Source organism: Ruegeria sp. BA2, assembly GCF_056539605.1.
Window position 1 is genome coordinate 336,972 of the sequence record NZ_JBQFVE010000004.1, and the last position, 90,617, is coordinate 427,588.

Consider the following 90,617-nt stretch of genomic DNA (forward strand, 5'->3'; position numbering starts at 1 on the left):
CGACCCTGAGTCGGCAAAGCAAGCCCGGCGCATAGTCTGTGATTAAGGGGAGAATTGCATGGCACTGGACAACGCACATGATTTTTCGATGTCCCGGCAGGCAATGAAGGCGGAATTGCTGGATGCCGAGACTGAGTTAAGGCTGGCATATGCGTGGCGCGATGATCGGGATGAGCAAGCGCTGCATCGTTTGATTACCGCCTATATGCGGTTGGCAATCTCTATGGCGGCGAAGTTCAAACGCTATGGAGCGCCGATGAACGACCTGATTCAGGAAGCCGGCCTTGGCTTGATGAAAGCCGCCGACAAGTTTGACCCGGATCGGGGCGTGCGGTTTTCGACCTATGCGGTTTGGTGGATCAAGGCCAGCATACAGGACTATGTCATGCGCAACTGGTCGATGGTTCGTACCGGTTCGACCTCTTCCCAGAAGTCTCTGTTCTTCAATATGCGCCGCGTGCAGGCGCGGCTCGAGCGCGAAGCAGCGACTGAGGGTCTGGATTTGGACCGTCATCAGTTACATCAGATGATCGCCACTGAAATCGGTGTTCCGTTGCGGGATGTGGAAATGATGGAGGGTCGGCTTGCCGGATCGGATTTTTCGCTGAACGCGGTGCAATCGGCGGACGAGGATGGGCGCGAATGGATCGATGCACTGGAAGATGAAAGCGAACAGGCCGCCGAAACCGTCGAGAACAGCCATGACAATCAGCAATTGCGCGAATGGCTGGTGGCCGCGATGAAAGCCTTGAACGATCGTGAGCAATTTATCGTGCGAGAACGCAAGTTGCGTGAACCCGCAAGAACGCTGGAAAGCCTCGGTCAGGAGCTTGGCCTGTCGAAAGAACGCGTGCGTCAGCTTGAGGCGGCGGCGTTCATCAAGATGCGCAAGAACCTTGAAGCGCAATCGCGCGAGGTGCAACACTTCTTCGCATGAGACCAATTGCGATTCTTGCAGCTTTCGTAGTGTTCTTGGCTTTGCCAGGAACAAGCCGCGCGGATGAACTCATTCCTCAGGATGTACTGGACGACATGCGTTTGGCGGATGTCGTTATTCTGGGCGAGATTCATGACAATCCGCAGCATCACCTTGTTCAGGCCGAAGCGGTTGGAGAGATAGAGCCTTCAGCGGTTGTCTGGGAAATGGTGACCGAAGAAGGGGCTCAGCGGTTAGCGCAGAAAGCGGCAACCAATCCAGATGAGCTGTCCAGAATACTGCGTTGGGCCGAATCCGGCTGGCCTCCGCTCAGTATGTATTACCCTGTTTTTCAGGCGGCGAACGTGCCGGTTTACGGCGCGATGGTCCCCAGAGCAGCCGCGCGCGCTGCGATGGAGCGTGGGGCGGCCACCGCATTGGGTGCGGATGCGGCCAGATACGGACTGACCGTGCCGCTGTCGGCTGAAGAGCAATCCGCACGAGAGGCTGAGCAACTGGCGGCGCATTGTGATGCCTTGCCCGCCGAAGCGCTGCCGCAGATGGTCGCGATTCAGCGGCTGCGCGATGCTGTATTGGCCCGTGCCATTTTGAAGGCCGCAGATGAGACTGGCGGGCCGATTGCGGTAATCACCGGCAACGGCCACGCGCGAAAGGATCGCGGGATTCCAACTTTTCTGTCACGTCTGCGCCCGGGTCTTAGGGTCTTTGTGCTGGGCCAATCCGAAGATGGGATAGTGGACGGAGAGTTTGACGCTGTGATCGATAGCCCCGCGGCTGAGCGTGAGGACCCCTGCAAAGCCTTTGAGGTGCAGAATTAACTGCTGGAACTGCCCGGCAGCGTTGCCTAATGTCAGGGCCGACCGGGACGGGAAGGGCGAAACATGCTGTCATCCAAACGCATTCTGCTGATCATCGGCGGCGGGATCGCGGCCTATAAGTCGCTGGACCTGATCCGTCGCTTGCGGGAACGCGGGGCGGCAGTCACGCCGGTTCTGACCCGCGCTGCCGAAGAGTTTGTGACTCCGCTATCCGTGTCTGCCTTGGCTGGAGAGAAGGTCTATCGAGACCTCTTTGACCTGACCGACGAAGCCGAGATGGGGCATATCCAACTGTCCCGTTCGGCTGATCTAATCGTGGTTGCGCCCGCAACCGCCGATCTGATGGGCAAGATGGCAGGCGGATTGGCGAATGATCTGGCCTCAACCCTGCTGATGGCGACCGACACGCCGGTTCTGTGCGCACCCGCGATGAACGTTCGTATGTGGGAGCATCCAGCGACCGGACGCAACCAAGTGCAGCTAGAAGCGGATGGAGTACGGTTTGTCGGCCCGAACGAGGGTGATATGGCCTGCGGTGAATACGGTCCGGGCCGCATGTCTGAACCGCTTGAGATCGTCGCTGCGATCGAAGCACAACTTGCGGCGGGTCCCTTGGCAGGCAAGCGCATTCTGGTGACATCCGGCCCCACGCATGAGCCGATTGACCCGGTACGCTACATCGCCAACCGGTCCTCAGGCGCGCAGGGAACGGCTGTGGCGCGTGCGCTGGCTGCGCTGGGGGCCGAAGTTACCTTTGTTACTGGCCCGGCTGACGTGCCACCCCCTGACGGGGTGAAAATTGTGCGGGTCGAAACAGCACAACAGATGTCGGATGCGGTAGATGCGGCACTCCCCGTAGATGCAGGCATATTCGCGGCCGCCGTGGCCGATTGGCGGGTGTCTCGCGCATCAGACAAAAAGCTGAAGAAAAGCCGCGATGGATTGCCCGCGCTAAACTTTGCCGAGAACCCGGACATTCTCAAGCGCATTGCGCATCTGGAAATGGACCGGCCCGGTTTGGTTGTGGGCTTTGCGGCTGAGACGGACAATGTGATCGAACACGCCACCGCAAAACGCGCCCGTAAGGGGTGTGACTGGATTGTTGCGAACGATGTCAGCCCTGCGACAGGCATCATGGGCGGGTCCGAGAATGCTGTGATCCTGATCTCGGACAAAGGGGTCGAGGAATGGCCGCGCATGGGAAAAGACGATGTGGCAAAGCGGTTGGCGAACAGGATCGCTGAGGCGCTGAGCGAACAAGAACCAAAAGACTAGAGGTGCAGTGATGGTGGCAATTCGTGTGATCCGCGAGGAAGGGGCAGATCCGTCGGTGCCATTGCCGTCTTATGAAACATCGGGCGCTGCTGGGGCAGATGTGCGTGCCAACCTGCCGGATGGCGCATCAATTATCCTAGAGCCGGGCCATCGTGCGCTGGTGCCCACGGGCCTCCGGATCGAAATACCGCAAGGCTATGAAGTTCAGGTGCGACCACGTTCGGGCCTCGCTTTGAAGCACGGGATTACCTTGCCCAACACTCCGGGTACTATAGACAGCGATTATCGTGGCCCGCTGGGTGTGATCGTGATGAATGCAGGTCAGGAACCGTTCGAGATCAAACATGGCGAGCGTATCGCGCAGTTGATTGTTGCGCCTGTTGTGCAGGCCACTTTTGAAGGTGTTGAGGCTCTCAGTGAAACCGACCGCGGCGCGGGCGGGTTCGGGTCAACCGGGCAGGGCTGATGCTGCTGGTTCTGATCTTGGCCGCCGGGCTTTGGGGCGTCGGCTATATGGCTGGCGTGTCGCGCAACGCGCGGATGGTTTCTGTTGGCGCATTGCTGACGGGCGTGATCATTGCTCAACTCGTGTTGCCCGAGGGCAATCCATTGCGCCAAGCGACTGGTGGGTCTGCGGCGATGTGGCTGATCCTCGCTGGCGTGGCCGTTATGGTTCTGCTTTATGGGCGGGGCATCAAGGCGTTGCGCAATCGCGCGGCGTCCAGCCCAACAACGGAGCCCACCATGCCATCCGATCAATTCAGCGAAACCGAACTTGAACGCTATGCCCGCCATATCGTGTTGCGCGAACTTGGCGGCCCGGGTCAAAAGCGGATGAAACAGGCGCGTGTGCTGGTGATCGGGGCCGGGGGCCTTGGCGCGCCCGCGCTGCAATATCTGGCCGCGGCCGGAGTAGGCACCATTGGTGTGATTGATGATGATGAGGTCGAGAATGCCAATCTGCAACGGCAAGTGATCCATCGTGATGCGGATATCGGCATGCCCAAGGTGTTTTCTGCCCAGCAGGCCATGGTGGCGCAAAACCCCAATGTGGTGGTCCTGCCCTATCACCGTCGTCTGACCGAAGAGATTGCCGCAGATTTATTCGCTGACTTTGATCTCATCCTTGATGGCACCGACAATTTCGAGACCCGTTATCTCGCCAATCGAACCGCTGCGGCGCTGGGCAAACCGCTGATCTCGGGCGCGCTGTCGCAATGGGAAGGACAGCTGAGCATGTTCGATCCCGCCACCTCGGGCCCCTGTTATCAATGCATATTCCCCGAAGCGCCAGCCCCCGGTCTTGCGCCCTCATGCGCCGAGGCGGGTGTGGTCGGGCCACTGCCCGGCGTAGTTGGCTCGATGATGGCCGTTGAGGCGATCAAGGTGATCACTGGTGCCGGGCAGGCGTTGCGGGGTGAGATGCTGATCTACGATGCGCTCTATGGTGAAAGCCGCAAGATCACCTTGGCGCGCCGCACAGACTGCCCGGTTTGCGGTTCAGGGGATCAAATTCCGGGCTAGCACTGGATCATTCTGCCACGCGGTCTTAGCTATGAGGTCAAAGGAGACCTCAATGACCAACCCGATCCTGTCCGACTGGAATACGCCCTTCGAAATCGCGCCGTTCGCTGCGATTTCGGACGATGATTTTGCCCCTGCACTGGAACAGGCGATGCAAGCGCATGATGCCGAGATCGCGGCGATTTCAGCAAACTCGGATACGCCCACCTTCGCCAACACGATTGAGGCACTTGAGGCCGCTGGGGAACAGATGGACAAGGTTCTGTCGGTCTTCTTCACAGAAGCGGGTGCCGACAGCAACCCCAAGCGCGAGGAACTGCAGCGCGCGTTTTCCCCGAAACTTGCGTCGCACTACTCGCGGATCTCCTCGAACAAAGCCCTGTTTCAGCGGGTGGCGGATCTGTGGGATCGACGGAGCGATATGGAACTGACGGACGAACAGGCGCGCGTATTGATGCTGTCGCATCGCGGGTTCGTGCGCGCAGGTGCTGCACTGACCGGCGATGACGATGCGCGGATGCAAGAGATCAAGGCGCGCTTGGCATCATTGGGCACGTCCTTCACACAGAACCTGTTGGCGGATGAACGCGATTGGTTCATGGACCTGACCGAAGAAGACCTGGAAGGACTGCCGGGGTTCGTCGTTGATGCAGCCCACGCAGCTGGTCAGGAAAAGGGCGCGGATGGTCCCGTCGTGACATTGTCGCGCTCGTTGATCGTACCGTTCTTGCAATTCTCGCCACGCCGCGATCTTAGGGAAAAAGCCTATCGTGCCTGGGTGGCGCGCGGCGCGAATGGCGGAGAGACTGACAACCGCGATATCGCGGCTGAGATTCTGGCCTTGCGAGAGGAACGGGCCAAGTTGCTCGGCTATGACAGCTTTGCCGACTACAAGTTGGAAACCGAAATGGCGCGGACTCCAGATCGCGTTCGCGAGCTATTGATGCAAGTCTGGGAGCCCGCAAAAGCCCGCGCGGATGCGGATGCCGATCTGCTAACGCAGATGATGCAGGAAGACGGTGTTAATGGCCCGTTGGAGACCTGGGACTGGCGCTACTATGCCGAAAAACGGCGCAAGGCCGAGCATGATCTGGATGAGGCCGCGCTGAAGCCGTACTTGCAACTGGACCGGATGATCGAGGCCTCGTTTGCCTGCGCCAACCGTCTGTTCGGGCTGGAGTTTACGCCGTTGGACGTGCCGCTCTATCATCCGGACTGTCGTGCGTGGGAGGTCACGCGGAACGGCCAGCACATTGCCGTCTTCATCGGAGATTATTTCGCACGCGGATCGAAGCGTTCGGGTGCATGGTGCAGCGCGATGCGTGGGCAGGCGAAGTTCCCGAACATTCAAGCCCCGGTCGTGATCAATGTCTGCAACTTCGCCAAAGGTGACCCAGCGCTGCTGTCATATGACGATGCGAGAACGCTGTTCCATGAATTCGGCCACGCCCTGCACCAAATGCTGTCCAACGTGACCTATGAAAGCATCTCGGGCACATCCGTCGCGCGTGATTTCGTGGAACTGCCTAGCCAACTTTATGAACACTGGCTTGAAGTGCCTGAGGTTTTGGCCGAGTTTGCAACCCACGCCGAAACCGGTGAGCCGATGCCGCAGGAGATGCTTGAGAAAGTGCTGAAGGCCGCTAATTTCGATCAGGGATTTCAGACGGTGGAATATGTCGCCTCGGCACTTGTCGATCTGGCATTCCACAATGGTACGGCACCTGCTGACCCGATGGCGAGACAGGCCGAAGTTTTGGCTGAGATCGGCATGCCCCCGGCGATCGGCATGCGCCATGCAACACCGCATTTCGCGCATGTGTTTGCAGGCGACGGCTATAGCTCTGGCTATTACAGCTACATGTGGTCCGAGGTCATGGATGCCGATGCGTTCGCCGCCTTCGAGGAAGCAGGCGGTGCGTTTGATCCGGAACGGGCCAAAGCGTTGGAGGACAACATCTTATCCACCGGAGGATCGCGCGAGGCCGAAGACCTGTATTTGGCATTCCGCGGTCGCCTGCCTGGCGTCGAAGCCCTGCTGAAAGGTCGCGGCCTGATTGCGACCTAGTAGCCCAGGTCCCGATCTACGAGGTGCAGGTAGGGCTCTCCTGCCTCGCCTCGGCGGATGTTTTCGCAAACCACCTTTGCTGTGGTGATGGGGCGGGTTTCCGAGGCGATATGCGGGGTTACAGTGACGTTGGGATGCGCCCAGTACGGGTGTTCGGACGGCAATGGTTCAGTGCGAAACACGTCCAGCGTGGCATGCCCAACCTGACCGGAATCTAACGCCGCCAGCATGGCATCGTCATCGATTAGCGGCCCGCGCCCCGGATTGATGATCTTGGCCCCTGTCGGCAATAGGGCGAGCGTTTCAGCGTTGAGCGTATTCTCGGTCGCCGGGGTGTCGGGCAACAGCAGTACCACGATCTCGGCTTGCGAAAGTGCATCGCGCAGCCCGTTAGCACCATGCAGGCAGGTCACGCCGGGTATATCTTTTGCGGTGCGGCTCCATCCTGTGACATTGAAATTCAACGCCACTAATGCGCGGGCAGCGGCCTCTCCCAACGCGCCCAACCCCAGGATGCAGACCGTGCGTTGCGACGCCAACGGCGGCGCATTTGGTGCCCATGTGCCATCCTGCTGCGTGATATGTTGGTCCATCTCAAGATGATGGCGCAGCACGTGCCCGACCACCCATTCGGTCATGCCCTGCGTCAGCCCCTCGTCAACCATCCGCGTCAGTGGAACCGTCAGGGTTTTATTGCCCGAGATTTTCTCGACCCCGGCCCAGAGGCACAGCACTGCTTTGAGACGTGTGAAAGGGGTAAAATCCTGCAGCGGTCCGGTTGGGCCGTAGACCACGTAATCAACCTGATCGGCAGGGATGTCCGTGGCAAGGTGGTAGTCCAGTCCCGAATTGGCCAAGTGTTGGCGCATGAAAGGCTCATACTCCGGCCACAATCCGGGGCGCGCAGAAAACAGGATGTTCACGGGCATAAAGAACCTTTCAGCGGGGGCGGTGGATATGGGCGCTTTGCACGATACCGAAAGCAGCCATCAGCACAAGCATTGCCGAACCACCATAGCTGACCATGGGCAGTGGTACTCCGACAACCGGTGCCAGACCCATCACCATCGACATATTGACCGCAAAGAAGAGGAAGAAATTGAGCGCGATGCCCAGTGTCACCAGAGATGAGAACCGATCCTTGGTCGACAATGCCGTGACCATGCAGAAGATCAGGATCATGCCGTATAGGATCAGCAGGGTGATGCCACCAACAAAGCCGAACTCTTCAGCCAGAGTGGTGAAGATGAAATCAGTGTGTTTCTCGGGCAGAAAGTTCAGACGCGATTGCGTGCCTTCCATGAAGCCGCGCCCGTTCCAGCCGCCCGAACCCAGTGCAATCTTGGACTGGGTGATATGATACCCCGCCCCAAGCGGGTCGGTTGAGGGGTCAAGAAAGGTATCGATGCGCCTGAACTGGTAGTCCTTGAGAAGCTGCCATTCCGTTCCACGGCTGTTGAACACGGTTGCGATCAGACCAACCCCAGCCGCGATCACCGCAGCGAAATAGGCCCAGTGAACACCAGCTAGGAACATCAGGCCACCACCCGCCGCAAGCAACAGGATCGACGTGCCAAGATCGGGCTGCCGCAGCACCATGAAGGTGGGGATCAGGATCAGCAGGACAGGGATTATCACCCAAATCGGGCGCGAGGTTTTATGCGCGGGCAACCAATCGTAATAAGCGGCCAGCACCATCACCAGCGCGACTTTCATCACCTCTGAAGGTTGGAGCCGCATGAACCCCAAGTCAATCCAGCGCTGTGCTCCCATGCCAATGGTGCCAAACAACTCGACGACAATCAGTAGACCGATCGAGCCCAGATAGGCCACAACCGACATGTTGCGCCAGAACCAGATCGGTACCAAGGCGATGATGAACATGGCCGCCAGACCCAGCCCGAACCTTTCCATCTGCGGTTCAGCCCATGGCGTCCAGGATCCACCAGCGACCGAGTAGAGCATCAGGAAGCCAGCACTGGCGACGCTGATCAGCAACAGCGTCAGCGGCCAATTCATATACAGGAATTTGCGGAAGCCTGATGGCGTGGATTTGACGGCGTATTCAAGATAGCTCATGCGCGATCCTTTGCGTCGGGCCGCGCTTTGGGGCGGCGGTCGCCCTCAAGCCGTTTTTGTTGTTCCTTGATGCGCTCTCGATCAGCGACAGGGTAGGCCTCAAGCGGCGGGGTGCCGTTGTATAGCGCCTGAAGCATGATGTCCCGCGCGACGGGGGCCGCCGCCTTAGAGCCACCGCCCCCATGCTCGACCACAACCGCGATTGCAAATTTGGGATTGTCATAAGGCGCAAAGCTGACGAACAGAGCATGGTCGCGCCGTTCCCAAGGAAGGTCCTCATTGCGGATCACGCCTGCCGCGCGTTCCGCCTTGGTGATATTGCGCACCTGGCTGGTGCCCGTTTTGCCCGCCATACGGAAATCATCGGCGATGATGCGGCTGCGATAGGCTGTGCCGCGCCGGTCGTTCGACACTGACCACATCGCCTCGCGAATATACCGAAGGTTTGTACGGTTGATCTCTAGCGGATCACCGGCGCCCGTTGGCTGTTCCACGCTGTCGATTGATCGCACCAAACGGGGTGCAACAGCGCGCCCGGTGGCGATCCGCGCAGTCATTACGGCCAATTGCATTGGCGAGGCCAGCATAAAGCCCTGCCCGATCGATGCGTTGGCCGTATCACCGATCAACCAGTCCTCGCCATGGGTCCGTTGTTTCCATTCCTGATTGGGGGCCAAACCCGCGCGCACGGCGGACATGGGGATATCGTGCTTGACACCCAGACCAAGGGTGCGCGCCATCTCAGAGATTTTGTCGATGCCGACCTTTATCGCCACATCGTAGTAATAAACATCGCAGCTCCGCTTGAGCGACGTATTTAGGTCCACCATCCCGTGCCCGCCGCGTTTCCAGCAGTGGAAGCGGCGGCTGCCAACCTTCAGGTGGCCGGGGCAGTAGACTGTGTTGCCGGGGCCAATAACGCCTGCTTCAAGTGCAGCCAAGGCCGTGACCATCTTGAAGGTCGAACCGGGCGGATAAGTTCCTTGAACCGTCTTGTTGGCCAGCGGGCGATATTTATCCTGTGTCAGAAACTGGTAATCCGCAACTGAGATACCACGCACAAACAGGTTCGGGTCGAAACTGGGCGCCGAGGCCATTGCCCGCAGATCGCCGGTTTCGCAGTCAATGACTACGGCAGCCGCACTTTCCCCGGCCAGCCTCGCCTGAGCATATTGCTGCAGATCCGCGTCCACGGAAAGCTGCAGATCTGCGCCCGGCTGGCCCTCTTGACGGTCCAGTTCACGCATGACGCGCCCGGTGGCGTTGACCTCAACCCTTTTTGATCCGGCCCTGCCGCGCAACTCGAATTCCTGCTTGGCTTCCAGACCAACCTTGCCGATTTGGAACCGGGGGATGCGCAGCACAGGTTCCGGGTCTTCGATCTGGCTCAGGTCATAGTCGCTGACCGGGCCGACATACCCGACAATATGCGCGAAATCCTCATATCTGGGGTATTGCCGGGTTTGACCCACCTCGGGCGTGACGCCGGGCAGGGCAGGGGCGTTGACTGCGACCTTTGAGATATCTTCCCACGTCACCTGATCGGCCAGCGTGACGGGCAGGAAAGGGGCTGATCTGCGCATCTCGGTTTTGGCGCGCTCGATCTCATCCTCGGTCAGTGGGATCAGATTAGACAGCTTGGCGAAGACTTCATCGATATCCCCCGCATCTTCGCGCACGATGACGATGCGATAGGATGGTGAGTTCTGGCCGATTATCTGCCCGTTGCGATCATAGATCCGGCCTCGGGTGGGTGGGATCAGGCGAATATTGATCCGGTTTTCTTCGGCCAACAGACGGTATTCGTCCGCCTGATCGACCTGCATGAAACGCATGCGGGCCGCCAGTCCTCCGATAAAGGCGGTCTGTAGCCCGCCAAGGATCAGGGCGCGGCGCGGCAGCCGCTTATATGCAAGACCTTGTGGTTTGGGTTTGCGCTGCTTCATGGCCGCACCCTTGCCGTTCCGTTGTCTGCGACTGATTTACGCCGCACGCCAAATGCTGTCTGGCTAAGCAAAACCATCAGTGGATAAATAGCAATCGTCATGAGCACTTGAATGATCACCGGTCCCAGCGTCGCTTGCTGCACGGACAGGATCGCAAGAATCATACGATCGAGCACGAAGACGGTAGCGATGACCGCTCCGACAGTTGTCCATTCGCTGACAAATCCTGCATCCCGCATGCCTGGCGCTGCGGTGTGCAGGTAAGCCGCGCCGAGCACCACCAGCGCGGCCAACAGGCCCGGCGGGCGTTGTAGCAGCAAATCTGCCATGAACATGACGATGGCGATGATCAGGACCGGGACATATTCGGATCGCCGCAACACCCATGCGTAGGTGAGCGCGATCAATACATCGGGAAACGGCAAGCGATCTGGTTTTGCATCCAGCGGAAGCAGATGCAAGAACACCACGAGTATTGCCAAAGCGACATAGAGACCGCGTTTGGCCCAAAGGTGAGTAACCGCCCTATCCATCGCTGACCTCAGCCGGGGTCAATGATGCCTCGGGTCGGCGCGGGCCGACAATATCCCCTGAATCGGTGATTGGTGGGGCAGATTGGAACCGCAGCACACGCAGAAATTCCAGCCGCTCGAAATCCGCCGACAAACGCACGCGCAACCGGCCGCCTGGATCAACGGCGATTTGTCCAATCAGCAGCCCGCCGGGAAACACGCCGCCATCGCCTGAAGTCACAACACGGTCACCTGGGCGCACAAGCTCTCGGTTCTCAAGAAATTCGACTGTGGGCGCGGCACTGTTGTCGCCGGTTATCAGAGCTGTCTGGCCCGAGGGCTGGATGGTCGCAGGGATCGCGCTTGAGGCATCTGTCATCAGTATGACGCGGGCTGTATCCGCCCCAACGCCCGAAATGCGTCCGACAACGCCAATTCCGTCCATGGTCGCCCAACCATCCTTGATGCCGTCCCGTTCACCCACGTTCAGAAGAACCGATTGCCGGAACGGCGAACCGCTATCTGCCATCACCACACCGGTTACGTAGGTCAGGCGCGGATCAAGTCGCACGTTGTTCAAATCCAGCAGCCGGGCGTTTTCCTGTTCCAACTGCAGCGCGGCCTCTTTCCACGCGCGCATCAGACGCAATTCGCTGCGCAACTCCTGGTTCTGCTCGCTGAGGCGTTGGTAGCTTTGAAAATCACGAGACAGGTTCACCAGCGCCGTAACAGGCACCATTGCCCACTCCATGGAGGGTACAACCGTGTCCAGCACCTGAGCCCGGAAACGTTCGACACGCGGGCTGTCAATGCGCCAGACAAGGAAAATACCAAGCAGGCACAGAACGACGATCCCCAGCAACAACCGGCGCAGGGGTGTCGTGTATTCATCGCGCTGTGATCGGTCCTTTGCCACAGGTTACCTTCCCGTGCTGCTCGTGCCCGAGTTCTCACCCCAATAGGGTGCGCGCCTTAGCTTTCGTAGTCAATCGCGTGGCGCAGTTGTTTTTCGTATTCCAGCGCCTTTCCGGTGCCTAAAGCCACACAATTCAGGCTTTCATCGGCAATCGACACGGCCAGACCGGTCTGTTCCCGCAATGCCAGGTCAAGATCACCCAGCAAAGCGCCACCGCCGGTCAGCATCACGCCCCGGTCCACAATGTCTGCGGCCAGATCCGGTGGCGTAGTTTCCAGCGCGGTCATTACGGCTTCGCAAATTGCCTGAACCGGTTCCGAGAGCGCCTCGGCCACTTGGGCCTGACTGATCTCGATTTCTTTCGGCACACCATTCAGCAGATCACGGCCCCGGATATGCATCGACTGGCCGCGCCCATCGTCGGGCATGCGGGCGGTGCCGATGGTGGTCTTGATGCGTTCGGCGGTGGATTCACCGACCAGCAGGTTCTGCTGGCGACGCAGGTACGAGATGATGGCTTCGTCCATCCGGTCTCCACCAACGCGGACCGAACGGGCATAAACGATGTCACCCAGCGACAGAACAGCCACTTCGGTGGTGCCGCCGCCGATATCGACGACCATGTTACCGGTCGGATCGGTAATCGGCATGCCCGCGCCAATTGCTGCGGCAATCGGTTCAGCAATCAGGCCCGCGCGCCGCGCACCTGCAGACAGAACCGACTGGCGGATCGCGCGTTTTTCTACTGGCGTTGCACCATGAGGGACGCAGACGATGATTTTCGGCTTCGAGAAGGTCGAGCGTTTGTGCACCTTGCGGATAAAATGCTTGATCATCTCTTCGGCGGTGTCAAAATCGGCGATGACACCTTCGCGCATTGGACGGATCGCTTCGATCGAACCCGGGGTCCGCCCCAGCATCAGCTTGGCATCTTCCCCGACGGCCAGAACTTTCTTCACACCATCCTTGACGTGATACGCCACAACCGAAGGTTCCGACAGGATCACGCCGCGCCCTTTGACATAAACCAGCGTGTTCGCCGTCCCGAGGTCAATTGCCATGTCTGCTGAGAACAGGCCGCCCAGATTGCCAAAGATGCCCATATTTTCACTGATCCCGTTTATCAGAATTTCCACTGCCCGCGACTCGACGGTTCCGGGACGGATGCCTTATAGGGTGCCAACTCGCCCGGTTAAAGGGCTGATTCCGCGACAGTCAGCACCTTTCCGCCTTATTGATGGGGACTTTAGAAGGCAAGATGCTCTCATATCAACACATTTACCACGCAGGAAATCTGGCTGATGTACAAAAGCACACATTATTGGCGTGGACGCTGCAGTATCTGACCCAAAAGGACAAACCACTCAGCTATATCGAAACACATTCGGGGCGTGGGTTATATCAGCTTGATGCGGCCGAAGCGGTTCGGACGGGTGAAGCAGCCGCCGGTATCGCGCGGGCGCAGCGAGAGGAGTGGTTTGACCCGGGTCACCCGCTGGCACAGGTGTTGAAGGCCGTGCAGGCTCGCCATGGGGCGCAGGCCTATCCCGGATCACCACTGATCGCGGCCAATTTGCTACGCGTTCAGGATAGCCTGCACTTTGCCGAGTTGCATCCGCAAGAGCATGCGGCGCTGTCGCTGACGCTGTCTCCGTTCGGAGCCAAGGTCTATCAGCAGGATGGCTTTGACTTGGCGCATTCCCTGCTGCCGCCAACGCCAAGGCGGGGGATGTTGCTGATTGATCCCAGCTATGAAGTAAAGGCCGAGTATGATCGCATGCCCGGGCTTATAGCCAAGCTGCATCGCAAGTGGAATGTTGGGGTGATCGCACTTTGGTATCCAATCCTGACGGATGCGCGACACAAGGCGATGATCTCGTCGCTGAAATCCGCTGGATATCCGAAAACGATTTGCCACGACGTTACATTTCCTCCGGCGCGTGAAGGCCATCGCATGGTGGGATCGGGAATGTTTATACTGAATGCGCCCTTTGGGATCGAAGAGGAAACACATCGTCTGTCCCAAATGTTCCCGGAACTCTGAACACTTTGAGCGCAGTGTAAATGCTCCCGCTCCGTTTGCCTGCATCAAAGATGCCGTCAAACGCGTTGAGCCCGGCGGCGCGCCAGAGGCGCGCCGCCGGGCTCAAAACCCAAGAAGGGTCGGCGAAGCCGGGCCGCCGCGGGTGCGGGAGCGTTTCGCCTTTTGATCAGGTCAGGTCTTTATAGCTGATCTCACGTGCGTCGGCCCCGGGGCCTGCCTTTTCGCGCCGCATGATCAGGCGATTCAGCGCGTGAATATAGGCTTTGGCCGAAGCAACAACCGTGTCAGTGTTGGCGGATTGACCAGTCGCGATCATTCCATCCTCTTCCAACCGCACCGAAACCGTCGCCTGAGCGTCCGTGCCTTCGGTGACCGCATGCACCTGATACAGCTGCAGATGCGCCTTGTTCGGATAGATTGCGCGGATCGCTTTGAAGGTCGCGTCAACCGGACCATCGCCGTGCTCGGTCGCGATGACGTCTTTTCCATCGAACTCCAATTCGACCGTCGATTCAGCCTGCCCGCCGGTGCCGCAGGTCACTTTCATCGACACCAGTTGCAGGCGATCATCGTCGTCGTCCAGCGACATCAAGGCGATCAGGTCATCGTCAAAGACCTCTTTCTTGCGGTCGGCAAGGTCCTTGAACCGGACGAAAATGTCCTTAAGCTGGTTGTCTCCGACCTCATAACCCAGCGTTTCCAGCTTGTCCCGCAATGCGGCGCGGCCCGAGTGTTTGCCCAAAGGCAAAGATGTGCCCGACAGCCCGATATCTTCGGGCCGCATAATCTCGAAGTTTTCGCGGTTCTTCAGCATTCCATCCTGATGGATGCCGCTTTCGTGGGCAAAGGCGTTCTTACCGACAATGGCCTTGTTGAACTGGACCGGGAAGCCTGCAACCGTCGCCACCCGCCGCGAGATGTGCATGATCTTGGTCGTATCGATGCCGGTATGCCATGGCATGATGTCATTACGCGTGCGCAGGGCCATCACGACCTCTTCCAGCGCGGTGTTTCCTGCGCGCTCACCCAGGCCGTTGATCGTGCATTCGATCTGCCGTGCGCCCCCTGCGACCGCAGCCAGCGAGTTCGCAGTCGCCATGCCAAGATCGTTGTGGCAATGGGTGGCAAAAACCACCTCATCCGCGCCCGGCACCGTCTCGATCAGGCGTTTGATCAAATCCGCGCTTTCGACCGGGGCGGTGTAGCCAACCGTATCGGGGATGTTGATCGTGGTAGCACCCGCCTTGATCGCAATCTCGATCACGCGGCACAGGTAATCCCACTCAGTCCGGGTCGCATCCATCGGCGACCACTGCACGTTTTCGCACAGGTTGCGCGCATGGCTGACCGTTTCGTGGATTTTGTCGGCCATCTCGTCCATCGTTAGGTTCGGGATGGCGCGGTGCAGCGGGGAAGTTCCGATAAAGGTGTGGATCCGGTTCTTCTCGGTGTGTTTCACCGCCTCCCAACACCGATCGATATCAGCGAAATTCGCCCGCGCAAGGCCGCAGATGCGGCTGTTTTTCGACCGCTCAGCGATCTCGGACACCGCCTTGAAGTCGCCTTCTGATGCGATCGGGAAACCTGCCTCGATGATATCGACCCCCATCTCATCGAGAAGCTCGGCAATTTCCAGCTTTTCGTTATGGGTCATGGTCGCGCCGGGGCTCTGCTCGCCGTCGCGCAAGGTGGTATCGAAGATCAAGACGCGGTCTTGGTCGGTTACATTGGTCATGGGGTACTCTTTCTTCTTCTGTCCTAAGCCTCTTGGCGCGCTGGCGTCCTCCTCTGAGCGGGCGCGCCGGATGGCACGCTCAGAGGCGGATTAGGATCAGTAGACCACGCAGCGACGCACCGCATTGGGCGGCGTCAGCAAAAGCGATATCTGCGCGGTTGATCATGCATCCAGCTTATACAGCGCAGGTCGTGAATGAAAAGCGGGAAAATGAATAGGGGTGGAATTTGAGTAATCAGTTGAAGGTGCCGGGATTTCGTCTAGCTCTGAAACCATGGAAACTGCATTGATTATTGGCGCCTCTGGCGGAATTGGACGCGCGCTGAGTGCGCAATTGCAGGTGCAGGGTGTTGAGGTTGCGCGTCTGTCCCGATCTGTGGATGGGTTTGATCTGAGTGTCCCAGATAAGGCCGAACAGATATTGGAGTCTCTCCCCGGGCCGTTCGACGCAGTTATTGTCGCAACCGGAGCGCTTGAGATTGACGGGGCAACACCTGAAAAGTCGATGCGTGCGGTTTCTGCCCACGCGATGATGGATCAGTTTGCCCTGAATGCGGTTGGTCCGGCGTTGGTTCTTAAACAGGCATACAGACTATTACCGCGAGACCGGCGATCGGCAATCGTCGTCTTATCGGCGCGCGTTGGGTCAATTGCAGATAACCGGTTGGGAGGCTGGGTAAGTTATCGCGCAGCAAAGGCCGCGGTGAACCAGATCGTCCATACGGCGGCAATTGAACTGGCGCGCACCCACAGACAAGCGGCCTGTGTCGCGTTGCATCCCGGCACGGTCAAGACGGCATTCACGCAGAAATATCTTGGACGCCATCCAGCGGTCGAGCCTGAGGCGGCGGCGCAGAATTTGCTTGCTGTGATCGCGGGGCTTTCACCTGCCGATACGGGTGGGTTCTACGATTGGGCTGGGAAACGTGTGCCCTGGTAGGTCGCGCCTAGCCGTCGCTTGTATCCGTGGTATCCGCGTTGGATTCGGGATCTGACGGCGCAGGCGCAGGCGCAGGCTCTGGTTCTGGCGTTTCGATTGCAGTCTCGGCTTCACGCGCGAGTGTATCGTTCTCCCAGGTGCCCGTTTCGACCTCACCACCGGCGAAGCGCATTGTGCCTTCTCCGTGGCGTTTGTTGTCCAGGAAATTGCCCTCATAAACGTCGCCGGTTTCATAGGTGGCCGTCCCTGCGCCGTTGATTTTCCCTCCGGACCATTCGCCCGAATAGCTGAAGCCACCGGGGCGAGTCAGCGTGCCTACGCCGTGGCGTTGACCATCCAGAAAATCGCCATCGTAGATGGTTCCATCAGGAAATGTGGCTTTGCCTTTGCCTTGTCGGACGCCATCTACCCAATCCCCATCATAGCGATAGCCGTTGGCGAAGGTCAGAACGCCTTTGCCATGGCTGCGCGCATTTTTGAATTGGCCCGTGTAGACCGTGCCATTGGGATATGTCGCGGTTCCTGTGCCTTCAAACACGCCAGCGACCCAATCACCATCATAGACAGTGCCGTTTGGATAGGTCGTGCGGCCTTTGCCGTGCTGCAGATCGTCCAAAAAATCGCCTACATACACGGACCCATCCGCATAGGTTACTTCGCCCAGACCGGCGATCTGACCATCTGACCATTCGCCGGAATAGCGAAAGCCATCAGGGCCGGTAAAGGTCCCTTGCCCGTCGCGTAGGTCATCCGCGAAATTGCCCACGTACACCGCACCGCTGGCATAGGTAACCTTGCCTTCGCCCTGACGCCGCCCGCTGACCAAAGCACCCTCATAGACATCCCCATTAGGCAGGGCCAACCGCCCGTTACCGGTCATTTGATCGTCGACCCATTCGCCGGAATAGGACATCCCGCCAGCGAGGTTCAGATTGCCGGTGCCATTGCGCTTGCCTGCCTTGACGTCGCCCTCATAAGTACTGCCATCGGCATAGGTGATCTTGGCCTTGCCTTCCTTGCGGCCATCGACCCAGTCGCCATCATAGACGTATCCGTCAGGGCCGGTTAGGACACCTTGACCGTGGCGCTGAGCCTCTTTGAACGTGCCTTCATACCGCATGCCATTGATGTATTCTGCAATGCCCGCGCCATTGATCGCGCCATTGGACCATTCGCCTTCATAGGTTTGCCCATCGGCATATGTAATCTTGCCGCGACCCTCTGGTTGGCCCTTGACGAACTCGCCTTCGTAGATTGAGCCATTGGTGTAGCGCGCAACGCCTTGCCCCTGGATTTCACCTTCGATCCATTGCCCGGAGTATTCGAACCCGCTTGGCAACCGATAAGTCCCGGTGCCGTGCCTCAGGCCGTTTTCGAATGTGCCTTCATAGACACCTCCGACGTCGTCGTCAGCTATTCTGACCTGATCGTTTTGTTGCGCTGACGCAAATTGTACCAGCATGGCAAATGTAGCAGCGGTAATGGATGTGCGGATCGCTTTCATATTTGTACCTGCCTGCGGCTCTTATGACGTGTTGGCGCAAAACTAGGATACCGTCGGGGGCAGAGCAACGGGTTTTGCCGCATTTGCCTTTCACTCGCGCTGTGATCTGTTAAATCCCTGAAGGACTGACGAGGGCAAGAGGGCAAAATGGCCGACCGTTTCCGCATCACTCTGGCGCAATTGAACCCAACTGTTGGGGATATCGAAGGCAATGCCGCAAAGGCTACAGCAGCTTGGCAGAAGGGGCGCGAAGCACAGGCCGATCTGGTAGCACTGCCTGAAATGTTCATCACCGGCTATAACACTCAGGATCTGGTGATGAAGCCGGTATTTCACCGGGCTGCCATGCGGGCCGTGCAGGCACTGGCGGAAGACTGCGCCGATGGCCCTGCTCTGGCAATCGGTGGCCCTTGGGTCGAAGACGAAAAGCTTTATAACGCCTATCTCATCCTTCGGGGCGGGAAGATTGTCAGCAAGGTCCTCAAGCACCACTTGCCGAACGAAACCGTCTTTGACGAAGTGCGCTTGTATGACGCCGGTCCGATGGGTGGGCCTTATGCTGTGGGCAATGTCCGCATCGGGAGCCCGATTTGCGAGGATGGCTGGCACGAGGATGTCGCCGAAACGCTTGAGGAAACCGGGGCCGAGTTTCTGCTGATCCCCAACGGCTCGCCCTATTTCCGAAACAAATACGATATCCGGCTGAACCATATGGTGGCCCGCACGGTCGAGACCGGTCTGCCGGTGATCTATCTGAACATGGTCGGCGGTCAGGATGATCAGGTTTTTGACGGTGCCACCTTTGGTCTGAACCCCGGCGGAGAGCTTGCGTTTCGCATGCCCGTCTTTGATGAGGCGGTGCAAAATATCGACCTGTTGCGCACAAAAGACGGCTGGCAGATCGATCTTGCAGAGGTGGTTCCGCAGCCGGATGAGTGGGAGCAGGACTATCGCGCGATGGTCCAGTCCCTGCGTGACTACATGGATAAAACCGGCTTCAAAAAGGCGGTGCTTGGCCTGTCAGGGGGCGTCGACTCGGCACTGGTTGCAACGATTGCAGTTGATGCCATCGGCGCGGACAATGTGCGCTGCGTGATGTTGCCTTCGGAATATACCAGCCAAAGCTCTTTGGATGATGCCGAAGCCGTCGCCAAGGCGCTGGGTGTTCACTATGATTTCGTGCCGATTTCCGAAGGCCGGACCGCGGTGACCAACTCGCTTGCGCCGCTGTTTGCCGGGCGCGATGAGGATTTGACCGAAGAAAACGTTCAGTCGCGCCTGCGTGGCTTATTGCTGATGGCGATCTCGAACAAGTTTGGCGAGATGCTGCTGACCACTGGCAATAAATCCGAGGTCGCGGTGGGGTATGCCACCATCTATGGAGATATGAACGGTGGCTATAACCCGATCAAAGACCTGTACAAGACCCGTGTGTTTGAAACCTGCCGTTGGCGCAACGCCAATCACCGCGATTGGATGATGGGCCCGCAAGGAGAGGTCATTCGTCCTTCGGTCATCGACAAGCCGCCGAGTGCCGAACTGCGTGAGGATCAGAAAGATAGCGACAGCCTGCCGGATTACCCGGTTCTCGACGCAATTCTTGATATTTTGGTGGATCAGGACGGCTCGATAGCCGATTGCGTCGCCGCTGGCTTCGATGAGGCTGAAGCGCGGCGCGTTGAGCATCTAATTTATATCAGTGAATACAAGCGCTTCCAATCTGCGCCGGGTACTCGACTGACGCCAAGGGCCTTCTGGCTGGATCGTCGATACCCCATCGTGAATCGCTGGCGAGATCGGAACTAAGCGCTGTTCTCGGTGCCAGCGTCGATATTGTTGCGATTTGCGAACCAATGGTACGATCAGAATTCCATTGTAACTGCTATGCCGTTGTTTGTGCGATGAAAACTCAGGTTTGACTTGTACGCGGGTCCCTTTTTTGCCACATTTGTGACAGGGGTTCGCCTCATATGGGGCGGGTGTGACGCAATCCGGTAGGTTGGCCTGCCATTTTCAGACCCAACGATCTGGATTGTTAAGCTGGAAAGGGCATCCGTGTTTGGGATGTCAGTAAAGGTATTGGTGGTAAAATGACGAATGGGTACGATAAACCTCTTCATTCTCCGTCGCTGTTGAAGCCGATGGAATCTCGTCCTCGCGAACTTGATGAAGCAGCCGTTGATGCAGCGATTGCGGATATCTTGAGCCAAGAGGCGCCTGCGTCGCAGACGGCATCCGGCACATCGCTTTTGCGACCGGAATTCCCGGTTCTGCAGTCGCAGGAATCGATCGCGACGAAAACTGAACACGGGCTAAGCTCGGTGCTGCGTCAAAAGTGGGCGCAATTGTCCGGGGCGGCCTGATCAGAAGGTTATGTGCGGCGGGAATCGCCGCGCGTTGGCCGATTGGCCACAGGTTCCTGCAATTGGCGGGAATAACGGCGTTTGCACATTGCCAGTGCAATCGTCTTCAGGCTGGATGACGCTCTGACGAATTAGCACCGAGCGGTTGATGCCTGGCCCTACTCCGACACCCGTCGAATCTGATCTTTTACTCCCTAAACACGTAGATGTTGTCGTAATTGGCGGCGGAATCATTGGAACCTCGACAGCCCTTGAACTGGCTGAGCGTGGTGTTTCCGTTCTGTTGTGCGAGAAAGGCCGAATAGCGGGCGAACAAAGTTCACGCAATTGGGGCTGGGTTCGGTTGGGCACACGTGATCCGCGCGAAATTCCCCTGATGCAAGAGGCGATCGGGGCTTGGAAAGGGCTGGATGCACGGCTTGGTCGGGCGACGGGGTACACCCAATCGGGGATCGTGTTCGGAGCATCGGGTTCAAGGGATGAGGCAAATCTGGCGCGATGGTTGCAGCATGTTGAAGGGCTGCAAACTGGTGCACGCATGGTGTCCGGGCCTGAACTGGAAATGCTATTACCAAACAGCGCTATGAAGCTGCGTGCGGGTCTCTACATGCCGCAGGATGGTCGGGCCGAGCCGCAGTGGGCGGCACCCGCCATCACTGAGGCGGCCCGTGAACGCGGCGCCGCAATCATGACGCAATGTGCAGTCCGGAGTGTTGATCTTGAGGCCGGTCGGATCTCTGGCGTTTTCACTGAGCGTGGGCGCGTAAGTTGCAGCCAAGTCGTGCTTGCAGGCGGGGCATGGTCGCGTCTGTTTGCAGGCAACGCAGGGATCGATTTGCCCCAGCTCAAGGTGCTGAACACCGTCATGCGCACCTCACCGGTAGAGGCAGGGCCCGACGTGTCGCTGTGGAGCGATGCGTTTGCCATCCGGAAACGCGCGGACGGGGGATATACCATCGCTTCGGGGCACGAAAACACTGTGGATATCGTCCCTGATAGCTTTCGCCTTGCGAAACAGTTTCTGCCCGCCTTTCGGCAAGAATGGCGCTCGCTGAGGTTTCGATTGTCCGGTCGCTGGGTGACCGAGGCTAAACAGGACAAGGCCTGGGTACCAACCGATGTGACTCCGTTCGAGCATTGCCGTGTTCTGGACCCCGAACCGTCGCAAAGAGTGTTGCGGCGGGCTTGGGCCAGCGCCCGAAGGGCGCTACCTGCGTTGGACGGGGCAGAAATCGTCCAAAGCTGGGCCGGAATGATCGATGTGACCCCGGATGCAATCCCAGTCATCTCACAGGTTGATGAAATCCCCGGCCTGCATTTTGCGACCGGATTTTCCGGCCATGGGTTTGGCATTGGCCCCGGTGCTGGACGCCTGACGGCTGATCTGGTTACCGGAGCTGCACCTTGTGTTGATCCGGCCGCCTTTCGCCTGTCCCGTTTCACGGATGGCTCAAAAGTGCGGCCGGACCCTGGATATTAGAGCTTAGCCCATCATCTGATAGCTGACCGGAACGAACCGGAACCCGTCGCCTCGGGTTTCAACATATCCGGCTGCCGGGAAGGGCATGTGATAGCCGATCATCGGCACTTTGTCCGCAGCCAGCATTCCCAGCACATTTCGGCGAGATGCGGTTGCGGCGGCGGCATCCATGTCAAAGCTGAACGGCCATTCAGGGTGTGCAAAAGACCAGACATAGTGGTTTGCCAGATCCGCCGTCAGCACCAGTCGTTGGCCGTTGCTTTCAAGATGGTAGACCGTGTGGCCGGGCGTATGCCCGTAGGCAGCGACGGCCGTGATCCCCGACGCCACCTCTCCGCCATCTTCCAGGAAAGTCATCTTCTCGACCTGAGGTGTGACCTTCGCAGCTACCATATCTCCGACGCGGTTCCCTGCTTCCAGGGCCGACCAGAAATCATATTCCGGAGCGGCGGTCACAAATCGCGCGTTGGCGAATGTCGGCGCGTCATTTGTCGTCATGCCGCCGATATGGTCGGGATGCATGTGGGTAATCACCACCACATCAACTTGATCGGGTGTTACGCCTGCATCAGCCAGCGCGGCCTGTATTCCACCTTGCCCCAGACCTGTGTCGAACAATACCAGTTCCGAACCGGTATGGACCAGCGTGGGGGTAAAGAAGAATTGTGCGACGTTAGTGGGGATGAAGTTTTCGGCCGAGACAGCCGCAAATTCATCATCGGCCACTTCGGCGGCAAAAAGCGCCTTTGGATCGTCGCGGGGGACGCTGCCGTCCAGCAAAGTTGTAACGGTGAAATCACCCAGCTTGAAGGATTTGGCGATGGTCGAATTTGCCTTGGCCGCCTCACCTGCCGCCAGAACCGGGGCTGCTGCTGATGCAAAAGGCAATGCCGCTGCTGCACCCAGAGTAGCTCTGCGTGTCAATTTGATGGTCATGTCGATGTCTCCCTGTCAGAACGCCAGTATTGGAATTAGCTCGGCGTGGGTCGCTTGCCAGTTATAGACGCATTACATGGGCTGCGTGGATGAACATTACGTGTTAATTTTTGTTCATGCCGCAAACTCAGAACAAAACGGTTCCCACTGGGCAGAACGTCGCCGATTTTCTGGCGGCAGTACAGCCTGCGCGCAAAGCGGAAGAGGCGCAGGTGCTGGACAGGCTGTTTCGAGAAATCACCGGATATGCTCCAACGATGTGGGGGCCGTCGATTATCGGCTATGGCCGATATCACTATCGCTATACGTCAGGGCGCGAGGGGGATTTTCTGGCAACCGGGTTTTCTCCGCGCAAGGCTGCGCATTCCATTTACATCATGCCGGGATATGCTGATTTCAGCGACATCTTGTCGAGGCTGGGCAAGCACAAGCTGGGTAAATCCTGCCTTTATGTGAACAAGCTGCCGGATATCGATCTCGACGTGCTGCGTGAACTGATCAAAGCCGGGCTTGAACGTCTGGATGCAATGTGGCCGGTCGAGCCTACCTGAAAGCCCCTGCTGGACAAAAACGCGCCCATGTGAGATGAGCCGCGCCAACAGGAGAACTCCATGACCACGACCCGTTTTGCCCCGTCGCCCACCGGTTACATCCATGTGGGCAACCTGCGCACCGCCCTGATGAACTATCTGATCGCTCGCAAGGCTGGCGGTACATTCATTCTGCGTATCGATGACACCGATCCTGAGCGGTCGAAGGAAGAATATGTCGATGCGATCAAACAGGATCTGGAATGGCTGGGCCTGCATTGGGATCGGGTCGAGCGTCAGTCAGAGCGGCTGGACCGCTATGCCGAGGCTGCGGACAAGCTGCGCGAGATGGGCCGGTTTTATGAGGCGTTCGAAACGCCGACCGAGCTGGACCTGAAGCGCAAGAAACAGCTGAACATGGGCAAGCCGCCGGTCTATGACCGTGCGGCGTTGAATCTGTCGGATGCCGAGAAAGAAGCCCTGCGTGCCGAACGCGGCAATGGCGTCTGGCGGTTCAAACTGAACCACGAGCGGATCGAATGGAACGATGGCATTCTGGGCGACATCTCGATTGATGCGGCCTCGGTCTCTGATCCGGTGCTGATCCGGGGAGATGGTCAGGTTCTGTATACGATTGCTTCTGTGGTCGATGACACCGAAATGGGCGTAACCGATGTCGTGCGCGGCTCGGATCATGTCACCAATACTGCAACGCAGATTCAGATCATCGAAGCCCTGGGCGGCACCTGTCCGCGTTTCGCGCACCATTCACTGCTGACCGGCCCACAGGGCGAGGCGCTGTCGAAACGTCTGGGTACTCTGGCCCTGCGCGATCTGCGCGAACAGGGTGTACAGCCGATGGCCCTGCTGAGCCTGATGGCGCGGTTGGGGTCGTCTGACCCGGTCGAACTGCGCTCGGATATGTCCGAGCTGATCGACGGGTTTGACATCAATCGTTTTGGCGCGGCGCCGACCAAGTTTGACGTGCAGGACCTGTTCCCGCTAACCGCGAAGCACTTGCAATCGCTGCCGCTGGCCGATGTGGCTGATGCCGTGGCCGACGCAGGCGTTCCGGCAGAACTGGCCGAACCGTTCTGGGCAATGGCGCGCGAGAACATCACCACCTTGAGCGATCTCAAAGGATGGTGGGACCTGTGCCGCGAAGGGGCTGAGCCATTGATCGCGGATGAAGACCGTGAATTCATTGCCGAGGCGATTGCCCTGTTGCCCGAAGGTCCGTTCGATGCGGAGACATGGGGGACATGGACCAAAGCCGTGAAAGAGGCAACGGGCCGCAAAGGCAAAGGCCTGTTCATGCCACTGCGCAAAGCGCTGACCGGGATGGAGCGAGGGCCAGAGATGGCTTCCTTGCTGCCGCTTCTGCAGGTTATCCGCGCGCGCGGCTAGCCTACCGGGTTGACCTTAAAAAACGAAGGAGGCAGGCAAATCGCCTGCCTTTCTTTGTTCTTCGGGCTGCAAGACCCGGGCTGAAACGCGTTGCAACCGGTCATTCACGAATTCAGTTTCAACGGGCTTTAACTGTTGATGTCGGGGATAACGCGGCTCGGCCCGATCGTTCAAAATCGGTGCGTCCCAGCCATCAGTTGTGGCAAAGAAACGATCCGCGCCATCTGGTCCAAATGCCCGCAGGTAACCCTGTACGACCACATCGATATAGCTCAGCAGCAGCGGATGGCGATTGTTGGGCGCGGTGTGGCGGTCATGGGGAACCGCATAGACTGCGATTTCTGCTTCTTGCGTCAGGGTATGGGTTACGGAATGCGTGGCCAATACCCGGTCATAGGCCCATTCCCGTTCATCCAGCGCAGCCCAGTCGTTTTTTGGCACATGGGCGATCATGCCCTCGATTTCTGAATCCGGGTCGGGAATTGCTGTCAGAAAGGCCACCGGGCGCAGATCGGTGTGCCGCCACGCCCGCCGCCACCCCTTCAGCCGCGCAGGGCGCGGATCGGGAAAGTCGTGTGTCGACAGGTTCACGAGGCTGCCATAACCGAAAAAATAGGGGTCTGCCATGTGCGTCGCGTCCTTCTTTGACGATTGATGTATGTCAAACAGTCTTTTCACGGGACATGCAATAAGGCTTCATCGTGAGATTCGGGAGGTCCTCATGCGGATTACCAAACGGACAAACATTGCAGTGCGGGTTTTGATGTATTGCGCCGCACATCAGGATCGACTGGTCACCAAGGCTGAGATCGCTGAAGTCTGCAACATCTCGGAAAACCATCTGGCGCAGGTGATCAACCAGCTCAGCCAGTTGGACTATCTCAGCACCCAACGGGGCCGCAATGGCGGTATGACGTTGGCGCGCCCGGCGGATCAGATCCGTGTCGGATCGGTGTTCCGCCATGTTGAAGGCGGTTTGCCGATTGCCGAGTGTTTTGCGGATGCTGACAACACCTGCCCGCTGACGGATGCCTGCCGGTTGCGGTTGGCGCTGCAGGATGCAGCTGAGGTGTTCTATGCCTCGCTCGATGAAATCACGCTGGACGCGCTGGTGTGTGACAATGATCAATTACTGAAGATATTACAGCCGGTCGCCTGTATGCGCTGACCTCAGTCGCTGGCGCGCAGAATGCGCGCCGGTCGTACAGACAGCGGCCTGAGGGCGAAAACCATCCCCGCGCCCAGCGTGACGCCGACCCCGGCGAAGACGATCCCCAGCGCGGACGACCAGATAACCGCGAAATCCGTGTCGAATATATACGTGGCCACGGCCCAGCCGCCCAAGATACCGGTTAATAGGGCAACGCAACCAGCGGCTGCCCCCAACAGGATCGCGCGCAGCGCAAAGCTGCGCAGTATGCGTCCCCGGTTTGCACCCAGAGTTTTGAGGATCGCGGCCTCATATCTGCGCGCCGGTTCTCCTGCGGCAGCAGCGCCGATCAGCACCAGAAAACCGGTCAACAGGGATACGCCCGCGCCGTATGAGGTGGCTGCCGCCAGCCCCGCCAGAAGGCCCGAAACCCGGTCGATGGCGTCCCTGACTCTCACCGCGGTGATGTTGGGAAATTGCCCGGCCAGATCGCGCAGGATGGCAGCCTCGGCCTCTTCTTCTGCATAAACTGTCGCGATAAAGCTATGCGGTGCACCCGCCAATGCTGAGGGGTTAATCGACATGATAAACCCAATCCCCGCGGTCGAGAAATCAACCTCGCGTAGTGATGTGATCTCGGCGGTGATGTCGCGCCCCAGAATATTTACGGTCAGCTCATCGCCCAGTTTCAGCCCCATCTCGGCGGCCTCTTCTGCGGCAAAGCTGACCTGAGGCGGGCCGCTGTAGTCCTCGGGCCACCACTCACCGTCGGTGACACGGGCGTTCTGTGGCGGTTGAGCCGAATAGGTCACGCCCCGATCGCCGTCCAGCACCCAGTGATCACCTGCGACTTCGCGTGCGGATTGCCCGTTGATCTTGGTGATAATCCCGCGCAGCATCGGTGCGCTTTCAACGCGGCTGACGGCGGGGTCATTATTCAGACGTTCGCTGAACCCGGGCATCTGATCCTTTTGGATATCGACGAAGAAATACGAGGGTGCAACTTCTGGCAGGTTCCCTGAGATCGCGTTGCGCAAGGTACCGTCGATCTGCCCCACGGCTGCAAGGACTGAAAGGCCGAGGCCTAATGACAGAACTACCGAAGCGGCCCCTTCGCGTGGGTCAGAGATAGCCGACAATGCCCACCTCACGGCCGGGTGACCTCGCACCCATGGTGTCCCGGTGCGCGCCAGTTTTCGAATGGCGAACGCGGCAAGCGCCAACAGGGCCAGCGCCCCCGCAAGTCCTGCGCTGGTCCACAAGGTCAAACGGGTTGAACCGCTGAACCAAGCGGCGGATCCGATCAACACAGCAAGGCCAAGGGCTGTTGCGCCGACGTAGATCAAGCGCGGAAAGCTGCGGGCTGAAGACAGCGCATCGCGGAACAAGGTGGCGGCGCGCACTTCTTCCGTTCTGGCCAACGGCCAGAGTGTAAACAGGAACGCCGTCAGCACGCCATAAAGTGCAGCCTCCGCCAATGGTTGTGGATAGATCGAAAACACTGCCGGAATCGGGAGTTGAGATTCGATAACCGGGGCCAGAAGCATGGGCAGCGCTCCGCCGAGGAACAAGCCCAGGACAATACCAACGCCGGACAGAACAGCGATCTGAATCATATAGGTTTGAAAAATCGTCGCCCGGTCCGCGCCCAAGGTGCGCAGGGTCGCGATGGTCTCGGTCTTCTGGGAAAGATAAGCGCGCACGGCAGCCGATACACCAATCCCGCCGACCGCCAACCCGGACAGGCCCACCAGCACCAGAAATGCGCTCAGGCGGCCGACGAATTCGGATATGCCCGGCGCGCCATTGCGAGCATCAGTCCAGCGCATGCCGGTGCCTTCAAAGGCCTGTCTTGCCTCTGACGACAGCGCATCCAATTGGGCTGCTGCTGGCAAATCCATTCTGTATTTCGTTGAGAACAAAGTGCCCGGCGCCAGCAGGCCCGAGGATTGCAAGTCCTCGGTTCGAACCAAGGTGCGTGGTCCCAGCGAAAAGCCATCTGCTGCACCGTCCGGCTCGTGCTCCAGCGCAGCCATCAGAACAAAGGTCTGCGTGCCAAGGTCGAACTGGTCGCCCACCGAAAGGTTCAAACGGTCAATCAAAGACGGAGCCATCACCGCACCGGGTAGCCCACCGGTGCCAGCCAAGGCGTCAGCCAAAGATAGCTCGGGTTCCAAAACGGCCGATCCTAATAGTGGATAGGCTTCGTCCACCGATTTGACTTGGGTTAACCCTCGCTGCACTTCAGCGCCATCACGCGTCACGGCCATGGACCTGAAATCAACGACCTCAGAGACCGCTTGCGCGGTTTCGGCCATCCACGCGCGTTCCTGATGATTGGCAAAGCGATAGGTGAATTCCAGCTGGGCATCCCCGCCCAGAAGCGACGCGCCCTCTTGCTGCAAACCGGTCTGGATGGCCTGACGCACCATGCCGACCGCTGCAATTGCCGCAACGCCCAAAGCCAAACAGGCCAGAAAAACACGAAACCCGCGCAATCCTCCGCGCAGTTCGCGTCGCGCCAGACGACCGGCCAGACGCAGGCTCATTCGGCGGCCTCGCGCTGGGATTCTTCGGCGATACGTCCATCCCGCAAGCGTACGACGCGGTCGCATTTTTGTGCCAAAGTATGGCTGTGCGTTACCAGAACCAGGGTCGCGCCGTGGCGATCACGCAGTCCGAACAACAGGTCAATGATTGCCGATCCATTGGCTTCGTCCAGATTGCCGGTCGGCTCATCCGCCAGCAAAATCTGTGGACGCGGGGCCGAGGCGCGGGCCAGTGCCACGCGCTGCTGCTCACCACCTGACATTTGCGCGGAGTAGTGATCGCGTCGGTGCGACAGGCCCACGGCATCCAATTCAGCCTCAGCGCGCTGAAAAGCATCCTTGTGCCCTGCCAGCTCAAGCGGAGTTGCCACGTTTTCAAGCGCCGTCATCGTCGGGATCAGGTGGAAGTTCTGAAACACAACTCCCATCGCATCGCGCCGGAACCGCGCCAGCGCATCTTCGCCCATGTCGTTCAAATCTTGACCTAATGCGCTAACGCGACCAGCGGTGGCCTGCTCCAGCCCGCCCATCAGCATCAGCAGGGAAGACTTGCCCGAACCGGAGGGGCCGACCAGCCCCAGTGTCTCGCCCTTGTTCACTGTCAGTGAGATGTCGTGCAGGATATCCACTCTTCCGGCATTGCCATCCAGCGATAATGCGGCATCTTGGAGGGTGAGAACAGGTGTCGTCATCTATCAGGCCATCAAGAGGGGTACAGTCCATTGGGATATGGCGCGAAACAGAAACTGCGCAAGGGTTTGATGTCGTGTGTGTTCATCTGTTGCGGATTTGCAGCGACGGCAGAGCCGGTGGTGATCGCAGCGCTCGGGGATTCCCTGACGCAAGGCTACGGGCTGCCGGAACGGGACGGTTTTGTGCCACAATTGCAGCGCTGGTTGCAGGCGGAAGGGGCGGATGTTCAATTGATCAACGCAGGTGTTTCCGGAGACACCACTGCGGGCGGTGCGGCCCGCGTTGACTGGACCCTGACACCTGATGTCGATGGCATGATCGTGGCCCTTGGAGGCAATGATTTGTTGCGTGGGATCGATCCGGACGTGTCACGCGGAAATCTTGAGACGATCCTGAACGCTGCAGCGGCATCGGATGTTCAAGTGCTGCTGATCGGGATGCAGGCGCCTGGAAACTACGGCGCTGACTACAAGCAGAGTTTTGATGCCATGTATCCCGAGCTGGCCCAGCAATTTGGCGCGCTCTATGCGGAAAGCTTCTTTGATGGGCTCACAACCGAGGGCGACCCAGAAGCTGCGCGTCAGTTCATGCAGCCAGATGGCATCCATCCGAACGCTGAAGGTGTAACGAGGATTGTCGAGTCTCTGGGCCCCTCTGTCTTGGCGCTTACAGAACGCGCAGTTGAATAGGAGGGGGCGATGCCGGGCCGGTTCTTCCTGACGCGATCAATGGCAGAAATCGCGAGTTTTCTGAACGTTGAAAACAACCTTGGGCCGCAGCCCCCACGCAGAAATATTCAACCGGGTCAGGAGGTTGTTGTTCTCGCCCGCGATGGGCTGACGACCATGCGTTGGGGCATGATCCCCGTTGGCAGGGTCAATGCGCGCGGACGTCCCGTTATGGAGACCATCATCAATGCCCGTTCCGAGACGGTTTTTGACAAAAGCGCATTTGAGGGTGTCGGGCGCGCGGTCATTCCGGTGGATGGCTGGTACGAATGGACAGGAGAAAAGCGGCGCAAAACAGCGTGGCGCATCGCGGCCAAAGACGGATCACCGCTGCTGTTTGCAGCGATCACCGATACTTGGGAGGCGCCGGGCGGGTTGCGCGTGGATCAGGTTGCCGCAGTGACCTGCGCGCCCAATGCCGATGTTAAGCCGATCCATCATCGGATGGGCGTGCTGCTGAAGGCGCAGGACGTGCAGCGCTGGTTGCATGGGGCTGAAGAAGAAGCGCAGAGTTTGGCTCGCCCTTGGCCCGAAGGTCGATTGACGATTGAAGAGGCTGACGACGTCGATTGGTCGGCGGCCTAGACCACGGTAACGACCGTTCCGATTGGCACTCTGTTATACAGATCGATCACATGCTCGTTCAGCATTCGGATGCAGCCGTTTGAGGCCGCCCGGCCGATCGTCTGCGGTTGCGTTGTGCCGTGGATGCGGAAATAGGTGTCGATCCCGTTCTGGAACAGATACAAAGCCCGAGCACCCAAGGGGTTATCGCCGCCGCCGGGCTGAACATAGTCGTTGTCCTTGAACCGGCCATAAGCCACTGGGTCGCGCTCGATCATCTCATCGGTTGGCCGCCAAGTGGGCCATTCCTTTTTAACATCGATCGTTGCTGTCCCGGTGAACTCCAGACCGGCCTTGCCGACACCGCAGCCATAGCGGACCGCCTTGCGGGGTTCGGTTATATAATAAAGGTAGAATGACCGCGGAACGACCAGTAGCTGCCCCGGTTGGAACTGCTTTTTAACGCGCACGAATTGCGGCGTCGGATCATACTCGACCGCCTTCTTGGCGCTGGCGACACCCGGCAGCAGGCTTGCAGCGGTACCGGCCAGAAAGACACGGCGTGTGAACATGGTGACACCCCTCAAATGAGCAAAGAAATCATACTTACGGATCAGTATGATAACCGATTTGGGCAAACTTGGGGCGTCTACACCGATTTGTGAAGCTATGCCCTGTCACATGAGGCAGTTTGATCACAGTATGTAAGGGCAGGAGAAAAACCCTGCCCTTTCAGCGGCTTAGGCCAGCTGGATGTCGTCCGCACTTTCGCGGCCGTCACGACCAGCGCGCAGCTCGTACGTGACTTTCTGGTTGTCGGCCAGACCGGTAAGGCCCGAACGCTCGACCGCCGAGATGTGTACGAAGATGTCTTTGCCGCCATCTTCGGGTGCAATAAAGCCGTAGCCTTTGGTGGTGTTGAACCATTTTACGGTGCCTGCTGGCATATCCGTTGTCTCCTGTTTGGTGCTGCCCACGGAGTTGCGGCAGCCCGGCGTCGTTGTCTGGATCGAGTGACTGAACGCCGTAGAAGGAGACAGTAGGTCGAAATAGAAAAACGTAAGCCTCTTGGATATGGCATCGGTCAGACGGTGTGGCAAGGGCGGATTGTATGGATTGTACAAGGGTTTGAGGGGGAATCGTCCGTCTTGTACAAAAATCCGCCGATGAGTTTGGTTATTGAATGGCGGGACATTGATAAGCTTAAGTTATCTTGTGGGCGCGTACGCCGGCCCTTTAGAGCCCGTTAACCAAGCCCATGATCCTCTCACGGCATGAGCGATTATCGACGGATACGCATTCCCGGAGCCAAATACTTTTTTACCGTGTCTCTGGCCGACCGGTCGTCAGATTTGCTGGTGCGTGAGGTGGCGCATTTGCGGGCGGCCTTTGCGGCAACGCAGAGAGAGCGGCCGTTCTGGTGCGATGTATTTGTGGTGTTGCCGGATCACCTGCACGCGGTTTGGACCTTGCCGCCGGGGGATACGGATTATTCGACGCGATGGGGTGCCGCGCTGAAGCCTGGCCTACAAGATGGAGTGATAGGTTCGTGCGCCCATCCTGCTCTCGCTAATCAATAAATACGACGCGAACAAATTTTCTTAAACGTAAGACCCAAAACGACACAAAGGCGAACCACGCGATCGCAAAAATTACTGTGTTTGACGCCTTCCAATCAAATTTTCGAGTGAGCCCCTCAGGATCGATTTTATAAACGTAATCAGAGAGATACATCGTGTCTTGTGTCGCGCAATTATTGTCAAATGCCTCTGTTAGTGGGAAATCCAAATTTTCGAAGTCGACTGGCCACAACCCTTCGCTCTCGAATTTCTCAATGTTTTCATTGTTGTCGATATCTAACAGGTATCTTTGCGAGCAATTAATAAGGACGGAATGATCATTCTTTTTGATCTGATCATATGACAATGAAGTCCCAAGCAGGCTGATACCCGTGATGAATCCAATCTGGAAAACCGCAAATTTGTTTATACTTTCTTCGCGTAGTGATCGAAAAAGAAGATAGCCCATGAACAACGCAATATGAAAAACAATCGCTAGGTATAGAATGATGAACAGCTCAATAATCGCCCTGCTGTCTGACTTAAAAAGAATATAAAGCGAAGCAATTCCACAAATAAGGCAAAAAGACCGCGAAAACTTTAGCTGGTGATCCATCTCTATTGTGGTTTCCTCGGAGATATCTTGCCCGGCATCTGAAAGCCCAGAAGCTGAAGGTCCAAGTTTTCCGATTTCAGGTGGTCGGTATAAAAATGACAAGACCACTGTGCAGGCAATCACCAAATAGATAGGCACATGGTACATCCATCCAAATGGGTTTTCGAACAAGGCGTTATCGGGCAGCAGCAAGCATGCCAGAATTGCAACAGATACTAGGACATAGGGCGATTTGTTTGGCCTCAGATAGTCCAGAAAAGGCATCAGTGGAGCCGCGAGAGCTGTAATCGGATCAGCCATAACATTCTCAAACAAAGAAACTTCTGTGAAGTTATCAGAATTCTGAGAATTTTGAAAATGACGCGTGAAAAAAGGCCATCCCGGTATCCCAGGATTGGCCTCGTTCATTTTTTGATTTTTCAGTTGTGGTCTGTGTTCACCGCGCAAACTTCTTATGCTTCAACCGCTTGGGCTCCAGCGCGTCTGGGCCCAAACGGCGCTTTTTGTCCTCTTCGTAATCCTCGAAGTTGCCCTCGAACCACTCCACATGGGCATCACCCTCGAACGCCAGAATATGCGTGCAAATCCGGTCGAGGAAGAAGCGGTCGTGCGAGATGACGACGGCGCAGCCGGCGAAATCGACCAGCGCGTCTTCCAGTGCGCGCAGGGTTTCGACGTCCAGATCGTTGGTCGGTTCGTCGAGCAGCAGGACGTTGCCACCCTCTTTCAGCAGGCGGGCCATGTGGACGCGGTTGCGTTCACCGCCTGACAGCAGCGAGACCTTTTTCTGCTGATCTCCGCCCTTGAAATTGAACGACGAGCAATAGGCGCGGGAATTGACCTGTGCGTCGCCCAACTGAATGATCTCGGCGCCGCCGGTGATCGCCTCCCACACGGTGTCATTGTCTTTGAGGTCGTCGCGGGACTGGTCGACATAGGACAGTTCGACCGTGTCGCCCAGCGTGATGGTGCCGCTGTCGGGCTGTTCCTGACCGGTGAGCATCTTGAACAGGGTTGATTTACCGGCGCCATTGGGGCCGATGACGCCGACGATGCCGCCGGGGGGCAGGGCAAAGTCCAGCCCTTCGATCAGTTGCTTGTCGCCCATGTGCTTCGACAGGCCCTCAACCTCGATCACCTTGCCGCCAAGGCGCTGGCCGTTGGGGATGACGATCTGGGCACGGGTCAGCTTTTCACGCTCGGACTGTTCGGCCAGTTCGTTATAGGCGTTGATCCGGGCCTTGGATTTGGCCTGACGGGCCTTTTGGCCCTGACGCATCCACTCCAACTCGCGTTGCAGGGTCTTCTGCTTGGACTTGTCCTCGCGGGCTTCCTGCTCCAGCCGTTTGGCTTTTTGTTCCAGCCATGCGGAATAGTTGCCCTCGTAAGGAATGCCGCGGCCCCGGTCGAGTTCGAGGATCCAGCCGGTGATGTCATCCAGGAAGTAACGGTCGTGAGTGACGATCAGGATGGTGCCTTTGTAGTCGATCAGGTGCTGTTGCAGCCAGGCGATGGTCTCGGCGTCCAGGTGGTTGGTCGGTTCGTCGAGCAGAAGCATGTCGGGCGCTTCCAGCAGCAGCTTGCACAGCGCCACGCGGCGTTTCTCACCACCAGAGAGGTTGGCGATGTTGGCGTCATCCGGCGGGCAGCGCAGCGCCTCCATCGAGACGTCGATCTGGCTGTCGAGGTCCCACAGGTTTTCGGCGTCGATCGCGTCCTGCAGGGTGGTCATTTCCTCCATCAGCTCGTCCGAGTAGTTCTCGGCGATTTCCATGGCGATTTCGTTGAAGCGGTCGACCTTGGCCTTTTTCGCGGCCACGCCCAGCATGACGTTTTCGCGGACGGTGAGCGATTCATCTAGCTGCGGTTCCTGCGGCAGATAGCCGACCTTGGCGCCCTCGGCGGCCCATGCCTCACCGGTGAAATCGGTGTCGAGGCCCGCCATGATCTTCATCAGCGTCGACTTACCCGCGCCGTTGACGCCGACGACACCGATTTTCACACCGGGCAGAAAGCTCAGGTGGATGTTTTCAAAGCACTTCTTGCCACCGGGATAGGTCTTGGAGACACCCTGCATGTGGTAGACATATTGATAGGCGGCCATGTCGCGTCCTCTGGGTCGGAGAAATTTGGTTGAAACGCTGGATATCCGAGGCGAGCGGGCGGGGCAAGCTGATGGTTTTGTGAATTTTCCATGGTCGATTGATGCGCTAGAACCGACACGACAAGGAGTGGTGGGGTTTTGGCAGAACTTGCAGAACTGATTGCCGGTTGGGCGCAGCCGGGACGGGTTGATTGGATCGGTCTTCGACCAGACCGACGCGCAGAGATGATTGCGGTGGATAAGGTCATGATCTCAGCCGACGGCCTCGACGGAGACCGCAGCCGTGCAGGCAAGCGGGCGGTGACTTTGATCCAGCAAGAACATCTGGCGGTAATTGGGTCTTATCTGGGGCAGGGGGCGGTTGCGCCGGAAATCCTGCGGCGCAATCTGGTGGTTTCGGGGATCAATCTGGCGGCGCTCAAGGGGCGTGAAGTACAGGTGGGCGAAGCGATTTTGCGTTTTACTGTGATCTGTGCGCCGTGCAGCCGGATGGAGGAAGCGCTGGGCGAGGGGGGCTATTCCGCTGTGCGGGGGCATGGGGGATGGTGCGCCGAGCTTGTGCGGCCCGGACGGGTCAAGGTAGGCGATGCGGTGCAGCCGATTGATTGACAAGCCGCCTCAGTTCTGAACATCAGCGGGGGATGGAGCGATATGCCATTCCATATGCGCGGCCCGGGCAGGTCGTGGGTTTGTTCGGGGGGTCGTTTGACCCTCCGCATCAAGGCCATGTGCATGTGACGCGAGAGGCGATGAAAGCCTTTGGGCTGGATCGGGTGTGGTGGCTGGCGTCACCGGGCAATCCGTTGAAAGAACGCGGACCTGCACCCTTGGCACAACGGGTCGCGGCGGCGCGCGATGTGATGCGGCATCCGCGGGTCGAGGTCACGGATATCGAAGCACTGACCGGGACGCGGGCGACGGCGGATACGTTGGCGGCGCTCAGACGGCTTTATCCAGGCGTCCGATTCGTCTGGCTGATGGGCGCGGATAATCTGGCGCAGTTTCATCGCTGGAAAGACTGGCGGCTGATCATGGACAGTATCCCGGTGGGCGTGGTGGCGCGGCCCGGCGATCGGATTTCGGCCCGGATGTCCCCGGCGGCGCGGCTTTATGCCAGGTACCGCATTGATGGGCAGGCGCGGCATTTGCTGGGGCGAGCGGACGCTCCGGCCTGGTGTTTCGTGAACGTGCCGATGGTTGATCTGAGTTCAACTGATCTTCGCAATCGCGGCATCTGGGGCGATGGGGTGTTGCCCGAATGACTCCTATCGGCGCATAATCTTAATCAAGTGATTGTCTGCATTAAAGCTCTGGGATTCTAATAGACCCATGGTTGATCGTATTTCGCGTCGTTTATTTCTGGGTGGATTGGGGGCGTCTCTGGTTCCGGGCACGGGTCTGGCCGAGGCGCCTTTGGTGTCTCTGCGCCCTGTTCTACGTGGGCCGCAACCCAGCGGGGCTGAGCGGCTGGTTAAGGCGGCGGGGCTGAGGGGCGAGGTTGTTTTTGCCGTGGCCGACGTGGAAACCGGAACGCCGCTGGAGGTGTTCGGCGAGGGCCAAAGCCTACCACCAGCCAGCGTCGCCAAGGCGCTGACGGCGCTTTATGCGCTGGATGTTTTGGGGTCAGAGCATCGGTTCGAAACGCGCCTGATCGCGGATGGGCCCATTGAGAACGGCATTCTGAAAGGTGACCTGATCCTTGCGGGTGGCGGTGACCCGCTGCTGGACACTGATGCGCTGGCGAGCATGGCAGCCAATTTGCGCAAGGCCGGGATTGTCGAGGTGCAGGGTGCGTTCAAAGTCTATGACGGTGCCTTGCCGTATGTGTTCAGTATCGACCCCGGGCAGCCGGATCATCTGGGCTATAGCCCGTCGATCAGCGGGATTTCCCTGAATTTCAACCGCGTGCATTTCGAGTGGAAACGCGAAGGATCTGGCTATGGCGTGACCATGGATGCGCGCAGTTCGAACTATAAACCGTCGGTCGAGATGGCCCGGATGCAGGTCGAGAACCGCAGCCTGCCGATCTATACCTATCAGCCAAGCGCGCGGCAGGATCGCTGGACCGTTGCCAAAGGCGCGCTGGGCAATGAAGGGGCGCGGTGGTTGCCGGTGCGCAAGCCCGCGCTTTATGCCGGGGATGTGTTCCGCACTCTGGCGCGGGTGAACGGCATCGTCCTGGGCCGGGTGCAGGTGACGCGGCAGGTGCCGCAAGGGACCGCTCTGGTCGTGCATCAGAGCGACCCGTTAGAGAGCATTCTGAAGGGGATGCTGAGATATTCGACCAATCTGACCGCTGAAATGGTTGGTCTGGCGGCCACGAAGGCGCGCGGGGTTGAACCGCAGAACCTCGAGGACTCGGCCGCCGAGATGAACCTTTGGGCGGCAGAGCGTTTTGGCGCGGAGGGGATCGCGATGCTTGACCATTCCGGTCTCAATGGCGCGTCGCGCATGGCCCCTGCGGGACTGGTCAAGGCGCTGGTTGCGGCGGGGCAGTCCAAGGAATTGCGGCCCCTTTTGCGCTCGTTCACTTTGGCTGACAAAAACGGGCGGCCGGTCAAGGATCATCCCATCAAGGTGGATGCGAAGACCGGGACGCTTAACTTTGTGTCTGGTCTGGGGGGCTATCTGACCACGCCTGACGGGATTGATTTGGCCTTTGCGATCTTCACGGCGGATACGGCGCATCGGGCCACCATCCCGCGCGCGTTGCGCGAACGTCCGGATGGCGCCCGCGCCTGGAACCGGCGATCACGCAGCTTGCAGCGCACTCTGATCGAGCGGTGGGGAACGATCTACGGCAGTTAAGTGGTGTGGCGCGCCCGTGCACCGCGTTCGATTGCGGCGGCGTGCAGTCGGTCAATGCTGAGTTCGTACCGGATTTCTTCCAGCAGGCGCAGTTCGGTTTCAGCCAGCGAACCGTCAGCGGCTGCGACGTCGCAGGCCAGTGCATAGGCCGTTTCATTCAAACGCTCGGGTAGGTTCTCGCGGATCAGGCCAAACAGGGCATCCAACCCATCCTCTTGTTCAAACAGGTCAAACACGATCTGCGAGACACGGCGCATGCGGTCGATATCGTAACCGGCAAAAACCGGCAGCATGTTGACCGCGCCTTCGATCTTGACCAGCTCGGCAGTGCGAATGGTCTCATCCGAGGCGGAGATCGCCACCATGATCGCCACAAGGCAATCCTGCGGGGACATGGGATGAGGGGTTTGCTCGGTCATGGGATCGTCCTGATTGATACGTCGGTTGCTGCACGATAGGAGCGGGGGCGGGGAGGTTCAACTGGTAGTTTATGGCGGGTGAAGCATGTGACCGAGGCGTGGTGTTATTCCGGGGACGATGTGAAGGTCCGCAGGGAGCCCGAAGATGACAATGTTATCCTTTCGGTCTAGCTTGCAGGTCATGCAATAGTCGGAGAGATTATTATGTCCACGCCAGAAAGCAGGCTTGAAGAATTGGGCTTGAAATTGCCTGCGCCTACCAAGTTACCGGATGGCCTGCACATACCCTTCGAATTTGTTAATGTCAGAGGTGACCGAGCACTTTTCTCAGGTCACCCAAAAAACGCAATGGATGGTAGTCTGGCCGGGCCCTTTGGAGTTGTCGGAGCCGAAATTACTACGGATCAAGCGTATGCTGAGGCCCGCGAAGTGGCACTAACGGTACTGGCTAACCTGAAAGCAGAAATAGGCGAGCTATCAAGAATTGTTGGATGGGTCCGCGTCTTTGGTATGGTCACATCTGCGCCCGGATACTCGGATCAACATATTGTGGTAAATGGCTTTAGCGATTTGATCATTGAGGTGTTTGGCCCAGACATCGGTCGCCATGCGCGTTCTGCTATCGGTGTGTCTGGACTACCGCTCGGTTTCGCAATGGAAATTGAGGGCGAAGTCATGATCTCTGCCTGATAGGCCTGCGAAGGCTTAGTCCGCAAAGCGGACATTCGCAATCCAAAGCAAACATCGATTGGATGGCGTGCAGGCGACTGAAGGCATGAAAATCCTCACCCTTTATTGACTCATACTGCACCTGCACAATAACAGGGGCCGGTCCGGGCGCATGGGGTGTCTGGCACGTTTCCCGATGGAGTATCCAAATGTCTGACCTGCGTGAAACCGCGATGACGTCCAAGGCGTGGCCGTTTGAAGAGGCGCGGCGGTTGCTCAAACGGTATAAGCAGGGTGCTCCGGAGAAGGGATATGTGCTGTTTGAGACGGGCTATGGCCCCTCGGGTCTGCCGCATATTGGCACCTTTGGCGAGGTTGCGCGGACCACAATGGTCAAGCGCGCGTTTGAGGCGCTGTCGGATATTCCGACCAAGCTGATCTGTTTCTCGGACGACCTGGATGGGATGCGGAAGGTGCCGAGCAATGTGCCGAATCCTGAGGCGCTGCAGGATTATCTGCAATGCCCGCTGACCTCGGTGCCCGATCCGTTTGGCACGCATGACAGCTTTGGTGAACATAACAACGCCATGCTGCGCCGGTTCCTCGATACCTTCGGGTTCGAGTACGAATTCTATTCGGCGCGTGAGTTTTATCGCTCGGGCCAGTTTGACGAGATCCTCAAGCGCGCCGTTGAGAAATATGACGACGTGATGGCGATCATGCTGAAAAGCCTGCGCGAAGAGCGTCAGCAGACCTATTCGATCTTCCTGCCGATCCACCCCGAGACCGGGCGGGTTCTGTATGTGCCGATGAAGAAGGTTTGTGCCGAGACCTACACTGTCACTTTCGATGACGAGGATGGCAAGGAATGGACGCTGCCCGTGACCGGTGGAAACGTCAAGCTGCAGTGGAAGCCGGATTTCGGCGCGCGCTGGGCCGCGTTGGGCGTTGATTTCGAGATGTATGGCAAGGAACATGCCACCAACGAAAAGATCTATGACGCGATCTGCCGGGCCTTGGGCGGTCGTGCGCCAGAGCATTTCAGCTATGAGCTGTTTCTGGACGAAAACGGTCAGAAGATTTCCAAGTCGTCGGGCAATGGCGTGTCGATTGACGAATGGCTGACCTATGCGCCGACCGAGTCGCTGGCCTATTTCATGTACCAGAAGCCCAAGACGGCAAAGCGGATGCATTTCGATGTGATCCCGAAAGCTTATGATGAGTATCATCAGCAGTTGCGGGCCTACCCGGGGCAGGACCTGAAGGCGCAGTTGAACAATCCTGTGTGGCATATCCACGGTGGGAATGTACCTGAATCCACGCTGATGGTGCCCTTTGCGATGCTTCTTAACCTGGCGTCGGTTTCGGGAGCCGAGGATAAAGAGGCGCTGTGGGGTTTCATTCGCCGGTATGCGCCTGAGGCGACCGCCGAGACCCATCCCGATCTGGATGAGGCGGCGGGCTTTGCGGTGCGTTACTTCAACGATTTTGTCAAACCGACGCGCAAGCACCGCGCGCCGACGGATCAGGAACGCGAAGCGCTGGAGGCGTTGAAGGCGGCGTTGGAGGCCTATGACGGGCCGATGGAAGACGAGGCACTGCAATCGGTGGTCTATTCCATCGGGCGCGAGCGGTTTGATCCGATGCGCGGCTGGTTCACGGCGCTTTATGAGGTGCTGCTGGGGGCATCGCAGGGCCCGCGCTTCGGTGGGTTCATCGCACTTTATGGCGTGCCGGAGACGACAGCCCTGATCGACAAGGCGCTGGCCGGAGAACTGGCCTGATTTGACCTGACCTCGCGTGGGGCTACTCTTGATTCAGGAGGTGGCCCCATGCGTCGATTATTGCTTGCCCTATCCCTGAGTGCCGGACTGGCATCCGGAGCTTTTGCTCAGAGTGACGAGATCGAGGCCAATATCTCGGCCCAGATACAGGCGTTCAAGGCGGATGACTTTGCCACCGCTTTCACTTTTGCCAGCCCCAATATCCAGCGCATGTTTGGCGACCCGGATAATTTCGGGGTCATGGTTCGGCGCGGTTATCCGATGGTCTGGCGGCCAGCGGAGGTGCGGTTTCTGGAACTGCGCGAGGTCGCCGGGAACCTGTGGCAGAAGGTCATGATCACCGATGGCGAGGGTCGCGTGCATTTGCTGGATTACCAGATGATCCAGCAAGAGGGCCGTTGGAAGATCAATGGCGTGCAGTTGCTGGGTAATTCTGACCCGGCGGCGTGAGGCAACACCACCGTCACGGTGGTAAGAGCCGCGATTAATCCCTTTTCGATACTCAGACCCATGCGCTTGGGCTCAGGGCCCGGGCGGTATCGGGTTTTGGCGCGCGTGCTTGGCGCGATTGGGAAAGGGATTTTACATGAACAAGGCAATCACCGACGGCATCGTGTTCATGCCGCCCGCCTATGCGGCTGGTCTTGGGGTCTGGTCCAGCGGCGACGGCACGCCGGGCTCTCCGACCTATGAGGGGTCGGGTACGGGGGTGTTCGTTCCAGCGGACGCGGATTTTGCGGGCTGTCTGGAGATTTACAAGACGGCAGAGCCTCAGCGGCTGCGCTATATGGGGCAAACGCCTTTGTTGCCCGGCTGCTATCTGCAGATCAAGGCGCGGGTGAAGGCGATCAGTGGGCCGCTGCCCGAGGTGCGGATCGCGGGCTGGGTCGGTGGTGCAGGAGATGCGCATGTGGACGGGTTGGTCGAGCAGGGCCCCGCGGTGCAACTGACCGGCTATGGCACAGTGCATGAGGTGACGGCCATCGTGGGCACAGGGCTGCGCCCCGGTGTGGATATGCCGTGGGGCAATGCGGCGCTTTACGGTCACTTTGGTCTGGATATCGAAGGCATGAACGGTGCGGTGGTGCGGGTCGATGATATCGAGATCTCAGATGTGACCTCGGTCTTCCTGCGGGACATGATCGGTTTGGTCGACGTGCGCGATTTTGGGGCGGTGGGCGACGGCGTTACCGATGACTCGGCGGCGTTTGAGGCGGCGGATCAGGCGGCGAACGGGCGCAAGGTTTATATTCCGCAAGGTGAGTTCCGGCTGGAAGAGAACACTAATATGGCATCCGAGGTCTCATTCGACGGCACCGTTACTATGCCGGTCGACAAGATGCTGCTGCTGACCAAGAATTTCGATCTGCCGACCTATATCACCGCCTTTGGTGACGAGATGCTGGCGTTTAAAAAGGCGTTTCAGGCGCTGTTAAATAGCTCGGACCATGAATCGCTGGATCTGGGCGGGCGCAAGATTGCGGTGACCGAACCCATCGATATGGCGGCGGCTGTGCCGAACCGGACGGGGTATGCCACCCGTCGGGTGGTGCGCAACGGACAGTTTGACGTCAAAAGCAGTTCGAACTGGGATACCGAGACCTTCACCTCAATCGCGACATACAGCCCGTCTGATCCCGATACGCTGACCAATGTGGCCAATGTGGCCAATATCCCGGTGGGGTCGCTGGTCACCGGCAGTGGCGTCGGGCGCGAGGTTTATGTGCAGTCGAAAAACGAAAGCACGGGTGAGATCACGCTGAGCGCGCCGACCTATGATGCGGCGGGTACGCAGACTTTTACCTTTACCTCGTTCAAATACCTGCTGGATTTCAGCGGATTCAGCGCGCTGCAGAAATTCAACATGGAAGGGATCGAGTTCCAGTGTAACGGTCGATGCAGCGCGATCCGGCTGTCTCCGGGCGGGAACACCTTTGTGCTGAAGGACTGTTTCATCAGTCGCCCGAAGGATCGCGGTGTCACCTCTATCGGGCGCGGATGCCAGGGAATGTTGATCGATGGCTGTCAGTTCCTGTCGACCGAGGAAAGTCTGGATGTGCCGGATCGAAGCTCAATCGCGTTGAACGCGAATGCCAACGACGTCAAGCTGCGCCACAACCGGGCCACCCGGTTCCATCATTTTGCGGTGCTGAGCGGCGACAACAATCTGGTGCTGGGCAACCACTTCTTTCAGGGCGACAATGTTGCCAATGGGGTGCGCAATGCTGGCTTGGTGATCATCGGTGGCTATAACAGTTCGTCCATCGCCGAGAACTATGTCGATAACTGTTTTATCGAGTGGACCAACGAGCACGATGCGAACCCGGATTACTTTACCAGCTTCTCGTTCAGCGCGCTGAGCATCACGGATAACATCTTCTACGCCAGCGATGTCGCGCCCTGGTTCAGCTATCTGGTGATCCGGCCCCATGGCACGGGTCATTTCCTGAACGGGCTGACCGTGACCGGCAACAAATTCCGCGTCAACAATGTGCGGATCGACCGGGTGGATCGGGTCGATACCAGTTTTGCCGATCTAGATCCGGAACGGCACAAGAGGGTTTGTTTCGAGAATAACACGTTCCACGGCATTGACACCCCTTGCGCCAACCCGTTGCGGGTGCAGCACACGCAAAGCTCTCCATCCTCGGCCTGGACTGTCAGCTCGCAAGGGCAATTGCCTTTTGGGGGCAGGGCGCGCGGGTGCGACTCGGTCGTGGCGCTGGGAAGCCTCAGGACTGCGCTGAACGCGATACGCTATGTCGCGCCATATGTCGAACTGCGTCAGGGGGCGAGCCAAAGTGATATTCGCCTGCGCTGGTCTGAAGGGTTGCGCGGGGCAGTCTCGACAATCCTGCGGATCGATACCTGATTGAGATGTGGGCCGCCTTCCCTTGGGCGGCCCATTCTTAATAGCTGCGCCAAAGGGCAAATTTGATCCCGATATTCTTATCATTCGAATTGCGTTCTGCGCCCAGAATCCAGGTGAGTTTTCCTGTCTTCGGACGATACATCAGCGAGGGTCGCACCCGCCAATACCAGGGGCGATCTGAAATATATGAAGTTTCGACCTGCAAAAGCGGATCAATACGCCGACCCGAGGATAGGCCAGCCGTGAAGTCCAGCTTGTGGATCAGCGCCTCATGCGTGCGATTTTCAACCGCGGCGTCCACATTGATCCAACCTCCGCCAATCCCGGTTTGAATGCCTTTGCCATATGAAAGCGTTGCCTTGTACATGGCCCAGGCGCCGTATTGGCGGTGGTGCGCACCGATGCCGAATTCGGCGGCAAATCGGCCTGCTTGCCCGAAATCCGCAACCGGAATACGGGCGAAGACCATCGCATGCCCATAGAGATCCTGATGTTCCTCGACATCAAGGCCAATGGTCAGTTTTGGTCTCAGCCCCCATTCAGCATAAAGCGCGGATTTGTATTTGTAGATCCCGTCTTCTTTTTTGAAGGCGGTTACTGAGAGCGCGGTGAAGCTTGAGCCTTTTTCGCGCAGCCAAGCCCCAGCGAAGGCCGGAGTGCTCAACAAAGCGAGCAGCAGATAGATAAGAACCAGACGCGCCATGGCTGCAGCATCGGTAGACTTGGTTAACGGATGGTTAGTTTCTTGTTCATCTTCGAGAAAGTTTTTTGACCCTTGCCGCCTTGTATGTGCAGGAAAAGGGTGGCGTTTTCAAAAGCTGTGATAGGCTTGGGGGAGCTAGTTAAGGAGAAGCCAGATGCCGCAGATTTCCAAGACCAACAGTTATCAGACCGTCATCACCACATTCGAGATGACCCCCGGAACCTGCCAGGATCTTCTTGAAGCGCTGACGGCCGCCTATGCCGAGTTCATTTCAAAACAGCCGGGGTTCATTTCCGCCGGGCTGCATGTGAATGACGCCCAGACCCGGATCGCCAACTATTCGCAATGGGAGCGGCGCGAGGACTTTCTGGCGATGTTGCGGACGCCGGAAATGCGAGAACGCAATCGCAGGCTCAACGAGCTGTGTAAAAGTTTTGAGCCTGTGATGTATGACGTGGCCGAGACATTCGGCGATAGCTGATCTGTATCAAGGCGCAGCCTTGATGCACGGCGCAGGATAACGGCGCAACAACGGAGGCGCGTGCCATGTATCACAATATCCTTGTTCCGATTTCCTTTGACGCTGAACGGGACAGCTCGGGCGCATTGAAGCTGGCACAGTTGCTGGCGACGCCTGAGGCCGAGGTCACCCTGCTGCATGTGGTTGAACACATCCCGGATTACGCGATCTCTTACATGCCCGCCGAGTATCTTTCGGAAGCGCGCAAGGCGATCCAGGCCGAGTTGGACACATTGGCCGCGGGTGTGCCGAATGCCAAAGGTTTGGTGATCGAAGGGCATTCCGGGCGCACAATTCTGGATTGGGCCGAAGCGAACAAGCCTGATCTGATCATCATGGCCTCACATCGCCCCGGTATGCAGGATCTGCTGCTGGGCTCGACGGCGACCCATGTGGTGCGCCACGCCAAATGTGCAGTGCATGTGGTGCGGTAATACCCGTCTTTTTCTTATAAGGGCGCTCGTATGGCCATGGCTTTGCCACATAGGTCATGTAACAGCTTGGTCATGACGAGCGGGAAAGTGGCGAAAGAGGCTGAACCAAGCCCACGTTTGACACGGCGACAGCGGAAGGCAGATGCACTGCGCAGGCAGGCTCTGTCACCGTTGCGTATTCTTCTTATGGTTCTGGCTCTGCCGATAACAACCGGAATGATCGCCATCGGTGTTTACCTGCGTGTCTCCGATTATGAGCGGCATGAAGCGGTGGTTCATCTGGTGGCGCTGGCCGGTTGCGATGCTGTTGGGATGTTGGGCTTTGGGCCATTCCGCGAAGGTGGCCCCGGGTATCACAAGCGCAATGATCCCGATGGCGATGGTGTCGCCTGTGGGTCATTTGCCTTGCAACAGCAGCGCAACGTTGCGATGCCGGGAAGAAACACCGAGTCCACGTCTCAGAGTATCGAGCCCCCCAAACAGCGGACCGTTGGCACTGCTAAGTTTCTGAAGCCATGAAATGTGGGTTTCGAAATCTTTGAAAGATTTCGGGGCGCTTTCTTTATAAGAAAGCGGTGCGCAGCTCAGGTGAGCCAGCGCACCGGCGCGCGATTGCAAAAGATTACGATCTGGCCCGAGTTTTCCACCACTTGATACCCGCGGCGGTGAATTTCGGCCATAAAGCGCTCCATCCCGGCAAAGCGTTCGATATCACGCGCCTTGCGTCGGATCACGCCACCCTGCTGAACGGCCTTGGACCTGAAAAGATCGCTGAGCCAAACTTCGGGCGAGAGGGGAGCGTTTTGGCTATTCATCACTGATGATTTGACGCAACAAGGTTAATGCGGGGTAAAGGGTTTGTAGACCCATTCAGGACTTGCCTTGCTTTGGTCAGAGCGCCACAGTCCCGGCGATGACACGTGATGAATTCAACTCTTTTTGTTCCGACCTCAAAGCGACAAGCCATGTGGTGCAATGGGGCAATGCCGATGTCTGGAAAGTGGGGGGCAAGGTGTTCGCAATCTGCGGCTGGAATGAGGGCAAGGATGCGTTCACCTTCAAGGCCACCGACCTTGCCTTTGAGGTTTTGGGTGATGAACCCGGCATCCGCCCAGCGCCCTATCTGGCATCACGCGGCATGAAGTGGCTACAGGTTTATGAGGAACGCGGCATGAGCGATGCCTCGCTTCGCGATCATATCGTTATCTCGTATGATCTGGTTGTCGCCAAGCTGACCAAGAAGCAGCGCGCTGAACTGGGCCTCTAGGCCTTCATGGCGTGCAGCAATTCCAGCAGTTGTTTCCGGTCATCGTCGTCGGCATAGTCACCGGTCGCCAAACGTTCCGCGATGCGCAGGCGCAGGCGGTCTTGTTGCGTGCGCACCTCTTCGCCGGCGGTTTCGGCCAGCGTTTTCATGATCGTGGCGACCGCCTGCTGCCGTTTGGTGGTCGGGTTGGCGATGTAGTCGACAAGGCTCTGCTGCCCGGAATCGAGGATGTTTTCGGCCAGATCGCGCAACTGATCTCCGTTCGGGAGCAACGCAGGCTCGGCACCTTTCGCGGGTAGGACTTCCGGCGGGTTGCGCGGGGTTTCGGCCAGTGCGTTGGCGCCATCGACGAAGGCTTCGGTGATCATCCGCGTGATCCTGATCGCGCGCGGGTCTTTGAACAGGGCCGAGGCGATGGCCACACCGTAATCGGTATAGACCCACGGATTGACCCGCCGCCCGCCGCGGCCTTTGGGTTTTGAAATCACATTCTGTGATTGCAAATCTGCGACTTCGGCATCGGTCAGCTGAAAGCGGTAGCCTTCAAACAGGTCTGCATTGCGCGAGACGGCCTGATTGAAGGCGCTGACTGATTTGCCGTAGAATTGCGCCAGGTCTTCGGCCAAAACCACGCGCTGCCCGCGCACCCTGTGAATGGCGCCTTGGACCTCATGCGGGCTGGGCAGGTTTTCCGGGTTTGTCATCGCATCCGTTTGGAATCACAATCTGTGATTTCAAACGTGACGCAGCACGCGCTGGGCTGCAAGTTTGAACTGCGGGCGGGTTCGTTGACTTTTTCCAAAAGGTCTGACCAGCCCTGCCAATGCTCTGATACTAATACAATTTTCAGATGACCGCTTTGACCCTCTATCAAGTTGACAATCCTTATGGATTGACTGATACAAACGGAACAAGACCGGGCCGTTAGCTCAGCTGGATTAGAGCAGGGAACTTCTAATTCTCAGGTCGGGGGTTCGAGTCCTCCACGGCTCGCCACTTCTTCAGATTTTCTCCGAGTTTGGGCATGGATGCGGCCTGCGCATCTGGGTGCAGGCCATAGGGTCAAACTGCGCCAAGTGGCTTTTAGGTTGCCCTAATTTCCTACGCGTCGGGCCCTAGGTCCAATCGCATGAACGCGCTGTTGGGATCGGGCGCGTAGCCATAGATCGGCCCGCAATAGGAATAACCCAGCGCCTCATAGAGCTTGCGCGCAGCCTCATATTCCGAAAGATGTTCGGCACCGGTTTCGAGGACCAGCGCGGAAATGCCCTCGGCTTGGGCCAGATCGGCCAGATGGGCCATGATCACCCGCGCCAAACCCCGCCCGCGCGCCGCCGCAATCACATGTACCGATTTTACCTCAGCCGTGCCATCAGGCAGAGCCTTCAAGGCGCCACAGCCCAGAGGTTGGCCATCCTCGTAAAGCGCCCAGAAACGAATGTCCGGTCCCTGCAGGGCGTCAACATCCATTGTATGGTTCGAGGTCTGAGGCGTCGCCTCCCAGCTATGAGCGAGATGCGCTTGAATGATCGGGCGCAGATCCTTTGCGCCGGGGTCCGCTGGGCGAATCTCGATCATTCAAAGAGCCGTTTCAGTGGGTCCAGGGGCCGCGCCGGTCGGTGGCGAAGTTCTCACCATAGCCGCGCGCGCGCAGGTTCGGTTTACGCTTATGCGGTTCGCTCACCTGTGCGTCGATACCGTTGTCCTTGGCGTAATCCAGCGCCTCTTCCTTGGTGTCGAATTTCAGGCGCACCTGAGTCTGAGTGTCATTGGATGAGGTCCAGCCCATCAGCGGATCGACCTCGCGCGCAGAAGCGGGGGCATATTCCAAAACCCACTTGCGGGTCTTGGCCATCCCCGAGGTCATCGCATTTCGCGAAGGCTGGTAAATCCGTGCGCGCATGTCGCCTCTCCGTACTCACTTGGCTGAGGCTGTTTATGCGTCAGAGCGCGCGCCGGGACAAGATGACAAATGTCGCGGATGCGTCGAACGCCTGATGTCGGAAACTGTCATCAGTGGCGCATATACCAGTGAATGCGATGGCCGACCGCGCGCGGCCTCAGAACCATGAGGTCAAATTGCGGAGGGATTCGCAATTGCAGCCCGCCAAACATCGATCAGCCCTTGCAGCTGGACAAAATAAGAACAAATGTAAGGGCCTGATCCGGAGCCTGCCTATGCCATACGCCCATTCCGACAAGACCCAATTGACCGCCGATGACGTGCGCGCGCGCCTGAAACTGGAAGGCGGCAAGCAGTTTGTCATGCACACCGAATTTGCCCCAGCGGGCGACCAGCCCACGGCGATCAAAGAGCTGGCTGGCGGTGTGAATGATGGGGAACGCGATCAGGTTCTGTTGGGCGCGACGGGCACAGGCAAAACATTCACCATGGCCAAGGTGATTGAGGAAACTCAGCGCCCCGCCATCATCCTTGCGCCGAATAAGACGCTGGCCGCGCAGCTTTATGGTGAGTTCAAGGGGTTCTTTCCCGAGAACTCGGTCGAGTATTTCGTATCCTATTACGACTACTATCAGCCCGAGGCCTATGTGCCGCGCTCGGATACGTATATCGAGAAGGAATCGCAGATCAACGAACAGATCGACCGGATGCGCCACTCGGCCACGCGGGCGCTGTTGGAGCGAGACGATGTGATCATCGTGGCCTCGGTTTCGTGCATCTACGGTATCGGCTCGGTTGAGACATACGGGGCGATGACGCAGGACTTGAAAGTCGGTAATGAATATGACCAGCGCCAAGTGATGGCCGATCTGGTAGCCCAGCAATACCGCCGCAACGATCAGGCGTTTCAGCGTGGGTCCTTCCGCGTGCGTGGTGATTCACTGGAGATCTGGCCTGCCCACCTTGAGGACCGCGCCTGGAAGTTCTCGTTCTTCGGCGAAGAGCTGGAGCAGATCACGGAATTCGATCCTCTGACCGGCGAACGTGCCGCCACGATGGAGCAAGTACGGGTCTATGCGAATTCGCACTACGTCACGCCGAAGCCGACGATGAATCAGGCGATCATCGGGATCAAAAAGGAACTGCGCATCCGGCTGGACCAACTGGTAGGCGAGGGCAAGCTGCTGGAAGCGCAACGTCTGGAACAGCGTACGAACTTCGATCTGGAAATGCTTGAGGCCACGGGTGTCTGCAATGGGATCGAGAACTATTCGCGCTATCTGACCGGACGCGCGCCGGGTGAACCACCCCCGACCCTGTTCGAATTCATCCCGGACAACGCCATCGTCTTCGCTGACGAATCCCATGTCAGCGTCCCGCAGATCGGCGGCATGTACCGGGGCGACTATCGCCGTAAGTTCACGCTGGCCGAACACGGCTTCCGCCTGCCGTCCTGCATGGACAACCGCCCGCTGAAGTTCGAGGAATGGGACGCCATGCGCCCGCAATCCGTCTTTGTCTCGGCCACGCCGGCGAAGTGGGAAATCGAACAGACTGGAGGCGTCTTCACCGAACAGGTCATCCGCCCCACCGGCCTCTTGGACCCCGAGGTCGAAATCCGCCCGGTGTCGATGCAGGTGGACGACCTGCTGGACGAGGTGCGCAAGGTCGCCGCCAACGGCTTCCGCACGCTGGTCACGACACTGACCAAACGTATGGCCGAGGACCTGACCGAATACCTGCACGAACAGGGAATAAAAGTCCGCTACATGCACTCCGATATCGACACGCTGGAACGGATCGAAATCCTGCGTGATTTGCGGTTGGGGGCCTTCGACGTTCTGGTCGGCATCAACCTTCTGCGCGAAGGGCTCGACATCCCAGAATGCGGGTTGGTCGCCATTTTGGACGCGGATAAGGAAGGCTTCCTGCGCTCGGAAACCTCGCTGATCCAGACCATCGGTCGCGCCGCGCGGAACGCAGATGGCCGGGTGATCATGTATGCCGACAAGATCACCGGCTCGATGGAGCGCGCTTTGGGCGAAACCAACCGCCGCCGCGCCAAGCAGATCGCCTATAACGAGGAACACGGCATCACGCCGGAAACGGTGAAAAAGAATGTCGAGGACGTTCTGGCCGGTCTTTACGAAGGCGACGTCGACATGAACCGCGTCACCGCCACCATCGACAAACCGATGCACGGCGCAAATCTCGAAGCGCACTTGGACGGCCTGCGCGAGCAAATGCGCAAAGCTGCCGAGAACCTGGAATTCGAAGAGGCCGCCAACATCCGGGATGAGATCAAACGTCTGGAAGCGGTCGATCTGGCCGTCGCCGACGATCCGATGGCGCGCCAATGGGCGGTCGAGAAAGCGTCCGAGGATGCGGTGAAATCGCGTGGACGCTCAACGGCTGGGAGGCCGGGGCAGCGGGGTGGGAATGTTAAGCGGAGGAAGCGGTAGAAAAGGACTCCCGGTCACGGATGCTTCCGAGAGTCCCGTTTTCTTAGCCGTTGCAGCTAGGATTCCATTTGGCGACTAAATCCCTTTCCTCCGCCAATCGGGCCTGCTCTCCACTTTCGTTTGTATGAGCATGAATGTGGGTTGCACCGTTCCTGCGGATACAATCCATCTTATGGTGGTTGTCGAACCTTTCGCTCAAATCCGACGTTTGACCAGTGTAGATAGGCTTGTATCTGCCAGGAGATACTTCCTTGGCAAATATATAATTGCCTGGCTTGGCGACAAAGTTCGGAGGCAGTTCATAAATCCAATACTTATAGGATTTGCCTGATTGGCCTTGCCACGTGATTGTGTTTTGTTTGGTTAGCGTCATTACACGCCCTTTCTCAAAAAATGAGAACGGTCGCTTGACCTCGTCGTTTTGAGTTGCATAACTCAAATTGCACTCGACTTACCGCTGCGACCGTCCAAGGTACGCGGACCGGAGTGAAGCGCCGCCAAAGCCCGCCAGCTTTGGCGGCGTACTGATTCCAGTGGTGCTACAAGCGTGTCGCTGAATCGGATTAGCGTCAACTACAAAATGACAAATCTCCCCCGGATCCCGCTACAGATCTGGAAGGTACACAATCTATCGTAGTTTTTCCAAGTGTTACCCCCATATATTGGGGCAGTCAATGTGCTTTCCTGTGGATAACCAGTGTTTGGACACAACATATCGACAAAGTTATCCACAGCCACACAATCTACAGCAAGCGTAGGATGGGTGCTCGTACCCATCTCCCACCGTGACCATACAACAACCGATAAAACCCTCTCAGATCACGGTGCCAACGCCTCAGAAATCAAACAGCTCGTCCAGAAACCCGCCGCGCTTCTTCTTTTTCCGATACCCGTGATCGGACCGATCGTCGTAGCTCCGCTGCGGCGGCGGCGGCGGGGTATGGGCGGCGGATCGTTCGATGATTTTGTCCAGCTCTCCGCGGTCCAGCCACACGCCGCGACATTGCGGACAATAGTCGATCTCGACCCCGCTCCGCTCTGTGATCACCAGCTGAGTTCCATCAATCGGACATTGCATCAGACGCTCTCCCTTTTCTGTCCTGACCAGATGGGATCGCGCGCAGCGATTTTCACCCCAGTGCGACCACAAGTCCCGCAATGGGGTAAAGCCAAAGGGCAGAAAAGCCTCTGCCTCTGAGTTAACCTTTATCCCAATGGGCAATCACATCATAGCCAACCGGCGTCGGCGGACCTTCCAGAAATTCCGCAAACTGACCCCATAGCTCGGCCACTTTGGGCGCGTTTGCGTTCGAGGTTTCCTCGCTTTCCACCACCGAGATCACATAGCCCGAGCCGTCCTCGTTCATCACGTTGGTAAAGCAGTGCATGCCAGGCATGCCCATGATGTCGGATTTCAGATCATTCATTTTCGCTGTCGCCGCCTCGCGCGTGCCGGGCTTCATCTTGAATTGAGTAATACGTGCAAACATGACTTTCCTCCCTCGTTCGGCGAAATTGCCATAAGGCGTGACCGGTCCGGCCGCCCCGCGCGTAACCTAGCACAGCGACCTGAAATCTCGCATTGATACTTGGAGAATCAAGGCATTTTCAACCTAACGCCTGACCTTAGCGCGGCAGTTGTCACTTCAAAGTTGTAGCCCAGTGGATGCTGCCCAGCACGCATGAGGTCCAGAGCGCCATTCACTGGATAGGCTTAGCCCGAGTTGTGCTGGCCGGGAATCTGATGTGCCCTTCAAGAGAATCCGTTGGCGCCTTCAATAAATCTGCCGCGCGCACGTCACGCCCCACTCGTCAAAGCTGATCACCATCCTTGCCCGAGGCCCATCGGCAGCTAAGTTACAGCGCATGCGCATCGTTTTACTCTCATTGATCCTCGCCACCCCGGCCGCTGCTTGGGAGGCAACAGTCGGGCAGATCTGCACGCTCTCGCATGACACCGAACAGGCCGAGATTTTCCTGACCTACGACGCGGCTCAGCCGCTTTACACGCTGACCGTCACTCGCAAAACCGAAGGTTGGGCGCAGGCCCCGTGGTTTGCCATGCGCTTTGATGGCCTGAAGCCTATCGAAATCGCCACGCCGCGCCATGTTCTGTCCGGGAACGGCTTGGCTCTGACCGTGACAGATACCGGATTTGGTAATGTTCTGGACGGGTTGGAATACAATCAGACCGCTTACGCGTTTACGCAGGACCGACTGACCGAGTTTCCGTTAGACGGCGCAGCACCCCAAGTTCGCATCTTTCGCGAGTGTGCCGCAGCGGCGCTCTCGTAACATCGAGCGTAAGGGAGGGTTTGCCTCCATCGCCTCGGTTATGACCTGCTGATTTTTCGGTGTGTTGCACCAGAAAATCATAAATTACTTTCGCCAAGTCAGGGTGCGACCTGGGTGCCGGGTGGCGTTTGCATGCGCCCATATTCGAGAACGCAGAACGACCCGAGTTTGGACAAAATTCCGCCCTGAATTGCCTCTAGCCGCCGCCGTACCACAGATCGAATACAGATTGGACTACGATGAAAAAGGCAGCTCTTCTTCTTGCTCTTTTACCAATAACCGCATTCGCTGAAGAGCGGGTGTTTGAGTGCGACGCGCCAGACGCGGAACATCCGGAAATGGCCGCGAAACTTGTCAAATATGACGGCCAGCAACGCGGCCACATCACGATCGGAGATATCGACAAAGACGTCGATGTGTTCCCGGGCCTCGACACCCTGACCTATCTGTATGTCGGCGACGATTACACGCTGAGCTACAATGTACACCCCGAGAAGGGCACGTTTGATTTCTCGGCCTCAGGCAGCAAGTCTGGGTGGGGCAAAGGATCGTGTGTGGAAACCACGGGCCAATAGCGGTTCCAGCGCGGGGCGACAGGCGAACATCTTGGCCAAGCCATAACTCTGGGATGCGTCATCGCGATGCATGTCTTCGAATGCCGATCAATAAGCGAATTGCCCTCGGAAACTGAGGGCGGTTCAAATTGTGTGAAAGAGACTAATCGCGACCTGATGCGCCCTTTGCCAAGGAGCACGTTCGATAGCCCCGATCGCGGCAGAGGGTGATGATTTGGTTTCTGGCAATCAACCGACAGCGCTCACCGCTGGATAGAGCCTTCGAAACCGGTCCAATCGCTCGGATAATCCTGCCAAGTCATCAGGATCGAAACGGTCAGTAGTTGGAGGCTGATTTGCAAGATCTGCAATGGTCAACGCACCATGGCCACAGGCCGCCAATCGGGCCGCTCCGTAGGCCGGACCGGAATCCGCGCTCGCTGAGCATACAACAGGTTTTCTGGTCACCGAAGCGATAAGGCCCAGCAGCAGGTCAGATTGGCTGCCACCTCCAATTGCGGCGAGTTCCGGCAAGTTGTCTATTGTGTCGCCGAAACTTTGCGCTGCGTCAGCAAAACAAAATGCAATTGCCTCAACCACGGACCGGCAGATATCTGCGCGTGTTGTCGAATCCTCAAGGCCGAAAAAACAGGCCCGGATATGTGGGTCTCCGAGTGGGCTGCGCTCGCCTGTCAGATAGGGCAAGAAAATCGGCACTCGGTCGCTGCTAACCGTTTCTGCCAGCGCAACAACTTCGGCGGCAGAGAGCCCCAGCTGGCCGCCGATCCAGGAAATTGGCCTGGCACCGTTCAGCATTGCTGCCATCTGATACCAGCGGTCTGGTACTGTGTGCGCAAAAGCGTGCACATAGCGTTCCGGGTTGGGTTTATACACGCGATCTGCGACGAAAAGCTGGCCGGATGTTCCCAGAGAGATGAATCCCCGCCCCGGTTCGGTCGCGCCTAAAGATACGGCACCAGTTGCTGCATCTCCTCCACCTGCCACGACGGGGATGCCAGTTTTCAGCCCGGTCTTTGCTGCGGCTTGTCCCGTCACGGTTCCAACGATGATGTGGCCATCAAAAATGCTGGGTAGCCATTCGGCCGCTACGTCAGTGGCCTCTGCAACGCCACCGTGCCAAGTGCGCGAAGCTTTATCGAGCCACAGTGTCCCGGCGGCATCAGACGTGTCGGTCGCCAACTCTCCATGCAGGCATAGACCGATATAGTCTTTGGGTAGCAGGAAATGGGCAAGTCGGTCATAGTTTGCAAGTTCATGTTTTTTGAGCCACGCAATTTTTGGTGCTGTAAATCCCGGTAGTGGGAGAACGCCCGAGATTTGTCCGACTTGCGGCTGGGACGCGCGCAGTTCATCGCATTCTTGTGTGGCTCTGCTGTCGTTCCAAAGGATTGCCGGGCGGATCGGGCGCAAATCGCGACCCAGCAATACGGCACCGTGCATTTGACCGGATAAGCCGATGGTTTTTACGTCTGATAGCGTGTTTTGCCCGGCAAGCTGCTTCAGGGCATCACGCGTTGCCTGCCACCACAGGTCCGGGTGCTGTTCTGACCAGCCGGGCTGCGGAGAGGAGGTCTAAATCTCTGTTGAAGAGGTGGCTAGAATTCGATCGGCGTCTGCGCAAACAAGTTTGACTGCTGACGTCCCGATATCGATCCCAAGATACATCTAAACCCCATGCCTGCGCAATCGCCCGGACCTTGTCTGGCTATTGATTTTTAACGCGCGCAAAGAATATGTAAAAATAGGATAAGATCAAGGCGACCATAATCCGCAGGCTGCCTTGAGTTTGATGCACTCCGCTCATGCATCCGCAGCCAATCCTGCTTAGTGAAGCTTAAGCAGTTAAAGTATTCGTAACATAACTATGCACTGAGGCGAAATTTGGTCGGTGTCATTCCGGTTTGACCTCGGAAGAAGCGAGTGAAATGAGACTTGTCAGAATAGCCCAGCATCAGACCAATCTCCGCAATTGTCATCTGGTCTTCCTTGAGATGCTCCTTGGCGATATCGATACGCAGCCGTTTGATTTCGCGGGGTAGCGTTGTGCCTTGTTTCTGAAGCGCCTTAAGAAACCTTTCCGGCTGTATTCCCAGCAATCCGGCCACCACCTCTGGCCCCAAATCGATTTCATCGAGCTTGTCACGTAAGACAGATCGTAAAGCTGCCACAACAGTGACTTCTTCATCTTGTTGAGGCGGGGCGATGGGACTGTTGGAGCCCCCAGAGGCATGGTGCAAAAACAACCATTCCACAGGAAAACTTATTTGCATTCCAGGACCCGTCCCAAGGCCAACCTCAATCCCTTTGTAGTCGATTGGCAGGCCGTTGATATATCTGCACTCCCATCGCACACGTGAAGAATCCCATGAATCGCCGACGACGGTCTGCAACAGGCGTACATAGATGGCGGCACCAAAACCGGTTACCTGAACGGGTGGGACAGTTGGTTCTTGTTGCCTCTCGATACGATAAGTCGCTTTGTCTTCTTCAATGACAAGGCTGTGCCGCACAGAATTGGATTCCTGTGGAACAAGCCCTACGAAACGGGCAAAAAACTCGAACAGTGACTTTGTGGATTGCAAGGCCTGAGCAAACGGAGGCCATTCCTGCAGGTCAAAAGTCTCTCCTACATTCAGGCCAAGGTACCGATCCCCCGACAAATTTGAGAAGGCATTTAACAGACCATATACCAGCTCGGAGTGGACATAGACAGAAGGGTCAGACAACAGTTCAGCCTTCAATCCGACCTGATCCAAAGCCGGTTGCGGATCGATCTCACGGTCGACGAGATACTGTAAGAATGGCGCAGCTAAAGAGAGGCGAATAAAGCCCTCACTATGCTCTTGAGAGGTGGAGTTGAAAGGCAAACGCGTCACCCCTTCTGGATCAAATGCTGCGTTCAGTGGCCATTCTTACAGTCACATTCGAACATTCTAATTCAAAATTGGCAACCGAGGCAAAATTTTCCGGACTACAGTTGGCAAAACATGAATATGAAGGGAGTGCTTATGTCCGGTCTACGAATGTCGCTTTGCTCGACAGTAATTTTCGCTGCGGGTCTTTCGTTTTCAGCGTCCGCGCAGGCTCAGGAACAAGAAGAACCCCAAACGCTGTTTACCAACGTGCATGTCTTCGACGGTGTGAATGAACAGCGTATCGAAAATGCCAGCGTTCTGGTCGAGGGCAACCTGATCAAGGCCGTCTCAACCGATGCGATTGATGCCCCCAATGCCACGGTTATTGACGGAGAGGGGCGCACGTTAATGCCGGGTCTCATTGATGGGCACGCGCATGTTATGATCAACAACGATTTTGGCCCCGTTGAACACAACATGACGCCTTACGACATCGCGTACAACTCGGTGATTGTAATGGATAGGTTCTTACAAGACGGGTTCACATCCGTAAGAGATATGGGAGGCCCAGCCTTCGGTCTGGCTAGGGCTATCGACAGCGGCACAGTTATTGGACCAAGACTATTTCCGTCGGGCGCGTTCATCTCGCAAACCTCTGGCCATGGTGATTTTCGCGATCGCGCAGACCCGGGTTACAGTCCCAATGATGCCGGTGATTTATCCAACTTTGAACGCATGGGTATTGGCACAGTCGCCGATGGTATACCCGAGGTGTTGAAGGCAGTGCGCCTCAATCTTCGCAATGGGGCTAGCCAGATTAAGATCATGGGTGGCGGCGGAGGATCGTCGCGTTTCGATCCGATAGACACGACGCAATACTCAGAGGATGAAATCTGTGCCGCAGTCGAGTCCGCTGCTGACTGGGGTACGTATATTGCTGCACACACGTTCAATGACCGCTCGGTAAACAGACTTCTTGATTGTGGTGTCAAAACGTTTGAGCATGGGTTTTTCATTTCGGAAGCCACCATGAAACGTATCGCAGAAGCTGGCGCTTTTGTCGTTCCGCAGATGTGGGGGATTTCTCCTGACCTAGCCAAAAATCCGCTTATGCCGCCAGACAAGATTCCCGAAGTAAGCGCGCTGGGTAAAGAGTATGCAGACTTTGGTAGAAACCTTCTCAAAAACGGTGTAAAAGTCGTCTTTGCATCTGACTACGTAGGTAAGTTTGAAGATGCCGAACGTGCCCGCCGGTACGAAATCTGGTGGCGTACTCAAACGTTTGACAGCAATTACGAAGTGCTGAAGCAGATGACATCGGTAGCAGGTGAAATGCTTGCGCTGTCTGGTCCCAGAAACCCCTATAAAGAAGGTAAACTGGGCGTAATCGAGGAAGGCGCTTATGCTGATATCATCCTCGTGGATGGCAACCCTCTTGAAGATATCACAGTGATCGGTGGCAACACGGCTTGGTTTGATGCCGACCCTGAGTGGAGGCCAATCGACACGATCGACATCATAATGAAAGACGGTGTCATCTACAAAGAAACGCTAGATTGACGCGCACGGAGCAACCGGAGGGGATCATGCGCCATTCGCTGCTCTTCGCTGTATTTGCCGGATTAGTCTGGTGCGGTGCTTTTGCCATGGCGACACCAGGCGCGACGCTCGACTGGTCCGACCTGCCGGATCCGTCCGTTCAGGTCTATGAGGACCCCTACCGTGATCTTACCCCTGAACAATTTGACGATGTCCTCTACGTGGTAAGATTGCGCGGAAGGCTGCAGCAGGATGGTGGCAGCGAAGAAGAGCGGCAAAAGTGGCAAATGCTTTTAACCGAGACTGAGGATGCCTTGGCAGCTGATGGAATTGATGTCGACTGGCTACTCGATCAGCGCGAGGTTGTAACGGAACGTCGAAGAAAAGCAGGAACGAACGGAAATCCACAATTCGACGGTCAAACAATCACACTCGTAGGCTTTGCCATTCCTGCTCCGAGTGATCCGGACGGTCGGTCTGTGGCCTATTTGGTGCCAGAACGCGGGATGTGCAGTCACATTCCTCCACCTCCGCCCAACCAGATGATCCGTGTGCAGTTGAATGGAGACTGGACGCCCAGCTATTTCCACGAACCCGTTCGGCTGACGGGCGTGCTGACGATCAATCCTTCTGTTCAGAATATGATGGTAGTGGACGGCCTCATGCCAATGAATGCGACTTTCCAGTTAGAGACGGAGCGTATCGAAACTCTTGAGACTGAAGCAGAAAGGCTGGAATGGAAGCAGCGTGCCGCCGATCGTATCCGCGCGGCGGGCAATCGCAAGACCGGCGGGGCAAAGGCGTCTGAATGACAAGACTTCTGGTTGCCGCAGTGATCATTGCCTTCGCTGGCGCAGCGTCGGCTCAGGGACTGTCCGGGCCCTCTTCGGTCGAAGCTGATCTAGAGCCCGGAGATGGGTTGACTGATCCGCAATACAGTTCCGATTTTCCGCGCAATATCGCACCGGGTTGGTTTCAATGGAAGGACCGACTGGCTGAGGGTGGGTTTCGGTTCAACATTGATTATCTGGCGCTGGGTCAAACTACGAATTCCGATCTTGGAACTGGCGAAGCGGCAAGCGGAATTGCTCGCTTCTACGGTAGTTGGCAGGCAACTGAACGGGGTTCCCTGACATTCAAGATCGAAGACCGGCACAGTTACACGGACGTCGCTCCGCAGTTCCTCGGTCTGGATGGTGGAGCCCTTTCAATCACGGGAACGGCATTCAACGATAATGGTCTGCTGCTGACCAACCTGTTCTGGACCCAAAGGGCGGAGAACGGTTCGTGGACGCTGCAAGTCGGGCAGATTGATGTAACAGACTTTGTGGATATCTATGGGTTGGTAAGCCCCTACAGTGGCTTCCAAAACCTGTCTTTCAATACCAACCCGACAATTAATACGCCCAACCAAGGCCTTGGTGTTGCCGGTGGGGTAAAGCTGAGCGAGAACCTTTACGCCGTTGCCAGCGTCTCAGACGCAAACGCCGACCCGTCTGATCCAAACTTTGATGTGTTTAGCGACGGCAATCTCTTCAAATCACTCGAATTTGGTTACACCTCCGGCTTTGATCGCATCTACTTCGACAATATCCATTTGACCCTCTGGCATGCGGATGCGGCTGACGATGGGAGTCGAGCGGAAGATTACGGCGCTGCGTTCTCTGCCGCATGGTTTGTTGACAATAAGTGGATGCCGTTCTTTCGGGCTGGGGCCTCAAAGGGGACCGCAGCGCTTTATGACCGGTCCGTCTCTGCAGGTCTGGGCTACTATGGTCGCAATACCGATTTGGCCGGGCTGGGCTTGAACTGGGCCGAGGCAAGAGGCATAGACGGTGACCAGTTCACGCTCGAAGCATTCTACCGGTTTTCAATCTCGCCCGGATTGCAGATCACGCCATCACTGCAGTTCATTTCTGACCCGCTGCTGAGCCCCGCTCAGGATAACATTACGCTCTTCGGTCTAAGAACCCGGATCGTTTTCTGACGGGTTCGAATGTGGCGCTAAAAACAAAGCAGTTAGGGAGGTTCTGTTATGAAGACAATGTTGGCCGTAAGCGCTATCGCGATCACTCTAGGTTGCGCAACACACGCTAGCGAGGAAAGCAAGACTTGGGATGCATCAGAAGAGGCGAAGCAATTCGTACAAGACACCGTAGTCCTCGGCATGTTGGCCAGCCCCTACGGCACTGGTTGGACCGACTACGACCAGCTTCATACTTACTTCGCAAGCGCTCGGGACAACGGCATTACGGGACACGAGATGACGCTGGCAGCTGCGGATATGTCGTTTGAAACCCTGCTAGAGCAGCACTATCACTTTCGCTCAGCCATGGCGCAGCAACCGGAAAACTACCTGATCGTCAATGAAACCCGAGATATCGAAGCCGCCCATATACAAGGCAAGACGGCTGTCATCTGGAACAGCCAAACCGCCACAATCCTGAACGGCGATCTTAAGAAAATGGCATTGCTAAAGGATATGGGGATCAAAAGTATGATCCTGGCTTACAATGACATTTTCCGAACCGGATCGGGGCAGTTGGCGGCCTATAACGGGCGCGACATTGGTCTGACGCCTTGGGGGAAGTCGGTCATCGATGAAATGGTGCGGTTCGGTATCCTGCTGGACCTGAGCCATACGGGTTCTAAAACGGCTAATGATGCCATGGATTACATGGACGAAAACTATCCTGGTGTACCTTATGTCTATACGCATTCTGTCCCTGCCGGGTTGTACACTTACGAACCGAATGCCACGCCGCGTGGATGTTATCGGGCCATCCCCGATGACGAAGCGCTGCGCGCGGCCAAGTCGGGCGGATACATATCTCCGACCTTCACTGAATGGATGATGGACGGCGTTTGGCCCGAAGATATCTCACCCAAGCAGGCCGCCGATATGATTGACTATTATGTCCAGCTGGTAGGCGTCGATCACGTCGGGATCGCGACCGACGACATGTTCTCGACCGAACTTGTCGTACAGTTCGCAACTGCGAATGCGAGCATGTACGATGACAGCGGCTATATGATCGACGCGTTCAACAAGGGGGCTACTGGCAATGGCGAACTTGCCAAAATCCTTGCAGCGATTACCGATGATCTTTGGGCGCGTGGCTATTCCAATGAGGACCTTGCTAAGATCTATGGCGGCAACAAGATGCGGGTTTTCGCGCAAGTTTGGGAGGGCAAGCCTCCCGAGCAGTTTTTGAAAGAATATCCCGAACGCTTGCGCCTTAGACAAGAGCTTAGCGAAGGGTTCTATTCGCGCTAAACGAATCGAAGCCACCATGGTCCATATGGCGATTACAGGCCAGGAACATGCACATCCAAAGATGTTGTATGGAAAGTTTCTAATACACTGCGGAGTAAGAATGGTGGGTGATGAGAGACTCATAAACCCCAGTATTGTGAAAAATTCATAAAAATAGAGTGTTGCGTGGATATCGGCTTGTCAACGGTTCGAATAATCACATACAAAACTGCTTAGAGTCACATACAATACTGGATTTGAAAGTTGAAATTTGGCGACGGTGAAGACGAACTAAAGATTCCGCATCTAACCAAGACCAAACGAGGTTTCTACAAGTACGCTCGGCGAGTACCTCCGTATGCACAGTCGATGGTAGGCAAAAAAATCTGGGAGGTGTCGTTGGGATCGAGAGTCGGTCCAGCGATTAGTCAGGCTGCAGAACTCACGGATACGTACGATAAGCTGTTGGCGCGTCTTGCAACGCCCGAAGGGCGGGAGAAGCATAAGGCGGACATGGAAGATGAGGCCAACGCAATGCTGATAAGGATGCGCCCCGGTATGCACGGGCGTATCGGTGCAGAAGGCAAGCTGCAAAAAGTCTTGCCAATGAACCTAAGCCCGGAACTGTGGCGGGAAACTCCGGATAAGATGAAAGAGGTCAGGCCGCTGCCCGCGAAACAGGAACTGGAAGTCCTTGCCGCTCACGCAGCCTATGCTTTCGGTGATCGCACTGTGTTTGATCGGTTGCCATCTAGTGAAACTGCAGCCGCGATGGTGGAAGTGCTGAAACCCCGCCGTCCAGACGATCCCGTTGACTCCGCTATTTTCGATGCCATGAAAACAGCTCTGGACGCCCGAATTGAAGAACTCGGCGGTGCGCAGATTGTGAACCCAAAACATACGCTCACTCATTTGCATGATGTCATAGCTGATCTGCGAGCCACGAAAGAGAACACTCGACGCAATCACAAAGTGACTACTGCGAAGTTCTTGAAATTCCTCAGAGAGGGAAAGGGGATCGAGCACGAGCCTTCGATAGCATCCATAACTCCCGAGCTATTGCAGGAATATCTGGATTACTTGCTGGCTGATCCGGGCGTTGGGAACGGTTCGATCCGGAAATACTTCGACGGAATTACCAGCGTCTTCAACCATGCGATCAAGACGCGAAAGGTTCCGGGTGTTGTGGCGAACCCGGTCAAATATTTGGAACTACCGAAGGCAAACAGCGTCGAAGATACGATGTATTTGCCGTTCGACGATGACGAAATTAAGCGGATATGGGCAGAGGTTCAGGCAGAGTGGGACCCAGACAATCGAAAATCCAAGCTTTCGCAAGGGCGTCGCCGGGCATTTATGATGGTGTTTCGGGTTCTGTTGTGGTCCGGCCTACGTCCGGTTGAGGCGTTCTGGCTGCAGGACCACGGAGGCGTGAAGGGAGACTACATTGACGTTCAGCGTACAAAGACTGGGATCAAACGTAAGATTCCGATTTCGGAACACATAGCTGACTTTCCTGCGTTTATTGCTGGTGGCGGTTTCGATGCCTGTATCTTCGAAGGTAAGCATCGAGGGGATGCCTACGGCAAATATAATGCTGAAAAACTGCACGAGGCGATGCGCCGATCATTCGCCAAAATACGTAAGCGGGCGAAAATCACAGAACCTCGCAAGGTGCTGTATTCGACCAAAGACACCCTCTTGCAGCGTATGCGGGCGTTGGAAGGATACAACACACCCATTGAAGTGGTGGTGACAGGCCACGTGAAGAAGTTGGAAATGGGTCGTCATTACGGAGGAACGCTCGGAGCCGATCCGGCTATGCGAGCACAAGTTAAGAAAGTGCTGGATGCAGTTACCTATTGGTAAGCTATACTTTTGGGAGTAAACCTTTGTTGTTGGGCCGAAAAGCTTGCTTCAACTAGGTGCTTTGGTCGTCAATCCAAGCCTGTGCCTCTGCCTCCGATTTGAACGCCCGCTCATGATTCCTGTGAAGACGCTTCTCGCTGCCGTCGTCGATAACGTCCCAGACTTCAAAAAAAGTTGCATCCGTTCCGTCAGGGGCTTTGATGTTAGTAAAGCGCTTGATTTCGTAGCGATGTTTCACTGTAAATTGCCAATCTTTGTGTGGTTGAGGGGAAAGGTTTGGAAGCAGGCGTTCCGCTAATCCAGTAATCCGTGATAGCGACCAACCGACATTACTGCGTCCACGAACCGCTTGGCTGTCTCGCGATCCATTATCACCGTTTTACCGTCCACCGTGAAGTAGATGCTGTCGGCTCCCGTCCCGGCTGGTACAGGGCTGCCCGCATAGTAGGAAGACCGCCCAAATTCTAGGAGCATGGTGTGTTCACCACCTTGATCTTTGATCTCTTCTTCGAAATACACTGTCGTTGCCATATCTACCCTCGCGTGTGTTTAATTGACCATTACAATCGCAATTGAGTTCCTTCAAGAATTGCTTTGATTGAATTGCCTAGCCGGAGACGCAACTGTGGGTTGGATATGGATTGTTAAGAATAGTCACGCGAGGATTTAGAATGAGTGCTGCGTCGTATGAGAGCATAACAATAGTCGGAATGGATGCGAGCCGGACCCGCAAGGATGAAACTTCAGTGCTTCACCATGTCCATCTCAATCTCTCGAAGAAACCGTCGGCGGCTTGGTCTCAGGACTTCGATAGGGCGTGGATGGAGCACATTTATGGTATGAAGCGTCGAGCGCAAGTTTCTGGTGGTGGTATCGTCATTGTCTGCCGTCTTGAGGAACTGGAAACCGATCACAAGGCCGAACTGGATAAGATCGTGGCGGAGGTGAACGAAAGGCAGCGTATGGCTGCTGATCAGGCGCATGCGGCCAAGAAAAATGAGGAAGATGCGGCTCTGGAAGAACGCAAACGGGTAGAAGAGGCTGCGAGGCGGTTCAACAAGGGGGCATAGTGGCGCAATTGATACGCAACGTCCAAATTAGGACTTAAAGCTATTACGCGAAGCCAAAGCTGGCTTCGCGTACAAACCTGACAAAACCCGGAATCTTAGCCCCATTGTGCCGGATAATCGCTGCGAGAGAGACAGCGATTTACGCAGGTGAACTAATCTACGTCTCCGTCAGATATTTGTCATTGTCGTAGAAGAAGACTTAGCTTGGCTCAGCTTGCTTGACGGAGTGCCAAATAAGAAAGAGGGCTTCCCGAAATCGAGCTGAAGCCAATGCCCAAAAGCAAGTATTCCGAATACTCCATGCTGCTGAATGCAAGGCGACGTCTGAAAGACTTTATGATCTCATAAGTCCATTTTTGGGTTCGCAGCAGCCATCAACCGCAGGCATGATGTCTAAGCCCGATTGTTCATGGCATTGAGAATCAGCGAACCCCCTGTTCATTTAGAAGCTTGATGATCAGGGTATTGAGCCGACGCGAGTGTTGTGCGCCCGAGAATTTCTCAGCGACTTTCAAAATTCCATACAGCGAAAATTTATCTATTCTATACAGTGTGTTGCGGTGAAAATGGGGTGAGCGAATTGGGGCGTGAAAGCTAGTAGTTCATACAATATATCGTAAATAATTCAGAACTATTTAATATATATTTCAAGAATAACATTGACATTTTGACCTCAACACCAAGATATTTCAAATACCGCATACATATTGCGTATAGGTGAGATTGGTTGTGAAAGATGGGTGAAAATGGACAAGAAGCGCGAAAAGTTCCGGGAGCTTGCCGAGAAGAGGACCAACAAAGCGTTGGATGCCATCCGATTGGTCGGCAATCTGTCCAACACGGCCACCTATAGCTACGAGCCAGAAGAAACGAAGAAAATTATTAAAGCCCTCAGGGATGCTGTTTCCGAGGCAGAGAGCCGGTTCGGCGCGTCATCATCGCGCGGCGGCGAGTTCAAATTGTAAGAGGATAACCGTGGTAGATTTCAATCAAATCCATCCGCTCAAGATTCACGATATTGATTTTACTGTAGCGCGACAAATCGAACAGTGTCCGAAGACCATGATGCTTCGGGAGCTTGTAGTAAATGCCATCGAGGCAGCATCAAGAGCTCAAGACCCTGAACGTCGAAGAGTTGAAGTTCTCGGGAAGACAGTTGACCTAACGGGATCGACGCGAAAGTTGGCGATATGGAATACTGGCCCCGGTTTAGATGCTGGTGATCTGCTCCACATCTGCGATCTGGCGGCATCACTTCGTAAGGACATGGCTCTGGAAGGAAACTTTGGGATGGGAGCCAAGGTAGCTTCGTTACCTTCCAACAAACTGGGTATGCGATATCGCTCTTGCTGCGATGGCATTGTGAGCCAAGTCTTGATGGGAAATCGTGAAGGCGTTTATGGAAAAATTCCGCAGCCCGTAGGGGATGAGTTTGACGAAGTTGTCGATGTGACAGACCAAGTGATCGCTGAGGGTGAATACGAAACAAACGAAGATTGGACCGAGGTCGTTCTACTCGGCAATCACGCGGCTCAGGACACTGTCAGTGACCCTTATGACGGCGACCCAGAAGCAGACCGCCAATGGATTGCAACAGGGCTCTACCACCGCCTATACCGGCTCCCTGAATGTGTCGAGATCGGCCTTCACGAGGGCACCCACCCACGCGACGGGCGCAGGCCTTTCAGGACGATCTTGGATCGTCAAGATGTGTTCGGGGGTTATGAAGCAGTTGAAGTTGATGGCGGTATTTCAATTCACTTCTACTTTGACCCGCCTTACAAAAATACTTCTCACAATCAGTCTGTCAGCGGGTCGTTCGCTTCAAACCTCAGTACAGCCGCAATTGTATACAAAGGCGAAATGTATGATGTAAGGAAATCCCAAAAATGGAAGGTCGATGCACCAATGTTCGGCATTCCGTTTGGGGCAAAGCACATTTCGGTGCACATAGAAATCCCGGATGAGTTCCCTGTTCGTCACGAACCGTATCGTCGCTTCCTGCAGTTGAAGGGTGGTGAGCAAAGGGAAGTTACCGTGGAAGATTTTGCTGAGCTTGTATACCGAAACCGGCCGCAGTGGCTGATTGATAAAATCAACGAATTTGCGCCAAAAAGCTCAACCGACACTAGCGAGCTCCGAAAGGAACTGCAGCAGATGTTGAACAACTTACGTCTGAGAGTTCGCAGCCCACGAGAAACACTTTTTGGAGAGCAGCCCGTATCGGATGGTGGGGCTCGCGGGGCGCAGCCGGACGGTCACGGAGGTGAGGGCAAGAGCGACCATACTAATTCTGAGAAACCCGACGAACTTATCTTTAATCCTTTAGGGGCAAAACGTGCGTCGATATCTAAGAATATGGAACAGCCACCCGAGTTCATTCAGTTGAGAGACGAACAGGACATTGAAGACCACGGGATCACAGGCAAGGCCGCCGTCTACGTGGATACGACAAATGAGCTATTTGTAAATATGCTCTACCCATCAATAGCTGACACAAAAGACGACCTGACTGCGCGTTACGGTAACCACGAAGATCCGGAATTGGTCCGATATCTAGCGACTGAATGGTCTGAGAGAATTTTCCTCGGTCGTATCGGATATGCAGTCGTTTATGCGAAAGCTAAGCAATTGAACCGGGTGTGGGCACCAGAAGACGTTAAGCGCGCCCTCGATCCGGTTTGCCTTAGCTTGGCTGCCGACGGATGGCGGGATGTGATCAGCAGTGCTTATCACAGCCTTGGGCGGCGTCTACGTACTGCACAGACCAGTGAAGGCACCTCAATCGGTACGGGGGTAGAAGGGTCGGCAGGCTCGGTGTTGCAGTAACCTCTTAGGGAATGTGAACAAAGTATATAACAATTTTTGGGGAGGACTCACCCGGCATGTGCCCGGCTACTAAAGCCTACATTCACCTCAATGGGGTATATGCCTTGGGTCCCTCAGAGCTATGAAAAAAGGCAATTTTTCGACTATCCGCTAACGCGGACAGGCGAAAAGACATGCATTGGTCTGCGAGAGGAATTGTCTCAAAGGTGTAGTTCTAAGTTAAGTCAGTTTTTCTATCCTTTGATGCAAACGCGCTACCGTATTGGGGTGCCACCTCCCACCACGTGCTGTGTTAACCCCTCGATTGTTCAATTCATCGGCCTGCGACTGCAAGGTTTTGAACCCCTTGATTTGAAGGTCTTCTAGTACCTCCTTTAGGTCGTGAGCGCGCGCGTCAGCGCGTTCTCGGAGAGCAGCACATGCGGACGAGTTACCATTACCTGCACGGCGTAATGGCTCTGCGCCATTTGGGTTGCCGAATTTCTGCCCACGTGCTTTCGCTGCTTGCATTGCGGCGCGTGTTCTCTCCCCAATCAAGCGTGACTCTGCTTGAGCAATCACGCTCATTATGCCGACGGTCAGCGCGTTCGCGTCAGGCATGTCGCAGCAAACAAAATCGACACCTGAGTCTTGCAATTTAAGGAGAAAGGCTGCGTTGCGACTCAATCTGTCCAGTTTTGCAATTACCAGTTTTGCCCCCATGACCCGCGCCATTCTTAGGGCTTTCTCAAGTTCTGGGCGTTCGTTGTTCCTTCCGGATTCCACTTCTTGGAATTCTGCCACCGTCGTTGCATTAGCGGTCTTGCTGTAGGCGGAGATCGCGGCCTCTTGAGCTTCCAAGCCCAAACCGCTTCGACCCTGCTTGTCCGTCGAAACTCGGGTATATGCCACAATCTTCATTTTAACGCCTTGTTTTACAATTTGCCTAGGGAACCCTAGGCAGTTTGTATCACGATATGTGCCTGATTCGCGAGTCATATCAAATAGTTACGACGAATTAGGTGAGCTGGCATCGTGTGATTTCACAAGGCCCACGTTAATTCCAAGTCAATTACTACAACTCGCAATTTGGAAGTTGCAGTGCTAGTTCCGTACGGCCCCTGAAGGCAGATTGAGTCAGGTTTCGGCAGTCGGCACTTATCGCTTTGACACCTGATAACAGTGATCATAACAGGCAACCGATTGAACCGCCTATGAGAGGACCCCGATGGAGCGAGCAAGCGATATCATAGCCCTGATTCCGAAGGTTAAGCCACGCGTGGCAATGCGCGTGCTGAAGGAGGCAGTATTCGACGGACAACACGGTTATGAAGGACTTAGTCACGATGAGCGCAATATTGCTTTGGATGATGGTTGGGTGCTCAGGATTTCACCGGTGGGTGGGCGGATACTCTTGGAACTATTCGAAGTTGGATTGATCCCTCAGAATGGAAAATTCGAAACCGAGGATTTGGACGCACTTCGACAGTATGCCGCTGGAGAGAACGACTACCGGGAGGAAGTTCGACTGGCGGCAGAAAAGAAGGCAGAGTACGAAAAGCGCATAAGCGAAATTGCGAGCAACCCCGACTGCGCGGTTCCTTCGGAAATAACTACTAACTTGATTGACAAAGTCTTCTTGGAGCGGTTCGGCTACGGGCATTTCGGTGAACTCAAGATCGCCGGCCTAAGTTGCCATAAATGCAAAACGAGCGACCAATTGTCCAATAGCGGGAAGACGAGATACCCCGGTGCCGTCTATTGCTACTGGTACGATGCGGAAGGCAAGCGGCACGGCGATACGCCAATCGACATCCCGAAGAACCGTCGCAATGACCCCGTCAGAAACTGGGGCCTTGGACGAGAATAAGAGTCGATTGGGCAGCGTCCAATTCCGTTCTCGAAAGACGCTGTCCATTTCAATACTCTACAACTACGCACTTAAGTTTGGGTTGCTCAAACTGAGGTGTCAGCAATCGGAAGCGCGAACTTGCGGTCGCTGCCCAGATTAATAGGTGCAATCGATTTAGCCCGGGTGCGCCTCCGTTCAGCTACTAATTCAACGCACTTGGTAACGTCTCCCGACCACGCGCAACATCGTGAAGAAAAGACCTACGAAGTCGTTCTTCAATCGCGGTCACCTGCACCGGGCTCTTTAACGCGGCCTTGTAGTCTGGAGGGCTGTCCCCTTCGATAAACTCGAACCTCAAATCAACGCAGAAACGCCTTGCAATGCTTTCTATCGAGCTCAAGCATGTTTCCAAACGCTGTTCATCTTTCAACAGTGCCTCAGGGTTATCCAGCCACGCTCTGGCTCCATCATCTTCTTTCAGAATATTGGAGAGTGCGTGCAGCAAAAAGTACCTCGTCAATCGATATCTCTGGAGCGGTTCATTCCTGATCTCCGGCAATGCTGCCTCAACCCTTTCTGCAATTTTACTAAGAAGGATTATTCTCCATGCATTTACAATTGGACGACCAAAAATCTCCGAGTATTTCTCGTCGAAAACCTTGTATATCTGGTGACATGACCACGGTTCTCCAACGTCGAATGCCAGCAAAATCCTGCCCGCTTCCTCGTTGCTAATCACATTGCCTTCGGCCTCTTCACCACGCTTGATGACATAGCTGTAATCCTCATGCCGGATTTGCTGAAATTCTTCTTGGAGCCGGGTCTGCAGCAAGTTGGTCGATCGCATGTCTCGCGGCTTGATCGAGTTTTGGTTGTTACTCGCAATCGTTATGTCTTTAACGAAACCATCGTCGTCTCCGATCTCGATCACTTTAACAATTAGTCGCAAATCGTCGGATATCTTATCCCGATTCCGGTAGAGAACAGACAGGCTTTGTGCCCCATTCACTACTACATAATCAGTTACGCTCAACTGTTCGGTATTCCCGGTGTCGACGTTGCGGCAGACAAGGGTTATCCCATTGTGATACATTGGAAATATTAGGTGCTTAGTTCGGTCGGAAACTGTCTTGGCGATATCCCGATTGACCTTTGTATTTCCCAAGCCAAGCCTAACATTTTGGGCAAAAAGTGTACCATCCGCCAGCCCGCTGAGATGCATCAAATCGTGTGCCTTCGGCGTTATCAAAAAGAGCCTTGCGTCTCCACCCGCTGCAAACTCGAGAAAACCATTGTCGCTGACGTCGAAGACTGCTTGTCCCAGTACTCGGTCCGGAGCTTCTAGTTCGATAAATCCCTCAGCAATCGAATTTCTGTCGTAGATTGTCACGTTCAATGCATTTGCAGCAGTAGCACCGGCTTCTTCAACTTCGGCATTTGTTACAAATACTGCCTTGACTACGTACCCTTCTGCCAACCGACTTCTCAAATCCGTACGCACCAGCAGTTTCGCCAATTCGGATTGTGGTTCGGCTTCGATCGCAGCTTCAATCTGTTCTGGTGTCTGAAATTGACCTATTGAACCTGCGAAGTCCCTTATTGGTTGATCGCCCACCCTGCGGTTGTCATTCTGACGGACTTTGCTCTGAAGAAACACGATCTCGCTGTTATCGGCGTCGATGTAGATGGCGTCCACTCCCCGGTCGCCCGGACCATCGCAGATCGCATCTGCAGCGGTCACATCGTCAAGGCGGTATATGTTCTCTAAGAACCATGCAAGAAATGACGCGGATTCCGTTCGTCCGTTCAAAAGGTATCCGTTTAGCACATTACCAACTAAGTTCTGGTAGGTCAGGTCTGCTGCTTGCAAATAAAAATCTCCTAACTGAATCTATCTCCGCTGTCCGTCTACATGAGCATGACGAAGCGGCGAGTTAAAGGTCGGTTGTGTTTTATGTGTCGTCAAAACTTTAAGGCGAGCGAGTGGCTGGACAGCCGTGCGAGTTCGATACACAACCGCTGCACTTCGAGTTCATTTTCTTGGTCACATAAATCGCAAGCGTTTTGAATGATTTAGAAGGAATTCTCCTCGACATCTGCATTGATGCAACGCTTACAGCGACAGCAGCCTCCATTTAGATTGAAGGCCTACGGCTAATTATCAATAGTCTCCTGAGGTGGAACCTTGGATTCACTGCACTAATGCACAAAACGATCTAAACTCAAGAAATATATTGATTATTTCCGTGCATCAGAGGTGTATTAGTTGTGTAGGATTGTATCAGACGGCTTCGCCACCCTCGCCACCAAGTGCGCCCGCCATATGCAAAAGGCCGCTGACGCGGCCCCTATGCGTTTTCCTCTGCCTTTATCACCGGGCGAATGGATTCGGATATGATGCAGAGTTCACAGCCAGCTTAGTTAAAGCGTTCTCTCGGCGTGCTGGCTTGGGCACGGGCGTAGGCATCTCAACAACCTTGCTGTTAGCCTGAACGGCTCGAGAAACGGACTCAGACGCCTTGATGGCGTCGGCCTTGCGCTGAGCCTCTTTCTCCTTGAGCATCCACTGCGTACCGCTGGCGGCCCGCTTAGGGTGCTTCACCACAGAAACAACCGAACCGTCATCCATGGTAAAGAAACGGTCCTGAAACGTACCAAGATAGCTGCCCATGCTCTTGTTCGCGTAGTCAAATTCGTCACCATTCGGCTTCTTCCTTACGTCACTCAAGACGATCTTGTGCATCGCTGCGAGACCACAAACCGCGTCAGCGGTCATGATTGAAGAGTCACCGGTATGACCATCCTTGTACCATGCCTCCAACAGGCTCTGGATTTCTTCTTCTTCCTCGTCAGAGGCAATTTCATCAAGACGGTACTTATTCGCCTGCCAACTCACGAACATCGGCGATGCAGCTTCGATAATGCCGCCGACAACATGACGGTAGCTTTCATATCGACCAATGATCGGAGCATGCTTGGGGCTCTGCTGCCCTTGATCAATCCAGTGCTGAGCCAGTACCAGCAATGCCCTTACATACTTACCCCGGTTCTTCTGAACATGACCCAGTAGATCAGGGAACTTGAACCCCGTGCGCTTCTCAGGCTCCGCAACCTGAGGGATCAATTCGATCAAGGCCAACCGGCGGCGCAGTTCATCTGAAAACGGCGGGCGGTTGCCAACCATTGAAAAGCTGCACCGGACCGGGAACTCCCGTTCGACACTTCGGGTCAATATACGGTCCGTCCAAGTGGGTTCGGTAAAGAGCATCGCAAGCGTAGGTGAATCCAGTTCTACAGGAGGAAGATTGTCCCAGCAGATTGCACCCGCACCAGATGACAATGCTGCAAGGATCGCCTTCCTGCGCTCATCTTCGTTGCGGGCCATAGGACGGGGTGAAGAGCGCCCCTCAACGATAGTCTGCATCACCTGAACCAATAGGCCTCCGCCAGCCCCCGGCGCGGTCTTGGAGACCAGTAACGGCATTACAGGCCCGGAGATCATCGGGCGCACGATCTGCTCCAACATCCAACCAATGGCGTTGAGGAAGCTGGCGGGCACATCGCCCTTACCGTGCAGAACCGCATTTTCCAACTCCTGACGGCTGACGCCGTCCATCTCAAAATCACCCAGAATGTCGGTGAAGGCCTCGATTGCATCGCACAAATCTGCTTCTGAAATGTCGCTCGGGAGCGGATCAATCTTCAATTCGGGCGGAGGTGAATAAAACAGACGCGAACCCTCGTGATAGCCCTTGGTCTGGATCAACTGTCCATCTGAACTGAACACAGGCGTACGGGCGACGCCTTCGAGCAACGGTAAATCCAGCTCCTCTCTATACACGAAATTTGATACTTCTTGGGGCGCGGAAACACCGATGTAGCCGTTTTCGCCTAAGCTCTTTCGGAACGGCACATACCGCTCCAACCGAGCCTTGAAGGTCTTCTCGTCCAGCACGGAAATCTGAGCGACACCATTCTTCGGATTGACCCGAATTTCAGCAAGCTCAGTTTCGAAAAGGAACATCTCGGGACGCGTGCTATGACACTTCTCAAGTTCGGCGACAGTGTAGTTACAAACCTCTAGATACCCGTCCTCATTGACGACATTGCTCTGGTGACCACGATCCGCCGCGCGAGTATCAGACTTCAGAATATTATGAACAGCCTTACGAAGATTCTTGAGAAAGTTCTTGTCGAGCTGGGGAAACTGCACACGGACGGTATTCAGAAAGTTCGTGATCTCCGCCTCACCAGCCTTCTTCTTCTCCAAACCTGCGACCATTTCCGCCAAAGCCGCATCTTGCGGCGGCACGTGGTTGAACTTGTTAAGAGCCACCGTCGCCTCACTACCACTGAGCGGGGTAGCAGCCTTGATCTTCTTACGATCAGACTGGTTGAACTTGTCCCTTATGTTTGCCGCACCTTCTGACAGGCGAGACCGATCCGGAACAATGGTTTCGTCCACCGCGGACTGGTTATTCTTCATTTTTGCTCGTCTCCTATTTTTGTTTGTTGTGCGCGCGTCAGCGCGCTGCCACCGTTTTACTGTGCTGCTGACAAGTCCGCTGCCTGTTCCAACAGGTTCGTGAGTTCGTCGCCCAACCGCGACAAATCTTTTGCGTTGCCCCGCGTTAGCGGACGAATCCCCGCCGCCCGGATTGCGTCAGTTATCTGCACCAATTTCTGCTCAATTTCGTACACCCGTTATCTCCTTCTAGCTGAGGTCTTGCAGAACCGTCCTGCCGACGTGTGCAAGCTAGAAGATGTTGACGGAGATCGTCAATAAGTATCTGATTTTACACATAAAAATTGACTTGAAGTAGAGTTTTAATGGGCGATGAAATGATTAAACTTCACTTCAAGTAGGACACTTGAAGCCGCCGATTGACTTGAAGTGAAATTGTCTCGTTCAGCAGTCAGCTAGATTGACGCGCGCCAGTCGCCAAGGTTGCCGATTTCGACAACCGAAAGCGAATCAGTGTTGCCGTAGATGCCGGTTCGAACCTCGTAAGCACCCAGCAATTCCAGCGCCCAGACACACTCCGTCAGATCACAATTCGACGCCTCGCGGACATTGCTTAGAGAAACAGCAAAGTTAAGACCGTGCCCCATATCCACTAGCTTGGTGTCGATGGCCTCAGCCAGCAGGAGCGCGTCAGCGTAGTCCTGCGGGTCAAGGTGCGTAGACAGCCACGCGCGGCGCTCAAGTATGCGGTCACGGGTAGTCTTGGGAAAATTCTCGATCCCGAGTGCATCGATCTGCGCGAGATAGACACGTGACTTTTCGACGGGGGTTAGCTCGATAGTCATTACTTATCTTTCTTATTGGGGTGTTTGATGCGCCCCGGCGTGGTGTGGCAACAACCACGCCGGGGCGGCGCTGCGCAGGGCTAGGAGCGACCCTGCGCAAGCTCGGGGAATTCGGTATGCAATTGAGCGGCGACTGCCAGTTCAATTCTGGAAAGGTGTTGGCGGAACTCTGCGTAGTCCCGACAAAGCAATCGATGTGCATGCCAAAGCTGACAACGACGCTGATAACGTGCAAAAGCTCGTCTACATGCGTTCATCATGCAAGCCCGCGGCGGCGCGCCCAGTTAATCCTTTCAGCGGGCGGGAGTTCGTTCCAGTTTGCGGGCTTTTGGGGGTCATCATCCGTTTCTTGGGCCCAATTTCCTGCAGCGTAAGCCACGGAAGGAACCTTGTTGCGTGCACTTGCAATGATCGTATCGCGATCCAAGGAACCACCCCCGATTACAGCCGCCTTTACTCCGGGCAGCGTCAACGCCTGATCAGGCTCAATTTCTACTCCAAATTCGCGTGCGATAATGGCAGTTACTTTCGCAACAACTGACGACAGTCGAGCACCAGCACTTGCGCTATTCAAGTTTTCTAGAAGCGCCTCGGTCGCTCCGGAGGACTCTTCGTGAAATGAGATCATCTCTTCGGTGATCGAAAATTCAGGTTCATGCGACATTTCTTTTTCCTTCTTGATAAGTGTGCGTCATCGCCAAGCGCCAAATTGCCTTGGTCGGAGTGTTCTTGATCGTGAACGAGATACAGAAATCTTCCCAGTTTTCAGGGAGATCATCACCAAATACTGCTTGGATGATTGCTGGATGGAGAAGCAACGCATTGGCGAGGTGTTGACCATCAAGGTGCTGTAACTTCTCCCAAAAAGCGCGCGCAATAGTCTCGCGAAAGGTAGCCTGTATCTTAGCTGCACGGTTGCGCTGGGCGTCATCCAGTGCCTCCCACAATTGCCTTGCGCGCCCCGCTACTTCCAACCCCAGATCGATGTCGGGTGCAGCGGTAAGAGGCGTCTGACGCTGATATGAAAGCAGGGGCATCGGGTCAGATACGCGCGAGATTAGGTCGCCCAGTGCGTAGAAATGCTCAGTACCATCGCGGAGGCGTGGTGCGGGATAGGGTTCATTCAGCCAGCGGTGAACCGTACGAGGCGTTACCGCATACAATTGGCATATTGCAGCCGAACTTATAGAATGGAGTCCGTAGCTCATTGGCCCTCCAAGTAGTTGAATTTATAGATGAACAGACAGCGCCCCCGGCGCATGTGAGACACCCCCGGTGTCTCGGTCTTATGGAATATAATTACCACAAAATCGTTCAAATGTCAAAAATCAGACGGGTCACGGTCTGGTATCTGACAGCGGCTCTTGGGCAGTTCGGAACACCTTGCTTGTCGGAGTAACATAGGGTGCCTAGCCACAGAAGATGTTCGGAATCGGCCTTCAAAGGAAGCGGTGGCACCAAGCCGAGTCACATACAGGCCGCCAGTGAATCACATACAGTATTCGCGCTGGTTCCAAAAATATTGTTTGATTTCAATGGGTGGGGGTGGTGGGTGATGAGAGACTCGAACTCCCGACATCTTCGGTGTAAACGAAGCGCTCTACCAACTGAGCTAATCACCCGTGAGGGCTCATGTAGCCAAGGCCGTGCGCGGGTGCAAGAGGGTAGGGCACAATTTCTTTTGCAAAATTGCGCCCGGGTCCTGATTTGCGTGTAAGCAGTTGGGCTTGGTCTTTGGCTGGGCATGTTCGTTTGCCCTATTGTGGCGCTATCTTGGGTGACGAGGCCGAAGGGCCTTGCCTGCCATGTGTTGGCTCCGATATGCCCAAAGGGATTGCAAACCACTGAACCGGAGGCAAAGAATGACGGGCGTCTATCGCTGTCTAATCGCAGCTTTGGCCTTCTGCGCGACACTCGCGGCACCGGTTCGGGCCGAAGGTGTTCTGGTGTTTGCCGCCGCCAGCCTCAAATCCGCGTTAGATGCGATTGCAGATGGGTATGAGGCCGAGACCGGGCAGGAGATTACAGCCTCATATGCGGCGTCGTCGGTATTGGCGCGGCAGATCCAGGCGGGGGCGCCTGCGGACCTGTTCATTTCGGCCAATGTGGATTGGATGGATGTGTTGCAGGATGGGGGGGCGATCGAGGCAGAGTCGCGCGTCGATCTGCTGGGCAATGGATTGGTTCTGATCGGTGCTCAGGGTGCCGAGACGTCTGAAATAGCGGTGGGATTTGATCTAGCTGCGCGCCTGGACGGAGGGTTTCTGGCCATGGCGCTGGTTGATGCGGTGCCTGCGGGTATCTACGGCAAGGCGGCGTTACAAGGCATGGGCCTTTGGGAAAACGTACAAGATCAGATTGCGCAAACGGATAATGTGCGGGCGGCATTGGCTTTGGTTGCGACAGGTGCGGCGCCATTGGGAATTGTGTATCGATCGGATGCCGAGGCTGAGGCAAGCGTCGCGGTTGTCGGGGCGATTCCGGCAGAGTTCCATCCGGACATTATCTATCCTGCAGCCGCAACAAGATCGGCAAGCCCCGAGGCGCTGGATTTTCTGACCTATCTACAGGGCGAAAAGGCGCGGGCTGAATTCCTGAGGCAGGGGTTTTCCCTGCCCGAAGGTTAGCATCATGGGCTGGTTGGGACCCGCCGAGATTGAGGCGCTGCGCCTGTCGCTGCGGGTTTCGTTCTGGGCGACGCTGATCACGTTGCCCTTGGGGATATTTGTTGCCTATGCGTTGGCGCGCTGGCGATTTCCGGGGTGGCAGGTTCTGAACGGTCTGGTGCATCTGCCGCTGATCCTGCCTCCGGTGGTGACAGGTTATCTGCTGCTGATGACCTTTGGCATTCAGGGGCCGTTGGGCGGGCCCTTGGCTGAGCTTGGCATCGTCTTTGCGTTTCGCTGGACAGGGGCGGCCTTGGCCGCCGGGATCATGGCCTTTCCGCTGATGGTGCGTGCAATCCGGCTGTCGATCGAAGCGGTTGACCCGAAGCTGGAGCAAGCCGGGGCCACACTGGGTGCATCGCGTTTGATGGTCTTCGGGACCGTGACATTGCCGATGATCCTGCCCGGTGTCATTGCTGGCGCGATCCTGGCTTTCGCCAAAGCGATGGGAGAGTTCGGGGCGACGATCACCTTTGTCTCGAACATTCCCGGCCAGACGCAGACGCTGCCATCGGCCGTTTACGCGTTTCTGCAGGTGCCGGGCGGAGAGGCGGCGGCCACACGGTTGGTCATCATTTCGATCATCATCGCAATGGGCGCACTTTTGCTGTCGGAATATGTGGGCCGCCGCGTCGCCAGCCGGGTGGCCGGGTCATGAGCCTGTCAGTCCGCCTGCAACACCAACTGCCCGGGATCGGGTTGGATCTGGATTTTGACGCCCCATCGGGTGTGACAGTGCTGTTCGGGCGGTCGGGCTCGGGCAAGACAACCGTCGTAAACGCTGTGGCCGGGTTGCTGCGGCCCGAGGCCGGACGCGTCGCAGTGGACGACTGGACCTTGTTCGATACCGAACAGGGCGTATGGCTGCCGCCGCATCGCAGGCGTCTGGGGTATATCTTTCAGGAAGGTCGTTTGTTCCCACATCTGACCGTGCGCCAGAATCTGAACTATGGCCGCTGGTTCGCCCCACGTGGATCGCAGCGCGAGAATCCGGAACGGGTGATCGACATGCTGGGTATCGGCCAACTGCTGGATCGCCGCCCTGCGCTTCTGTCGGGGGGTGAAAAGCAACGTGTTGCGATTGGTCGCGCATTGCTTGCCAGTCCACGCCTGATCCTTGCAGATGAGCCTTTGGCGGCGCTGGATGATGCGCGAAAGGCAGAAATCCTGCCCTATTTTGAACGGCTGCGGGATGAGGTTTCGGTTCCGATCCTCTATGTCACCCATTCGGCGGCTGAGGTCGCGCGGTTGGCGACCTCGGTTGTCGCCCTTCAGGATGGTCGGGTTCTACGACATGGCCCTGCTTCGGACGTTTTGGCGGACCCGTCGGTTGCCCCTGCGGGGGTGCGCGCTGTGGGGGCTGTGCTGCGGGTTCGTGTCGCGGTGCATCACGATGATGGTCTGTCCGAGCTGGACGCGGGTGGAGCACGGTTATTCCTGCCGCGCATTTCTCATCAAATTGGTGAAGAACTGCGGATTCGCATTCCTGCGCAAGAGGTGATCTTGTCCAACAAACCGCCCGAGGGGCTTTCGGCTCTGAATGTGCTTTCCGGTCAGGTTGAGGCAATCCGCGCCGGTGAGGGCCCGGGCGCCATCGTGTCGGTCAAGACAACTGCGGGAGTTGTTCTGGCGCGGGTGACGCGGCGCTCCGTCGCTGCGTTGGGATTGCAACAGGGCGGCACGTGTTATGCAGTGATCAAGACTGTCGCACTGGCACCGCAGGATGTTGGGGGTCTGGTCGTTTAGCCTTTAGGCAAGCGCGCGTGCCTCATGCTCGCGCAGGATCAGACGTGCGGCATGACCGAAACCTGCGTGTTCGTCAGTTGGACGATCAGGGAATATTTCTGCGAGTTCCTGCAAGGCGCCAGAGGACAGCGTATAGAGGGTTTCTTCACCCAGAAACAGACTTTCCGCCTGTGCCCCTTCGGCGGTCAGAATTTCGTGCCGGTCCAGAAGAATGTGCAGATATTCGATGGGTTCGTCCCGGGTATCAATGTCGATGCCGGGCCATGCACACAGGTGCTTGGCGGCGACCAATGCTTCGGGCGCGCCAAATAGCATTTCGACCTTGGGACCAGAAACCAGAATGCGATGCTGTTGCGAGACCAGCAGATCGCGAGAGGGGATACCCGGCCCTAGGCTGCCCGCCCTGAGGCGCACGGGGCGCATTGCCGGGTTGGCGCGCAATCGTTTAGGGCTGAGGCAGCTGCTTTCGATCCAGCGGATGGGTTGCATCCCGTGATCGGCTGTCAGCACCTCATCCCCGACGTGAAGGGATTCGATGGTCTGAGCGCCATCGCGGGTTTCGATCAGGGTGCCAGCGGTGAAGCAGACCCCTTCGATGGTGATTGTCACGTCGGCTGTTTGCGGGGCAACGCTAATGTCGAAGCCAAAAACGTTGACGACCGCATTCACTTCGACGGTGAAAGTATCTGTGACGATTTCGCCGTTATCCAGACTGTCAAAAAATGCAGGGTCAACCGTGTATGTCCATTCGCCAGTCGCAGGATCGATACTGGCGGTGCCATGATCCGGAGGTGTCTGGATCGACCAGTCTTGCGACACGATCGTCGCACCGCTTGTGATGTCCAGATCACCGGTCGCAACATTGGGTGGGTCACCTGTTACCGAGCCTGTTGTATCGCCGACGATCGAGACCATGTTACGACCCTTCCTGCCGGAGCGTCTGCGTAAACTCCTGCTTCTTATAAAGACGCATATGGACCTCACCGGCATCGTCACGCGTCCACTCGACAATCCGATTACGGGTCAGGTCGCTGTCCATTCGATTGGTGCGCACCCGGGGATGCGGGATGTCGCGTTTCAGCAGATCGACGATCTGGTTGGTCTGACCGAACGGTGCGACCATATCGATGATCCAGAAGGATGTGCCGCTGGTGAAATCGACGTCATTTAGCGGTTCTTCTTTCACCGCATAGCGATATTCGGCCTCAGAACTCAGCCCTGCAAATGTCACGAACCCGCGCGGAAAACCATTTTGCCGAAAGATATGATACTGCCCAAGTCGCAACGGCGTTTCAAAGGCATAGAGCACTTGACCCAAACTGCGATCCCGGTGGGTTTTGGTCAGCGCGGCAAGATAGAACAATGCACCAAAATCGGCGTATTTCTCGGGAGATAGGTCAAACCAGCCTTTGGGAAATGACGTCTGCACGGGCCACTCGGGAAACTGCTGCTATAGGGATCATAGCGTGCCTCATATTCAAATAAAGTGTTTTCATATCCGCGTGCATAACACGTGTTTTATCGGCGCAACTATTCCCCCGATAGGCTGCGTGCCCTAGGTTTAAATGTATGTGATGATCCATTTTCTAAAACGGGATGTGGCTATGCGAATTGGATTGATTTTGACTGCGGCAATGTTTGTTGCGACGACAGCTGGGGCTCAAGGTGTTGGTTTTGGCTATAAGCTGCGACCACAATTCAACACCCAGATCACGCCGCTGAAGGATGGCACCTATGAGGTGAAACCGGTGGGCGGGTCTTCGGCACCGGTTACCTATTGGTGCGGTATCGGAGATTATGCGGTCCGGACGCTGGGCGTATCGAACTCGCAGCGGATATATGTATCGAAGCCTTACGAGAAAGGGGTTCGGACGGTCCAGTTTTCGCTGACCCCGCCACCCGGTGCGGACACCAATCCGGGGTATTCTCTGACGGTCAATCGGGTCGGTGAGAACCTGTCTGCGGCTTCGGCGCAAAACTACTGCTTCGACAATTTCATCGATTTCGGTTTCTAGGCGTCAGACCCATTTGGCCAGGGGCGGGAGGCTCATCAGAACGGCATCGGGGTCGTGCCCGGTCTCAAGGCCGAACTTGGTGCCCCGGTCATAGACCAGGTTATATTCGGCATAGAGCCCGCGATGGATCAGTTGAATATCCTTGTCTGCGTCTGAGCAAGGCTGAACCCGTCGCTTTTCGACCAAAGGCAGAAAGGCAGGCAGGAACGCCCGCCCGATATCCTGCGTCAGGGCAAAGTCGGCCTGCCAGTCACCGGTGCAATAATCATCCATGAAAATCCCGCCGACACCACGCGCGCGTTTGCGGTGGGGGATATAGAAATACTCATCCGCCCAGTCTTTCAGGCGCGGGTAATGACCTGTCCCGTGCGGGTCCAGATGCGCCTTTTGGGTGGCGTGGAAATGAGCAGTGTCATCGTCATATTCGATGCAGGGGTTTAGGTCAGAACCACCGCCGAACCACCACGCATGTGGGGTCCAGAACATCCGCGTGTTCATGTGAACGGCAGGCACATGCGGGTTCTGCATATGCGCCACAAGGCTGATACCCGAGGCCCAGAACCGCGGGTCGTCCTTCATCCCGGGAATGCCTTTGCGCGCGGCCATCGCGTTTTGAGCGCGCTCGCCCAGTGTGCCGTAGACGGTCGAGACGTTAACGCCGACTTTCTCGAACACCCGGCCGCCGCGCATGACGGACATCAGACCTCCGCCCGCGTCAGAACCATCGTCAGAGTGGCGTTGCGTTTCTTTCACCTCAAACCGGCCGGGTTCAGCGTCGGCAAAGGGGCCGATTGAGTGGCTGTCTTCCAAAGCTTCAAAGGCGGTTACGATCTGGTCTCGCAATTGGCGGAACCAGGCAGAGGCGGCGGTCTTTTCGTTTTCGAACATGTGGGTCAATGGGCCGGTGCTGCGACGGGATCCAGCAGGGTGCGACCGCCGTCGATGGTCAGGATTTGACCCGTCATAAACCCTGCCGCGTCCGAGGCGAGGAACTGCGCGGTTTCGACCAGCTCGTTCGGGGCGGCGATACGCGCAAGCGGCGTGTGTTTCTCGATGTCATCGCGAAAATCGCGGTTTTCTTTCAGTGTGGATTGTAGCGATGCGCTCATCACCGACCCTAATGCGATCGAGTTCACGCGGATGCGGTTTGGAGCCAGAGCCACGGCCAGTGAACGCGTCATCTGATCCAGCGCAGCAGTCGATACGGAATAGGCCATCAGATCGGGATGCGTGCGCCGCGCCGCGATCGAGGATAGATTGATGATCGAACCAGCGGGGTTTTCATCATCCCCATCCGCCTGTTTGATCAAACGCTTGGCGACTAGCTGGCTTAGCCTCAGCGCGGGCATTAGGTTCTGGTTCAGCAATGTGCGCACCGAGTCGTCATCCGAATCCAGAGGGTCCGACTGAATCACCTGCCGCGCACCGTTGATCAGGATGTCGACCTGATCAAACGCATCCAGCGTCGCCGACAGCAGATTGGCGATGGTCAGCTTTTCGCGCAGGTCCCCTGCGAAATAGCGGATGTTGCTGTCATCGGCCTGCGCGCCCAGCTCGTCGGCAAGGCGCTTTTCGTCCATATCGGCGAACATGACATTGGCGCCTGCATCCGCAAAGTGCCGCCCGATGGCCAGGCCGATGCCATTGGCGCCGCCGGTGACGATTGCGGTCTTGCCCGCGATGGAAAAGGACATGCGAATCCTCCTGAGTTCTGGCGCAGGTTAGCGGGCCTCAGCCGTTAGGGCGAGAGGCATGGAAAACCTTGAACCGGTTGTTCCCTGCGACCTCTTCGACCTTGGTAAAGGCCTCGGCCAATGTGGCCTCGTAGGGCAGGTGACGATTGGCGACCATCCAAAGTTGGCCGTTGCGTGTGAGGTTGCGCGCGGCGCTTGTGATGAACCCCTGACCCAAGCCCGGGTCGGCGCTGCGCGAAGTGTGAAAAGGCGGGTTCATGACCACCATGTCCAGCGGCTCGGGCGCGGTCCATTTTGTGGCATCGGCCCAATGAAACTGTGCGCGTGGGTCGGGCACGTTAGCGCGGGCGCAGGTGAGGGCGGTGTGATCAGCCTCGACCAGATGTAGGCTGTGCAGTGTGTCGTGGATTAGGTTGGCCGCGAGATAACCCCACCCCGCGCCCAGATCTGCGATGCGCGCGCCGCGTTTTGCGGGCAGAGATTTCAGCAGTAGGGCGGAGGCCGGATCAATGCCGTCGGCAGAAAACACGCCGGGCGCGGTTTGGAAACCATCGACCATTTGGGTTTTGGGTGCGGCCCAGTCGGCAAAAGCATCCGCGTCGGATTGAAACCAGAAAATCTTGCCATGCGCCTTTGAGATTGGCCCTTCGATCGTAACGCGCTTGCGGATGTCCTTCAGCAGGCTGTCGACGCCATCGGTTTTGGCCCCGTCCACCACAACGGTTCCACGGGCACGAGCGCAGGCCTGATGAACCAGCGCGCGGGCCAAAGCCTTGGCGCGGGGCAGAAAGATGATGGCATTCTGACAAGGCGCATCGCTTTCAGGTGTCACACCAAAGCCCTGCGCAGCAAAATGGTCGTGAAACGGTTTGAAGGGCTGCACCACCTGTGTCTCAGGCGGCAGGGCTGACAAATCATGTTCCGGCGTCGGGGCTAGAACGCTTAGCGGTTGCGACAGGCTGAGCCCGCTGCTCAGGGCTAGATCAAGGCGAGGGGACATGGGCAAACCGGCAGCAGACGCGCGTTATTCTTCGCGTTCCATGGTGCATTGCAGCGGGTGCTGATGCCTGCGCGCGAAATCCATAACTTGCCCAACCTTGGTCTCGGCAATCTCGTGGCTGAACACGCCAACGACGGCCACGCCTTTCTTGTGCACCGTCAGCATGATCTCGAATGCCTGTGCGTGGGTCATGCCAAAGAAGCGTTCCAGCACATGCACTACAAACTCCATCGGTGTGTAATCATCATTCAGCAACAACACCTTATACATCGGTGGACGCTTGGTTTTTGGGCGTGTTTGCACAAGGATCGAGGTGTCGTCGTCCTGGTCGTCCTTATCCGACATGATCCACTGGCGTTCGTGCATGGCAGTATGAGAATCTCGATTAACACTTCGGTTTGTTTCCCGGCTTATATAACGTCACTGTGCCCGGAGAAAAGAGCTACGAGTCGGAATCGCAATGCAGGAGCAATTGACCACAATCGGGTTCGATGCCGATGACACGCTGTGGCACAACGAGCGGTTTTTCCAACTGACACAGGCGCATTTTGCCGAGCTGCTGGCTGACCATGCTGAGCGGGACCATCTGATGGAACGCCTCTTGGCCGCAGAAAAACGCAATATTCGGCACTATGGGTACGGGATCAAAGGGTTCACCCTGTCGATGATCGAGACCGCCATCGAAGTAACCGAGGACCGGGTTCCGGCGCAGGTGATCCGCCAGCTGATCGAGGCAGGGCAAGACATGTTGGCGCACCCGATTGAATTGCTTCCCCATGCCCGCGAAGCGATTGAGGCCGTGAACGGGACGCACCGGGTTTTGTTGATCACCAAAGGCGATCTGATCGATCAGGAGCGTAAATTGGCGCAATCTGGTCTCGGCGAATTGTTCGACGGGGTCGAGATCGTGTCCGAAAAAACCGCAGCGACCTATGCCGCGATTTTTGCCCAGCACGGGGACGGGCCTGAGGCGTCGATGATGGTTGGAAACTCGATGCGATCAGATGTGGTGGCCTCGATCGAGGCGGGGTGCTGGGGCGTACATGTGCCCCATGGTCTGGAGTGGGAGATTGAGCAGGCGGACACGCCGACCGACAATCCAAGGTACTGCGAACTGCGCGATCTGGGCGATCTGGCGGCTTTGGTCGCCCGAATTTCCTGACCTGTTGCTGTTTCACATCAGTTGCAAAAAATTCGGCAGCGCGGCTTGTCCGAATTTCGGCACATTCGCCGGTATGGTGCCTGTTCGATCAATATCCACCATATATAGCGTGCACTTGAGTGATAAGCCGATCCGCCCTCACACAGCTTTCAGTTTCTTTAAACGGGTCTCTGTGTTAGCCTGATGGATATCAAAATAAGAATTGCTGACCGGGAAAACCCGGCAGCGCGAGGCAGACAGAGGCAAAGATCGTGCAGATTCGGCGGACAGTTCCGGCCCGAATGGGCTTATTCCTTATAGCATTTCTGTGGCTGCTTTCTTTTGCGCCACTTCAGGGCATTGCGGCCCCTTACGCGGCCATGGTTATCGACGCGCGCACCGGTGAGGTGCTGCATTCGCGCAATGCTGACACGCGGTTGCATCCGGCATCCCTGACCAAAATGATGACGCTCTACATCGCGTTCGAAGCGGTGCGAAATGGTGAGATCACGTTGGACACGCAGGTGCGGATCACCAAGGCAGCGGCGGCTGAACCGCCATCCAAGCTGGGATTGCGCACCGGTCAGCGAATCGCGTTCCGTTATCTGATCCGGGCGGCGGCGGTGAAATCGGCCAATGACGCGGCAACTGCCATCGGGATCACACTCAGCGGCTCCGAGGCGGCGTTTGCGCGCCGCATGACCCGCACTGCCAAAGCGATGGGGATGAGCCGGACAACCTTTAAGAACGCGCATGGCCTGACCGAGTCGGGCCACTTGTCGACCGCGCGTGACATGACCACGCTGGGCCGTCACCTGCTGTATGACTATCCGCAGTATTACAACCTGTTCTCACGCCAATCGACGCATGCCGGGATCAAGACAGTACCGAACACCAACCGCCGCCTGCTGGCCGCTTACAGAGGCGCAGACGGGATAAAGACGGGCTATACCCGCGCTGCTGGGTTCAATCTGGTCGCCTCGGCCAAGCGCAAAGATGAACGCATCATCGCCACGGTCTTTGGTGGTAAATCCGGCGCATCGCGCAATGCCCGCGTGGCCGAGCTTTTGGATATGGGTTTCCGCCGTGCCCCCTCGCGTGCGCCAATCCGCAAGCCAGCCCGTCCGGCATATGCCGGGAATGCGGGACTGGGTGCCGCTCAGGTCGCTCAGGCTGGCCCGCCGAAAACGAGCCTGCGGCCGGTGTTGCGGCCCGTGGCAGCTGCGACGGTTCAGGTTGCTGGATCGGTGGCTGCAACGGCTGAGAAGGATGAAACCCGGATACAAGATGGCATCGCCGCCGCGATTGCTGCTGCAGACATCGCGCCTTTGGACGGTACCGCACCCGCCTCAGAAGTGGTGCTGGCCTCGGTCGAGCCGGCCAAGCAGCCCGAGCCGGAGCCCGAGGTCGTCACGCGCCTGTCCACATCTGGTGGGCACCTTTGGGGTGTCAACGTGGGTCGCTATACCACGCGGTATGAGGCCGAGAAGGTATTGCTGAAAACAGCTTTGTCAGAGATGACCACTTTGGAAGGCACGTTGCGCAAGGTGAACCAAAGCTCGCGCGGGTTTGATGCAACCTTTCAGGGCATGACCCGCGAACAGGCCGATCTGGCCTGCCGCCGACTGCAAGCGCGTAACGTCACTTGTTTCATGATCGGGCCGTCATAAGACCCGACATTCTCTCCTGGATGGGCCTGGGCTGCGATGACCTCGCAGCCCATTTTTTATGTCCGATCAATCGAACACGTGACCGTGCTGATACTGTTCGTCCTGTCCGGCAGCGGCGGTCAGAGCGGCCACGTTATCTTTGGTGAAGAAGCCATCATAATGATGGCAGCGCTCGATATATTCAGTGATCAGAAGCGTATGCTTTGAATGCTTTGAGAAGATCTGTTTCAGGTTTGGATCGTCTTTGCATTCCCCGACCACATGGGCCAGGAAGGGCACGCCTTTATCCTTCAGTGTATTGACCACGAAATCGACGTTCTTTTCGCCCGCGGCATGATCCCCGTCCTGAATTTCAACTGCCATGTGGTGCAGGCGCCGTCCGAAATTGCGCACGAAATCCTCGGTCGGCATCGGAAGCTTGGCGAAGGAGTTTACGAAGGACGGCGTGTTGTTCGCAGTAAAGACCTTGGCAGGGGATTTCTTGTCGTCATCCACGTTGGCATTGCGGTTTACATTGGTCGATGAATTCATGTCGAAGATGTTGTAGGCGCCCCAAAAGTAATAGGGGACCATGGTCAGAAATTCGAGGATCGCATCCTCGCGCTCACCCGCAAGAACCCGTGTTGCGAGGTGATCGATGCCCAGCATCAGCGGAGAGATCTTGCTGTCTGCACCAAAGGCTGCAGCCTGATCCAGTCGGGCTTGTTCCGTATCGCTCAGCAACACTCGGTCGCCCAGCCCCAGACTATCGGTGTCGTTGAAATCATGCGTGGAATAGCCGACGCGGTTGCAGGTGAAATCCGACGGCGTGGTAAACCGGTATCCATCCAGCGTGTAGAATGGGTTTTCGGTGTCCCCTGAATATTCGAACCGGATATTCTGATCTTCCAGCGTTTCAGTCAGCGCGTTTAGATCGGTGGCCCCGTAGATCTCGCCCACATATCGTGTCTGAGGCGTGCTGCGCGCCAGCGGGTACATGCGATTGATGCGCGGGATGAAGTCTTCGAACGCCGGGCTGAGAGGGGCCATCAGGATCAGCGCCGGATAATCAGCGTGTGAATGCATCACCGCGAATTTGTGCGTCTGGCCCAGATAGCTGGCCGTGTGGCGATAGGGGGTCATCACGTAAAGCTCGACCAGAGTGTCGAACAGCGCGTCGGGTTCGACCTGAATGACAATCGCGCGCATCGCGCCGACCTGATCGGCAATGCCCGAACTGGTGCGACGATCGTAAATCCTGGGCAGGTATTCGGTAAAGAAGTCTGAATTCTTCTTGTCGCCTCTGGGTTCATAAGTCATCAGATCAAAAGACATTGGCGCACCTCCCTGTGCGGTATTGTGCAAATTTGTGGCAGTCAGAACATGCACTTGCCGTTCATGCTAGGCGCTTCGGCCTGCACGGGCAACAGTCTGCATTTGGGGTGTAAACCTGATGCAAAGATGGCTAGCGGATGAATTTCGTAACCTCGACACCGCCCTCGATCAGGTTCTCGCGTACGGAACGTGCGATCTGAACGGCCGTTGGGCCATCGCCATGCAGGCAGATCGTGTCGATTGAGGTTTCAAGCCGTTTGCCGGACTCGGTAATGATTGCGCCTTCTTTCACCATGTTCAGAATACGCGGCCCAGCCAGCGCGGGGTCATGAATGACCGCCCCCGGCAAGGATCGGTCCACCAGAGTGCCGTCGTCGTTATAGGCGCGATCGGCAAAGATCTCGCCCACCCATTTGCAGCCTAGGCCACGCACAGCCTCTTCCTGCTTGGTCACCGCAAGGACCATGATGATAATGTCGGGGTCCACGTCCAGTGCGCCTTGATAACAGGCCCGCGCCATGTCGATATCAACCGAGCACATATTGGCCAGCGCCCCGTGCAGTTTCAGGTGGCGAACTTCCGTCCCAACCGCCTTGGCCATGCCGATCGCTGATCCTAGCTGATAGCGTACCAGATTGCGCAAACTGTCATGGGGCACTTTCATGTTGCGACGCCCGAAGCCCTGCAGATCAGGGAAACCGGGATGCGCCCCGATGCCCACGCCATTCTCAGCCGCCAGAGCCATGGTCTGGACCATCACATCCGGGTCGCCAGCGTGAAAGCCACAGGCGATATTGGCCGATGTAATGATCTTGAGCAGACTTTCATCATCGCCCATCTTCCACGGGCCAAAGCTTTCGCCCATATCGGCGTTCAGGTCGACGTGAGGCATGTGCGGTTCTCCTTATTCAGTGGCTGAGATCATTCCACTGATCAATTGGTAGGACAGAAGATCGGGGATGTCATGGGGATCGCGCACCAGAGGTTCAACGTGGCTTGGCAGGCGGGCAAGGTCCGCATCAAATGCGGCTTGGAGCGTTGCGGCTTGTTCCAGCGAGACGAACTCGAACTGAACCTCACCACCCGACGGAGTCTGCGCCGCTCGGGGCAGATCACAGGGCAGGACGGTTGCAATGCGCGGATAGCCTCCGGTCGTCTGGCATTCGGGCAGCAGGATGAAGGGCGCTCCGGTACCGGTCATCTGGATGTCACCGGGGGTTATGACTTCGGACAGAATGTTCAGCTGGCCCCGCGCGGCGAACCCTTCGCCATCGCTGTCCAACTGCATGCCCATCCGATTGGCGCGCGCACCACGCCTGAACATGGTTTGGGTAAACCGCTTCAGGGTCTCGTCGTCGAACAGTTCAGTTTGAAAGCTGGCAACCACCCTTAGGACACCGCCCGAAAACCGATTGTCTGAGCGTAGTTTCAAACCGGTCTTTCCGGTTCCGTTCGCGGGCAAGTCATCGCCGGGCTGAACCGCGCGCCCGATCCGGGCAGTGAGATGCGCCGCGCGCGAACCCAGAGCGACCTCGGTCTGAATGCCGCCGCCCAGATGCAGATACCCATAGCTGCCCTGTAGAACCGATCCGATCACCAGCCGCTGCCCTGCCTCCATCTGATGCGAGGCATTCCACATCACCGGGCTGCCATCAACACTGGCCTGCATCGGCGCACCGGTCAGGGCGATGGCGGTCGGGGCGCTTGCCTCGAACTCACCACCCATCCCTGCCATTTCCAGCGCAGCGCTGGTTGGGGCGTTGCCCAGCAGCGCGGCCCCTTCGTGCAACGCCAGCACATCCGCCGCGCCGGAACGCGACAGGCCTTGGGCCAGATACCCGGTGCGCCCCTGATCCTGAATGGTGCAGGCGGGTCCGATGCGATGAACGGTTAGGGTCATGCCGTGATCTCCTCACAGCTGGCACCACCCGTCCCATCGGTGCAGCTTGCCTTAATCGCCTCCAATTCGTCGCGCGACACCGAAACGAACTGCATCTCATCACCGGGGTTGAGCGCAAAGCTTTGCTCCATATCAGGGCGAAAACATCGAAACGCGGTTTGCCCGACATGCCGCCAGCCGGTTGGTGTGGGCCCCGAGAACAGAACGAATTGCGATATGGCCAGAACCAAGGCGCCTTCGGGCACCATTGGCGTCAGCTCTTTCAGGCGCGGGATGTTAAACTCCGGCCCCAACGGCCCGAGATAGGGTTGCCCCGGTGCAAACCCGATGGTCAGAACGCGAACGCGCGATTGGCTGAGACGCGCGATCGCTTCTGCCGAGTCCAGTCCGGCCGTTGCTGCTGCATCCTCCAACTGTGGCGCAAGATCGGTGCCATAGACTGTCGGCACCTTCCAAAAGCGCCGCCCGACAGGCAATTGTGCGCTATGCCAATCACGGCTTTCCATCAGAGCGCGTATTTGCTGTTCAATATCCTGATGCGACAGCTGCGATGGATTGAACCTGATATAGGCAGAGGCCAGCGAGGCTGAAGTCTCAAGCACCCCATCTATCTGTTGCGCTTCAATGGCCCCCCGAAACGCCAAAGCCGCGCGGTTCGATGGCTCAGACATGGTCTGCGCAAAGGTGACAAGAAGGCCGTCATATCCGACGGTCCGCACCAAGGGGAACTGAGGTTCAGTCATCATGTCACTACACGAGCCTATTGCTTGTTCTGTGCGGAGACCTGAGCCCATCCACACGGAATGCGCAAGGCCTTGTCTTCGGACGGTTGCTGTTCGCGGATTACACTGCGCTTCGCGCGAATCTTGGGCCTAAAGTGAATCGGTTTTGCTTCTTCGAGTCGGATCAGTCTTGTGGGCATCTAAGAGACTCTCACTATATATAGGGGTATAACCGATGCGCTTCGGACTTGGTAAAGGTTGCCCCCAGCGTTTGGCTTCTATTTTCGGTAGCTTTCCAAGGAGTTAGTGCATTATAAGTAATTGATATAAATAAGAAAAACACTGCCCCCCATTTTTTCTTTGTTTTCTTGAATTTTCTGCTTGCGGATATGATTGGTTATACTTAGAACGCCCTTCACCGGCGCTGCTGAGGCGGTTGCTGGGGTCGCTGAGACGGCCTGACGGACTGGAAAGACGGTTGGACGCATCGGAGAGACGGTGG

Annotated in this window: 93 protein-coding genes, 2 tRNA genes and 1 pseudogene; 48 read left to right on the plus strand and 48 right to left on the minus strand. The window is 56.7% G+C overall.

Annotation, left to right across the window (positions count from 1 at the left end):
- The first annotated feature begins 58 nt into the window (after positions 1-58).
- The 6 genes from ACR0NN_RS11745 to ACR0NN_RS11770 all read left to right on the plus strand — a co-directional run bounded on the left by ACR0NN_RS11745 (position 59) and on the right by ACR0NN_RS11770 (position 6,622).
- Positions 59-937: an RNA polymerase factor sigma-32 gene (locus ACR0NN_RS11745; RefSeq protein ID WP_170685339.1), complete on the plus strand. Its 879-nt coding sequence runs from the start codon at positions 59-61 to the stop codon at positions 935-937.
- Entirely contained in the window at positions 934-1,755 is an 822-nt protein-coding gene (locus tag ACR0NN_RS11750) for a ChaN family lipoprotein (protein ID WP_170722036.1), read from the plus strand. Before ACR0NN_RS11745 ends, ACR0NN_RS11750 begins: the two co-directional genes overlap by 4 nt.
- A gap of 63 nt (positions 1,756-1,818) precedes the next feature.
- Positions 1,819-3,030 carry a bifunctional phosphopantothenoylcysteine decarboxylase/phosphopantothenate--cysteine ligase CoaBC gene (coaBC, locus tag ACR0NN_RS11755; RefSeq protein ID WP_170722034.1) on the plus strand — a complete coding sequence of 404 codons (1,212 nt, stop codon included), beginning with the start codon at positions 1,819-1,821 and terminating at the stop codon, positions 3,028-3,030.
- Between the two features lie 10 nt (positions 3,031-3,040).
- A complete protein-coding gene (gene dut / locus ACR0NN_RS11760) occupies positions 3,041-3,496 on the plus strand; it encodes a dUTP diphosphatase (protein WP_170722033.1) in 456 nt (151 codons plus the stop codon).
- The gene (locus ACR0NN_RS11765; RefSeq protein ID WP_170722032.1) at positions 3,496-4,554 is read left to right on the plus strand and encodes a molybdopterin-synthase adenylyltransferase MoeB; all 1,059 of its coding nucleotides are present in this window, start codon (positions 3,496-3,498) and stop codon (positions 4,552-4,554) included. Before dut ends, ACR0NN_RS11765 begins: the two co-directional genes overlap by 1 nt.
- Positions 4,555-4,606: 52 nt before the next feature.
- A complete protein-coding gene (locus ACR0NN_RS11770; RefSeq protein ID WP_480684716.1) occupies positions 4,607-6,622 on the plus strand; it encodes a M3 family metallopeptidase in 2,016 nt (671 codons plus the stop codon).
- Here the strand turns inward: ACR0NN_RS11770 and ACR0NN_RS11775 are convergent.
- The 6 genes from ACR0NN_RS11775 to ACR0NN_RS11800 are packed head-to-tail and all read right to left on the minus strand — an operon-like array spanning position 6,619 to position 13,178.
- On the minus strand, positions 6,619-7,551 hold the full coding sequence (locus ACR0NN_RS11775) for a 2-hydroxyacid dehydrogenase (RefSeq protein ID WP_170722027.1): 933 nt from the start codon (positions 7,549-7,551) through the stop codon (positions 6,619-6,621). The two genes, ACR0NN_RS11770 and ACR0NN_RS11775, sit on opposite strands and share 4 nt — an antisense overlap.
- 10 nt (positions 7,552-7,561) lie before the next feature.
- Complete coding sequence (gene rodA / locus ACR0NN_RS11780) at positions 7,562-8,701, minus strand: rod shape-determining protein RodA (protein ID WP_170722022.1); 1,140 nt, start codon at positions 8,699-8,701, stop codon at positions 7,562-7,564.
- Positions 8,698-10,647, minus strand: coding sequence for a penicillin-binding protein 2 (gene mrdA / locus ACR0NN_RS11785; protein ID WP_170722010.1), 1,950 nt, complete (start codon positions 10,645-10,647; stop codon positions 8,698-8,700). Before mrdA ends, rodA begins: the two co-directional genes overlap by 4 nt.
- Positions 10,644-11,180: a rod shape-determining protein MreD gene (locus ACR0NN_RS11790; RefSeq protein WP_170722009.1), complete on the minus strand. Its 537-nt coding sequence runs from the start codon at positions 11,178-11,180 to the stop codon at positions 10,644-10,646. Before ACR0NN_RS11790 ends, mrdA begins: the two co-directional genes overlap by 4 nt.
- The gene (gene mreC / locus ACR0NN_RS11795) at positions 11,173-12,075 is read right to left on the minus strand and encodes a rod shape-determining protein MreC (RefSeq protein ID WP_170722008.1); all 903 of its coding nucleotides are present in this window, start codon (positions 12,073-12,075) and stop codon (positions 11,173-11,175) included. Before mreC ends, ACR0NN_RS11790 begins: the two co-directional genes overlap by 8 nt.
- Before the next feature lie 56 nt (positions 12,076-12,131).
- Positions 12,132-13,178 (minus strand): rod shape-determining protein, encoded by a 1,047-nt coding sequence (locus ACR0NN_RS11800; protein ID WP_170685433.1) that lies wholly within the window; start codon positions 13,176-13,178, stop codon positions 12,132-12,134.
- Between the two features lie 155 nt (positions 13,179-13,333).
- Here ACR0NN_RS11800 and ACR0NN_RS11805 point away from each other — a divergent pair, with 155 nt between their 5' ends.
- Positions 13,334-14,119 carry a 23S rRNA (adenine(2030)-N(6))-methyltransferase RlmJ gene (locus ACR0NN_RS11805; RefSeq protein ID WP_170722003.1) on the plus strand — a complete coding sequence of 262 codons (786 nt, stop codon included), beginning with the start codon at positions 13,334-13,336 and terminating at the stop codon, positions 14,117-14,119.
- A gap of 166 nt (positions 14,120-14,285) precedes the next feature.
- Here the strand turns inward: ACR0NN_RS11805 and ACR0NN_RS11810 are convergent, their stop codons facing one another.
- Complete coding sequence (locus tag ACR0NN_RS11810) at positions 14,286-15,854, minus strand: 2-isopropylmalate synthase (protein WP_170721997.1); 1,569 nt, start codon at positions 15,852-15,854, stop codon at positions 14,286-14,288.
- A 274-nt stretch (positions 15,855-16,128) separates the two neighbouring features.
- Here ACR0NN_RS11810 and ACR0NN_RS11815 point away from each other — a divergent pair, with 274 nt between their 5' ends.
- Positions 16,129-16,794, plus strand: coding sequence for an SDR family NAD(P)-dependent oxidoreductase (locus tag ACR0NN_RS11815; RefSeq protein ID WP_170721995.1), 666 nt, complete (start codon positions 16,129-16,131; stop codon positions 16,792-16,794).
- A 7-nt stretch (positions 16,795-16,801) separates the two neighbouring features.
- On the opposite strand, the gene ACR0NN_RS11820 is transcribed toward ACR0NN_RS11815, so the two are convergent.
- Complete coding sequence (locus ACR0NN_RS11820; protein WP_170721992.1) at positions 16,802-18,298, minus strand: 2-isopropylmalate synthase; 1,497 nt, start codon at positions 18,296-18,298, stop codon at positions 16,802-16,804.
- Positions 18,299-18,445: 147 nt separating this feature from the next.
- On the opposite strand from ACR0NN_RS11820, the gene ACR0NN_RS11825 reads away from it, so the two are divergent.
- The 3 genes from ACR0NN_RS11825 to ACR0NN_RS11835 all read left to right on the plus strand — a co-directional run bounded on the left by ACR0NN_RS11825 (position 18,446) and on the right by ACR0NN_RS11835 (position 22,141).
- Positions 18,446-20,104, plus strand: a complete 1,659-nt coding sequence (locus tag ACR0NN_RS11825) for an NAD+ synthase (RefSeq protein WP_170721990.1) — start codon at positions 18,446-18,448, stop codon at positions 20,102-20,104.
- A gap of 335 nt (positions 20,105-20,439) precedes the next feature.
- The gene (locus ACR0NN_RS11830) at positions 20,440-20,661 is read left to right on the plus strand and encodes a hypothetical protein (RefSeq protein ID WP_480684720.1); all 222 of its coding nucleotides are present in this window, start codon (positions 20,440-20,442) and stop codon (positions 20,659-20,661) included.
- Between the two features lie 148 nt (positions 20,662-20,809).
- The gene (locus ACR0NN_RS11835; RefSeq protein WP_170721986.1) at positions 20,810-22,141 is read left to right on the plus strand and encodes an NAD(P)/FAD-dependent oxidoreductase; all 1,332 of its coding nucleotides are present in this window, start codon (positions 20,810-20,812) and stop codon (positions 22,139-22,141) included.
- 3 nt (positions 22,142-22,144) lie between these two features.
- Here ACR0NN_RS11835 and ACR0NN_RS11840 read toward each other — a convergent pair whose 3' ends face one another.
- The gene (locus tag ACR0NN_RS11840) at positions 22,145-23,077 is read right to left on the minus strand and encodes an MBL fold metallo-hydrolase (protein ID WP_170721984.1); all 933 of its coding nucleotides are present in this window, start codon (positions 23,075-23,077) and stop codon (positions 22,145-22,147) included.
- Positions 23,078-23,193: 116 nt separating this feature from the next.
- Here ACR0NN_RS11840 and ACR0NN_RS11845 point away from each other — a divergent pair, with 116 nt between their 5' ends.
- Complete coding sequence (locus ACR0NN_RS11845) at positions 23,194-23,628, plus strand: DUF1801 domain-containing protein (RefSeq protein ID WP_170721982.1); 435 nt, start codon at positions 23,194-23,196, stop codon at positions 23,626-23,628.
- 60 nt (positions 23,629-23,688) lie between these two features.
- Positions 23,689-25,014, plus strand: a complete 1,326-nt coding sequence (gene gltX, locus ACR0NN_RS11850) for a glutamate--tRNA ligase (protein ID WP_170721980.1) — start codon at positions 23,689-23,691, stop codon at positions 25,012-25,014.
- Positions 25,015-25,029: 15 nt separating this feature from the next.
- Here gltX and ACR0NN_RS11855 read toward each other — a convergent pair whose 3' ends face one another.
- Positions 25,030-25,641 (minus strand): gamma-glutamylcyclotransferase family protein, encoded by a 612-nt coding sequence (locus ACR0NN_RS11855; protein ID WP_170721978.1) that lies wholly within the window; start codon positions 25,639-25,641, stop codon positions 25,030-25,032.
- Between the two features lie 94 nt (positions 25,642-25,735).
- Between ACR0NN_RS11855 and ACR0NN_RS11860 the strand changes: the two genes are divergently transcribed.
- Positions 25,736-26,182, plus strand: coding sequence for an Rrf2 family transcriptional regulator (locus ACR0NN_RS11860; RefSeq protein WP_170721977.1), 447 nt, complete (start codon positions 25,736-25,738; stop codon positions 26,180-26,182).
- A gap of 2 nt (positions 26,183-26,184) precedes the next feature.
- On the opposite strand, the gene ACR0NN_RS11865 is transcribed toward ACR0NN_RS11860, so the two are convergent.
- The gene (locus ACR0NN_RS11865; protein ID WP_170721976.1) at positions 26,185-28,713 is read right to left on the minus strand and encodes an FtsX-like permease family protein; all 2,529 of its coding nucleotides are present in this window, start codon (positions 28,711-28,713) and stop codon (positions 26,185-26,187) included.
- Positions 28,710-29,405, minus strand: coding sequence for an ATP-binding cassette domain-containing protein (locus ACR0NN_RS11870; RefSeq protein ID WP_170721974.1), 696 nt, complete (start codon positions 29,403-29,405; stop codon positions 28,710-28,712). The genes ACR0NN_RS11865 and ACR0NN_RS11870 overlap by 4 nt, the downstream gene beginning before the upstream one ends.
- A gap of 69 nt (positions 29,406-29,474) precedes the next feature.
- Between ACR0NN_RS11870 and ACR0NN_RS11875 the strand changes: the two genes are divergently transcribed.
- Both ACR0NN_RS11875 and ACR0NN_RS11880 read left to right on the plus strand, forming a co-directional pair.
- Entirely contained in the window at positions 29,475-30,095 is a 621-nt protein-coding gene (locus tag ACR0NN_RS11875) for an arylesterase (RefSeq protein ID WP_170721971.1), read from the plus strand.
- Positions 30,096-30,104: 9 nt separating this feature from the next.
- Positions 30,105-30,719 (plus strand): SOS response-associated peptidase, encoded by a 615-nt coding sequence (locus ACR0NN_RS11880; protein ID WP_170721967.1) that lies wholly within the window; start codon positions 30,105-30,107, stop codon positions 30,717-30,719.
- Here the strand turns inward: ACR0NN_RS11880 and ACR0NN_RS11885 are convergent.
- Both ACR0NN_RS11885 and ACR0NN_RS11890 read right to left on the minus strand, forming a co-directional pair.
- Positions 30,716-31,270, minus strand: a complete 555-nt coding sequence (locus ACR0NN_RS11885) for a L,D-transpeptidase (protein ID WP_170685366.1) — start codon at positions 31,268-31,270, stop codon at positions 30,716-30,718. The two genes, ACR0NN_RS11880 and ACR0NN_RS11885, sit on opposite strands and share 4 nt — an antisense overlap.
- A gap of 168 nt (positions 31,271-31,438) precedes the next feature.
- Positions 31,439-31,645, minus strand: coding sequence for a cold-shock protein (locus tag ACR0NN_RS11890; RefSeq protein ID WP_170573203.1), 207 nt, complete (start codon positions 31,643-31,645; stop codon positions 31,439-31,441).
- A gap of 327 nt (positions 31,646-31,972) precedes the next feature.
- Between ACR0NN_RS11890 and ACR0NN_RS11895 the strand changes: the two genes are divergently transcribed.
- Positions 31,973-32,278, plus strand: a complete 306-nt coding sequence (locus ACR0NN_RS11895; protein WP_480684725.1) for an REP-associated tyrosine transposase — start codon at positions 31,973-31,975, stop codon at positions 32,276-32,278.
- On the opposite strand, the gene ACR0NN_RS11900 is transcribed toward ACR0NN_RS11895, so the two are convergent.
- Both ACR0NN_RS11900 and ettA read right to left on the minus strand, forming a co-directional pair.
- The gene (locus ACR0NN_RS11900; protein WP_170721965.1) at positions 32,268-33,173 is read right to left on the minus strand and encodes a hypothetical protein; all 906 of its coding nucleotides are present in this window, start codon (positions 33,171-33,173) and stop codon (positions 32,268-32,270) included. The genes ACR0NN_RS11895 and ACR0NN_RS11900 overlap by 11 nt on opposite strands.
- A gap of 136 nt (positions 33,174-33,309) precedes the next feature.
- Positions 33,310-34,977, minus strand: coding sequence for an energy-dependent translational throttle protein EttA (ettA, locus tag ACR0NN_RS11905; RefSeq protein ID WP_010442471.1), 1,668 nt, complete (start codon positions 34,975-34,977; stop codon positions 33,310-33,312).
- 138 nt (positions 34,978-35,115) lie between these two features.
- Between ettA and ACR0NN_RS11910 the strand changes: the two genes are divergently transcribed.
- The 3 genes from ACR0NN_RS11910 (at position 35,116) to dacB (ending at position 37,785) form a co-directional block, all read left to right on the plus strand.
- On the plus strand, positions 35,116-35,586 hold the full coding sequence (locus ACR0NN_RS11910) for an MOSC domain-containing protein (protein WP_170721963.1): 471 nt from the start codon (positions 35,116-35,118) through the stop codon (positions 35,584-35,586).
- Positions 35,587-35,618: 32 nt separating this feature from the next.
- Positions 35,619-36,239, plus strand: a complete 621-nt coding sequence (locus ACR0NN_RS11915; protein WP_170721961.1) for a nicotinate-nucleotide adenylyltransferase — start codon at positions 35,619-35,621, stop codon at positions 36,237-36,239.
- A gap of 67 nt (positions 36,240-36,306) precedes the next feature.
- Positions 36,307-37,785, plus strand: a complete 1,479-nt coding sequence (dacB, locus tag ACR0NN_RS11920; RefSeq protein WP_170721958.1) for a D-alanyl-D-alanine carboxypeptidase/D-alanyl-D-alanine endopeptidase — start codon at positions 36,307-36,309, stop codon at positions 37,783-37,785.
- Here dacB and ACR0NN_RS11925 read toward each other — a convergent pair.
- The gene (locus ACR0NN_RS11925) at positions 37,782-38,204 is read right to left on the minus strand and encodes a tellurite resistance TerB family protein (protein ID WP_170721956.1); all 423 of its coding nucleotides are present in this window, start codon (positions 38,202-38,204) and stop codon (positions 37,782-37,784) included. The two genes, dacB and ACR0NN_RS11925, sit on opposite strands and share 4 nt — an antisense overlap.
- A gap of 204 nt (positions 38,205-38,408) precedes the next feature.
- Between ACR0NN_RS11925 and ACR0NN_RS11930 the strand changes: the two genes are divergently transcribed.
- From ACR0NN_RS11930 to ACR0NN_RS11945, 4 genes are all read left to right on the plus strand, one after another.
- Positions 38,409-38,894, plus strand: coding sequence for a RidA family protein (locus tag ACR0NN_RS11930; protein WP_170721954.1), 486 nt, complete (start codon positions 38,409-38,411; stop codon positions 38,892-38,894).
- A gap of 188 nt (positions 38,895-39,082) precedes the next feature.
- Positions 39,083-40,657: a lysine--tRNA ligase gene (locus ACR0NN_RS11935; RefSeq protein WP_170721952.1), complete on the plus strand. Its 1,575-nt coding sequence runs from the start codon at positions 39,083-39,085 to the stop codon at positions 40,655-40,657.
- Positions 40,658-40,705: 48 nt separating this feature from the next.
- Positions 40,706-41,107 (plus strand): DUF4864 domain-containing protein, encoded by a 402-nt coding sequence (locus ACR0NN_RS11940; protein WP_170721950.1) that lies wholly within the window; start codon positions 40,706-40,708, stop codon positions 41,105-41,107.
- Positions 41,108-41,243: 136 nt separating this feature from the next.
- Positions 41,244-43,529: a glycosyl hydrolase family 28-related protein gene (locus ACR0NN_RS11945; RefSeq protein WP_170721948.1), complete on the plus strand. Its 2,286-nt coding sequence runs from the start codon at positions 41,244-41,246 to the stop codon at positions 43,527-43,529.
- Between the two features lie 37 nt (positions 43,530-43,566).
- Here the strand turns inward: ACR0NN_RS11945 and ACR0NN_RS11950 are convergent, their stop codons facing one another.
- Positions 43,567-44,232, minus strand: a complete 666-nt coding sequence (locus ACR0NN_RS11950; protein ID WP_170721946.1) for a hypothetical protein — start codon at positions 44,230-44,232, stop codon at positions 43,567-43,569.
- 154 nt (positions 44,233-44,386) lie between these two features.
- Here ACR0NN_RS11950 and ACR0NN_RS11955 point away from each other — a divergent pair, with 154 nt between their 5' ends.
- The 3 genes from ACR0NN_RS11955 (at position 44,387) to ACR0NN_RS11965 (ending at position 45,705) form a co-directional block, all read left to right on the plus strand.
- Positions 44,387-44,713: an antibiotic biosynthesis monooxygenase family protein gene (locus tag ACR0NN_RS11955; protein WP_170687253.1), complete on the plus strand. Its 327-nt coding sequence runs from the start codon at positions 44,387-44,389 to the stop codon at positions 44,711-44,713.
- 65 nt (positions 44,714-44,778) lie between these two features.
- The gene (locus ACR0NN_RS11960; RefSeq protein WP_170721944.1) at positions 44,779-45,186 is read left to right on the plus strand and encodes a universal stress protein; all 408 of its coding nucleotides are present in this window, start codon (positions 44,779-44,781) and stop codon (positions 45,184-45,186) included.
- Between the two features lie 72 nt (positions 45,187-45,258).
- On the plus strand, positions 45,259-45,705 hold the full coding sequence (locus ACR0NN_RS11965) for an excalibur calcium-binding domain-containing protein (protein ID WP_480684729.1): 447 nt from the start codon (positions 45,259-45,261) through the stop codon (positions 45,703-45,705).
- 65 nt (positions 45,706-45,770) lie between these two features.
- Here ACR0NN_RS11965 and ACR0NN_RS11970 read toward each other — a convergent pair whose 3' ends face one another.
- On the minus strand, positions 45,771-46,001 hold the full coding sequence (locus ACR0NN_RS11970) for an aspartate aminotransferase (RefSeq protein WP_170687251.1): 231 nt from the start codon (positions 45,999-46,001) through the stop codon (positions 45,771-45,773).
- Between the two features lie 98 nt (positions 46,002-46,099).
- Here ACR0NN_RS11970 and ACR0NN_RS11975 point away from each other — a divergent pair, with 98 nt between their 5' ends.
- The gene (locus ACR0NN_RS11975; protein WP_170721942.1) at positions 46,100-46,453 is read left to right on the plus strand and encodes an MmcQ/YjbR family DNA-binding protein; all 354 of its coding nucleotides are present in this window, start codon (positions 46,100-46,102) and stop codon (positions 46,451-46,453) included.
- On the opposite strand, the gene ACR0NN_RS11980 is transcribed toward ACR0NN_RS11975, so the two are convergent.
- Positions 46,450-47,157, minus strand: coding sequence for an ORF6N domain-containing protein (locus ACR0NN_RS11980; protein ID WP_170687249.1), 708 nt, complete (start codon positions 47,155-47,157; stop codon positions 46,450-46,452). The genes ACR0NN_RS11975 and ACR0NN_RS11980 overlap by 4 nt on opposite strands.
- Positions 47,158-47,371: 214 nt before the next feature.
- Between ACR0NN_RS11980 and ACR0NN_RS11985 the strand changes: the two genes are divergently transcribed.
- Positions 47,372-47,449, plus strand: a tRNA-Arg gene (locus tag ACR0NN_RS11985).
- A gap of 105 nt (positions 47,450-47,554) precedes the next feature.
- Here the strand turns inward: ACR0NN_RS11985 and ACR0NN_RS11990 are convergent.
- Positions 47,555-48,031, minus strand: coding sequence for a GNAT family N-acetyltransferase (locus tag ACR0NN_RS11990; protein WP_170721940.1), 477 nt, complete (start codon positions 48,029-48,031; stop codon positions 47,555-47,557).
- Positions 48,032-48,044: 13 nt separating this feature from the next.
- Positions 48,045-48,356, minus strand: a complete 312-nt coding sequence (locus ACR0NN_RS11995) for an ETC complex I subunit (protein ID WP_170721938.1) — start codon at positions 48,354-48,356, stop codon at positions 48,045-48,047.
- Between ACR0NN_RS11995 and ACR0NN_RS12000 the strand changes: the two genes are divergently transcribed.
- Together ACR0NN_RS12000 and uvrB are read left to right on the plus strand one after the other, a co-directional pair.
- Positions 48,355-48,525: a hypothetical protein gene (locus tag ACR0NN_RS12000; RefSeq protein ID WP_170721933.1), complete on the plus strand. Its 171-nt coding sequence runs from the start codon at positions 48,355-48,357 to the stop codon at positions 48,523-48,525. The two genes, ACR0NN_RS11995 and ACR0NN_RS12000, sit on opposite strands and share 2 nt — an antisense overlap.
- 106 nt (positions 48,526-48,631) lie before the next feature.
- Positions 48,632-50,818: an excinuclease ABC subunit UvrB gene (uvrB, locus tag ACR0NN_RS12005; RefSeq protein WP_170721931.1), complete on the plus strand. Its 2,187-nt coding sequence runs from the start codon at positions 48,632-48,634 to the stop codon at positions 50,816-50,818.
- Between the two features lie 43 nt (positions 50,819-50,861).
- Here the strand turns inward: uvrB and ACR0NN_RS12010 are convergent, their stop codons facing one another.
- From ACR0NN_RS12010 to ACR0NN_RS12020, 3 genes are all read right to left on the minus strand, one after another.
- On the minus strand, positions 50,862-51,191 hold the full coding sequence (locus ACR0NN_RS12010) for a GIY-YIG nuclease family protein (RefSeq protein ID WP_170721929.1): 330 nt from the start codon (positions 51,189-51,191) through the stop codon (positions 50,862-50,864).
- A gap of 462 nt (positions 51,192-51,653) precedes the next feature.
- Positions 51,654-51,896 carry a zf-TFIIB domain-containing protein gene (locus ACR0NN_RS12015; protein ID WP_170721926.1) on the minus strand — a complete coding sequence of 81 codons (243 nt, stop codon included), beginning with the start codon at positions 51,894-51,896 and terminating at the stop codon, positions 51,654-51,656.
- Between the two features lie 121 nt (positions 51,897-52,017).
- A complete protein-coding gene (locus ACR0NN_RS12020; protein ID WP_170721925.1) occupies positions 52,018-52,308 on the minus strand; it encodes a hypothetical protein in 291 nt (96 codons plus the stop codon).
- Between the two features lie 376 nt (positions 52,309-52,684).
- On the opposite strand from ACR0NN_RS12020, the gene ACR0NN_RS12025 reads away from it, so the two are divergent.
- Both ACR0NN_RS12025 and ACR0NN_RS12030 read left to right on the plus strand, forming a co-directional pair.
- Positions 52,685-53,113: a hypothetical protein gene (locus ACR0NN_RS12025; protein WP_170721923.1), complete on the plus strand. Its 429-nt coding sequence runs from the start codon at positions 52,685-52,687 to the stop codon at positions 53,111-53,113.
- Positions 53,114-53,451: 338 nt separating this feature from the next.
- Positions 53,452-53,688, plus strand: a complete 237-nt coding sequence (locus tag ACR0NN_RS12030) for a hypothetical protein (RefSeq protein WP_170721920.1) — start codon at positions 53,452-53,454, stop codon at positions 53,686-53,688.
- A 228-nt stretch (positions 53,689-53,916) separates the two neighbouring features.
- Here ACR0NN_RS12030 and xylB read toward each other — a convergent pair.
- Positions 53,917-55,245 (minus strand): annotated as a pseudogene (gene xylB / locus ACR0NN_RS12035) (xylulokinase); the annotation flags it as partial.
- Positions 55,246-55,550: 305 nt separating this feature from the next.
- A complete protein-coding gene (locus ACR0NN_RS12040; protein ID WP_170721918.1) occupies positions 55,551-56,555 on the minus strand; it encodes an AraC family transcriptional regulator in 1,005 nt (334 codons plus the stop codon).
- A gap of 141 nt (positions 56,556-56,696) precedes the next feature.
- On the opposite strand from ACR0NN_RS12040, the gene ACR0NN_RS12045 reads away from it, so the two are divergent.
- The 5 genes from ACR0NN_RS12045 (at position 56,697) to ACR0NN_RS12065 (ending at position 63,207) form a co-directional block, all read left to right on the plus strand.
- Positions 56,697-58,103: an amidohydrolase family protein gene (locus ACR0NN_RS12045; protein ID WP_170721916.1), complete on the plus strand. Its 1,407-nt coding sequence runs from the start codon at positions 56,697-56,699 to the stop codon at positions 58,101-58,103.
- 26 nt (positions 58,104-58,129) lie between these two features.
- On the plus strand, positions 58,130-58,894 hold the full coding sequence (locus ACR0NN_RS12050) for a DUF3299 domain-containing protein (RefSeq protein ID WP_170721914.1): 765 nt from the start codon (positions 58,130-58,132) through the stop codon (positions 58,892-58,894).
- On the plus strand, positions 58,891-60,069 hold the full coding sequence (locus ACR0NN_RS12055) for a carbohydrate porin (RefSeq protein WP_170721911.1): 1,179 nt from the start codon (positions 58,891-58,893) through the stop codon (positions 60,067-60,069). The genes ACR0NN_RS12050 and ACR0NN_RS12055 overlap by 4 nt, the downstream gene beginning before the upstream one ends.
- Positions 60,070-60,117: 48 nt before the next feature.
- A complete protein-coding gene (locus ACR0NN_RS12060; RefSeq protein WP_170721909.1) occupies positions 60,118-61,359 on the plus strand; it encodes a membrane dipeptidase in 1,242 nt (413 codons plus the stop codon).
- 378 nt (positions 61,360-61,737) lie between these two features.
- Positions 61,738-63,207, plus strand: coding sequence for a tyrosine-type recombinase/integrase (locus ACR0NN_RS12065; RefSeq protein WP_480684734.1), 1,470 nt, complete (start codon positions 61,738-61,740; stop codon positions 63,205-63,207).
- A 52-nt stretch (positions 63,208-63,259) separates the two neighbouring features.
- Here the strand turns inward: ACR0NN_RS12065 and ACR0NN_RS12070 are convergent, their stop codons facing one another.
- Together ACR0NN_RS12070 and ACR0NN_RS12075 are read right to left on the minus strand one after the other, a co-directional pair.
- Complete coding sequence (locus tag ACR0NN_RS12070; protein ID WP_480684735.1) at positions 63,260-63,445, minus strand: hypothetical protein; 186 nt, start codon at positions 63,443-63,445, stop codon at positions 63,260-63,262.
- Positions 63,446-63,501: 56 nt separating this feature from the next.
- Entirely contained in the window at positions 63,502-63,738 is a 237-nt protein-coding gene (locus tag ACR0NN_RS12075; protein ID WP_480684737.1) for a hypothetical protein, read from the minus strand.
- A gap of 140 nt (positions 63,739-63,878) precedes the next feature.
- Between ACR0NN_RS12075 and ACR0NN_RS12080 the strand changes: the two genes are divergently transcribed.
- The 3 genes from ACR0NN_RS12080 to ACR0NN_RS12090 all read left to right on the plus strand — a co-directional run bounded on the left by ACR0NN_RS12080 (position 63,879) and on the right by ACR0NN_RS12090 (position 67,106).
- On the plus strand, positions 63,879-64,277 hold the full coding sequence (locus ACR0NN_RS12080) for a hypothetical protein (protein WP_480684739.1): 399 nt from the start codon (positions 63,879-63,881) through the stop codon (positions 64,275-64,277).
- Between the two features lie 746 nt (positions 64,278-65,023).
- Positions 65,024-65,242, plus strand: a complete 219-nt coding sequence (locus tag ACR0NN_RS12085; RefSeq protein WP_480684741.1) for a hypothetical protein — start codon at positions 65,024-65,026, stop codon at positions 65,240-65,242.
- 10 nt (positions 65,243-65,252) lie between these two features.
- Positions 65,253-67,106, plus strand: coding sequence for an ATP-binding protein (locus ACR0NN_RS12090; protein ID WP_480684742.1), 1,854 nt, complete (start codon positions 65,253-65,255; stop codon positions 67,104-67,106).
- 219 nt (positions 67,107-67,325) lie between these two features.
- Here ACR0NN_RS12090 and ACR0NN_RS12095 read toward each other — a convergent pair whose 3' ends face one another.
- Entirely contained in the window at positions 67,326-68,006 is a 681-nt protein-coding gene (locus ACR0NN_RS12095; protein WP_480684744.1) for a recombinase family protein, read from the minus strand.
- A 307-nt stretch (positions 68,007-68,313) separates the two neighbouring features.
- Between ACR0NN_RS12095 and ACR0NN_RS12100 the strand changes: the two genes are divergently transcribed.
- Complete coding sequence (locus ACR0NN_RS12100) at positions 68,314-68,955, plus strand: hypothetical protein (protein WP_480684747.1); 642 nt, start codon at positions 68,314-68,316, stop codon at positions 68,953-68,955.
- A 184-nt stretch (positions 68,956-69,139) separates the two neighbouring features.
- Here ACR0NN_RS12100 and ACR0NN_RS12105 read toward each other — a convergent pair whose 3' ends face one another.
- From ACR0NN_RS12105 to ACR0NN_RS12135, 7 genes are all read right to left on the minus strand, one after another.
- Positions 69,140-70,807 carry an AIPR family protein gene (locus tag ACR0NN_RS12105; RefSeq protein WP_480684748.1) on the minus strand — a complete coding sequence of 556 codons (1,668 nt, stop codon included), beginning with the start codon at positions 70,805-70,807 and terminating at the stop codon, positions 69,140-69,142.
- Between the two features lie 501 nt (positions 70,808-71,308).
- Positions 71,309-73,423, minus strand: coding sequence for a hypothetical protein (locus ACR0NN_RS12110; protein WP_480684750.1), 2,115 nt, complete (start codon positions 73,421-73,423; stop codon positions 71,309-71,311).
- Between the two features lie 56 nt (positions 73,424-73,479).
- Positions 73,480-73,638, minus strand: a complete 159-nt coding sequence (locus ACR0NN_RS12115; protein ID WP_480684752.1) for a hypothetical protein — start codon at positions 73,636-73,638, stop codon at positions 73,480-73,482.
- A gap of 219 nt (positions 73,639-73,857) precedes the next feature.
- Entirely contained in the window at positions 73,858-74,247 is a 390-nt protein-coding gene (locus ACR0NN_RS12120) for a hypothetical protein (RefSeq protein WP_480684754.1), read from the minus strand.
- 256 nt (positions 74,248-74,503) lie between these two features.
- Positions 74,504-74,911 (minus strand): hypothetical protein, encoded by a 408-nt coding sequence (locus ACR0NN_RS12125; RefSeq protein WP_480684755.1) that lies wholly within the window; start codon positions 74,909-74,911, stop codon positions 74,504-74,506.
- On the minus strand, positions 74,901-75,455 hold the full coding sequence (locus tag ACR0NN_RS12130; RefSeq protein ID WP_480684757.1) for a hypothetical protein: 555 nt from the start codon (positions 75,453-75,455) through the stop codon (positions 74,901-74,903). The genes ACR0NN_RS12125 and ACR0NN_RS12130 overlap by 11 nt, the downstream gene beginning before the upstream one ends.
- Before the next feature lie 338 nt (positions 75,456-75,793).
- Positions 75,794-75,869, minus strand: a tRNA-Val gene (locus ACR0NN_RS12135).
- A 240-nt stretch (positions 75,870-76,109) separates the two neighbouring features.
- Here ACR0NN_RS12135 and modA point away from each other — a divergent pair.
- From modA to modC, 3 genes are read left to right on the plus strand one after another with little or no spacing between them, the layout of a single operon-like run.
- Entirely contained in the window at positions 76,110-76,874 is a 765-nt protein-coding gene (gene modA / locus ACR0NN_RS12140; protein ID WP_170721907.1) for a molybdate ABC transporter substrate-binding protein, read from the plus strand.
- Positions 76,875-76,878: 4 nt separating this feature from the next.
- Positions 76,879-77,571, plus strand: a complete 693-nt coding sequence (gene modB, locus ACR0NN_RS12145; protein ID WP_170721906.1) for a molybdate ABC transporter permease subunit — start codon at positions 76,879-76,881, stop codon at positions 77,569-77,571.
- Complete coding sequence (gene modC / locus ACR0NN_RS12150; protein WP_170721904.1) at positions 77,568-78,659, plus strand: molybdenum ABC transporter ATP-binding protein; 1,092 nt, start codon at positions 77,568-77,570, stop codon at positions 78,657-78,659. The genes modB and modC overlap by 4 nt, the downstream gene beginning before the upstream one ends.
- Positions 78,660-78,662: 3 nt before the next feature.
- Here the strand turns inward: modC and ACR0NN_RS12155 are convergent, their stop codons facing one another.
- Complete coding sequence (locus tag ACR0NN_RS12155) at positions 78,663-79,574, minus strand: Hint domain-containing protein (protein ID WP_170721901.1); 912 nt, start codon at positions 79,572-79,574, stop codon at positions 78,663-78,665.
- A 1-nt stretch (position 79,575) separates the two neighbouring features.
- The gene (locus tag ACR0NN_RS12160; protein ID WP_170721899.1) at positions 79,576-80,088 is read right to left on the minus strand and encodes a toxin-activating lysine-acyltransferase; all 513 of its coding nucleotides are present in this window, start codon (positions 80,086-80,088) and stop codon (positions 79,576-79,578) included.
- A 175-nt stretch (positions 80,089-80,263) separates the two neighbouring features.
- Here ACR0NN_RS12160 and ACR0NN_RS12165 point away from each other — a divergent pair, with 175 nt between their 5' ends.
- Positions 80,264-80,674 (plus strand): hypothetical protein, encoded by a 411-nt coding sequence (locus ACR0NN_RS12165; protein ID WP_170721896.1) that lies wholly within the window; start codon positions 80,264-80,266, stop codon positions 80,672-80,674.
- A 3-nt stretch (positions 80,675-80,677) separates the two neighbouring features.
- On the opposite strand, the gene hemF is transcribed toward ACR0NN_RS12165, so the two are convergent.
- Genes hemF through clpS form a run of 4 tightly spaced genes read right to left on the minus strand, consistent with a single transcriptional unit; the run spans position 80,678 to position 83,734 of the window.
- Entirely contained in the window at positions 80,678-81,562 is an 885-nt protein-coding gene (gene hemF / locus ACR0NN_RS12170) for an oxygen-dependent coproporphyrinogen oxidase (RefSeq protein ID WP_170721894.1), read from the minus strand.
- Between the two features lie 5 nt (positions 81,563-81,567).
- Positions 81,568-82,368 carry an SDR family oxidoreductase gene (locus ACR0NN_RS12175; protein WP_170721891.1) on the minus strand — a complete coding sequence of 267 codons (801 nt, stop codon included), beginning with the start codon at positions 82,366-82,368 and terminating at the stop codon, positions 81,568-81,570.
- A gap of 37 nt (positions 82,369-82,405) precedes the next feature.
- The gene (locus ACR0NN_RS12180) at positions 82,406-83,368 is read right to left on the minus strand and encodes a class I SAM-dependent methyltransferase (RefSeq protein WP_170721889.1); all 963 of its coding nucleotides are present in this window, start codon (positions 83,366-83,368) and stop codon (positions 82,406-82,408) included.
- Positions 83,369-83,392: 24 nt separating this feature from the next.
- The gene (gene clpS / locus ACR0NN_RS12185; RefSeq protein ID WP_170721888.1) at positions 83,393-83,734 is read right to left on the minus strand and encodes an ATP-dependent Clp protease adapter ClpS; all 342 of its coding nucleotides are present in this window, start codon (positions 83,732-83,734) and stop codon (positions 83,393-83,395) included.
- A 94-nt stretch (positions 83,735-83,828) separates the two neighbouring features.
- Here clpS and ACR0NN_RS12190 point away from each other — a divergent pair, with 94 nt between their 5' ends.
- A complete protein-coding gene (locus ACR0NN_RS12190; protein ID WP_480684761.1) occupies positions 83,829-84,530 on the plus strand; it encodes an HAD family hydrolase in 702 nt (233 codons plus the stop codon).
- Positions 84,531-84,811: 281 nt separating this feature from the next.
- Positions 84,812-86,179, plus strand: coding sequence for a serine hydrolase (locus ACR0NN_RS12195; RefSeq protein ID WP_170687229.1), 1,368 nt, complete (start codon positions 84,812-84,814; stop codon positions 86,177-86,179).
- Between the two features lie 66 nt (positions 86,180-86,245).
- Here the strand turns inward: ACR0NN_RS12195 and ACR0NN_RS12200 are convergent, their stop codons facing one another.
- The 5 genes from ACR0NN_RS12200 to ACR0NN_RS12220 all read right to left on the minus strand — a co-directional run.
- Positions 86,246-87,493, minus strand: coding sequence for a hypothetical protein (locus ACR0NN_RS12200; protein ID WP_170687228.1), 1,248 nt, complete (start codon positions 87,491-87,493; stop codon positions 86,246-86,248).
- Positions 87,494-87,623: 130 nt separating this feature from the next.
- On the minus strand, positions 87,624-88,385 hold the full coding sequence (locus ACR0NN_RS12205; protein ID WP_170721886.1) for a 5-oxoprolinase subunit PxpA: 762 nt from the start codon (positions 88,383-88,385) through the stop codon (positions 87,624-87,626).
- A gap of 12 nt (positions 88,386-88,397) precedes the next feature.
- Positions 88,398-89,393 carry a 5-oxoprolinase subunit C family protein gene (locus ACR0NN_RS12210; RefSeq protein WP_170721885.1) on the minus strand — a complete coding sequence of 332 codons (996 nt, stop codon included), beginning with the start codon at positions 89,391-89,393 and terminating at the stop codon, positions 88,398-88,400.
- Complete coding sequence (locus tag ACR0NN_RS12215) at positions 89,390-90,139, minus strand: 5-oxoprolinase subunit B family protein (protein WP_170721884.1); 750 nt, start codon at positions 90,137-90,139, stop codon at positions 89,390-89,392. Before ACR0NN_RS12215 ends, ACR0NN_RS12210 begins: the two co-directional genes overlap by 4 nt.
- A 287-nt stretch (positions 90,140-90,426) precedes the next feature.
- A partial coding sequence (locus tag ACR0NN_RS12220; protein WP_480684765.1) for a hypothetical protein occupies positions 90,427-90,617 on the minus strand: 191 nt, incomplete at its 5' end.

Bases quoted from the DNA above. Each gene is read 5' to 3' on its own strand.
- ACR0NN_RS11820 (WP_170721992.1), bottom strand. From the start codon at position 18,298: ATGAAAGCGATCCGCACATCCATTACCGCTGCTACATTTGCCATGCTG.
- ACR0NN_RS11840 (WP_170721984.1), bottom strand. From the start codon at position 23,077: ATGACCATCAAATTGACACGCAGAGCTACTCTGGGTGCAGCAGCGGCA.
- ACR0NN_RS11775 (WP_170722027.1), bottom strand. From the start codon at position 7,551: ATGCCCGTGAACATCCTGTTTTCTGCGCGCCCCGGATTGTGGCCGGAG.
- ACR0NN_RS11865 (WP_170721976.1), bottom strand. From the start codon at position 28,713: ATGAGCCTGCGTCTGGCCGGTCGTCTGGCGCGACGCGAACTGCGCGGA.
- ACR0NN_RS11770 (WP_480684716.1), top strand. From the start codon at position 4,607: ATGACCAACCCGATCCTGTCCGACTGGAATACGCCCTTCGAAATCGCG.
- ACR0NN_RS12015 (WP_170721926.1), bottom strand. From the start codon at position 51,896: ATGCAATGTCCGATTGATGGAACTCAGCTGGTGATCACAGAGCGGAGC.
- ACR0NN_RS12010 (WP_170721929.1), bottom strand. From the start codon at position 51,191: ATGACGCTAACCAAACAAAACACAATCACGTGGCAAGGCCAATCAGGC.
- ACR0NN_RS12085 (WP_480684741.1), top strand. From the start codon at position 65,024: ATGGACAAGAAGCGCGAAAAGTTCCGGGAGCTTGCCGAGAAGAGGACC.
- ACR0NN_RS12100 (WP_480684747.1), top strand. From the start codon at position 68,314: ATGGAGCGAGCAAGCGATATCATAGCCCTGATTCCGAAGGTTAAGCCA.
- ACR0NN_RS11955 (WP_170687253.1), top strand. From the start codon at position 44,387: ATGCCGCAGATTTCCAAGACCAACAGTTATCAGACCGTCATCACCACA.
- ACR0NN_RS11975 (WP_170721942.1), top strand. From the start codon at position 46,100: ATGACACGTGATGAATTCAACTCTTTTTGTTCCGACCTCAAAGCGACA.
- ACR0NN_RS12180 (WP_170721889.1), bottom strand. From the start codon at position 83,368: ATGTCCCCTCGCCTTGATCTAGCCCTGAGCAGCGGGCTCAGCCTGTCG.
- ACR0NN_RS11965 (WP_480684729.1), top strand. From the start codon at position 45,259: ATGACGAGCGGGAAAGTGGCGAAAGAGGCTGAACCAAGCCCACGTTTG.
- hemF (WP_170721894.1), bottom strand. From the start codon at position 81,562: ATGTTCGAAAACGAAAAGACCGCCGCCTCTGCCTGGTTCCGCCAATTG.
- ACR0NN_RS11890 (WP_170573203.1), bottom strand. From the start codon at position 31,645: ATGCCAGCAGGCACCGTAAAATGGTTCAACACCACCAAAGGCTACGGC.
- ACR0NN_RS11945 (WP_170721948.1), top strand. From the start codon at position 41,244: ATGAACAAGGCAATCACCGACGGCATCGTGTTCATGCCGCCCGCCTAT.
- ACR0NN_RS12000 (WP_170721933.1), top strand. From the start codon at position 48,355: ATGTCGCCTCTCCGTACTCACTTGGCTGAGGCTGTTTATGCGTCAGAG.
- ACR0NN_RS11825 (WP_170721990.1), top strand. From the start codon at position 18,446: ATGGCCGACCGTTTCCGCATCACTCTGGCGCAATTGAACCCAACTGTT.
- ACR0NN_RS11860 (WP_170721977.1), top strand. From the start codon at position 25,736: ATGCGGATTACCAAACGGACAAACATTGCAGTGCGGGTTTTGATGTAT.
- ACR0NN_RS12175 (WP_170721891.1), bottom strand. From the start codon at position 82,368: ATGTCCTTTTCCATCGCGGGCAAGACCGCAATCGTCACCGGCGGCGCC.
- ACR0NN_RS11815 (WP_170721995.1), top strand. From the start codon at position 16,129: ATGGAAACTGCATTGATTATTGGCGCCTCTGGCGGAATTGGACGCGCG.
- ACR0NN_RS11810 (WP_170721997.1), bottom strand. From the start codon at position 15,854: ATGACCAATGTAACCGACCAAGACCGCGTCTTGATCTTCGATACCACC.
- ACR0NN_RS12125 (WP_480684755.1), bottom strand. From the start codon at position 74,911: ATGTCGCATGAACCTGAATTTTCGATCACCGAAGAGATGATCTCATTT.
- ACR0NN_RS12155 (WP_170721901.1), bottom strand. From the start codon at position 79,574: ATGGTCTCGATCGTCGGCGATACAACAGGCTCGGTAACAGGTGACCCA.
- ACR0NN_RS12075 (WP_480684737.1), bottom strand. From the start codon at position 63,738: ATGGCAACGACAGTGTATTTCGAAGAAGAGATCAAAGATCAAGGTGGT.
- ACR0NN_RS11950 (WP_170721946.1), bottom strand. From the start codon at position 44,232: ATGGCGCGTCTGGTTCTTATCTATCTGCTGCTCGCTTTGTTGAGCACT.
- ACR0NN_RS11900 (WP_170721965.1), bottom strand. From the start codon at position 33,173: ATGGCTGATCCGATTACAGCTCTCGCGGCTCCACTGATGCCTTTTCTG.
- ACR0NN_RS12080 (WP_480684739.1), top strand. From the start codon at position 63,879: ATGAGTGCTGCGTCGTATGAGAGCATAACAATAGTCGGAATGGATGCG.
- ACR0NN_RS11930 (WP_170721954.1), top strand. From the start codon at position 38,409: ATGTCCACGCCAGAAAGCAGGCTTGAAGAATTGGGCTTGAAATTGCCT.
- ACR0NN_RS12020 (WP_170721925.1), bottom strand. From the start codon at position 52,308: ATGTTTGCACGTATTACTCAATTCAAGATGAAGCCCGGCACGCGCGAG.
- ACR0NN_RS11960 (WP_170721944.1), top strand. From the start codon at position 44,779: ATGTATCACAATATCCTTGTTCCGATTTCCTTTGACGCTGAACGGGAC.
- ACR0NN_RS11970 (WP_170687251.1), bottom strand. From the start codon at position 46,001: ATGAATAGCCAAAACGCTCCCCTCTCGCCCGAAGTTTGGCTCAGCGAT.
- ACR0NN_RS11925 (WP_170721956.1), bottom strand. From the start codon at position 38,204: ATGACCGAGCAAACCCCTCATCCCATGTCCCCGCAGGATTGCCTTGTG.
- ACR0NN_RS11980 (WP_170687249.1), bottom strand. From the start codon at position 47,157: ATGACAAACCCGGAAAACCTGCCCAGCCCGCATGAGGTCCAAGGCGCC.
- modC (WP_170721904.1), top strand. From the start codon at position 77,568: ATGAGCCTGTCAGTCCGCCTGCAACACCAACTGCCCGGGATCGGGTTG.
- ACR0NN_RS11870 (WP_170721974.1), bottom strand. From the start codon at position 29,405: ATGACGACACCTGTTCTCACCCTCCAAGATGCCGCATTATCGCTGGAT.
- rodA (WP_170722022.1), bottom strand. From the start codon at position 8,701: ATGAGCTATCTTGAATACGCCGTCAAATCCACGCCATCAGGCTTCCGC.
- ACR0NN_RS11895 (WP_480684725.1), top strand. From the start codon at position 31,973: ATGAGCGATTATCGACGGATACGCATTCCCGGAGCCAAATACTTTTTT.
- ACR0NN_RS11855 (WP_170721978.1), bottom strand. From the start codon at position 25,641: ATGGCAGACCCCTATTTTTTCGGTTATGGCAGCCTCGTGAACCTGTCG.
- ACR0NN_RS11790 (WP_170722009.1), bottom strand. From the start codon at position 11,180: ATGGATAGGGCGGTTACTCACCTTTGGGCCAAACGCGGTCTCTATGTC.
- uvrB (WP_170721931.1), top strand. From the start codon at position 48,632: ATGCCATACGCCCATTCCGACAAGACCCAATTGACCGCCGATGACGTG.
- ACR0NN_RS11845 (WP_170721982.1), top strand. From the start codon at position 23,194: ATGCCGCAAACTCAGAACAAAACGGTTCCCACTGGGCAGAACGTCGCC.
- ACR0NN_RS12200 (WP_170687228.1), bottom strand. From the start codon at position 87,493: ATGTCTTTTGATCTGATGACTTATGAACCCAGAGGCGACAAGAAGAAT.
- ACR0NN_RS11805 (WP_170722003.1), top strand. From the start codon at position 13,334: ATGCTCTCATATCAACACATTTACCACGCAGGAAATCTGGCTGATGTA.
- ACR0NN_RS12050 (WP_170721914.1), top strand. From the start codon at position 58,130: ATGCGCCATTCGCTGCTCTTCGCTGTATTTGCCGGATTAGTCTGGTGC.
- ACR0NN_RS12030 (WP_170721920.1), top strand. From the start codon at position 53,452: ATGGCCGCGAAACTTGTCAAATATGACGGCCAGCAACGCGGCCACATC.
- ACR0NN_RS12215 (WP_170721884.1), bottom strand. From the start codon at position 90,139: ATGATGACTGAACCTCAGTTCCCCTTGGTGCGGACCGTCGGATATGAC.
- ACR0NN_RS11940 (WP_170721950.1), top strand. From the start codon at position 40,706: ATGCGTCGATTATTGCTTGCCCTATCCCTGAGTGCCGGACTGGCATCC.
- clpS (WP_170721888.1), bottom strand. From the start codon at position 83,734: ATGCACGAACGCCAGTGGATCATGTCGGATAAGGACGACCAGGACGAC.
- ACR0NN_RS11885 (WP_170685366.1), bottom strand. From the start codon at position 31,270: ATGTTCACACGCCGTGTCTTTCTGGCCGGTACCGCTGCAAGCCTGCTG.
- ACR0NN_RS12190 (WP_480684761.1), top strand. From the start codon at position 83,829: ATGCAGGAGCAATTGACCACAATCGGGTTCGATGCCGATGACACGCTG.
- modA (WP_170721907.1), top strand. From the start codon at position 76,110: ATGACGGGCGTCTATCGCTGTCTAATCGCAGCTTTGGCCTTCTGCGCG.
- ACR0NN_RS12195 (WP_170687229.1), top strand. From the start codon at position 84,812: ATGGGCTTATTCCTTATAGCATTTCTGTGGCTGCTTTCTTTTGCGCCA.
- ACR0NN_RS12055 (WP_170721911.1), top strand. From the start codon at position 58,891: ATGACAAGACTTCTGGTTGCCGCAGTGATCATTGCCTTCGCTGGCGCA.
- dut (WP_170722033.1), top strand. From the start codon at position 3,041: ATGGTGGCAATTCGTGTGATCCGCGAGGAAGGGGCAGATCCGTCGGTG.
- ettA (WP_010442471.1), bottom strand. From the start codon at position 34,977: ATGGCCGCCTATCAATATGTCTACCACATGCAGGGTGTCTCCAAGACC.
- ACR0NN_RS11935 (WP_170721952.1), top strand. From the start codon at position 39,083: ATGTCTGACCTGCGTGAAACCGCGATGACGTCCAAGGCGTGGCCGTTT.
- ACR0NN_RS12165 (WP_170721896.1), top strand. From the start codon at position 80,264: ATGCGAATTGGATTGATTTTGACTGCGGCAATGTTTGTTGCGACGACA.
- ACR0NN_RS11745 (WP_170685339.1), top strand. From the start codon at position 59: ATGGCACTGGACAACGCACATGATTTTTCGATGTCCCGGCAGGCAATG.
- coaBC (WP_170722034.1), top strand. From the start codon at position 1,819: ATGCTGTCATCCAAACGCATTCTGCTGATCATCGGCGGCGGGATCGCG.
- ACR0NN_RS12095 (WP_480684744.1), bottom strand. From the start codon at position 68,006: ATGAAGATTGTGGCATATACCCGAGTTTCGACGGACAAGCAGGGTCGA.
- ACR0NN_RS12120 (WP_480684754.1), bottom strand. From the start codon at position 74,247: ATGACTATCGAGCTAACCCCCGTCGAAAAGTCACGTGTCTATCTCGCG.
- ACR0NN_RS12210 (WP_170721885.1), bottom strand. From the start codon at position 89,393: ATGACCCTAACCGTTCATCGCATCGGACCCGCCTGCACCATTCAGGAT.
- ACR0NN_RS11765 (WP_170722032.1), top strand. From the start codon at position 3,496: ATGCTGCTGGTTCTGATCTTGGCCGCCGGGCTTTGGGGCGTCGGCTAT.
- modB (WP_170721906.1), top strand. From the start codon at position 76,879: ATGGGCTGGTTGGGACCCGCCGAGATTGAGGCGCTGCGCCTGTCGCTG.
- ACR0NN_RS12060 (WP_170721909.1), top strand. From the start codon at position 60,118: ATGAAGACAATGTTGGCCGTAAGCGCTATCGCGATCACTCTAGGTTGC.
- ACR0NN_RS11800 (WP_170685433.1), bottom strand. From the start codon at position 13,178: ATGGGCATCTTTGGCAATCTGGGCGGCCTGTTCTCAGCAGACATGGCA.
- ACR0NN_RS11830 (WP_480684720.1), top strand. From the start codon at position 20,440: ATGGAATCTCGTCCTCGCGAACTTGATGAAGCAGCCGTTGATGCAGCG.
- gltX (WP_170721980.1), top strand. From the start codon at position 23,689: ATGACCACGACCCGTTTTGCCCCGTCGCCCACCGGTTACATCCATGTG.
- ACR0NN_RS11875 (WP_170721971.1), top strand. From the start codon at position 29,475: ATGTCGTGTGTGTTCATCTGTTGCGGATTTGCAGCGACGGCAGAGCCG.
- ACR0NN_RS12130 (WP_480684757.1), bottom strand. From the start codon at position 75,455: ATGAGCTACGGACTCCATTCTATAAGTTCGGCTGCAATATGCCAATTG.
- ACR0NN_RS11995 (WP_170721938.1), bottom strand. From the start codon at position 48,356: ATGCGCGCACGGATTTACCAGCCTTCGCGAAATGCGATGACCTCGGGG.
- ACR0NN_RS11750 (WP_170722036.1), top strand. From the start codon at position 934: ATGAGACCAATTGCGATTCTTGCAGCTTTCGTAGTGTTCTTGGCTTTG.
- ACR0NN_RS11835 (WP_170721986.1), top strand. From the start codon at position 20,810: ATGCCTGGCCCTACTCCGACACCCGTCGAATCTGATCTTTTACTCCCT.
- ACR0NN_RS12205 (WP_170721886.1), bottom strand. From the start codon at position 88,385: ATGCCTCACGTCGACCTGAACGCCGATATGGGCGAAAGCTTTGGCCCG.
- ACR0NN_RS11880 (WP_170721967.1), top strand. From the start codon at position 30,105: ATGCCGGGCCGGTTCTTCCTGACGCGATCAATGGCAGAAATCGCGAGT.
- ACR0NN_RS11990 (WP_170721940.1), bottom strand. From the start codon at position 48,031: ATGATCGAGATTCGCCCAGCGGACCCCGGCGCAAAGGATCTGCGCCCG.
- ACR0NN_RS12025 (WP_170721923.1), top strand. From the start codon at position 52,685: ATGCGCATCGTTTTACTCTCATTGATCCTCGCCACCCCGGCCGCTGCT.
- ACR0NN_RS12110 (WP_480684750.1), bottom strand. From the start codon at position 73,423: ATGAAGAATAACCAGTCCGCGGTGGACGAAACCATTGTTCCGGATCGG.
- dacB (WP_170721958.1), top strand. From the start codon at position 36,307: ATGGTTGATCGTATTTCGCGTCGTTTATTTCTGGGTGGATTGGGGGCG.
- ACR0NN_RS12045 (WP_170721916.1), top strand. From the start codon at position 56,697: ATGTCCGGTCTACGAATGTCGCTTTGCTCGACAGTAATTTTCGCTGCG.
- ACR0NN_RS11915 (WP_170721961.1), top strand. From the start codon at position 35,619: ATGGAGCGATATGCCATTCCATATGCGCGGCCCGGGCAGGTCGTGGGT.
- mrdA (WP_170722010.1), bottom strand. From the start codon at position 10,647: ATGAAGCAGCGCAAACCCAAACCACAAGGTCTTGCATATAAGCGGCTG.